The 115,343-nt window shown below is 40.3% G+C and carries 90 protein-coding genes, 4 tRNA genes and 9 pseudogenes (2 of these 103 running past the window's edge); 38 read left to right on the forward strand and 65 right to left on the reverse strand.

Annotation, left to right across the window (positions count from 1 at the left end):
- Both NDN11_RS13405 and NDN11_RS13410 read left to right on the forward strand, forming a co-directional pair.
- Nucleotides 1–424: the 3' end of an alpha/beta fold hydrolase gene (locus NDN11_RS13405; protein ID WP_251109928.1), read on the forward strand. It extends 593 nt beyond the left edge of the window; only the last 424 of its 1,017 coding nucleotides appear in the window; the start codon falls outside the window, past its left edge; it ends in the stop codon at nt 422–424.
- Between the two features lie 24 nt (nt 425–448).
- Nucleotides 449–1,456: a hypothetical protein gene (locus tag NDN11_RS13410; RefSeq protein ID WP_251109929.1), complete on the forward strand. Its 1,008-nt coding sequence runs from the start codon at nt 449–451 to the stop codon at nt 1,454–1,456.
- A gap of 32 nt (nt 1,457–1,488) precedes the next feature.
- On the opposite strand, the gene NDN11_RS13415 is transcribed toward NDN11_RS13410, so the two are convergent.
- Nucleotides 1,489–3,498 (reverse strand): ligand-gated channel protein, encoded by a 2,010-nt coding sequence (locus NDN11_RS13415; protein WP_251109930.1) that lies wholly within the window; start codon nt 3,496–3,498, stop codon nt 1,489–1,491.
- A 225-nt stretch (nt 3,499–3,723) separates the two neighbouring features.
- Nucleotides 3,724–4,362, reverse strand: coding sequence for a Fe-S biogenesis protein NfuA (nfuA, locus tag NDN11_RS13420; protein WP_004652044.1), 639 nt, complete (start codon nt 4,360–4,362; stop codon nt 3,724–3,726).
- 153 nt (nt 4,363–4,515) lie between these two features.
- Between nfuA and NDN11_RS13425 the strand changes: the two genes are divergently transcribed.
- The 5 genes from NDN11_RS13425 (at nt 4,516) to NDN11_RS13440 (ending at nt 9,517) form a co-directional block, all read left to right on the forward strand.
- Entirely contained in the window at nt 4,516–5,133 is a 618-nt protein-coding gene (locus NDN11_RS13425) for a rhomboid family intramembrane serine protease (RefSeq protein WP_005145015.1), read from the forward strand.
- A gap of 134 nt (nt 5,134–5,267) precedes the next feature.
- Nucleotides 5,268–6,950: an arylsulfatase gene (locus NDN11_RS13430; protein WP_251109931.1), complete on the forward strand. Its 1,683-nt coding sequence runs from the start codon at nt 5,268–5,270 to the stop codon at nt 6,948–6,950.
- Nucleotides 6,947–7,948: an SUMF1/EgtB/PvdO family nonheme iron enzyme gene (locus tag NDN11_RS13435; protein ID WP_251109932.1), complete on the forward strand. Its 1,002-nt coding sequence runs from the start codon at nt 6,947–6,949 to the stop codon at nt 7,946–7,948. Before NDN11_RS13430 ends, NDN11_RS13435 begins: the two co-directional genes overlap by 4 nt.
- A 95-nt stretch (nt 7,949–8,043) precedes the next feature.
- Nucleotides 8,044–8,205, forward strand: coding sequence for a hypothetical protein (locus NDN11_RS18285; RefSeq protein ID WP_502801322.1), 162 nt, complete (start codon nt 8,044–8,046; stop codon nt 8,203–8,205).
- 184 nt (nt 8,206–8,389) lie between these two features.
- Complete coding sequence (locus NDN11_RS13440) at nt 8,390–9,517, forward strand: helix-turn-helix transcriptional regulator (RefSeq protein WP_251109933.1); 1,128 nt, start codon at nt 8,390–8,392, stop codon at nt 9,515–9,517.
- A gap of 18 nt (nt 9,518–9,535) precedes the next feature.
- Here NDN11_RS13440 and epmA read toward each other — a convergent pair whose 3' ends face one another.
- Both epmA and NDN11_RS13450 read right to left on the reverse strand, forming a co-directional pair.
- Nucleotides 9,536–10,519, reverse strand: coding sequence for an EF-P lysine aminoacylase EpmA (epmA, locus tag NDN11_RS13445; protein WP_167250775.1), 984 nt, complete (start codon nt 10,517–10,519; stop codon nt 9,536–9,538).
- Nucleotides 10,516–11,583 carry a 4-phosphoerythronate dehydrogenase gene (locus NDN11_RS13450; RefSeq protein WP_251109934.1) on the reverse strand — a complete coding sequence of 356 codons (1,068 nt, stop codon included), beginning with the start codon at nt 11,581–11,583 and terminating at the stop codon, nt 10,516–10,518. Before NDN11_RS13450 ends, epmA begins: the two co-directional genes overlap by 4 nt.
- A gap of 190 nt (nt 11,584–11,773) precedes the next feature.
- Here NDN11_RS13450 and NDN11_RS13455 point away from each other — a divergent pair, with 190 nt between their 5' ends.
- Nucleotides 11,774–12,148 carry a diacylglycerol kinase gene (locus NDN11_RS13455; protein ID WP_251111548.1) on the forward strand — a complete coding sequence of 125 codons (375 nt, stop codon included), beginning with the start codon at nt 11,774–11,776 and terminating at the stop codon, nt 12,146–12,148.
- Between the two features lie 647 nt (nt 12,149–12,795).
- Here the strand turns inward: NDN11_RS13455 and NDN11_RS13460 are convergent.
- From NDN11_RS13460 to NDN11_RS13480, 5 genes are all read right to left on the reverse strand, one after another.
- A complete protein-coding gene (locus NDN11_RS13460) occupies nt 12,796–13,302 on the reverse strand; it encodes a hypothetical protein (RefSeq protein ID WP_251109935.1) in 507 nt (168 codons plus the stop codon).
- A gap of 314 nt (nt 13,303–13,616) precedes the next feature.
- Nucleotides 13,617–15,251: a chaperonin GroEL gene (groL, locus tag NDN11_RS13465; protein WP_251109936.1), complete on the reverse strand. Its 1,635-nt coding sequence runs from the start codon at nt 15,249–15,251 to the stop codon at nt 13,617–13,619.
- Between the two features lie 58 nt (nt 15,252–15,309).
- Nucleotides 15,310–15,600 carry a co-chaperone GroES gene (locus NDN11_RS13470; RefSeq protein WP_004652030.1) on the reverse strand — a complete coding sequence of 97 codons (291 nt, stop codon included), beginning with the start codon at nt 15,598–15,600 and terminating at the stop codon, nt 15,310–15,312.
- A gap of 175 nt (nt 15,601–15,775) precedes the next feature.
- A complete protein-coding gene (locus NDN11_RS13475) occupies nt 15,776–16,543 on the reverse strand; it encodes a metallophosphoesterase family protein (protein ID WP_251109937.1) in 768 nt (255 codons plus the stop codon).
- Entirely contained in the window at nt 16,524–17,462 is a 939-nt protein-coding gene (locus NDN11_RS13480; RefSeq protein WP_251109938.1) for a diacylglycerol/lipid kinase family protein, read from the reverse strand. The genes NDN11_RS13475 and NDN11_RS13480 overlap by 20 nt, the downstream gene beginning before the upstream one ends.
- A gap of 397 nt (nt 17,463–17,859) precedes the next feature.
- Between NDN11_RS13480 and NDN11_RS13485 the strand changes: the two genes are divergently transcribed.
- Both NDN11_RS13485 and NDN11_RS13490 read left to right on the forward strand, forming a co-directional pair.
- Complete coding sequence (locus tag NDN11_RS13485; protein WP_004801473.1) at nt 17,860–19,689, forward strand: phosphoenolpyruvate carboxykinase (GTP); 1,830 nt, start codon at nt 17,860–17,862, stop codon at nt 19,687–19,689.
- Nucleotides 19,690–19,892: 203 nt separating this feature from the next.
- A complete protein-coding gene (locus NDN11_RS13490; protein WP_251109939.1) occupies nt 19,893–22,085 on the forward strand; it encodes a TonB-dependent siderophore receptor in 2,193 nt (730 codons plus the stop codon).
- Nucleotides 22,086–22,138: 53 nt separating this feature from the next.
- On the opposite strand, the gene glpD is transcribed toward NDN11_RS13490, so the two are convergent.
- From glpD to glpK, 3 genes are all read right to left on the reverse strand, one after another.
- Complete coding sequence (gene glpD / locus NDN11_RS13495) at nt 22,139–23,659, reverse strand: glycerol-3-phosphate dehydrogenase (RefSeq protein WP_251109940.1); 1,521 nt, start codon at nt 23,657–23,659, stop codon at nt 22,139–22,141.
- A gap of 261 nt (nt 23,660–23,920) precedes the next feature.
- Nucleotides 23,921–24,679: a DeoR family transcriptional regulator gene (locus NDN11_RS13500; RefSeq protein WP_167250787.1), complete on the reverse strand. Its 759-nt coding sequence runs from the start codon at nt 24,677–24,679 to the stop codon at nt 23,921–23,923.
- Nucleotides 24,680–24,730: 51 nt separating this feature from the next.
- Nucleotides 24,731–26,245 (reverse strand): glycerol kinase GlpK, encoded by a 1,515-nt coding sequence (gene glpK / locus NDN11_RS13505; RefSeq protein ID WP_251109941.1) that lies wholly within the window; start codon nt 26,243–26,245, stop codon nt 24,731–24,733.
- 261 nt (nt 26,246–26,506) lie between these two features.
- Between glpK and NDN11_RS13510 the strand changes: the two genes are divergently transcribed.
- Nucleotides 26,507–26,929 carry a hypothetical protein gene (locus NDN11_RS13510; protein ID WP_251109942.1) on the forward strand — a complete coding sequence of 141 codons (423 nt, stop codon included), beginning with the start codon at nt 26,507–26,509 and terminating at the stop codon, nt 26,927–26,929.
- Between the two features lie 65 nt (nt 26,930–26,994).
- Here the strand turns inward: NDN11_RS13510 and NDN11_RS13515 are convergent, their stop codons facing one another.
- From NDN11_RS13515 to folD, 3 genes are all read right to left on the reverse strand, one after another.
- Nucleotides 26,995–27,279 carry a GNAT family N-acetyltransferase gene (locus NDN11_RS13515; protein WP_251109943.1) on the reverse strand — a complete coding sequence of 95 codons (285 nt, stop codon included), beginning with the start codon at nt 27,277–27,279 and terminating at the stop codon, nt 26,995–26,997.
- A 159-nt stretch (nt 27,280–27,438) separates the two neighbouring features.
- Entirely contained in the window at nt 27,439–28,107 is a 669-nt protein-coding gene (locus NDN11_RS13520) for a class I SAM-dependent methyltransferase (RefSeq protein WP_167250793.1), read from the reverse strand.
- Nucleotides 28,108–28,156: 49 nt separating this feature from the next.
- Entirely contained in the window at nt 28,157–29,005 is an 849-nt protein-coding gene (folD, locus tag NDN11_RS13525; RefSeq protein ID WP_167250795.1) for a bifunctional methylenetetrahydrofolate dehydrogenase/methenyltetrahydrofolate cyclohydrolase FolD, read from the reverse strand.
- Nucleotides 29,006–29,157: 152 nt separating this feature from the next.
- Here folD and NDN11_RS13530 point away from each other — a divergent pair.
- Both NDN11_RS13530 and NDN11_RS13535 read left to right on the forward strand, forming a co-directional pair.
- Nucleotides 29,158–29,231, forward strand: a tRNA-Cys gene (locus NDN11_RS13530).
- A gap of 8 nt (nt 29,232–29,239) precedes the next feature.
- Nucleotides 29,240–29,325: transfer RNA gene (locus NDN11_RS13535), tRNA-Leu, on the forward strand.
- 128 nt (nt 29,326–29,453) lie between these two features.
- Here the strand turns inward: NDN11_RS13535 and NDN11_RS13540 are convergent.
- The gene (locus tag NDN11_RS13540) at nt 29,454–31,214 is read right to left on the reverse strand and encodes an alkaline phosphatase D family protein (RefSeq protein ID WP_251109944.1); all 1,761 of its coding nucleotides are present in this window, start codon (nt 31,212–31,214) and stop codon (nt 29,454–29,456) included.
- A gap of 213 nt (nt 31,215–31,427) precedes the next feature.
- Between NDN11_RS13540 and NDN11_RS13545 the strand changes: the two genes are divergently transcribed.
- A tRNA-Leu gene (locus NDN11_RS13545) sits at nt 31,428–31,513 on the forward strand.
- Between the two features lie 144 nt (nt 31,514–31,657).
- Here NDN11_RS13545 and pgaD read toward each other — a convergent pair.
- The 7 genes from pgaD to NDN11_RS13580 form a co-directional block, all read right to left on the reverse strand.
- Nucleotides 31,658–32,074 (reverse strand): poly-beta-1,6-N-acetyl-D-glucosamine biosynthesis protein PgaD, encoded by a 417-nt coding sequence (gene pgaD / locus NDN11_RS13550; protein WP_167250799.1) that lies wholly within the window; start codon nt 32,072–32,074, stop codon nt 31,658–31,660.
- Nucleotides 32,075–32,107: 33 nt separating this feature from the next.
- Complete coding sequence (gene pgaC, locus NDN11_RS13555) at nt 32,108–33,364, reverse strand: poly-beta-1,6-N-acetyl-D-glucosamine synthase (protein ID WP_251109945.1); 1,257 nt, start codon at nt 33,362–33,364, stop codon at nt 32,108–32,110.
- Between the two features lie 13 nt (nt 33,365–33,377).
- Nucleotides 33,378–35,375: a poly-beta-1,6-N-acetyl-D-glucosamine N-deacetylase PgaB gene (pgaB, locus tag NDN11_RS13560; RefSeq protein WP_251109946.1), complete on the reverse strand. Its 1,998-nt coding sequence runs from the start codon at nt 35,373–35,375 to the stop codon at nt 33,378–33,380.
- 253 nt (nt 35,376–35,628) lie between these two features.
- Complete coding sequence (locus tag NDN11_RS13565; RefSeq protein WP_167250803.1) at nt 35,629–36,030, reverse strand: hypothetical protein; 402 nt, start codon at nt 36,028–36,030, stop codon at nt 35,629–35,631.
- 371 nt (nt 36,031–36,401) lie between these two features.
- On the reverse strand, nt 36,402–36,743 hold the full coding sequence (locus NDN11_RS13570) for an FKBP-type peptidyl-prolyl cis-trans isomerase (RefSeq protein WP_251109947.1): 342 nt from the start codon (nt 36,741–36,743) through the stop codon (nt 36,402–36,404).
- A 29-nt stretch (nt 36,744–36,772) separates the two neighbouring features.
- Nucleotides 36,773–37,303: a YaeQ family protein gene (locus tag NDN11_RS13575; RefSeq protein WP_251109948.1), complete on the reverse strand. Its 531-nt coding sequence runs from the start codon at nt 37,301–37,303 to the stop codon at nt 36,773–36,775.
- A gap of 54 nt (nt 37,304–37,357) precedes the next feature.
- The gene (locus tag NDN11_RS13580) at nt 37,358–38,389 is read right to left on the reverse strand and encodes a CobW family GTP-binding protein (RefSeq protein WP_251109949.1); all 1,032 of its coding nucleotides are present in this window, start codon (nt 38,387–38,389) and stop codon (nt 37,358–37,360) included.
- Nucleotides 38,390–38,866: 477 nt separating this feature from the next.
- On the opposite strand from NDN11_RS13580, the gene NDN11_RS13585 reads away from it, so the two are divergent.
- Nucleotides 38,867–39,064: a hypothetical protein gene (locus tag NDN11_RS13585; RefSeq protein WP_167250807.1), complete on the forward strand. Its 198-nt coding sequence runs from the start codon at nt 38,867–38,869 to the stop codon at nt 39,062–39,064.
- Nucleotides 39,065–39,207: 143 nt separating this feature from the next.
- On the opposite strand, the gene NDN11_RS13590 is transcribed toward NDN11_RS13585, so the two are convergent.
- From NDN11_RS13590 to NDN11_RS13600, 3 genes are all read right to left on the reverse strand, one after another.
- Entirely contained in the window at nt 39,208–39,723 is a 516-nt protein-coding gene (locus NDN11_RS13590; RefSeq protein WP_167250809.1) for an acyl-CoA thioesterase, read from the reverse strand.
- A gap of 225 nt (nt 39,724–39,948) precedes the next feature.
- Nucleotides 39,949–40,572: a MarC family protein gene (locus NDN11_RS13595; RefSeq protein WP_016541197.1), complete on the reverse strand. Its 624-nt coding sequence runs from the start codon at nt 40,570–40,572 to the stop codon at nt 39,949–39,951.
- Between the two features lie 73 nt (nt 40,573–40,645).
- Nucleotides 40,646–41,056 (reverse strand): J517_1871 family lipoprotein, encoded by a 411-nt coding sequence (locus NDN11_RS13600; protein ID WP_251111549.1) that lies wholly within the window; start codon nt 41,054–41,056, stop codon nt 40,646–40,648.
- Nucleotides 41,057–41,356: 300 nt separating this feature from the next.
- Here NDN11_RS13600 and NDN11_RS13605 point away from each other — a divergent pair, with 300 nt between their 5' ends.
- On the forward strand, nt 41,357–41,692 hold the full coding sequence (locus NDN11_RS13605) for a hypothetical protein (RefSeq protein ID WP_167250811.1): 336 nt from the start codon (nt 41,357–41,359) through the stop codon (nt 41,690–41,692).
- 169 nt (nt 41,693–41,861) lie between these two features.
- Here the strand turns inward: NDN11_RS13605 and NDN11_RS13610 are convergent, their stop codons facing one another.
- Nucleotides 41,862–42,749 (reverse strand): ArgP/LysG family DNA-binding transcriptional regulator, encoded by an 888-nt coding sequence (locus NDN11_RS13610; RefSeq protein ID WP_251109950.1) that lies wholly within the window; start codon nt 42,747–42,749, stop codon nt 41,862–41,864.
- Between the two features lie 114 nt (nt 42,750–42,863).
- A complete protein-coding gene (locus NDN11_RS13615; RefSeq protein ID WP_251109951.1) occupies nt 42,864–44,027 on the reverse strand; it encodes an MFS transporter in 1,164 nt (387 codons plus the stop codon).
- A 551-nt stretch (nt 44,028–44,578) separates the two neighbouring features.
- Here NDN11_RS13615 and NDN11_RS13620 point away from each other — a divergent pair.
- Nucleotides 44,579–45,175: a LysE/ArgO family amino acid transporter gene (locus NDN11_RS13620; RefSeq protein ID WP_159882427.1), complete on the forward strand. Its 597-nt coding sequence runs from the start codon at nt 44,579–44,581 to the stop codon at nt 45,173–45,175.
- A gap of 50 nt (nt 45,176–45,225) precedes the next feature.
- Here NDN11_RS13620 and NDN11_RS13625 read toward each other — a convergent pair.
- A tRNA-Ser gene (locus NDN11_RS13625) sits at nt 45,226–45,315 on the reverse strand.
- 96 nt (nt 45,316–45,411) lie between these two features.
- Nucleotides 45,412–45,759, reverse strand: a pseudogene (locus NDN11_RS13630) (GreA/GreB family elongation factor); the annotation flags it as partial.
- Between the two features lie 108 nt (nt 45,760–45,867).
- On the opposite strand from NDN11_RS13630, the gene gmtY reads away from it, so the two are divergent.
- The 4 genes from gmtY to greB are packed head-to-tail and all read left to right on the forward strand — an operon-like array spanning nt 45,868 to nt 51,023.
- Nucleotides 45,868–47,187 (forward strand): gamma-mobile-trio recombinase GmtY, encoded by a 1,320-nt coding sequence (gene gmtY, locus NDN11_RS13635; RefSeq protein WP_251109952.1) that lies wholly within the window; start codon nt 45,868–45,870, stop codon nt 47,185–47,187.
- Complete coding sequence (gene gmtZ, locus NDN11_RS13640) at nt 47,184–49,940, forward strand: gamma-mobile-trio integrase GmtZ (RefSeq protein WP_251109953.1); 2,757 nt, start codon at nt 47,184–47,186, stop codon at nt 49,938–49,940. Before gmtY ends, gmtZ begins: the two co-directional genes overlap by 4 nt.
- Before the next feature lie 4 nt (nt 49,941–49,944).
- On the forward strand, nt 49,945–50,556 hold the full coding sequence (gene gmtX, locus NDN11_RS13645) for a gamma-mobile-trio protein GmtX (protein WP_251109954.1): 612 nt from the start codon (nt 49,945–49,947) through the stop codon (nt 50,554–50,556).
- The gene (gene greB / locus NDN11_RS13650; RefSeq protein ID WP_251109955.1) at nt 50,553–51,023 is read left to right on the forward strand and encodes a transcription elongation factor GreB; all 471 of its coding nucleotides are present in this window, start codon (nt 50,553–50,555) and stop codon (nt 51,021–51,023) included. The genes gmtX and greB overlap by 4 nt, the downstream gene beginning before the upstream one ends.
- An 18-nt stretch (nt 51,024–51,041) precedes the next feature.
- On the opposite strand, the gene NDN11_RS13655 is transcribed toward greB, so the two are convergent.
- The 6 genes and pseudogenes from NDN11_RS13655 to NDN11_RS13680 form a co-directional block, all read right to left on the reverse strand.
- Entirely contained in the window at nt 51,042–51,698 is a 657-nt protein-coding gene (locus tag NDN11_RS13655; RefSeq protein WP_251109956.1) for a hypothetical protein, read from the reverse strand.
- Nucleotides 51,698–52,831, reverse strand: a complete 1,134-nt coding sequence (locus NDN11_RS13660; protein WP_251109957.1) for a hypothetical protein — start codon at nt 52,829–52,831, stop codon at nt 51,698–51,700. The genes NDN11_RS13655 and NDN11_RS13660 overlap by 1 nt, the downstream gene beginning before the upstream one ends.
- Before the next feature lie 3 nt (nt 52,832–52,834).
- On the reverse strand, nt 52,835–53,941 hold the full coding sequence (locus NDN11_RS13665; RefSeq protein WP_251109958.1) for a PD-(D/E)XK nuclease domain-containing protein: 1,107 nt from the start codon (nt 53,939–53,941) through the stop codon (nt 52,835–52,837).
- A gap of 182 nt (nt 53,942–54,123) precedes the next feature.
- Nucleotides 54,124–54,510, reverse strand: coding sequence for a hypothetical protein (locus NDN11_RS13670; RefSeq protein ID WP_251109959.1), 387 nt, complete (start codon nt 54,508–54,510; stop codon nt 54,124–54,126).
- A 62-nt stretch (nt 54,511–54,572) separates the two neighbouring features.
- The gene (locus NDN11_RS13675) at nt 54,573–55,823 is read right to left on the reverse strand and encodes a hypothetical protein (protein WP_251109960.1); all 1,251 of its coding nucleotides are present in this window, start codon (nt 55,821–55,823) and stop codon (nt 54,573–54,575) included.
- Nucleotides 55,824–55,980: 157 nt separating this feature from the next.
- A pseudogene (locus tag NDN11_RS13680) lies at nt 55,981–56,121 on the reverse strand (transcription elongation factor GreAB); the annotation flags it as partial.
- 374 nt (nt 56,122–56,495) lie between these two features.
- Here NDN11_RS13680 and NDN11_RS13685 point away from each other — a divergent pair.
- Nucleotides 56,496–57,605 (forward strand): MltF family protein, encoded by a 1,110-nt coding sequence (locus NDN11_RS13685; RefSeq protein ID WP_251109961.1) that lies wholly within the window; start codon nt 56,496–56,498, stop codon nt 57,603–57,605.
- A gap of 56 nt (nt 57,606–57,661) precedes the next feature.
- On the opposite strand, the gene NDN11_RS13690 is transcribed toward NDN11_RS13685, so the two are convergent.
- Both NDN11_RS13690 and ttcA read right to left on the reverse strand, forming a co-directional pair.
- Nucleotides 57,662–58,045 carry an SCP2 sterol-binding domain-containing protein gene (locus NDN11_RS13690; RefSeq protein WP_004801562.1) on the reverse strand — a complete coding sequence of 128 codons (384 nt, stop codon included), beginning with the start codon at nt 58,043–58,045 and terminating at the stop codon, nt 57,662–57,664.
- Nucleotides 58,046–58,241: 196 nt separating this feature from the next.
- On the reverse strand, nt 58,242–59,147 hold the full coding sequence (ttcA, locus tag NDN11_RS13695; protein ID WP_167250819.1) for a tRNA 2-thiocytidine(32) synthetase TtcA: 906 nt from the start codon (nt 59,145–59,147) through the stop codon (nt 58,242–58,244).
- A gap of 498 nt (nt 59,148–59,645) precedes the next feature.
- Between ttcA and NDN11_RS13700 the strand changes: the two genes are divergently transcribed.
- Nucleotides 59,646–60,524, forward strand: coding sequence for a lytic transglycosylase domain-containing protein (locus NDN11_RS13700; RefSeq protein WP_251109962.1), 879 nt, complete (start codon nt 59,646–59,648; stop codon nt 60,522–60,524).
- Between the two features lie 217 nt (nt 60,525–60,741).
- Complete coding sequence (gene htpX, locus NDN11_RS13705; protein WP_167250821.1) at nt 60,742–61,647, forward strand: protease HtpX; 906 nt, start codon at nt 60,742–60,744, stop codon at nt 61,645–61,647.
- 58 nt (nt 61,648–61,705) lie between these two features.
- On the opposite strand, the gene NDN11_RS13710 is transcribed toward htpX, so the two are convergent.
- From NDN11_RS13710 to NDN11_RS13720, 3 genes are all read right to left on the reverse strand, one after another.
- Nucleotides 61,706–62,299, reverse strand: a complete 594-nt coding sequence (locus tag NDN11_RS13710) for a DUF4112 domain-containing protein (protein WP_167250822.1) — start codon at nt 62,297–62,299, stop codon at nt 61,706–61,708.
- A gap of 78 nt (nt 62,300–62,377) precedes the next feature.
- A complete protein-coding gene (gene mgtE, locus NDN11_RS13715) occupies nt 62,378–63,715 on the reverse strand; it encodes a magnesium transporter (RefSeq protein WP_167250823.1) in 1,338 nt (445 codons plus the stop codon).
- Between the two features lie 291 nt (nt 63,716–64,006).
- Complete coding sequence (locus NDN11_RS13720) at nt 64,007–67,111, reverse strand: efflux RND transporter permease subunit (protein ID WP_251109963.1); 3,105 nt, start codon at nt 67,109–67,111, stop codon at nt 64,007–64,009.
- A 333-nt stretch (nt 67,112–67,444) separates the two neighbouring features.
- Here NDN11_RS13720 and NDN11_RS13725 point away from each other — a divergent pair, with 333 nt between their 5' ends.
- The gene (locus NDN11_RS13725; protein WP_251109964.1) at nt 67,445–69,058 is read left to right on the forward strand and encodes a phosphoethanolamine transferase; all 1,614 of its coding nucleotides are present in this window, start codon (nt 67,445–67,447) and stop codon (nt 69,056–69,058) included.
- Between the two features lie 168 nt (nt 69,059–69,226).
- Nucleotides 69,227–70,369, forward strand: a complete 1,143-nt coding sequence (locus tag NDN11_RS13730) for a glycerophosphodiester phosphodiesterase (protein ID WP_251109965.1) — start codon at nt 69,227–69,229, stop codon at nt 70,367–70,369.
- A gap of 42 nt (nt 70,370–70,411) precedes the next feature.
- Here NDN11_RS13730 and pnuC read toward each other — a convergent pair whose 3' ends face one another.
- Nucleotides 70,412–70,984, reverse strand: coding sequence for a nicotinamide riboside transporter PnuC (pnuC, locus tag NDN11_RS13735; protein WP_167250830.1), 573 nt, complete (start codon nt 70,982–70,984; stop codon nt 70,412–70,414).
- A 402-nt stretch (nt 70,985–71,386) separates the two neighbouring features.
- Here pnuC and NDN11_RS13740 point away from each other — a divergent pair, with 402 nt between their 5' ends.
- Complete coding sequence (locus NDN11_RS13740; protein ID WP_251109966.1) at nt 71,387–72,337, forward strand: DMT family transporter; 951 nt, start codon at nt 71,387–71,389, stop codon at nt 72,335–72,337.
- Nucleotides 72,338–72,460: 123 nt separating this feature from the next.
- Nucleotides 72,461–74,062 carry an alpha/beta hydrolase family protein gene (locus NDN11_RS13745; RefSeq protein WP_251109967.1) on the forward strand — a complete coding sequence of 534 codons (1,602 nt, stop codon included), beginning with the start codon at nt 72,461–72,463 and terminating at the stop codon, nt 74,060–74,062.
- Nucleotides 74,063–74,096: 34 nt separating this feature from the next.
- On the opposite strand, the gene NDN11_RS13750 is transcribed toward NDN11_RS13745, so the two are convergent.
- The 7 genes from NDN11_RS13750 to rlmE all read right to left on the reverse strand — a co-directional run bounded on the left by NDN11_RS13750 (nt 74,097) and on the right by rlmE (nt 81,880).
- On the reverse strand, nt 74,097–74,411 hold the full coding sequence (locus NDN11_RS13750; protein ID WP_167250836.1) for a DUF5713 family protein: 315 nt from the start codon (nt 74,409–74,411) through the stop codon (nt 74,097–74,099).
- A 170-nt stretch (nt 74,412–74,581) separates the two neighbouring features.
- Complete coding sequence (locus NDN11_RS13755) at nt 74,582–75,502, reverse strand: pyridoxal-phosphate dependent enzyme (protein WP_251109968.1); 921 nt, start codon at nt 75,500–75,502, stop codon at nt 74,582–74,584.
- 87 nt (nt 75,503–75,589) lie between these two features.
- Nucleotides 75,590–77,224 carry a vWA domain-containing protein gene (locus NDN11_RS13760; protein ID WP_251109969.1) on the reverse strand — a complete coding sequence of 545 codons (1,635 nt, stop codon included), beginning with the start codon at nt 77,222–77,224 and terminating at the stop codon, nt 75,590–75,592.
- A gap of 134 nt (nt 77,225–77,358) precedes the next feature.
- Nucleotides 77,359–78,117: an SIMPL domain-containing protein gene (locus tag NDN11_RS13765; protein ID WP_251109970.1), complete on the reverse strand. Its 759-nt coding sequence runs from the start codon at nt 78,115–78,117 to the stop codon at nt 77,359–77,361.
- 93 nt (nt 78,118–78,210) lie between these two features.
- On the reverse strand, nt 78,211–79,062 hold the full coding sequence (gene folP / locus NDN11_RS13770; RefSeq protein WP_251109971.1) for a dihydropteroate synthase: 852 nt from the start codon (nt 79,060–79,062) through the stop codon (nt 78,211–78,213).
- A 135-nt stretch (nt 79,063–79,197) separates the two neighbouring features.
- Nucleotides 79,198–81,093, reverse strand: coding sequence for an ATP-dependent zinc metalloprotease FtsH (gene ftsH / locus NDN11_RS13775; RefSeq protein WP_167250844.1), 1,896 nt, complete (start codon nt 81,091–81,093; stop codon nt 79,198–79,200).
- A 136-nt stretch (nt 81,094–81,229) separates the two neighbouring features.
- Nucleotides 81,230–81,880, reverse strand: a complete 651-nt coding sequence (gene rlmE, locus NDN11_RS13780) for a 23S rRNA (uridine(2552)-2'-O)-methyltransferase RlmE (RefSeq protein WP_167250846.1) — start codon at nt 81,878–81,880, stop codon at nt 81,230–81,232.
- A 229-nt stretch (nt 81,881–82,109) separates the two neighbouring features.
- Here rlmE and yhbY point away from each other — a divergent pair, with 229 nt between their 5' ends.
- Together yhbY and NDN11_RS13790 are read left to right on the forward strand one after the other, a co-directional pair.
- Nucleotides 82,110–82,436, forward strand: coding sequence for a ribosome assembly RNA-binding protein YhbY (gene yhbY / locus NDN11_RS13785; protein WP_004651934.1), 327 nt, complete (start codon nt 82,110–82,112; stop codon nt 82,434–82,436).
- A gap of 5 nt (nt 82,437–82,441) precedes the next feature.
- A complete protein-coding gene (locus NDN11_RS13790; protein ID WP_251109972.1) occupies nt 82,442–82,978 on the forward strand; it encodes a DOMON-like domain-containing protein in 537 nt (178 codons plus the stop codon).
- A gap of 47 nt (nt 82,979–83,025) precedes the next feature.
- Here NDN11_RS13790 and NDN11_RS13795 read toward each other — a convergent pair whose 3' ends face one another.
- Complete coding sequence (locus NDN11_RS13795; protein ID WP_167250850.1) at nt 83,026–83,607, reverse strand: hypothetical protein; 582 nt, start codon at nt 83,605–83,607, stop codon at nt 83,026–83,028.
- A gap of 359 nt (nt 83,608–83,966) precedes the next feature.
- Between NDN11_RS13795 and carA the strand changes: the two genes are divergently transcribed.
- The 7 genes from carA (at nt 83,967) to NDN11_RS13830 (ending at nt 93,065) form a co-directional block, all read left to right on the forward strand.
- The gene (carA, locus tag NDN11_RS13800; RefSeq protein ID WP_065343480.1) at nt 83,967–85,106 is read left to right on the forward strand and encodes a glutamine-hydrolyzing carbamoyl-phosphate synthase small subunit; all 1,140 of its coding nucleotides are present in this window, start codon (nt 83,967–83,969) and stop codon (nt 85,104–85,106) included.
- 14 nt (nt 85,107–85,120) lie between these two features.
- Complete coding sequence (carB, locus tag NDN11_RS13805; protein WP_167250852.1) at nt 85,121–88,354, forward strand: carbamoyl-phosphate synthase large subunit; 3,234 nt, start codon at nt 85,121–85,123, stop codon at nt 88,352–88,354.
- A gap of 92 nt (nt 88,355–88,446) precedes the next feature.
- A complete protein-coding gene (gene greA / locus NDN11_RS13810) occupies nt 88,447–88,923 on the forward strand; it encodes a transcription elongation factor GreA (protein ID WP_167250854.1) in 477 nt (158 codons plus the stop codon).
- Between the two features lie 94 nt (nt 88,924–89,017).
- Nucleotides 89,018–89,233: a hypothetical protein gene (locus NDN11_RS13815; protein WP_167250856.1), complete on the forward strand. Its 216-nt coding sequence runs from the start codon at nt 89,018–89,020 to the stop codon at nt 89,231–89,233.
- A gap of 135 nt (nt 89,234–89,368) precedes the next feature.
- Nucleotides 89,369–91,612, forward strand: coding sequence for a TonB-dependent siderophore receptor (locus NDN11_RS13820; protein WP_251109973.1), 2,244 nt, complete (start codon nt 89,369–89,371; stop codon nt 91,610–91,612).
- Between the two features lie 158 nt (nt 91,613–91,770).
- Nucleotides 91,771–92,391: a CatB-related O-acetyltransferase gene (locus NDN11_RS13825; protein ID WP_167250861.1), complete on the forward strand. Its 621-nt coding sequence runs from the start codon at nt 91,771–91,773 to the stop codon at nt 92,389–92,391.
- Between the two features lie 236 nt (nt 92,392–92,627).
- The gene (locus NDN11_RS13830) at nt 92,628–93,065 is read left to right on the forward strand and encodes a universal stress protein (protein ID WP_251109974.1); all 438 of its coding nucleotides are present in this window, start codon (nt 92,628–92,630) and stop codon (nt 93,063–93,065) included.
- 67 nt (nt 93,066–93,132) lie between these two features.
- Here the strand turns inward: NDN11_RS13830 and NDN11_RS13835 are convergent, their stop codons facing one another.
- Nucleotides 93,133–93,453, reverse strand: coding sequence for an MGMT family protein (locus tag NDN11_RS13835; protein WP_251109975.1), 321 nt, complete (start codon nt 93,451–93,453; stop codon nt 93,133–93,135).
- Between the two features lie 90 nt (nt 93,454–93,543).
- Here NDN11_RS13835 and NDN11_RS13840 point away from each other — a divergent pair, with 90 nt between their 5' ends.
- Complete coding sequence (locus tag NDN11_RS13840) at nt 93,544–94,269, forward strand: metalloprotease (RefSeq protein WP_251109976.1); 726 nt, start codon at nt 93,544–93,546, stop codon at nt 94,267–94,269.
- On the opposite strand, the gene NDN11_RS13845 is transcribed toward NDN11_RS13840, so the two are convergent.
- From NDN11_RS13845 to NDN11_RS13945, 14 genes and pseudogenes are all read right to left on the reverse strand, one after another.
- On the reverse strand, nt 94,266–96,002 hold the full coding sequence (locus tag NDN11_RS13845; protein WP_251109977.1) for a CapA family protein: 1,737 nt from the start codon (nt 96,000–96,002) through the stop codon (nt 94,266–94,268). The two genes, NDN11_RS13840 and NDN11_RS13845, sit on opposite strands and share 4 nt — an antisense overlap.
- Nucleotides 96,003–96,013: 11 nt before the next feature.
- Nucleotides 96,014–97,687: a poly alpha-glucosyltransferase gene (locus NDN11_RS13850; protein ID WP_251109978.1), complete on the reverse strand. Its 1,674-nt coding sequence runs from the start codon at nt 97,685–97,687 to the stop codon at nt 96,014–96,016.
- A 118-nt stretch (nt 97,688–97,805) separates the two neighbouring features.
- Nucleotides 97,806–103,961, reverse strand: a complete 6,156-nt coding sequence (locus tag NDN11_RS13855) for a BapA/Bap/LapF family large adhesin (RefSeq protein ID WP_251119281.1) — start codon at nt 103,959–103,961, stop codon at nt 97,806–97,808.
- Between the two features lie 243 nt (nt 103,962–104,204).
- Nucleotides 104,205–104,591: an Ig-like domain-containing protein gene (locus NDN11_RS13860; RefSeq protein WP_353050822.1), complete on the reverse strand. Its 387-nt coding sequence runs from the start codon at nt 104,589–104,591 to the stop codon at nt 104,205–104,207.
- A gap of 31 nt (nt 104,592–104,622) precedes the next feature.
- Nucleotides 104,623–105,158 (reverse strand): annotated as a pseudogene (locus NDN11_RS18290) (Ig-like domain-containing protein); the annotation flags it as partial.
- Between the two features lie 24 nt (nt 105,159–105,182).
- Nucleotides 105,183–105,308 carry a hypothetical protein gene (locus NDN11_RS18220; protein ID WP_285292138.1) on the reverse strand — a complete coding sequence of 42 codons (126 nt, stop codon included), beginning with the start codon at nt 105,306–105,308 and terminating at the stop codon, nt 105,183–105,185.
- A gap of 209 nt (nt 105,309–105,517) precedes the next feature.
- Nucleotides 105,518–106,781, reverse strand: a pseudogene (locus NDN11_RS13875) (Ig-like domain-containing protein); the annotation flags it as partial.
- A gap of 207 nt (nt 106,782–106,988) precedes the next feature.
- Nucleotides 106,989–107,932, reverse strand: a pseudogene (locus tag NDN11_RS18295) (Ig-like domain-containing protein); the annotation flags it as partial.
- A 118-nt stretch (nt 107,933–108,050) separates the two neighbouring features.
- Nucleotides 108,051–108,305: an Ig-like domain-containing protein gene (locus NDN11_RS18300; RefSeq protein ID WP_502801895.1), complete on the reverse strand. Its 255-nt coding sequence runs from the start codon at nt 108,303–108,305 to the stop codon at nt 108,051–108,053.
- Nucleotides 108,306–108,320: 15 nt separating this feature from the next.
- A pseudogene (locus tag NDN11_RS18305) lies at nt 108,321–109,479 on the reverse strand (Ig-like domain-containing protein); the annotation flags it as partial.
- A gap of 93 nt (nt 109,480–109,572) precedes the next feature.
- A pseudogene (locus NDN11_RS18310) lies at nt 109,573–109,848 on the reverse strand (Ig-like domain-containing protein); the annotation flags it as partial.
- 15 nt (nt 109,849–109,863) lie between these two features.
- Nucleotides 109,864–111,273: pseudogene (locus NDN11_RS18315) on the reverse strand (Ig-like domain-containing protein); the annotation flags it as partial.
- 13 nt (nt 111,274–111,286) lie between these two features.
- Nucleotides 111,287–113,705, reverse strand: a pseudogene (locus tag NDN11_RS13940) (Ig-like domain-containing protein); the annotation flags it as partial.
- A gap of 469 nt (nt 113,706–114,174) precedes the next feature.
- Nucleotides 114,175–115,343 carry the 3' portion of a cation:proton antiporter gene (locus tag NDN11_RS13945; protein ID WP_167249542.1) on the reverse strand. It continues 331 nt past the right edge of the window, so 1,169 of the gene's 1,500 nt are visible here — the last part of the coding sequence; its start codon lies beyond the right edge, outside the window; its stop codon occupies nt 114,175–114,177.

Below are 115,343 nucleotides of genomic sequence, written 5' to 3' on the forward strand. Positions count from 1 at the left end.
GATTGTGAGTAAGAAGGGTGACTTTAACTTCTTAATACAACAAGCCATGTATACACCACCATTTATTCCGAAGGAAATTGCACAAGCGCAAGAGAAAATGATGATTGGTCAGGTTGAGCAAACCCAAAAGATGGTTGATCAAATCATTGCACTCAATAAGTTATATACACCAGACTCATTTGCTTTACTGGCGCGCTCAATTGACGCACCAACGCTCATTTTATGGGGTAAACAAGATAAAATTATCAATGTTGAAGTTGCACCTGAGTTAAAATCGCTCTTGAAAAATGCGCAAACACCCGTGATCTTGGATAATGTTGGACATATGCCAATCTTGGAAGCAGATCAATTGGTGGTTCAGCAATATTTACCATTTCTAAGCAAGATTCAGGCACAAAAACCTGCAACTGTGCCATCACCATAAATTTGATTAATAATTTGAGATTTTATGTCTAAACAACCCATGATAGAACAACTGATTGATGCTCAACTTGATTTTCTTGACGCTGAGTTCGCACAAGCAGAAACCATTCAACTTGAGTTTAAACAGTTCTATCATTGGTTGCGTTTACAACAGCTACAGCATATTTGGTCATTTGAACAAATCTTTGAACTGATCGAAAAACAAATTTTAGCCACACCTGCCAGCGCATTTTTGATTGAACAAATTGCGGAACATATTCGCTTTGCCTTGATTCACCCTATCAATGATCAAACCACCATTGAAGATGTTGTCCCTGTACTGACCATCGACTCAATCGCACAGTATGTCGCAAGCAAAAGTGGACATCGCCAACGCTTGATCAAAACAGTGGTAAACAACCCAGCCTTTTCTGCATTAATTACCCAACTGATTCAGCATTCCATTCAAGATTATTTAGATAATTCTATGATGTCTAAACGTGTTCCCGGTGTTGGACATTTTATGAAAATGGGGAAATCGGTTTTAGAGTCAGTGACTGATTCCAATCTAAATGAAACAATTGGACATTATCTACAAAAGAATATTTTAAAAATCAGTCAAATGAGTGAAAAGGTCTTAAATCAGCATTTTAATGACGATAAACTCTACCATTTTCAAGCCAATCTCTGGCATAAAATTAAGGTCATGCCTTTATCGGTTTTACGTAATTATGTCGAAGTACAAGATTTGCCTACGACCGTGGGTATGGGGCATGAAATTTGGGAACATATTCGTCAAACGCCTTACCTAAAACAGCAAGTGCATGACGGTGTATATGCATGGTATGCCCGTAATCAGGAGCGCACTTTTGATCTTTTACTGCGTGACCTGAATATTGATGAAGCCTTGATTGAAAATGAACTAAGTCATCTACTCAGCCCTGTTTTACAGCAAGTGATTACAACTGGTTATTTGAGGCAGCGTGCCCGCGTGTATTTAGAGAAGTTTTATTATTCCGATCAAGTCCTTCAAATCATAAAATTAGAAGGATAAGGCTTTATAGCCCTATCCTTCTTCTCTGCAATTTAGAAACTATAAGTCACGCCAAGATTGTAACGGCGACCATCTAATACATAATTATAGGTTGCTGTATCAATCTCTTTATCAAATAAATTATAGATCCCCGCTGCAACAGCGATATTTTGTGTTGGCTTATAGTTTACGCCTACATCCACCATAGTGTATGCAGGTTTACCTTTCGCCATTGCAGTACGGCTCAAGTAATCTGAGGTTTTACTACGGTAATTAACACGCCCCCAACTTGAGAACTGATCATTAATTTCCCAGTCTGCCGTAGTGTTAAACATATGCTTTGGCATTTCATTTAAAGGTTTACCTTTATTCACACCACTCTTTTGTTCAGTATCTGTGAAGGTATAATTTGCACTTAAGTTCACATTCGGTAAAACTTTCCAACCAAAGGTTGCTTCCGCACCACGCATATTAGCCTTATCAACGTTCTCACGTAAGCTAACAAAGTCGAACTTCTCTCCCAACCAATCACAACTCAGTGATCCAGATGCCCCCTGACAGGTTCTAACCTCAGTGATTTTGTCTTTAAACTCACTATTAAACAGTGTCAATCCTGCTGTCAGGCTATCCAAGTCATCCCAGTTGAAAGAAACTTCATAGTTAACACTTTTCTCAGGTTTTAGATCAGGATTCCCTACAATCACGCCTTTACTCTGACCACCACCCGTTGCTTGTCCCCACTCTGCGACAGTTGCACGAAGTGCTGGTGTTTTATAACCTGTAGAAACACCGCCTTTAATCACCCAATTGTCATTTAAACCCCAAACACCATAAACTTTCGGACTCCAGTGATCGCCAAACTTTTCATCTTTATCTAAACGCAGTGAAGTTGTTAAAGTGAAATCATCCACAATGTTCCAAGCGTTTTCGGCAAATAGTGCCCAGCTATAACGATCAAGATGTGAAACTGGTTTTGCTCCGCCCACACTTAACTGGTTACCTTTATCATCTAATTCTTCTTTTAAGTACATACCACCAAAGCTAAGACTGTGGCGATCAAAATTAATTTTATTAAGGGTGTTAAATGTAGTATTGATTGCTTCCATATTGCGTGATGGATTTTCATTTTCTTCACGTTGAATATAGGAGTGTGTTTCTACAGCACCAATTTTGCCACGATGAGTCAAACTGTATTCGGTACGGTAATAGTCAGTTAATGAATTTGTTGGCGCATTTCGACCAGATTGTACAGGAGAGATACTTTTACCAACCGTTGCATCTCGATTTTGAATTGAACGTTGATATTCTAAATCAATAGTATGATCATCGTTCGGTGTCAGGCTAAATGCAGCCCCACCCGCACGAATTTTTTGCTTGCTATAACCACCATAGATTTCATCTTCATCACGTTGAGAATACAAACCATTAGCTTTAAAAGACAAAAGATTCGCAATCAAAGGACCTGCAATATACGCATTGGTTTGGTATTGATTACCTGAGTCAGAATTTTCCTGTAATGTGGTATCAAGCTTGATTGATCCAGTCCATTCATTGCTATTTTTTTTGGTAATGATATTAATCACACCACCCATTGCATCTGAACCGTATAGACCTGACATAGGACCACGGATCACTTCAATGCGTTCGATCGCACCGATATTTGGCAACCATCCCTGCTCAATACCAGAGTTATCACTATTTGGTCGTACAGAGCGAGTATTTACCTTTTTACCGTCAACCATAATCACGGTATAAGCACTGCCCATTCCCCGAATACTGATATCACTTGAGCTACCACCACCCGTGACCACTACCCCTGGGACATCTTTAAGTGCATCAGTCACATCACGATATGCTTTTTTATTGATTTCTTCTTGTGTAAGAACAGAAATAGACGCTGCGGCTTTTTTAATATCTTGTTCGAATCCGCTTGCTGTTACCACAATTTTTTCGAGTTGAACAGCATCTTTATTTGTTTGAGTTTCTGCTGCATGTGCAACTGTCATCATACCGCTCAACACAGAAATTGTGAGTAGTGATTGACGTACTATTGTATTGGACATATTCCCACCTGATTCAGAAAAAATCTTAAGATTTGCTTAAAAATTCATGAGAATTCTAACAAAAAACAAATAAAACTCAATAAAAATGATAATTATTATTATTTATATATTCACTTTGTTTTATATACATCTATTTATGAAATAAAAGAAAATGTTTTAATTTTTGATTAAATAATAAAAAAAGCCCTCGAAAGGGCTTTTAAAAATACAATAAATTTCCAGCAATTATTTAAAATAAGCGCCTTCTGCTTGCGTATGATCGGTTTGATCCACTACACGCTGTAATTCAGGCACATGCTGTCTTAACGTAGTTTCGACACCTTGCTTCAAGGTGACATCAATCGCAGAACAACCTTGGCAACCACCACCAAATTTCAATACAGCAGTCAGACCATGTTCTGGATCATTATTCACTTCGACCAAACTACAATTACCGCCATGTCCTTCTAGACCTGGATTAATTTCAGATTGCAGTACATAGGTAATACGCTCTTCAATTGAAGCATCTGGACCGACACGCGGTACTTTTGAGTTTGGTGCACGGAATGTTAACTGACCACCAAAACGATCTTTGTTGTAGTCAATTACGGCGTCAACCAAATACGGAATTGATGGTGCATCAACATAAGCAGGAAAATTAGGATAATCCTGTTTATAGTCTGTCGGCACCACTTCTTCAGGTGCGCTATATGCCATACAACATTCAGCACGTGGAGTACCTGGATGCTCTACAAAAACACGAACGCCAATTCCTGGGGTATTTTGCTTTGCTAATAAATCACCTAAATACTCTTGTGCAGATGGAGTAATTAAAAGGTTTGGAATTTCTTCTGCGACAGCAGTGTTGGTGTTCTCAGTCGACATAACAATAATCCTCAAGCTGATGTCGTTATATTAACCGAAGATGGAGGGTAATAAAAAAAAATCAACCATTTTTGTAGGAATTCTATGCAAGAACATTGTTTATTAAGTTTTTAATGGCATTATTGCTTAGACACTGATCAATTTAAAACCTATATGTTACATCTACCCTTTGGTCACACTGTGACTCTTATCATTATTACTGTTGCAATCTCCTTATTGGCCTTCTCCAATCAGGCTGTAATGAACCGTTTGATCTTTTGGCCTCCTGCAATGCAACGTGGACAATATGACCGTTTTATCACGCATGGCTTTATTCATGCCGATGGTACGCATCTATTGTTCAATATGATCACGCTGTTTTTCTTCGGCAATATTATCGAAAGCTTCTATCGTCAGTTTTTCTATGACATGGGCTTTGTTCTGTTCTATTTGGGCGGACTGATTGTTGCGATTTTACCGAGCTATCTGAAGCATCGTCATGATGCACGATGGGCAAGCTTAGGTGCTTCTGGTGCAGTCTCGGCAGTGCTATTTGCCTATATCCTGTTCCAACCGTGGAACTTGATTTTTGTGTTCTTTATTCCTGTTCCTGCAATTATTTTTGCCATTTTATATGTGGCCTATAGCATCTGGTCAGGTAAACGCGGCAATAGCAATATCAACCACAGTGCGCATCTCTGGGGTGCTGCCTATGGCGTAGTAGTGACTATCATCTTGGAACCGCGAGTTGTTCCACATTTCTTGAATCAACTCACCAAAATCCCATTTTAAATCATCTTAGGAATAAGCCCCTGCATTGGGGCTTTTCTTTTTTTAAGATTAATAATCAAATTTTAATTATTTTTATCATAAAAATCATATCTCTAAACTCGCCATAATTCTTTTATAAAATTAAGTCGATTCTCATGTCTCGTAATAGCCTTCTTAGCACGCTTTCAATTGCGTTATTTAGCCTTTCAATTTCAGCTTGCAGTAATAATGATTCTGATGATTCAAATACTGTGGTTGAAACCAAGAAACAACCCAATATTTTATTCATTATGGCAGATGACTTAGGCTATTCAGACTTAGGGGCTTTCGGTGGGGAAATTCATACCCCAAATATCGACGAACTGACCCGAGCAGGTCGCATCTTAACGGATTACCATACTGCCCCGACCTGCTCCCCGACCCGTTCACAATTGATTTCTGGAACTGACCACCATTTAGCAGGTATTGGTGCAATGGCTGAACTCACACCTGAGCATCTAAAAGGTCAGCCTGGTTATGAAGGTTATTTAAATGAACGTTCACTTTCGATTGCCGAAGTTCTCAAAGACAATGGCTATCGAACCTATATCAGTGGTAAATGGCATTTGGGTCTAACCGATGCAACCAATGCCCATGCCAAAGGATTTGATCATTCATTTACGCTATTGCAAGGCTTAGACCTACATTTTAAACAAGCTCCTACTGCCTATAAACGTAATGCCTCATATACAGAAGATGGTAAACCAGTTCCGATTTCATCCTTGCCCGATGATTTCTTCTCTACCAACTACTTCACTGACAAACTGATCAGTTATCTAGAATCAGGCAAAGGCTCGGGTAAACCCTTCTTTGCCTATGCTGCTTACACTGCACCACATTGGCCCTTACAAGCACCAGCTGAATATCGCGATCGTTATCGTGGTGTTTATGACGCAGGCTATGATGTGATTCGCGATGCGCGTATAGCTCGCCAAAAACAACTCGGATTAATTCCAGCCAACTTTAAAGCGGCAGAACCAATCGCCACGCAAAATGCACCGCAAAAATATGGCAAGTGGAATGAGCTTTCAACTGAACAAAAAGCGTTAGAAGCACGCAGAATGGAAATCTATGCAGGCATGGTCGAAAATCTGGATGCCAATATCGGTCGGGTGATTCAATATTTAAAACGTAATAACTTATATGACAACACTTTAATTTTCTTTGTTTCCGATAATGGTGCGGAAGGTTTTATTCGTGGTAATTATGGGATTGAGTCAGGTTTTGATAACAGCGTCAATAACGTAGGAACATCAAACTCTTATCACTATGTTGGGCCACGTTGGGCAGAGGTGAGTGCTGCGCCCTTTCACTTATGGAAGGATACCGCTGGTGAAGGTGCAACCACCGCACCTGCAATTGTGAAACTGCCATACCAAACCAAAGCTCAAGCCACGCATCATGGTTTTGCCTCAGTCTTGGATGTGTTCCCAACCGTGCTCGACTACGCCAATATTTCCGTCCCACAAGGTCAATACAAAGGCCGTCAAATCAATACACCAAGCGGCTATTCATGGAAACCCGTACTCGACAATAAAGCCCAAGCCATTCGCCCAGTCAACTTTAGCTTTTCCGATGAATTGCATGGCAGTAAATATGCACGTCAAGGGGACTGGAAAATTGCATTACAAGGTAAATCAGAACTCGGAACAGGTACATGGGAGTTATACAACTTGAAAAATGATCGAGGTGAAACACAAAACCTTGCTCAGGATAATCCTGCCAAGTTACAAGAACTGGTGGATGTCTATAACAAATATACCCAGCAAAATGGTGTTAAGGAATACAACCTTAAATGAAGTGGATTACCTTTTTAATTTCACTCAGCAGCCTGTCCCTCGTGACAGGCTGTAGCAAAGTTAAGCCTGCTAACACTCATTCTCATACACAAAATAGCACCGAGACTCGACTAGGCTCATTACAGCAATGCCAACAGTATTCTGGTTTACCCGAAGCATGGCAAAACAGTAAAACCGCTGGGATGGTATGGGTTCCTAAAGGTTCATTTCAATTGGGATCAAATCTTGCCTACCCTGATGAGCTGAATTTTGGCCAAGCACAACGTCAGGTGGCAGGTTTTTGGATCGATCAAACCGAAGTAACGGTTGCCCAGTTTTCCAGTTTTGTTAAAGCAACAGACTATGTCACTGATGCGGAAAAACAGAAACAAGCTGCCGTATTTTCTCCTGATGTCAATAACCCAAATCAATGGTGGCAACTGAAAGTAGATTACACATGGAAAACACCGAATGGCGTTCAAGGTCAGCCTCCATTGCCGTCTGAGCCAGTTCGCTATGTCACTAAAAATGATGCTGAACACTATGCCGTTTGGTTGGGGCGGGATTTACCCACAGAACAAGAATGGGAATATGCAGCCAAGGCTGGTTCGAAAACCGATACCCCTTTACACCAAGCACCACAGGATGCCCATCAACATCCACAAGCCAATTATTGGCAAGGTGAATTTCCTTTCAATAATACGGTTGCAGATCATTTTCAAAGTGTCGCACCCGTCGGCTGTTACTCTGCAAATGCCTTTAAGCTGTTCGATATGATTGGCAATGTCTGGGAGTGGACCTCATCTGTTTATCACGGCGCACATGATCAGCACATGGGCAATTACGCAGAACTGCGTCAACAAAACAGCACCGCAACGCAATATGTACTTAAAGGCGGTTCTTTTCTATGCGCCTCCAACTTTTGCGCCCGTTATCGAAATAGCAGCCGCTATCCACAAGAATTTGATTTGGCAGCTACGCATGTCGGATTTAGAACGGTTTTACGTACAGCTGAATGATACAAATCTATGTTAAAAACCTGCATCATTCTGCTCGCTGAAACCGACTGATCGATTTACAGTAGTAGGGAAAGCAATAACAATAGGATGCAAGGATGAAAATAATACTGCTCTGCTTCAGCACTTTACTTACATTCGGCTTATCGGCCTGTGCCGTACATACCCCGCATGACAGCGTAATTGTTGATCCAGACAACCATCATGATAGTCATGGTGATTTCTGCCCTCCAGGACAAGCCAAAAAGGGGCGCTGCTAAGCCCCAATTTGCCTAAACTGATTATTGCGTTTAGGCATATTTCGTTCAAAGCTGATTTAACCTTAAATACTCATTTCATCTGATAATTGCATAAGAAGTCACATTTTTTTAATTTAATAATTTCATTTAGTTAAAATCCATATAGACTATATGGAATACATTCTATTTTTCGATGGGATTTTAGATGACTCTAAGCCAACACAGCCCAGTCGTGGACATCTTGAATAAAGTTCAGCATGCTGATGATTGGATGACCTTCTTAGAGCAACTGAATCACTATTTTGATGTGCAAGCTTCGCAACTGTTGGCTGTTGACCTTGAAGTCCAAGCACTCTCTTTCAGCGTCCATCACGGGGTGAATTTTGACTCCAATCAACTGGAACAAGCCGCACTGACCCAAATCCGCTTGGCCATAGATGATGACCCGCGTTTAAAGAAAATGCTTTTGGGACCGATGACGGGATGGATGCATTGCAATCAACACTTTCAAGAGCACGAAATCACCCAAACACAAGTTTACCAACGTGTTTTACAGCCCTTAGATCTACGTTTCTGTTCAGCCATTCAAATCATTTATGATCATAAAGTCTGTGTATTACTGGCCTTTCTCACCAGCCCTAAGCGTGGTGCGTTAAGCTGTATTGAACTTCAGCCGATTTATGAAATTTTACCGATCGTACAGCAGAAAATTCAACAATATCGCCATCATTTTGAATATTCCACCATGACCTTACTTGGGTCACAGTTAATTCAAAAAATGAACCAACCGATTGCGATTATTAACCTCAATGGGGATATCTTAGAAATTAATCGTGAAGCTGAACAGTTACTGGAGCATAATCCGCATATTTGCATTCAGCAACGCCGCTTTATTTTCAGTGAAAACAAGCAAATCCAATTCGATCAACACCTGATTGAACTCGAACGTCAGTATAAAAACAATCCTAAACAAACAAGTCATGAATGTTCTAAAATCATGCTGCTCGATCAACACTTATTCTTAACGCTAGATTTACTCAGCCCAGAAAAAAGCCATAAGATTTTTGGCCTTCGTCCAGTCTTACTTGCAACCTTTTCTGGATTAAAACAGAAGCCAAAATATCAGAAAGACATTTGTACCCAGCTGTTTATGTTTACACCTGTTGAACATAAAATATGTGAGCAACTGCTTGAGGGCAAAACCACCAAAGAAATTGCCCTTTCACATGAAATTCAAGCGGATACGGTAAAGAAGCATCTGCAATCAATTTTCAAAAAAACCGGAACTCATCGCCAAAGTGAATTAATACAGCTATTGATGCAACTTCTATAAAGATTGAAAATAAATGCCTTAGGCAATCTCTGCTGGGAATGCAATAACCTGATCAATTTTGACTTGATTCATGGCAACCATAAGTAAGCGGTCGATACCCAAAGCAATACCAGAACATTCTGGCATATGGGGTAAAGCTGCCAATAAATATTGATCAGTTGGAATCACAGCCAAACCCTGCTTTGCACGTTCTGCATTATCTGCCTCAAAACGAGATGCTAGAACTTCAGCATCTAATAACTCATCATAGGCATTTGCCAGCTCTAGACCTTCGATATAAACCTCAAAACGAGCTGCAACGGACTCACCATCCTCATCCAGTTTTACTTTGGCCAATGACGCCATTTCAGGTGGGAAGTCAGTTAAAAATACAGGCGCATCAAAGCCCAGACTTGGCTCAACAAAGTGCGAAAATAACAGATCCATATAAGCCAGACGATCATCACCCAAATCAAGATTAAGCCCAACACGATTGGCAGTCTCTTTGAGTTGTTTCAAGCTGGCTTGCAAAGGATTAATATCCAAACGATCCTGAAAAGCATGCTTATAACTGAGAACTACTGGACGAATATCACCAAAACGATGTGCCAAACAGGTTTCTAACAGATCCGCAGTTTCATGCATCAAGCCTTTTAAGTCTAATCCCGGTCGATACCATTCCAACATGGTAAATTCACTGTTGTGCTTACGCCCGTGTTCATCATCGCGAAACACTTTGCAAATTTGATAGATTGCCCCACTGCCACTGGCCAATAAACGTTTCATTGGAAATTCAGGCGAGGTCTGTAAATACTGGGTATTTAATTTGCCATGAATATGACGCTGTACTTGAACAGAAGCCAAATGTACATCCGTCACCCCTGCCTGAGACAAAACTGGAGTTTCTACTTCTAAAACACTGCGTTGTGCAAAAAACTGACGAATCTTGCCGTACATCTCCGCACGTGCTTTTAAGGCATCAATTGAACAGGTTGGTTGATAGCTTTTCATTGCTTGACTCATGCTTTTGGTCCACCGTGTGCAGCCCACTCACGGCGTAAGGGATAATTTTTCCGAAGTAGGTCAAATGCTGTTTGCTCTACCTTACCTGCTTGTACACACGCACGTAGTTGCTGATCATCGGCAGCAATATCATAAATCTGAGTCAGATGTTGTTTAAGCGCAGCTTTTAAATCCTGCTGCTCAAAATATTGTTCCACCTGAGGCAATTGACTCTCAAAATGCTTTGAGACTTGATAAGAAAATTTATCGCAAAAAGCTTGATAGATCATTTGTGTGCCTCTGGCCTTACCTTCCAGACTATAGCCCGCAATATGTGGTGTCGCCAATGCCAGTAAATGCAACAATTGCTCAGAAATTTCAGGTTCAAACTCAAATACATCGAGAACGACTTGACGCTGCGTCGCGATAATATCTGCCATTAATGCAGCCTGTTCAATGACAGGACCACGCGCACTATTGATTAAAATAGCAGAAGGTTTCATTGCAGCCAAAGCAGTTGCATCAAATAAATGCTGTGTTGGGAAATCACCTGATAATGTTAAAGGCACATGGATCGAAATTGCATCGGCATGTTTTAACAGCTCGTCAAAAGAGACATTTTCAATACCGCCTAATTGCACATAAGGATCATAGCCAATGACATTCCAACCAAGCAATTGTGCCATCACGGCTAGACGACTGCCGACATTCCCCAAACCAATAATGGCTAAAGTGAAGGCTTTATTTTTTTCCAAAAGATTGATATCTAAGTGTAGTAACGCAGTAATCACATATTCAGCAACTGCTTGCGCATTACAACCCGCGGCATTACTCCACGCAATCTGTTGTTGCTCTAAGGCTTGAATATCTAGGTGATCGGTTCCGATAGTGGCGCTGCCCACGAATTTGATCGAGGTCTGGTCAATCAAGGCATGGTTTACTTTGGTCACAGAGCGAACTAAAAGTGCATCGGCATCCTGTACATCAGCATGGGTCAGAGTACGTCCTGCTCGGTGCTGTATTTCTGCAAATTCCGCAAAGAAATAATCGGTAAATGCCAAATTTTCATCTGCGATAATTTTCATGCAGCGCTTTCCTTCAATAATTCTGTGCTTATTATCCTTAGCACAACACAAATTGACAATTTATAAATGCAAGCTTTGTAGAGATTAATGGCAGAAAGCTGTGGCTTATGCTACACGCATGCGACATATTGCCAATTTACTGCAACATCTTTGCTCTTATAATACGCCTTTCTCTCATTCCTCTATCGTAATGACGCAATACTCTCCCTATAAAGGCAAAAGTGGCATTAAAAGGATTCTCAATGCCACAGGCTATTCAATCGCAGGATTTAAAGCTGCTTTTAGCCACGAAGCTGCCTTCCGACAAATCCTATTACTGAATGTGATCTTGATCCCACTCAGTTTTTTTGTACACGTATCAGCCGTTGAGCAAGCACTTATGGTTGCTGTCTGTTTATTGGCGATTATTGTAGAGCTGTTTAATTCCGCTATTGAAGCTGTAGTTGATCGTGTGTCCTTAGAAAAAAATCCATTGTCTAAGAATGCAAAAGATATGGGTAGTGCTGCGCAATTTGTTTCCTTGGCGATTATCTTTTTTACTTGGATGATTATTTTATTTCGATAAATTCCAAGAAATATCCATAAAAAAATCCCTGCATATGCAGTAATCCTGAACAGTTAAGGCTAAAACTTAAAAAATGTAGTAAAAATGAGTGTACATAAATACGCTCATTTTTATGAGTTTATTTCAAAGTTTAGATTTCACGCTTCAACAAACAAACACATCCCTCTCAAATTTCTCTGAATTTATCAATTTAAACTGGATCGAGCACTCTGTACAACAAACAGGTAAATACGTCGATTTGGAACTACGAATATTCATTTAATTGGCGTATAAGTTATCTCGCCTGCAAAAAACCACCAGAAATAAACACAAATCAAAAAAATTACTCTCGTGGTACAACTGCCAATATAACTACAAAACCACAAGCCACTCTATTAACTTGTGACTTTGCTGTAGATTTCTTATTTTTTAAATAAATTTTAAAAAAGCAATGCTTACTAGTAAGTTAATTTGCATTAAAACAATCGAATAAAATAAGTTGTTAATAATATGATGAGCCCAACCCATAAAGGTCGTCTTAATGATTTTGGACCAAAAAGTGCTCCTAGGATAATAATGATAGGCGCAACAAAAATACTTATAATCTGAATCGTATTCAATTGATCAAACATATATTACTCCTATCACTACTCTTGTCATCTTCAAAATTATAGTTGCTTCCCACCATGATCAAGCAAAAGCTTTACAAGCTCATCCATTTTACCATCAGCAACAGGAAGGAGATATACTTTTTTATTACCCTCAATTCCTACACAATTAAAATACTCTTTCTTAAAGCCATTCCAGTGTCCAATACTATACTTGTCTAAAACAAAATCAAACTCAACAAACTGAACACTTTTAAACTCAAATATATTAAGCACCAGAAATTCATCTTTAAAATAAAAATGAAATACGGAACGACTATAATATTTAAAAATTCTCTTAAATATATACAGCAAACAAATAAAACCAAGAACAACAGGATAAAGATAGTATAATGAAATATTAAAATTAAAAACAATTACAACCCATCTATCAGAATTAAAAACCGCAGGTATTAGCATCCAAAAACAGGCTAATAAAAAAACTAAAACAATAAGCTCACTCTTTACATACTTAATAAAAGCAGCATTTATAAAATGATCATATTTCGTTAACTCATAAGACCCCATTATTTTTTCTCCGCTTTTTTCTTTTCCAACTTTTCTCTATTCCTAGACCAATTATTAGCGATATCAGTTAATACTTTAAATGCAAATGATTCCCTACACTCTCTAATCAATAAGATCCTCCAACGACTCCAAACACATCTGATTTTGTAATTAATTAAGGTCAACTATATGATCGAATTAATAGTGATCCATGAATTAAAAAGGTCACAAATAAAATTTGCGACCTTTTTGTAACAAACTCAAATGTGAGTAAGTTAAAAATTTATAGCTTAAATCATATTAAATTATAATAATTTAAACTATATATGAGCAGTTTACATCATGCCGCCCATACCACCCATAGCGCCCATATCTGGACCAGCTGGTTTATCTTCTGGGATATCAGTAATCATACATTCAGTCGTCAACATCAAACCAGCAACAGAAGCTGCGTGTTCAAGTGCAGAACGGGTTACTTTAGCAGGGTCAAGAATACCCATTTCCAACATATCACCATATTCGCCAGTTGCAGCGTTATAACCGAAGTTACCTTCACCCGCTTTAACGGCATTGATCACAACTGAAGGCTCATCACCTGCATTTGAAACGATTTGACGAAGCGGCGCTTCAATCGCACGACGTAAAATGTTGATACCTGCAGTTTGATCTTCGTTCGCGCCTTTTAAGCCATCCAATACGTTTACAGCACGTACCAGTGCAACACCACCACCTGCAACAACACCTTCTTCTACTGCTGCACGAGTTGCGTGAAGCGCATCGTCAACACGATCTTTCTTCTCTTTCATTTCAACTTCAGTTGCCGCACCAATTTTGATGACTGCAACACCGCCAGCTAATTTAGCAACGCGTTCTTGAAGTTTTTCTTTGTCGTATTCAGAAGTAGATTCTTCGATTTGCGCACGGATCTGTTGAACACGTTCAGCGATTTGTGCAGCATTACCAGCACCATCAACAATTACTGTATTTTCTTTAGAAACAGTGATTTTGTGTGCAGTACCTAGATCTTGAAGAGAAGCTTGCTCTAAAGACATGCCTACTTCTTCAGAAATCACAGTCGCGCCAGTCAAGATCGCGATGTCTTGAAGCATTGCTTTACGACGGTCACCAAAACCAGGTGCTTTAACCGCACATACTTTGATAATACCGCGCATGTTGTTCACAACAAGTGTTGCAAGCGCTTCGCCTTCAACATCTTCAGCGATAATAAGAAGTGGTTTACCAGTTTTAGCAACCGCTTCTAATACAGCGATCAATTCACGGATATTGCCGATTTTTTTATCAACAAGAAGGATGAACGGATTTTCAAGTTCAGCAGTTAAGGTATCTTGCTTGTTCGCGAAGTATGGAGAGATATAACCACGGTCGAACTGCATACCTTCTACAACGTCTAATGCGTCTTCAAAGCCAGAACCTTCTTCTACAGTGATAACACCTTCTTTACCTACTTTTTCCATCGCTTGAGCGATAAGTTTACCAACAGTCGTATCAGAGTTCGCAGAGATTGAACCTACTTGTTCAATTGCTTTGAAATCATCAGCAGGTTTTGCATTGGTACGGATATTTTCAACTACAGTTTTCACTGCGATGTCGATACCACGTTTTAAATCCATTGGGTTCATACCTGCAGTTACAGATTTGATCCCTTCATTTAAGATTGCTTGAGCAAGTACAGTTGCAGTTGTTGTACCGTCACCCGCAATGTCATTTGTTTTAGAAGAAACTTCGCGAACAAGTTGAGCACCCATGTTTTCAAACTTGTCTTTCAAAGAAATTTCTTTCGCAACGGTTACACCATCTTTAGTGATGTGCGGTGCACCGAAAGAACGGTCGATCACAACGTTACGGCCTTTAGGACCTAAAGTTACTTTAACTGCATCTGCAAGTACGTTTACGCCTGCAATCATTTTTGAGCGAGCTGAATCACCAAATTTTACGTCTTTAGCTGACATGTTAAACTCCGAATCTTTTTAAATACTGTATCTGATTAATTTGTGAGTTATGGATCAATTAGCCTTCAAGTACAGCTAAGATATCTGACTCTTTCATGATCAAGAGTTCTTCACCGCTTACTTTTACTGTTGTACCTGCATAAGTACCGAACAATACTTTATCGCCAACTTTAACGTCTAAAGCGCGAACGCCATTGTCAGTGATTTGACCATTACCGACTGCAATTACTTCACCTTGAGATGGTTTTTCAGCAGCAGAACCTGGAAGTAAAATACCACCAGCCGTTTTAGTTTCTTCTTCTACGCGACGAATCACAACACGATCATGTAATGGGCGAATGTTGCTCATAGTTAACTCCATCAGACTTAGTCTTATTGATTAATGTGTATCGCCAATTCATGGCAATACATAAAATTTTGATATGCCACTTTTGTGGGGTTAAAAAAAATAGCTTCAAGGGGAAAATGAAAAAAAATTCTACTTATAGATGTTTTTTTAAACATCAAAATCTATAGCTGCCGAATTAAACAACAGTTTGTGATTTCACAAATATTTTAAGCGACTCATCAAACCAATAATGCTCAATCGTTCCATCATTCAAAATCACATTAAAACTATTCGAAAATCCAAAGCGTAATCGGTTTGAAGTTGCTGTACCCGCATGAATATCCAAGATGGGATGATCAAATCCTAACTCAAAAATTTGATTTAAATCGTGTATAGCCACTTTGTGTAAATGTCCATGCAATAAACCAAACAAGCCTGTTGCGCCCCATTTTTCCAACGCGATTTTTCCCAAAACTGGACAGTCTTTATCACCATGCTCATTCGGAAAGGTATAAAAGGGTTGATGAAAAACCACCAATTTTATTTTGTTGGCTGGCGCAATGTTTAACTTCTCGTAAGTCTCATGAATTTGCTCAAGTGAAATATGACCACGGGTATGGTAACGGCGGCGAATACTATTCATCCCAACTATATAAAAATGCTCCGTTTCCAGCGTTGTTTCCAAACGACCAAAGAATGCCTGATAACGAACAAAAGGCGAAAAGAAGCGATTCCATACATGGTAAAGCGGAATATCGTGATTACCTGGCACCACCAAATAAGGAAGATTGAGCGTATCTAGAAATTGTCGACATGCATAAAACTGCTTAAGGCGCGCACGTTGGGTAAGATCACCACTCACAATCACGGCTTCAGGACGATGTTGATGGCAAAACTGCTTGATTGCATCAATGCAGACTTCACGCTCCGTTCCAAAATGCAGATCAGACAGATGTAACAGCATTCGGAACCATCACTTTTAAGGCTGATTTTTTGACTGAGAATTTTAACGGGGTTTGCATTTCCATAAGTTCTCCATCCACTGCAACCGTTAACTTTGCCTTTTTACAATCGACCTGTATATGTTCGGCACAAAATGAATACACATCTGAAGCCTGATCAATTTTTCCCTGAATCAGTTTCCATAACATTTTTAATAAACTGAGACGATCACTTTTAGCCACCACCACACCTGCCAACTTTCCATTGGCAGCACACTCGGCAATTCTTAACTTCATATCACTCAGTTGCAGTTGATTATTACCAAAGAAAACCAATGGGGTCGCAACAGGATATCTCTGCCCATCCACAGTGACAGCCAGTTTTAAAGATTTATGCTCTCGAAGTAATACATCTAAACCAGAGGTATAGGCATGAAGTGGAAATCGCCCTAGACGCTGATTATATAATTCACGTTTTTTTATAAATAAAGGATATAAACCTAAACTCGCATTATTCAAATAAATCTGATCATTTATTCCCGCAACATGTACTGATTGTATCGAACCCGTTGCAATCACCTCTGCCGCTTGCGCAACGTCAATAGGAATATGCAAAGCACGTGCAACATAGTTAAATGTCCCTAATGGTATGATCCCCATCGGAATATCTGTATGCATCAATTGTTTTGCAACCGCATTTAAAGTTCCATCTCCTCCCGCTGCAACGACAACACCCTTCTGCTCAGAAGACTGATGTCGAGCCAAGACCGTTGCCATCATGTCATCAAAGTGAACTTGAGAATTTAACTCAAAAACCTGAATTTCGAACCCATATTGCGTCCAAAAGGTCATGAGACGCTCATATTCGTCATCTTGTTGAGCGGCATGAAAACCTGATTTTTGATTATAAATAATAGATAAAGGCTTTACATTTTGAGCCATAAATCTCAACCTTAAGACAGATCATTCACATATTTTTGTTTACAAAATCAACAAATAAAAGCTTGTTTATGTAAATTTTGAATGAGCTTCATTCATATAATCAATAACAATTCTCAAAAAAATAAAAATATCATAAAATATTGTTTTACAACGTGATTTATAACAAAAATAATATATATAAATAAACAAAATATTAAAATATAAAATAACAAAGTCAAATAAAAACAATACATTAAACCAAAATATACATTTCCACATTCATACCCCTCACTATTCTTTAGTCTTATATTTTTTATGATTTTATGCTTTAATACAGCCACTTTTTTTACTTCCTCTATCTTACTGCCATCCAGTTGATAGAACTTGTACGTTGTACACATTTTAAAAAGGCATCACCATGACCCAAGTGAACGCACCAGAATTCGTTCGTCACCCTAAGCTTATTGCATGGGTGGAAGAAATTGCAAAATTGACCAAACCAGCAAAAATCGAATGGTGTGACGGCAGCGAAGAAGAATATCAACGTCTTATGGACTTGATGATCGCTAACGGCACCATGCAAAAACTTAACCAAGAAAAACATCCTGGTTCTTATCTTGCAAATTCTGACCCTTCTGACGTTGCTCGTGTTGAAGACCGTACTTATATTTGCTCGCAAAATGAAGAAGATGCTGGCGCAACAAACAACTGGGTTGCTCCTGCAGAAATGCGCGAAAAATTAAATGGATTATTTGACGGTGCAATGGAAGGCCGTACCATGTATGTGGTTCCCTTCTCGATGGGTCCTTTAGGAAGCCACATTGCTCACATTGGTATCGAGTTAACAGATTCACCTTACGTTGCAGTCAGCATGACTAAAATGGCACGTATGGGTAAAGCAGTTTATGACGTATTAGGTACAGATGGTGAGTTTATCCCATGCGTACACACTGTTGCTGCACCATTAAAAGATGGTCAAAAAGATGTTGCTTGGCCATGTAACAACGAAAAATATATCGTTCACTATCCAGAAACTCGTGAAATCTGGTCTTACGGTTCTGGTTACGGTGGCAATGCATTATTGGGTAAAAAATGCTTAGCATTACGTATTGCTTCTGCGATGGGTCGTGAGCAAGGCTGGTTAGCTGAACACATGCTGATTTTAGGTGTGACTAACCCACAAGGTGAAAAACACTACATCGCAGCAGCATTCCCTTCTGCATGTGGTAAAACAAACTTTGCAATGTTAATTCCACCAGCAGGTTACGAAGGCTGGAAGATTGAAACAGTAGGTGACGATATTGCTTGGATCAAACCAGGTGAAGATGGTCGCTTATATGCAATCAACCCAGAAGCTGGTTTCTTCGGTGTTGCGCCTGGTACAAATACCAAAACTAACCCGAACTGTATTGCAACCATGCATAAAGATGTGATTTACACCAACGTTGCTGTGACTAAAGATGGCGAAGTATGGTGGGAAGGTCTAACTAAAGAAGTTCCAGCTGACTTGATCACTTGGAAAGGCCAACCATACGTTGAAGGCGAAAAAGCAGCACATCCAAACTCACGCTTTACTGTTTCTGCTGGTCAATGCCCTTCGATTGACGCTGACTGGGAAAATCCAGCAGGCGTACCAATCTCTGCATTCATCTTCGGTGGTCGTCGTGCAGATACCGTGCCTTTAGTTTCTGAAGCATTTGACTGGGTTGATGGCGTTTATAAAGCAGCAACGATGGGTTCAGAAACAACTGCGGCAGCGGTTGGTCAACAAGGTATCGTTCGTCGTGACCCATTCGCAATGCTTCCATTTGCGGGTTACAACATGGCTGACTACTTCGGTCATTGGTTACAACTTGGTCAAGAAGTTGGTGCAAAAGCTGAAGCTGCTGGTAATAAATTACCAAAAATCTTCAATGTAAACTGGTTCCGTCGTGATGCTGAAGGCAACTTCGTATGGCCTGGTTTCGGTCAAAACATGCGTGTTCTTGAGTGGATTATTGATCGTTGTGAAGGCCGTGCTGAAGCGACTGAAACACCAATCGGTTATGTTCCAACTTACGAACAGTTGAACTGGAATGGTATTGATTTCTCTAAAGAGCAATTCAATACAGTCACAGCACAAGACAAAGATCAATGGATCAAAGAACTTGAAAGCCACACTGAGTTATTCACTAAACTTGGTGCTCGCTTACCTCAAGCGCTTAAAGATCGTCAAAATGAATTATTAGCAGCTGTTAAATCTGCTTAATCCCATTTATTGCCCTCTTGATCAAAGAGGGATCTAGGGAAATTAAAAAAGGTCACTTCGGTGGCCTTTTTTATTAGCCAATTTTCGAAAATTCCTATTAACTCATCATCCCACACTAGCTATTCCCATTAAGCTTTAGACAAAATAAATTGCAAAATTAACGAATATTAACAATAATTGTAACAATAATATTTCTCATTTACATGGTTGTAGGTATGAGTTCATCGCCTCTGTTTAAACGCACCCCACTCTTTTTAGCTATCTCAACATTAGTCAGTATCAGCTCTTATAGTTATGCACTTGATGAGGGATCGCAACAACTGCCAACCATCAAAGTCCAAGCAACTCAGGACAGCGACACCAGCGAGAAAACCAAAGCATACAGTATTAAAAATAGCTCAAGCGCAACCAAACTGAATATTGAAGCCAAAGAAATTCCGCAAACCGTTAATGTAGTAACACGTCAGCAAATTGAAGATTTCGGTCTGACCAGTTCTAGAGATGTACTCAACAATACACCAGGTGTGACCGTTAACTCACTTGAAACTGAACGCTCAGTGTATATGGCACGTGGTTTTGAAATCTCAAACATTCTGGTTGACGGTGTAGGCTTCCCTTCTGGTGGCTGGAATTATAATGATACCAATCCAGATAGCTATTTCTACGATCGTATTGAAGTGATTAAGGGTGCAGATGCACTAACCAATGCATTTGGCGATCCAAGCGCAACCATTAACTACATCCGTAAACGCCCAACTAAAGAGTTCCAAGCCAATGCAGGTCTAAGTTATGGTTCATGGGATACGCAACGCTATGAAGCAGATGCCTCAGGCAGCCTCGTATCAGATGGCAGTGTTCGCGGTCGTGTTTCTGGTTTTCAGCAAACAGGTGATTCGCACTTAGATCACTACACTTCTGAGAAAAATGGGATTGCAGCTGCCTTAGAAGCAGACCTTACTAATAGTACATTGCTTACCATTGGTGCGAGTCAGGAGAAAAACAAACCGAATGCCAATAACTGGGGTGCTTTACCTCTTATGGATTCTTCAGGTAAACAAATCAGTTATGATCGCTCTTATAATCCAAACCCAGACTGGACCTATTGGGACAATACTTCTCGAAATGCATTTTTTGAGCTCAAACAGAAACTTTCTGAGAATTGGTCAGCCAACCTAAACTACAACTACAATGAAAAGAATCGCGACAGCCGACTGTTATACTATTATGGTTATCCAATGGCTAATGGCGCTGATATCGATTTTACCGCTAAAGGCTTTAGTGAAAAAAATAAACAACACAGTGTTGACCTCAACCTAAATGGAAAGTTTGAATTATTCGGTCAACAACATGAAGCGATTGTTGGTTACAGCTTCACGCAGAGCAAACAAAATGACGCTCAAACTGTGGGCGACATCCAAGACAGTAATGTTGGAATATGTGTTCGTGGCACAGGCGACAATGAATACAAAGCCCAATGTACTACTAATTGGGCAAGCTGGACCCCAAATAGTGTGATCTGGGGTCCATTCACAAAAACAGCAGATTATACTCAACGTAATCAATCTGTTTATGCAGCAACCCGCCTACACTTCAATGATGATTTAAAATTAACCCTAGGTGCAAACTACGTCCAAGCCAAGAGTGAAGGTACGAGTTACGGCGACCCAATGAATTATAACGAGAGCAAAGTATCGCCATATGCGGGTATTACCTATAACTTCACCCCTGAATATACGGGTTATATGAGTTATACCTCGATTTTCCGCCCACAAACCTCAGTTGACAAAGCAACGGGCAAAGTTGCAGATCCAATTGAAGGTAAAAGCTATGAAGTTGGGTTTAAGAGTTCTTGGCTAGACAACAAACTTACTGGAACACTGGCTGTGTTTAGAACTGAGGAAAATAGCTACCCGCTTCGCTCAACTGACAACCCTTCTCTCGATCGTAGAGTTGAAATTAGTGATCTTCGCTCACAAGGTGTAGAAGTTGGTCTGGCGGGACAACTCACCGATCAAGTCAATGTTTCTCTTGGCTACACCCAATTTAGCCTGCAAGACCTAAAGAATGGCGGTGCTGCAAGAACTTATAACCCAACGCAAAGCTTCAATCTTCTAACAACTTATTCCCCTGCTCAGCTACCAAAACTGAAAGTTGGAGCAGGTGTGAAATGGCAAAGTAAAATCACCCGCTTTGACCCAAGCTATAGCACTTATCTCAAACAAAGTGATTATGCGCTGCTTAACTTGATGGCAAGCTATGACATTAGTCCAAATCTCAGTATTCAGGCCAATGCCAATAACGTAACTGATAAAAAATACTTAAACAGCTTTACTGATGGACAAGCCTTCTACGGAGCACCTGCAAATTACACCGTTGCATTCCGCTTCAAGTACTAATTAAGACCAATAAAAAAGCCCCTTATTCAAAGGGGCTTTTTTATTAGGAATTTTTAAGCAGCAACCGTGCTATTTGGTTTATTTGCTAAATACACATCTAAGCTTTCGATTTCGCTTGGCGCAAAGTTGAGACCCAATTTTGAACGTCTCCACAAAATATCTTGGCTAGTCGTTACCCACTCAAAGCGACATAAATAATCCACTTCTTTCGCATACAAGCCTTGACCAAAATGCTGACCTAACTGCTCAACCGAAGTTGCTTCACCCAAGATATTCCAGATACGTGAACCATAAGCAGATGCCCAACGTTTTGCCAAAGCCTCAGATGCATCGGTGACTTGTGCACGAATCTCTTTCGCCAACTGTTCAGCTGATGCCATATTTTCACCACCAGGCAAAGCTTCTGTCGCTGTCCAACTGCCCTTCATTTCTGGGAAAAATGCTTTGAGCTGCTGCATTGCAGATTCTGCCAACTTACGATAAGTCGTTAACTTACCACCAAAGACTGAAAGTAACGGTGCCTGATCTTCCGCTTCTTGCGATAAAGCCAAAGTATAGTCACGGGTAATGGCAGATGGATTATCCGATTCATCGTCACATAATGGACGTACACCCGCAAAAGTAGAAATAATATCGGCTTGGGTTAACTGATTTTTGAAGTGCGCATTGCTTACCTCAATCAAGTAATCAATTTCTTCTTGGGTGATTTTTACTTGTGCAGGATCACCTTGATACTCACGATCCGTGGTTCCAATCATGGTGTATTGGTCTAAGTATGGAATCGCGAACACAATACGACGATCATCATTCTGCATGATAAATGCTTTGTCGCCTTCATAAAGCTTCGGCACAATGATATGGCTACCTTGAATCAAACGAATGCCATATGGTGATTTAAGCTGTAAATCTTGCTTAATGAATTGTGCAACCCAAGGGCCAGCAGCATTCACTAAAGCCTTAGCTTTGATCTGGAATTGACCTTGTGCATTTTCCAAATCAACGATCCAGTATTGCCCTTCACGTTGTGCAGATAGGCAACGGGTACGCGTCACAATGTCTGCACCCTTTTCACGTGCATGCATGGCATTCAACACGACCAAACGAGAGTCATCTACCGCGCAGTCTGAATATTCAAAACCGCGAGTAATCGCAGCGTTTAATGGGCTGTCTTCTTTAAAATAAACGTTGTTCGAACCCAATAACTTTTCACGTTTACCCAAGTGATCGTAAAAGAACAAACCTGTACGAATCAACCACGCTGGGCGTAAGTGTGGACGATGCGGCATGATAAAGCGCATAGGACGGATAATGTGTGGTGCTTTTGCCAACAATACTTCACGCTCAGCCAGCGCTTCACGGACTAAGCGAAACTCTTTGTGTTCAAGGTAACGTAAACCACCATGGATTAACTTACTACTTGCAGAAGAGGTATGGCTAGCCAAATCATCTTTTTCACAGAGGAATACAGATAAACCACGACCTGAAGCATCCGCTGCAATACCAACACCGTTGATACCGCCACCAATCACAGCAAGGTCATAAATTTTTTCATTTGACTGAGGAGAAGTTTGCATAAATCACCGCAAATATTCATTATTGTTCAATAACGAACATTTAAACACGTGAAATGAAAATAAACAACAAAAAACAGTCAAAAAAATGCCAATTTATAGACATTTTTAGATAAATGGTAAAAATTGAAAATGTATATATTTAAAAAAGGATCGACTGGCAATATCAAGACTGCTCAACGTTATAGCATTATTCTTATTGAAATATTCTTGAGCCAAAAGGGCTCAGCTCAAGAAAAGTAACAATTTTTCGGAAATGAAGATTTACTTGGCAACAATCAGCCCAACATCCAAATCGCGAATGGTTTTCATAAACTCATCATTCGGCTGTTGATCGGTAAAAATACAGTCGACTTGCTTCAGTGAACCTAAACGGATCATCGCATTACGACCAAACTTACTGCTATCCGCGGCAAGGAAAACTTGGCGAGCACTTGAAACAATCTCTTGAGATACGCACACTTCTTGGAAGTCGAAATCCAACAAAGTACCATCTTCTTCAATACCACTGATCCCCACCAATGCGTAATCTGCCTTAAACTGCTTGAAGAAATCCGCAGTCGCTTGACCAATCACTCCACCATCTGGACGCACACGCCCACTGGCAATCAGTACTTCAAAGTCTTCTTTGGTGCTGAGAATTTTGGCAACATTGAGATTATTGGTAATAATCCGCAAACCTGTATGGTTTAACAATGCATGTGCGATTGCTTCGGTTGTGGTTCCAATATTAATAAACAAAGAAGCATGATCAGGAACGGCTGCAGCAACTGCGGCTGCAATCATTCTCTTTTCTTCTAACATATAACCAACACGCATCGTATATTCAGTGTTTTCCACACTCGAATCATGCGCTGCACCACCGTGATAACGTCTCAACAAACCCTCATCCGCCAATTGATTAATATCCCGACGGATGGTTTGTGGAGTGACATCAAAATGCTGAGCAAGCTCTTCAATACTGATATAGCCACGCTCTCTCACTAGTTCGAGGGTTTTCTGTTGGCGTAGTATCAAGCTCATGCTCATCCATCCTGTGTTGTTTTAGATCATATTAAATGGGTCTATTTTAGCTTAGTCTTCCGCCCAATCACGAGTACGTCCGACAGCTTTTAACCAACCTTTATAGAGTTTTTCAGTCACATCCTGACTACACTCTGGTACAAAGGTATTTTCGATGGTCATTCTACTCTTCAATTCATTCAAATCCGACCAGAAACCGACAGCCAAACCAGCCAAGAATGCCGCACCCATGCCCGTTGTTTCTTTCATCGCAGGACGTTCTACTGACGTGCCCATGATATCGGCTTGGAATTGCATCAAGAAGTTATTGTCAGTCACACCACCATCAACACGCAAGGTACGCAATTTCTCACCTGAATCCTGCTGCATGGCATCCAATACATCACGCGTTTGATAAGCAATCGACTCCAATGTGGCACGAATAATATGTTCAATACTTACACCGCGGGTAATACCCAAGATCGCACCACGTGCTGTTGGATCCCAATATGGTGCACCTAGACCTGTAAATGCAGGCACCACATAGACACCATTACTGTCTTTTACTTTGGTTGCATAGTATTCAGAATCATGCGAATCATTAATCGCTTTCAGTTCATCACGCAACCATTGCACACATGAACCACCATTGAACACTGCACCTTCCAGTGCATAGTTCACTTCACCACGTGGACCACATGCAATCGTCGTCAATAAACCATGATCAGATTGCACAATGCGTTTGCCTGTATTCATGAGCAAGAAGCAACCTGTACCATAGGTATTTTTTGCTTGACCCGCTTCAACACACATTTGTCCAAACAATGCAGCCTGTTGATCCCCTGCAATACCTGCAATTGGAATCCCAATTTCCTGACCACTAATGGTATGTGTATAACCGTAAATTTCAGAAGAACCACGAACTTCAGGCAACATCGCTTTAGGAATATTTAATGCTTCAAGCAGTTTATCGTCCCATTCAAGCGTTTCGATGTTGAATAACATCGTGCGAGATGCATTGGTATAGTCAGTCACATGCACTTGACCATTGGTCAATTTCCAAAGCAACCATGTATCAATCGTACCAAATAAAAGCTCGCCACGTTCTGCACGTTCACGGCTGCCTTCAACACGATCCAGAATCCACTTAATTTTAGTTGCAGAGAAATATGGATCAAGAACCAGACCAGTTACTTTATGAACGTAATCTTGCCAGCCATCTTGGCGAAGCTGATTACAAATTTCATTGCTTTGTCGGCTTTGCCATACAATTGCATTGTAAATAGGTTTACCTGTCTTTTTATCCCAGATGACAGTGGTTTCACGTTGGTTGGTAATCCCAATCGCTGCGATTTGCTCACTTGAAATACTTGCTTGCGCTAAAGCTTCAACCCACACTGCACTTTGAGTCGCCCAGATTTCCATTGGATCGTGCTCAACCCAACCTGGTTGTGGGTAAATTTGCGTAAACTCACGCTGAGCAATACTGATGACATTCGCATCGTGATCCAATACGATCGCACGTGAACTGGTTGTACCTTGGTCAAATGCAACCACGTATTTTTTTTGACTATCTGTAGAGATCATGACATACCTATCCAGACTTGCTTATGTATAGTGCAATAAATTAAACGCCCGTTAAAAAACGGGCTCAAATACTACAAAAAAGCAATGACTTCTGTATTAAATAAAAAACTTGGCAGATTATATGCAAAATTGTTCGAAAACGAAAATTCTTTCTTTATATTTGAAGCTAAAAAACGATGAATAGCCTGTGTTTTAAAGATTCCTCACAATAAAAAACTTATTTTATGCGATACTAAAACCAGAAATAACAGGATCATTGATATGAAAAAAACCAATTTATTGCTAATTATGAGCGGTGCTCTTATTCTTTCAGCCTGTCAAAGTAGTCCACATCAATACAATGGCACAACAGGCTATCAAATCGAAAATAAAACAGCCACCTCTGCAACCGTTGCCTATACTTTAGCTGCGCGTAGCAATAGAGATCTAGATGAGAAGAAATTACAACACGCATGCAAGCAAATTTTAGGTGTAGACAAGACCTATAAACTCGCAGTGCTGAGCGTCAATGAGATCGCCAATCCAGCGCAACAAGAACAATATGGGGTAAAAATCGGTAATAGCCGTGCAACATTTGGTTTATCTAATTCCCCAGATTTAAATAATAGTGAAGGCTACGCAACCCGTCAGGCACTTGAAACTCGCCCAAGTACACTTAAAGTTGTTCGTTATACCTGTTCTTAAGTTCTTTACTTAATTAATGAAAGAAAATGGATGTATTCCATCATTTAGAATACATCCAACTCATCTTATTCTTTTAACACATCACGAATCGATGAGTCCTTATCAAAAACAGATTTTGAAAAAGGACATAATGGAATTACCTTCACTTGGCGTTCACGGACAAATACAATCAGTTCATCCAGCAGCTTGCGTCCTACGCCTTGACCACGAAATGCTTCATTGACATCGGTATGGTCAATAATCAGCATACTATCCCCCGCCCATGTATACGCCATTTCACCTGCAAGTACTTCACCTTCGAAAAGCTTAAATGCACCGTGTTTGCCATCATCAACTTGCTGAATACCCATACACCTTCCTTTTTAGTCAAACATTCTTTTAGGAAATAGAATAAATAGCGATTAAAGGAGATCGCTTTATTTCATTTCAATGTTTTAGCATGAGCAGCAACACTGTTGTGTTGAGATTTGATAACCTCTACACAACTAAGCGTTTGGGATCACGAATATTTATTTGGTGCGGTAAAAGCTGACGTTTCTAAACTCTTTGGCTTCATCCAAATCTGGCCAAGTACTTGCACTACGTTCATCAATTTTTAGATATTGAGGATGACTAAAGTTTTTGACTCGGCTATCAGCGACCCATACTTCAGGTGCAAACTTTAAGAACTCATCCAGAAAGAAACGATTAGATTGGTCATACAACACATCTGCTGCCAATAACACATCAACCTGATCGGACTGATACAAATCATCTAGATATTCAAGTTCAACATCATTCAATAATGCATTTTCACGACAGGATGCGAGGCTGACAGGATCGATATCACAGCAAATGACACGCTTTGCTCCTGCCATTTTTGCTGCAATTGCAACTACGCCTGATCCAGCACCAAAATCTAGTACCACTTTATCTTTGACATGATGCGGCTCTGCCAACAGCCATTGTGCCATCGCTAAACCAGAGGCCCAACAAAAAATCCAATACGGCGTTTCATTCCAAATCCGTCGAATCACGTCATCATCTAAACGGTCTGTTGGAAATACAGGTGGTATGAGCCATAACGAAATTGGCGTTTCGGGAAGTTGTTGTGCTAATAAATCAGTATTAGGAATAACTTGATGCAGAGCCTGCAACAAATGTTCAGGTGCTTTGGCAAATTGGAATGTACAACTCATATTTCTTTAATTCTTTAAAAAAGCCCCTCTATTCAGAGGGGCTAAAATATTAACCTAAAGCTTTTTCTGCGGCTTCTACCGTTTGGCGAATCAAAGTCGTAATCGTCATCGGCCCTACACCACCAGGAACTGGGGTATAAGCAGAAGCGATTTCTTCGATACCGACCAATTGGATATCACCAACACCACCACCATCACGTGGATGGAAACCCGCATCAACTACAACAGCACCTTGTTTGATCCAGTCTTTTTGAATCAATTCAGCTTTACCGACTGCACCAACAATAATATCGGCTTGTTTTACCAATTCTGGAAGATTTTGAGTACGAGAATGGCAAATCGTCACAGTTGCATTGGCTTGTAATAACATCATCGCCATTGGTTTACCCAAAATAGCAGAACGGCCCACGACAACCGCATGCTTACCAGCGATTTCAATTTTGTTTTCTTGCAAAATAGTCATGATGCCAGCAGGAGTTGCTGAACCATATGCCGCTTCGCCCATTGCCATACGACCAAAACCTAAGCAAGTCACGCCATCAACGTCTTTCGCCAATGAAATCGCATCGAAACACGCTCTTTCATCAATCTGTTCAGGCACTGGATGTTGCAACAAGATTCCGTGTACATCTGGATTAGCATTTAATTTTTCAATTTCAGCCAATAATTGTTCAGTTGTGGTTTCTTTTGGAAGTTCAACTTTTAATGAGTCCATGCCAACACGGCGGCAAGCATTGCCTTTCATACGCACATAAGTTGCAGATGCGCCATCATCACCAACCAAGATAGTTGCCAAGATTGGGGTACGCCCCGATTTTGCTTTTAATGCTTCTACACGTACCAACAAATCCGTTTCAATTTGTTTTGCTAATGCACGACCGTCTAAAACCAATGCCACAGCGCATCTCCAAAGTGGGTATGAATCAATTGCGTAAATAATACATGATAATTTGAGCAATATTCTTTTAGATGTTGTTTTTATGTGCATATTCGCTATAAACACTATTGTTTTTTTTTTAAAGATTGCTAATATGTGCATCACCAAGAGATGGCGGGGTGGCAGAGTGGTCATGCAGCGGACTGCAACTCCGTGTACGCCGGTTCGATTCCGACCTCCGCCTCCATTGGTAAAGCCCGAGTGGTGAAATCGGTAGACACAGGGGATTTAAAATCCCCCGCCCACAAAGCGTGCCAGTTCGAGTCTGGCCTCGGGCACCATCTTTCAGCTACTGAAATATGGTGCAAGTAAAAATCCAGCGTAAGCTGGTTTTTTTATGTCTAAAATTTAAGAGCAGATCATAAAAAAGCCAAGTTCATTGACTTGGCCTCCCTACCACTTTTGAAACTTAAGCCACTTGCTGTCCTGTTTTTACTGGCAATAGGTTTTTATCCAAACTTAATTGATAACCTCGGGTTTTATCAATCACATATTCAGGCTTTTTGATCGAATCCACATAAATCCACTGCGATTGAACTTGTGCTGCATCAAATTGAACAACCAAATACCCTCTTTGATTTAAGTTGCAATAATTCAACTCATCAATCAAAGTCGTAAATGCAAATTCAAACTGTTGAAGCTGCGCCAGTGGAATATTTAAATATTTTTCCAAACCCGGCGAAGACACCGAACTAGTTGCCAATTCTACCCCGACAAAAGCACCATCTTTACTGTATAAATTCGATGACCACGCATTATGAGTATCCCCTGCCAGTACCACTACTTTTTTCTTTAACTGTGCCAAAGTGCCATATACAATCTCACGCTCAGCAAAATAACCATCCCATGCATCTAGGTTATAAGGTGCAACTGTCAAAACACGCGCTTTTTCTTGTGCAGTTAAACTAGGATCACCTTGTAATAATCGAATTTTCAATTTTACTAATTCAGTGATTTGGGCATTCATCTTATTTAAAGTATCTGCACTCGGATTGCCTGCGGTAATCTCAGCTAAGGCAAGCAGCAGTTCTGCAGGAACCAACATCTTGGTCATTAAAATTTGCTGACCAAGCACATTCCAAGTTGCTGTTGACTGTTGCAGTTTTCCAATCAGCCAATCACGTTGGGTATAGCCCATTAAAGTACGCGCTGGATTAGTGAGATCTGCTTGGAATTTTGCAATATCCAAACCATTCGCTGTCATATAATTGGCATAATCCAACTGTTCATCACGCGCAATAATACGCGTATCCAACATCGTCAATTGAACCAGATTGCCAAAATCGAACTGGCGGTAAATCTTTGTGTGTTGATCATCGACAGGGCGAATTGGCATCCACTCAAAATAGGCCTGCAAAGCTGCCAATTTACGATCAAGGAAAGGTCCTTCATTCGGTTGATGATTTTCAGCCCCTTCTCGCCATGCATCATTGGCTAACTCATGATCATCCCAAATCACAATAAATGGATGACGATGATGCAAGGCCTGCAAGTCTTTATCTTTACGATACAGCGCATAACGTTTGCGATAATCATCTAATTTAATAATTTCTTTACTGTTATCTGTAGCTAGGCTTCGTCCCAATTTAGCTGCATCTTCTGCTGCATAGCCATCTGCACCATATTCATAGATGTAGTCACCAAGGTGAATCACTACATCGACATTCTGCTTGGCCATTTCACGGTACACATAGAAATAACCTGCTGGGTAGTTTGAACATGAACATACCGCAAAACTGACTTTTGTCGTGCTGCTTGGCAAAGTCTTGGTTTGCCCGATAGGCGAGCTCTTATCACCGAAAATAAAACGGTAGAAATAGCTTTGATCCGGTTTCAAACCTGTCGCATCAACCTTCACGGTAAAATCTTGTGAAACCGAAGTCGTTACCTTATCCGTTTTAATAATTTGCTTGAATTGCTGATCTAAAGCAATTTCCCAAGTTACTTGTAAACGTGCGCTACTGTCGCTTGGTGTCAAGCGCGTCCATAAGATCACACGATCTTGCAAGGGATCACCACTGGCAACCCCATGTTCAAAATTCACTTGTAATGTTGTTGTCTCTTGATCTGAACTGTCGTTACACCCCGTAAAACCCGCAGATAAAGACAACGCCCCGAAACCGAATAGACTTTTTTGAATAAGTTCCCGTCGTGAAATTTTTGCTGTCATTTGGATAGCTACCTTAACTTTTATCACTATAAATAAATGACTTAAATTAATTAGCTTTGATGAAGCTTTGATCTCAATTTGATGAAAGAATCATTAAAATTATATGACAATGCTTATTTTTCATCAGATAAGCACATGAATTGATTGAAAAGAAAGCAAATAATCTGTTTTGCTCTTGCCAAGTTTTAAAGTGTCCTCTATTATTGCGCACATGCCCGAGTGGTGAAATCGGTAGACACAGGGGATTTAAAATCCCCCGCCCACAAAGCGTGCCAGTTCGAGTCTGGCCTCGGGCACCATCTTCCAACTAATGAAAGATGGTGCAAATAAAAATCCAGCCTAAGCTGGTTTTTTTATGCCTAAAATTTAAGGACATATAATAAAAAATGCCTTAATTAAAAAAATTAAGGCATTCAATATTGTTGATCTAGAACAATAAGTAATTATTCGACGCGAATAATTTTACCATTTTCATCATGATGTACGATGCTAACCTTCTGCTGACGCCCTACCTGAATTTCTTGCTCAGGTAATTCAAAATAACGCGCATAATCAGGTAAGGTCTTTTCAACAGCATGCTTTTGATGCACACGTTTTGCTGGCAAAAAACCCCACAACAACAATGCAACTGCACACATAAATAATGCGGTTACACCATGCTCAATGCCGTCGCTAAATGCGGACATTAAACGTTGTGCGATATGCGTTTTTTGCAACTCAACCAGCACCCATACCAAAATAAACGGACGCCATAACAATAACCACCCCGCCCACATCATTGCGGTGGTAGTAGTCGAGAAGTAACGTTTATGCCATGGGAGTTGGCGACGTACATCAATAATTAAACTGTCAGCTTTCATTGCTTATTACTCAGCAAAATGAATCTTTCCGATTCAACGAATTCCACGATCTGGGCTAATCCAACGGGCACGTTTCTCATCATTACGCAACAGCACCTTTGGAAAGGCGACGATTGTAGCAGTAATCGTGATCAACCAAAACACAAACGGGTACCAAATCATCCAATAATAATTTTTCCCTAGGTTTGGCTCATAACGACTATCCATCCATTTGCTTAAAGCAAACTGAATTAAGCAGGTCGCACCTAATAAAATTCCACTACCGTATGGTAAAAATGGTGAACTCACCACAGCGAGAGCTGGGATTGCAAAGATAAAATGCAATAACCAGATCACCGCCATAATAAGCATCAAATATGACCAAATGAGTGTCAAACACAGCTCAAACATCAAAGGCCATAAAAAATTAAGTTTAGGCTTTAAAAACACATCAATATTTTTAACCAGAACCTGTGCCCCACCCATAGCCCAACGTAAACGCTGTTTCCATAAACCATTTAAAGTTTCAGGCATCAAAATCCACACCAAGGCATTGGGCTCAAAGCGCACATCCCAACCAGCACGTTGCAATTTCCAAGTGATATCGATATCTTCAGTCAACATATTCGGTGACCAATAATCAACTTGATGGACAGCACTTTTACGAAAGGCGGTGATCACACCAGATACGGTAAATAAACGACCAAAAGTACGTTGTGCGCGCTTAATCATACCGACAATTGAAGAAAACTCCCCCACCTGAATGCGTCCGAGCAAAGTCGAACGTGTACGAATACGCGGATTACCCGTGACTGCGGCAACGGTTGGATCTTCCAAGAAATGCCGCATCATCCACTTCGCTGCGTGTGGATCAAGCAAAGCATCCCCATCAATCCCGATCAGGAATTCTGCATCGGTCATCAAGCTACCTGCTTGTAACCCCATTGCTTTGCCTTGATTTTGCGCCAAATGTACCACACGTAATTTTTCATACTGCATGGCCAATCGATCTAACACCTCACCCGTATTGTCAGAACTGCCATCATTAATCGCAATCACTTCAAAGTTGGGATAATCCAATTTCAGTGCATGGCTAATGGTTTCTTCGGCATTGTCCCCTTCATTAAAGCACGGTACTAAGACCGCGACTTTGGGATACTCAGGCAAAGCTGCGGGTTGCTGATAGGGAGGATCTTGACGCTCCTTCCAGTAAAAAATAATTGCCCCAACCATCCACAAATACGACATAAATAGTGGATAGTAAAAAACAAACTTAATGGCATATGACCACAATAAAGCAATCCAACTCATCTACCTTACTCGACTATGGTACTAATTGAGATGATTTTAGACCAAAAGCCTTACGTATGGTTTCTACATCTGGATGCCCTTTGATCGGATCATCTGGATAATACGCCACGTGCATTGCGCCTTGCTCATATAAAGACTTAATCGTCGCTGCCATTTCTTCAGACGGCACTTTTTGATCATTGCGCCAATTCACCGCTTGCAACTCCATCACGGTCTTTTTAATCCCATTTGGATACTGCTTCACACGATTCATGATATCTGAATAGAACTTAGCTGGATTGTCCGATTGCTCCATATAAGGCATCGCCATAATCGCTGTAAAGTCATAACGATTCAGGGATTGTTCTAAGGATTGAGCGTACCAGTTTTCCGCATAGGCATTTAAAGCCACTTGTGCATAAAGATTACGTGCAGTCACGAGGAATGGCTGATATTGACGAACCTCCCCTGCGAGCTCCATGGCAAAATCATCTAGATAACGTGTTTTATACGCTGTCCATTTTTGCAAGTCCGTATCATTGTCACGTATCTTCGCTAAATCTGTTGGTAAACCTTGTTTGGCATACGCTGCCAACGCATCTGGACTGGCATCTTCATAATCTGACAAGGTCACATCATCATGGAACAACAGCCCATCAAATGGTGTTGATTTAGCAAGATCCTGATAAATCTCTTTAATGGTCTGACGTGCTTCTGGCGAGAATGGGCTGAGACGAATATAGCCCATATTCAAATGCTCACCCGCTTTTGCTTGTTGGGTTTCCACTAAGTCTTTCGATACTGGATCAGTCTTAGGCAGTTCCCAAGCCAAAAGTGGCATCCATGCATATAGACGCTGCACTGGAGTACGAGTTTGAATCTGCCAAGCCACTCGATTGAACAAATCTGCACGCATTGGAATATGACGATTTGGGAAATACACCATATCAGCAGAACCATTGGCATCAGGATCAGAAAAGGCCTGTAAATACACCGTATTTACGCCCATACCATTAATACGGTCAATCAGATGATCGAGATTACGTTCTTGCTGTTTGCTATCTGGATCATAAATATAGTCTAAATCGACATGCATAATTTTTTGCGGTCGATTGTTGTCATTCAGATTCAATTCACGATTCTTAATCTCTTGCGCCAAAGCACTGGTGGACATATTGCCCTGAATCAAAATACGGCTCATATTCTGTAGCGATTGCTTGGCATGATCTGCCCCATCATCCAAAGTGATGGTAATCGGCATACCCAGCTGCTTAGCCGTTTGTACCAATTGCATATTATAACGACCATAAGGCCAAACCATGACACGTGGCGAACGTAAACCATGTGCTTTTAAAAGATCATTATTGGTTTTTAAATCTTGATAAACACGGGCTTGATATACCGCATCACTTTCATAACTCTTAGTTTTAGGATCATAGATTCGCGTAATCGCAGCAGGCTCTAGATTACCCTGTGGATTACCATTAATCCCTTGATGTAAATGATAACTATGGCTGGCGATTTCAACCAAACCACTGTTTTGCATTTCCTTCAGCTCATCCCAACTTAAGATTTTATTGCGTTCAATCGGCTCACCACCAAAATCAACTTTCTGCCCTGCTTTAGGCTCCAACCATGAACCAACGACAGCCAAAACTACTGGAATCTTTTTGGCACGAATAATCGGATATGCATTTTGATAAAACGACTGATAACCATCATCCACGGTCAGTAAAATAGGTTTACTGGGCAACTTATATTTGCCTTGATGTGCCTTAATTAATTGATCAACATTAATAAAATGATAACCATTCTTTTTCAGCCAGTCGATGTGCTCACCAAACTGCTTCGCAGTTACTGCATAGCTTGGAATCAATGCATCTTTTCGATCTGTAATTTCGTGATACCCAATGACGGTCAATGTGGTTGCATCGATTTTTGGATTTGCCGCAAAAGTTGTGGTGCTAGCAACCACCCCAAACACTAGACCTAAAAAAGTTTTTAACGTCGGGGACACTAAACGTGTTGTCATAGAGATATCGTCTCAAGATTAGAAATTCGCTGTTCGCAGATCATGCCTGCATCATCTTACAATTTTATGGACAAATAAGATGTTTTTGATGGTCAGCTGGAAGTACGGATTGTATTTATAATTTTAAAAGCTGAAAATAAACTTAAATGTATTTTTTATGAAATCAATCACACTTTAATTGAATATTTTTTAATAAGCACAGTCCCTGATATATAAATCTATATCAGGAACTTTCAATCACGATAAAAAAGAATTAGTACTCAATTGATTGGAAATTCGGATGATCTGCAAGCTGCTGTAAATAGTGGCGTTCTTTTTGATAAAAATATTTATTCAGACGATTCACCCATTCGCCACGGCGAAAGGTCTGAATTTTTTTATGTACCCCATCATATTCCAGTAGCACCACATTGCTATCATTTTCACCCATTGCTAAACGGGTGATTTTATAATCATGTGGCGCATACTGGTGTGAAGGCTGCAATGATCTAAGGATTTCAATTTTATAATCCCCATCAATCCAATAATGTTTATCAATTAAGGCTTTCTCATTGACCCAAAAACCAGTCTGTGCCCCATCATGGGTATCTATCAGAAAAAAATGATCCAGCTCTTTTAATAATTCTGATGCAGTGATATCCAAATAATCATTCATATCAACCTCTACTCACTCAAATTCTTACCGTTACTTTTTTTGCCGAATTTTTATAATGGAGAAACTATCAGTGACTACCCCCGTCAACTTATAGTGACCGAAAGTGCAAAATTCCATAGCCTTAGATTAAATACAGCTTCATCAAAATCAAGGTCGTAGAAAAATTGCTCTTTTAACTCAAAGATATACAGGACTGTATATAGAGAATCAATATTTTTTTCTTAGACTGCAATAAAATTCAGATAAAAGAAATATTTTTAAAAATCAAAACCTTATTATATGATTAGCAATATTATTTTATACTTATGATTTTTAAGCGATTTCGTCTAAAAATAGACCAAATCGCTTTATTTTTTGAATAGTAAAACCGGTTATTCGTCGCGTGTTTTTACATCAAACAATTCGATTTCAAAAGTCAGATTGGCATTGGCTGGAATGATCTTACCCATTTTACGTGAGCCATAAGCCAAGTGTGCAGGGACAATCAATTTACGCTTTCCACCTACACGCATACCCATAATGCCTTGATCCCAACCTTTAATCACACGTCCAGTACCAATCACCGTTTCAAAGTAATTACCACGGTCTAATGATGAGTCAAACTTGGTTCCATCTTCCAACCAACCGGTATAATGAGTCGTAATCAAGGCGCCACGAACTGCTTCTTTACCTTCGCCAACTTTTAAATCAATAATTCCTAATTCTACACTCATTTCTATCTCTCCAAATCACTCAAGCTAAATTATTGCAATTGTTGCCACTGAATGTCGACCTGACCTTTGTCGCTTAACAATGTCCATTCGCCATCCATAATATTCAGCTGCAATTGCATGGTACGTTCGCATAAGCCCTCAAGTGCCTGCGTAGTTTGTGGGGTCAATTGCCACACTTGCACATTGCTTAAGGTTTTAATCTTGGTATTTTTCTGCCACCAATCATCTGACTGAGAACCATAAGTCACAACTGCAACATTCTTACAACGTGCACTCGCCTTTTTCACTTTATCTTCAGATGGGCAACCCACTTCGATCCATTGCTCTAATAGCCCAGTCAAATCTTTTTGCCATAACGCTGGCTCATCTGTTTCAAATAAGTCTTTGGTGAACTCTAAACGCTCATCAGCAAAACGTGCATAAGCCAGAATACGAACCATTAAACGTTCAATAGTTTCAGAAGGATGCTGAGCAAGTGTAAGCTGATAATCTGCATAGATATGCTCATCCATATTGGCAATATTGAGGTCTGCCTTATATATTGTTGCCTTTAACGCCATAAACTAAACTCTTAAATACAATGTTCTCAAATTTGGCGCTAAGCATACTCTATTTTACCGAGGAGCATGTGCGATTTGATCATCAATTGGATCTATACGGCAATGCGATAATTGTGTTTCAAAAGCTAACCAATCCTGTGTTGATTGGCAAATGATTTCAACTCGATTATCGATGCTCTCTTCAGCCGACTTATAGTTAAACTGTTGTGGATTAAAGTTAAAGCTTTTCCAACCTTGATCTGTATTAAAGATTCCTTTAATTCGCACCCAATCTTGTTGCGCACACAATAAATCTAATAGTTCATAAAAGTTGAATTGCCAACGCTTAGGTAACTTCCAACCCGCCACTGTATAACCCTGAGCTGTTTCTACATAGTGATATGGAAGCTGCTTAATTTCTGATAGCTGTTCAGTCGCTGCTTGCGCTTGTTGTAACTTTAATAAGGGTTGAATCTTACGTTGAACAGGTTGCTGCTGAATATCCAATTGTTGAATATCCACCTGCCCATTTTCAGCTTCAATCCAATACTGGACATAGGTTTCATATTCTTGTTTTAAAGTCACGTAGGCTTGATGATCTGCTGCTGTCATACAGTCGATATGCGACAACACCACAACCTGTGCTGCTTTTAGTTGATCGGTATATAAATTCTGTTTGACCCAATCCTGATCATGCAGACGACTCCCATCTACAACAATCACCAAAGCACGCATTGCCAAGCTTGTTTGCCAATGCGGTTCAGTCAGTTGTTCCAATAATTGCGCTGGATGCCCTAAACCCGTGGGTTCGATAAATAAACGATCAGGTTTGCTTTCACTGAGTAAGCGCGAAAGTGCTATCTGCATCGGCAATTGACTGCTACAGCACAAACAACCACCGAGCAACTCTTTCACCGCATAACCTTGCTGCTGGGTAATCAGTTGTTGGTCTACCCCAATCTGTCCAAACTCATTCATGAGAACTGCCCAAACCTCATGCTCAGGCTTTTGAGTGAGCAAATGCTGTAATAATGTGGTCTTCCCTGCCCCTAAAAAGCCAGAAATAATATGCGTGGGCACTGTTTTGGGAGCAATAACAACCTTCACGATCGACTCGCATTGAAAATTTATTTCATTCTAAAGCGAAAAATTGATGAAATAAAATAAAGAATGATTTTCCACACAATTAGACCAAAACATTATTTTATAAAAATAAGGAGATATATCTCACAAATTAAATCTAAAATTCTTATTTAAATGTGAAATATAAATGGTTTATTCAATTAATGATTTTTCACCGAAGCGCATATCGTGTTTAAAACACGTAAAAAAACTGCTCGTTTTTTAATCTAAAAAACATATTTACATACATTTTCATCCTTAATTTCTTCATGATGTTTTACATAGTAACTACATAAGGCGATTCAATATTTCATATTGTTAAGATAGGCGTAATAGATTGTTAAGAATATTGCCGCAACAACGTTTGGCACATAGCATGGACCTCATGCCGAAATTGAGAGATTTGGATTAACCGAATCATCGTATTGAGGTTGTTATTTTATTAAATTAAGGATGCCAAACATGAAACTTATCAAAACTCTTCTTGCAACTACACTTACTCTTGCAGCAGCGTCTACATTTGCAGCACCAGCAAATGAGCAACAAACTGAAGAAAGAGTGGTTGTTTCAACTCAAGAACAACCTGAAACTCAAGGTCAAGCTGCAGCTGATGCGACAACTACTGAAGCACCTGCATCTACACCAGCACCAACAAACTAATCAGATCTCAAGGTTCCTCCAGACCTTTAGACCCACATTTTTAATGATTTAAACTTTATTTCATTACAAATGTAAAAAAGATCGAACCATGCTGCGGTTCGATCTTTTATTTTTGCATCAGCTGTATATTAAAAAACTGAGTACTATGTCGTTTTCTTAAAAACACTGCATGAAGGTTGATGAACTTCTTGCAAACGTATTGCCTTACGCTGCTCAGCAGCTTCAAAACGACAACGCTTCCATTCTGTATCCAAATTTAACTGTGGTACTTCTTTTGGTTTACGCTGTTCATCCACGGCAACCATGGTGAAATAACAAGTATTGGTATGACGAATCGTTCGTTTCTGAATGTTTTGGGATTCAACACGAATACCGATTTCCATTGAAGTACGGCCGACATGATTGACACTGGCAAGAAAAGTTACCAATTCACCTACATAGATGGGTTCTTTAAAATTAACGCGATCAACCGACATGGTGACCACATAGCTACCTGAATATCGGCTGGCGCATGCATAGGCGACTTGATCGAGCAACTTGAGAATAGTTCCACCATGAACATTACCTGAAAAGTTTGCCATATCAGGTGTCATTAAAACCGTCATCGTCAACTCTGACTGGTCATCAGGTGCTTGGTTTGCTTGATCTAATTGATACATGAGAGCTCATTGAGAATGCAACATTGTTATTATCGTTCATTCATGCGCGTAAAAATATGCGCAAAACCATAAAAAATCATCAATTATTTTTATAATCGCACTATCATTCAATTCGAAATAATGACAATGAAACTGTTTTTATCCAGATACCCTATTCAAACTAGAGGATTAATGAAATAAAAAACAGCTTCAATATCAGCCATATAAAATCAAGCTAGGACATAATTAACTTAGATTGGCTGAACGAATCAGACCAACTATACCGTTTACAATCATATCAATTGCAATCGTACCAATCAGCAAAGCCGATAAACGCCCAACAATATCAAAATAGCGATCGATATATTTTGCATGTTTATAACGTAGATGATCATGACCAAATTTCATCAGGATCAAAATACTACAGGTTAAAATCAAGGTAATTGCAATAACGGCCATTGCACCCGTAAAAGGTACACTCACCCCTGTAACCACCGCTGCACTAATTGTGCCTGGACCGATCATAAATGGCATCGCAATGGTACCAGCCAGATGTTCAGGCGCACCACGCATTTCCCCAATCGTTTCTGCACCCTGAAATACATAACGATATCCGATTACCAAGAAAATTAGGCCACCAAAAATTTGAAAAGATTCGAAACGAACATTCAAATAGCGACTGAAAATATTCTCACCGCCCCAGGCAAATAGAATAAACACCCCAAAGGCAATTAAACTGCCCTGTATCAAGGCTTTACTAAATACCTTTGCATCGGTATTACGAATCATGCCTACCATATAGACACTCATCAGGAAGGGATTGAGTAATGAGAAAAACAATGCAAACGCATGAATATAAGGAGAAAACATAACACTCTCTTTCATCTGCGGAGATTTTAAATACCGTGTGTATAGGTATAAGTGATTAAAATTATATACAAACTTAATTCAGGGCTTGCTTGCAAGCCGATGTCACACGCTGTAATTGATCATCTTTATTTAGATCAAAAGTCACACCTAGACCTAACAAACTCATATGGATCTTGGCATTACTGTTATTTAATTCTTTCACCTTAAACTTAACCCCTTTGTCACTATACAACACTTGATCAATCAGTTTGACATTGTATGACATGACGTCTTTACCATCGTCTATACAAAATATGCCGTGCCCTTGACGACTTAACTGCAAGACAGCAGAGGAAGGCCCCACTTCACCCGCCCAACTTCCAGCAAAAGGAATTTGCGTTGCAGCGAGTTGGTTAAATTGAGCAGGAGTCATTGTTGTTATAGAAGTACAACCAACCAAACCAAATACCAAAATAGCGGGTAATAAAATATTCTTCACAACCATCACCTAAAACGATCAAAATCAAATAATTGTTACCATTTTCCCATATTAAGACACTTTTTGATTTGTACAGCATGTATATGACTAGTATTGGAAATGTAAAAAACATTAAACAAATCTGTGACATCATTGCTATATTCAACTTTTTCGCAAAGATAAACTAAATCTGCCAATAAACTATTTAATCCTTTAAAGCAAAATAATCTGAATCATTGCATAAATAACTCATCATAAAAAATAATAAATTTTCCTTGATTTTTAGTTCAATCATCTGTAGATTTTCTTTTTGAGCGAGTAATTCAAATGAATTTCCAATCTATATTTGAAACGTTTCAAACTCTTCCAAATGGAACGGATGCCTACCAACAATTAAAATGTCAATGCGAACAAGCCATTGCTGCTGCTGAGCACCCGCTTGAACACAATGCTTTATTTCTCATTTATGGTTTTGCAAAAAACTATGTCCTACTCTATGAAGATCAAGCGGTCACGCCAGTTTTCGCAGACAAAGTAAAAGCACAAATTGTAGCGTATATGCATGAGCTCAATGAAGCATTAAACACGAAAGATGCTAGCCGTATATTAACTGCTTTAAATAATGTCTCTAAACAATATATTGGAAGCTCTAGGATTTTCTAATTATTATCTTCCAATAAAATAATCAGGATTGATTTGTTTTAACATTGCTTCTAAATATTTCTTAGATTTCATTACACTAATTAAACGTTTTAGAAGCAGTGTAAACCCATGTGTTTAAAATACTGACACCATACACGATATAATAATTTTTTATTGTTATTCTCTCGTCTTAGGCCAAAATTAATCGAGTATGTTTTACAATATGCTCAGTCAAAAGCTGTAATGGCTTTGATTGTTGATCCCAATGATGCCAATACAGTGGAATATCAATTCGAATATCAGGCAATAACCCAACCAATACTTCTGCTTTATTTTCAATATTCAGTTGCAGCTCAGGCACCATGCCATACCCTAACCCCAATTTAATCGCGGTCACAAAAGACTCCGATGATGGAATTAAGTGACAGGGATAAGTGCCTTTCATCAATCCATAGTGTTTTTCAAGAAGATCAAAATGCATGCGATCTTTCTCATTAAATATAATGGCTGGTGCAGCACGTAAAGTTTCTCGATGTATGCCATCTGCAAACCATTTCCGTCTAAATTGCTCTGTCGCCATCATTTGATAACGCATCAAACCTAAATATTGCGCACGGCAACCGCGCATGGGTTGATCTTCAATCGAAATACAGGCACTCACCGTCCCCTTTTCTAATAATGAATAGGTATGTGACTGATCATCCGTTCTCAGCTCAATTGCAATCTTTTCTTTGAGTAACACATCCTTTAATGCAGGAAGCAACCATGTCGCTAAAGAGTCTTCATTTGAACCAATCACAGTCTTGAAAAAATGTGATTCTCCTCCACCAGTCAAACCATGGAGTAAGTTTTGTTCTAAACGTCGGATGTGCTGTATATGTTCGAAGATCTGCTGACCTGCTTGTGTTAGGACACAAGGACGACCACGAATCAGCAGTAATTGGCCTAACTCTTTTTCAAGTGCTTGGACTCTCAATGTCACCGCTGATGCAGTAATACAGAGCTTGGTGCCTGCTTGTTCGAAGCTTCCATTTTCAGCAACGGCAAAGAAGGCTTCACATTGTTTATTGTCCAGCATAAAAACCTTAAAAAAATTTAGAAAAATCAAAACAACCTTAATTTAACTAAATTTTAAAAATAAAAAAAGATGATCACAATCAGCACAAAATAGCTTTGTCCTGATTGATATAGATTAAACCAGTCTTTTTCTCAAATAAATGATACTGAGTAAGGCAAATGCCAAACCAATAAAGGACGGCGCATAACCAAAAGGTGTAGCCAACAGCCCAACGATGACCGCACCTGCTACTGCACCGCCATAATTAAAAATATTAACACGAGCAATAATTTCATCGCGTCGACTTTCGTCCAAGCGACCTACAGCAGAATATGTAAGTGGAACCAAAGCACCTACTGCAACACCAGCCAATGCAAAGCCCAAAATAACGGTCACTAATGAATGACTTATTCCAGACAATGCACATCCGAATGCTCCAATCAGGAGCGTGACCAAGGCAATCCATGTCGCTGTTTTAAATTGCAGTAAATAATCAAGACTTAAACGGGTGAGTAAAATTCCAATTTGATAAGCGGCATATCCCAAAGGAGCAATCGTTGCCGAACTTGCCAAGACATCTTTGAGATAAATTGAACTCCATGTACTGATTGCAGAATCGACAGTAAACACAATCAAAATAATCAGCCCAAAAATAAGAAGTTGTTGATATGGAATCGCAGGTTTCTCTTGAGGATTTATTTCTGAGCATTGTTTTTGCTCAAATAACCAGTGTCTAGAGAGCTGAGAGGTGATAAATGCGATCACCACTGCAATGCATAATGCTGTCGTTGCTCCGAGTGCAGTTGAAACTGTGGCTGACATAATTAATGCCCCTAAAAATGCAGCTGCGGTATAACAAGCAAAGAAACCACCAAATACACTTTTACCAAGCCGTTGCTCCATCATAACTGCTTGCATATTTAGTGCCGCATCTAAACAGCCTAGTCCAAGCCCATAAAGCAAAAAGCTGGCAATCATGAGGATCATATTTGGACTAAATGCAGCAATTGCTACTCCTATCGCCTCAAAAATAAAACCAGTCACAACGGCCAGTCGTGAGCCAAGCTTGACTGCGATGCGATCCGCTAAAATTGAACCAAGCGCTGCTGCAATACATACCCCCAGAATAATCAGCGATAACTGATCATCAGAAAGTCTGAATCGACTTTTTATTGTGGGGAGTGCAGTCATCACGGTCGCGTAGCCAAGACCCTGTGTCGCAAAACCGAGCGCAATCACTTTCTTTGTTTTGCCGAGCATCAGACTGTTTACACCTTGAATATTATGATTGAGGTCCATGCCTGACTCACTTCATTATTTTTAAAATTTTTGCTTGGATATTCCTCGAACACTTCCTGTGTCGATTGTTTATAATTTTGATCTAAAAAAATTCTGAAAGTAAGGGCAATAATTGAAAAACAAGGGGGGTAATTCGGACAACTATATTTAAGCAGCTTTGTTGCACAAACCAACATCTAAACACTTATTCAGTTATATCAATCTCAGCTAAATAATGCTGTAGCTAAAGTCCAACGTACAAACCATTGGCTTTTATTCTGAATGCCTCATAGCAGTCTATTCACAATATCCCTTTCCAGCGATAGCAAAAGATGCTTCACCTTATTTAGTGTTCAATATCAAACCTTAAAAAAATTTAGCCAAACCAAAACAATCTTAATTTTACTGACTTTTATAAATAAAAAAAGATAATAGCAAACAGTAAATTTTTTAATGGAAAAAAAGCATCTAACACTTGATTTAAGCGTTAGACGGACTGCCTTTGCCTAAGCATCTGTAAGTTCTTTCCCAGCCAAAGCCAACACACCCCTATAAGATCGAGGAACCAAAATATGACTGCATTTTTCTATGGGCTTGGTATTGGCTTTTCTTTAATTTTAGCCATTGGTGCGCAGAATGCTTTTGTTCTAAAACAAGGCTTAAAGCAACAACATGTTTTTTGGGTTTGTTTGATCTGTGCGCTTTCAGATTCTATCTTGATTTATTTAGGGGTCATGGGCTTTTCAAAAATCGTGATTGACTTCCCCTTGATCGTTACCATTGCCAAGTACTTTGGTGCTGCTTTTCTATTTTTGTATGGCCTTAGAAACTTTTATTCAGCCATCAATAATAGCTCAGCACTTAACCCCAGTGAAATTGAAAAAGACTCACTATTTAAAATTATTGGTATGTGTTTGGCCTTCACATGGCTAAACCCACATGTCTATCTAGATACCGTGATTCTGGTTGGTTCGATTTCAGTTCAGTTTGCAGATCATCTGTACTTGTTTGCAGCTGGAACTATACTTTCTTCATGGATCTTCTTTTTCGCTTTAGGCTATGGCGCCAGAGTTTTATTGCCTTGGTTTAAAAAGGCAAGTTCGTGGAGAATTCTAGATGTTGTTGTTGGACTTATGATGTGGGCGATTGCAACTAAACTGTTAATCTAAAACACAGCGAAATAAAAAAGCCCTTATTTTCATAAGGGCTTTTTCGTATTTGGCGGAAGCGGTGAGATTCGAACTCACGGAGGACTCACACCCTCGTCGGTTTTCAAGACCGGTGCATTAAACCGCTCTGCCACGCTTCCAATGGCGGCTATCATATAAATAAAAGTTCAACTTGGCAAATCTTTTATTCAAAATAATGCATCAACCGCTCAAAATAAAATCAACCTGCTGTAATTTTAAGAATTTTCAGGTTTTTCATAGCGAATTGAGTTGATATACCACAGTTTTTTTCCCAATGGCGTGTGTACCTCAACTTCATCATCGACTTGTTTCCCAAGTAAAGCACGAGCCATGGGTGACTCAATCGAAATATGTTGTGGATGATGATCGTAGATTTCATCAATACCCACGAGACGCAATTTTTTTTGCTCCCCTGCATCATTTTCAATGTCTACCCAAGCACCAAAGTAGACCTTTCCCTCCTGCTCAGGTACATAATCGACAATTTTTAATTCTTCTAAACGTTTTCCCAAGTATCGAACTCGACGATCTATCTTTCTAAGTATTTGTTTATTATATTGATATTATAACCCCATGACTAAACATACTATTTACAACCCAATCAAATTGACAATTGATCAAATATTGTTAGCCTAATAATTAAACACCCAATAATATGTACTAAAAATTATATGCCTTATGTTCGAAAGATTTATGTAAATTACACTGACTGTACTACAAGAAGAGTATTAACGTTACCATCGATCCTTACTGAAAAAGGTGTGGTGATTTCTCACTTAAGGTATTTAGCTTGGTTCAACTCAAAAAGTGAGGCTTGGAAAGAACGCTCAAGTTTCGCTTTGCAGCTTTTGCTGAAATATATCAATGCCGTTCCGAATATTGAAAGTGCTACGATACTACTCAAATCATTTACAGAATCTCTAGCTACAGGGACAATCAATTATAAAACCCTTACTGATCCTCTCGATCTTTATTGGCGACCTAGAACTATCACTGACACTAATAACTTATTATTTCACATCACACACTATACTGACTTCTTAGCTCTACAAGATGAATATAACTCTCCAAGAGTTAACCCTTTTCGTAAAGCAACCAGCTATGAGGAACGCCTTAATTGGTGTGCCTATTACCACAAACAAGCAAATGTATTCCTAAACCATTTAACAAATAAAGACAAAGCAAATCTTACCCAACAACAAGTGCGCTTAGTTGGCTCATTACAAGAAAATCAATATGATACGGAATATGCAATCCGTTTCCCTGAAAACCAAATCGAAAAGCTTCTCTATTTAGGTTTTGAGAAAAATGGGCTATTCGACTATAAATCACAAGCTATTACAATGCTTATGAATTATGGAGGGTTAAGAAAAAGCGAGGTTTTTCACCTTTTCATTTCTGATATTACTTTGCACCCGAATCATTCGAAGGAAGCTTTGGTTCGTGTTTATCATCCAATTATAGGAAGTTCACCTGATCCAAATTATAGAAATAGGCAAGAGTATCTTATTTCCAAAACATCATATAAGCCAAGAAACACCTACTCATTTTCTGAACGATTATACTCAGGCTGGAAGACACCGTTATTAACTTCTAAAGATGGCTACTTTGAAGTACTTTTTAACCCACCTGAAAAAGCACGAGAATTTCTAGCAGTTTGGATAAACTACTTAAAATATCAACGTGTTGAGCCGCCAAAAAATAATCCCCACCCTTTTGCATTTACTAATAGCTTAGGAGCACCAGAAACAATTAAAAACTTCCAAAGACTTCATAAAAATGCAGTAGAACGAATCGGCCTAGAATGTAAAAAAGAACTTGGTACAAGTGAACATGGCCATAGACATGCTTACGGCTTCAGGGCTAGAACAGCGGGTCTAGATCAAATAGCAATTCAAAAAGCAATGCATCATAAAAGTCCTATCTCCTGTTTAGTCTATATCAAACCAACGCTAGAAGAAGTCAAAGAAAAATTAAGAGGCATAAAATGATAAAACACTTCAATCTAAGAAATATTAGTAAGTCAGGAGTTGCAACCTCTTATTCACCCTTTCCAAATTTTGAAGACTTGAAAAAAACTTGTAAGCAATTAGGGATTACAAATTCTGTTATTTATAAGAAAAGCTATCGTCAGCATAATTTACCAGCACATCCTGAACGTATTTATGATGAATGGATAAGCTATAAGGACTTTTTTGATATTCCAGAAATTATTACTTATCTAGATTTAAAGAAAATTATTCATGCACAAAACCTAAAGAATGCAAAAGAATATAAAGACTTTGTTAACAAACAAAATGATTCATCAATACCACTTGATCCACAAGGTAGCTATGGAGATGAATGGGAGAATTGGTTTAAATTCTTAGGAAAAGAGGAACCCTTTAAGCCCGATTTTATTTCTTATGAGTATCATGACTGGGCTACTAAAATAATTGAATTTATGAAAGTAGCTCGAGGTGGAGGTACAAAAGAAAGTCATTTATGTCGATTTGTACGTCTATACATAGAAAGATTTGATAAAAGTAAATCTCCTCATATTTTTCTAGTTCAGAAAAAATTCGACGTTAAACCCTTTCGAAATATTCTTGAAAATTGCGAATCTGATCATATGAGAAGAAAACTTGTGATTGCGGTAAACGAGTTTCTTGATTATATCATTAATAATGACCTGACTATTGAAGATGAAGATACAGGAGAAATTGTACGCGTTGATAATGCACGTAATCCCTTTACTCTATTATTAGCTCAACAGAATATTTCATCTTCCTCTTTACGCTCTGAAACAACCAAACCTTGCTTACAGTATCATTTTGTTAAAAAAGTACAAAATTGGATTATTCCCGTAACAGCAAAGAATTTCAGAGATCTGGCCCACTTACAAAAATTTGATGTTGACTGGGTTAAGATTAATTCCAACTTGATTGACCCTAATGACAAGGATTGCATCTACAAAAAAATAGATGATCAATACTATTTGTGGTGTCCAATTGATTGGATACATACATATGCTTTAACAAAGGTGCCATTGAGGGGTAGGCAAATTGCTTATAACGACTCTGGTGAAGCCGATAAGTACATTGCTGATATTGATGAACATAATCAAATTATCTGGATAGAAAATCCGTCATTATTTGCTGGCTTGACCAAAGAGCAATCCTTTATAAAACGTATGCCAGATGGACAATTGGGTATGTTCACTACTACCAATAAAACCAATAATAATGGATTAGGTTATACCGTACCCTGGATTCCAGAAGATCTTGCATATTGGCTAATAAAATTAAGAAAATGGCAGCAAAAGTATAATGCTATTAAGGCCCCTAGCACTTGGTTAGATTGCCAAAGAACTAACTTAAATGAGTTACAAAGAAAATCTAAAGGTATAAATTGTTTTTTATTTAGAAGATTTGGGGATTTTGAACCGGCAGCGGTGTCTAATGCATTAACACCTCGATTAGCAACCGCTCTTTACTATATACAACCTACTAATCTTAACTTATCAAATCTTGAAGGTAATCCAGCAACAATAGGTGCATATAAATCAAAATATACCCCACATAGTATGCGTGTAAGCCTCATAACAGCATATGTCATAGAGATGGGCATGCCTATCGAGATAGTTATGAAAATTGTTGGGCATAGTTCAGTAATTATGTCCATTTATTACTGCAAAGTTTCTCAACAGGACATAAGGACGAAGCTAGAAGAAAGTGAAAAAGTTATATTAAAGAATGAAGCTGAAGCAATTCAACATACAATTGAACAGAACAAAATTGAAGATATCAAAAATCAACTAGTTGGCAGTAACGCTGAACTATTACAAGCATTAAATAATGATATACCAGCTGGAAATTATATTTTTAGAGACTATGGTATTTGCCCTTTTGCAGCATCAAGATGCCAAGATGGTGGAGAATTAATTCAAAGTAGCTCATTCTATACCCCGACCCCTCAAGGTTATTTGGGGATTCAAAATTGTATTAGATGCAGACATTTTATTACTGGACCAGCATTCTTAGGTGGACTTCTAGCGATTGCAAATGAAATTTTACTACAAGCAAATACTCAATCAGATGCATGTAGCCAATTACAAAAGAAAATTACTTCACTAAATCATGAAATTAATAAATTAGAGCAAGAAGAATATATAGCAAATCTCAAACAACAAGAATTCTTAGGTAAAACACAACGCCCTAAGCTCGAAACTGAATTACGCAATTTTGAATCAGAATATGAGTTAACAGCGAAGAAATTAGATATGTTGCTATGTGATATCCAAGCAACATATGGGCATATAACTCGTTGTCATAACTTAATAAATAGTAATCCCTCTGATACAAGTACAAACGAGCTATCTCTCATTACGATGCGAGATGCAGAACTCATTATTGAAATGGAGGAGGTCAATCATTATCAGCAACTTCAGGAAGTCTGTGAGAATGCAGTAATCTATAAATCATGTAATGCTGATCAGGCAATTTATCCTAGAACACAATTGATTGATAGAATGGCTATGTTTAATGAAATTATGCCTAGCCTTTTCACTCTCACTAAAGAACAGCAACTCATGGCAGGAAACCAAATTTTTAAATTATTAATGAACAGATTAAAAACTTGGGATAAAGTCCAACAGGTAATAGACTGCCGTATCAAATTCACAGAATTAGCAGACACTGAACAAATTTCGAAGTCAGATATTGAACTTATCATGACGAATTCAAAGAATCTTATTGAGGGCTAAAAACATGAGTCCTGAAAAACTACTTGAACATTTAAAAAGCGATTCTTCAAGCAAAATACAGCAAACATTGACAGCTATTTATGATATTTGCATGGAACAACAAGAACGAGGAATATATGACTTTTCTATTTCTACAATTGCAAAATTAGGATGCAAACGTGGAGTTCCCCAAGCACAAAGTATTCGCAATAAAACAGGTGAAAAATACCGAGCTTTGATCCAAGCATTTGCTGATTCTTCATCCAACAAGAAGAAGCTTAAAAAACTTTCTAAACAAGAAACTGATTGGATTTCCGAAATTGACAATCCTAAGCATCAATTATTGATTAGGATCATGGCCTCAGAGCTAAAAGAAGCACAACAGATGCTCCGAGAAATTATTCCCCCAAAACAAAGAATTGATATTTATGACCATAAGCATATGATATCAGACCAATCATTTAAATTAACAGATCAAGAAGTACGAGCTTTGCAATATTTACTATCATCTGACTTCCAAAAAAAGTGGAACTTGAAAACTACTGAATACGGAGCTTTAGTAGATGAAAAGAACCTACCTGTATTTAAGGTAGCAACTCTAGATGCATTGCGTAAAGCTTTGGAATATTTATCATGAACCGCAAATTATTAACTGCTGAAGGATATCAACGTTTACAAGATGAACTTAATGACTTGGTTCGTAAGGAACGCCCTGAGATTACAAAAATTGTATCCTGGGCAGCAAGTTTAGGCGATCGGTCGGAGAACGCAGATTACCACTACAACAAAAGAAAATTAAGAGAAATAGACCGAAGAATCAGATACCTAACCAAACTATTTGAAGTCGCGCATAAGGTTGAATATAGCTCTGAACAAGATGGGAAAGCATATTTTGGAGCATGGGTTGAGTTAGAAAATGACGAAGGCGAAACTATTAAATTTCGTATTGTGGGAGATGAAGAAATTTATGGTCGTAAAGACTATATTTCTCTCCAATCACCTATGGCGAAAGCTTGCTTGGGTAAGTCCGTAGATGATGAAGTTCGAGTACAGACACCTAATGGTTTAAGGAATTGGTATATCATCTGTATTAAATATAACTAGATATGAGCTAAATAATACTTAGAAAAATAGTAAACTAATTAGCTTTGATATTGTTTTAAGACGAAGATCTGCATGTCTAGAAGCAATGATAAGTCCATTCTTAGATAATTCAATTATATAAGTATGCTCATCAAAGTAAGAAATTTTTACTTTTGATAGATCGTAATAGACATCACCAAAAATTTTTTCAAAATCTAAAATTGCATTTTGAGTTGATGTAACCTCTAATGAACCCTTAGAGTTCTTTGAAAGAGACAACTCATTAAACCTTGCCTTTAATATCTGAAATTGATTTAAATTTTTTGCTTTACTTACAAAATCTTTAAGGTTTATTTGTTTATTTTTAAATAAAATTTTCATTCTAAGAATATTATTAAAATATTCAAGTAAATATTTAGTATACTTACTTGGTTCACTTATAACAAGAAAAAACCTACCATTAATATGGTGAAATGAGAAATCTTGATAAAGATAGTAGTCAAAAGAGATTAAAAGCTCTTTACCATTCTTATCAATAGTCTTTTCTGCACGTTTAACTTCTTTATAAAAAGTAGCCACCAAAGTACTTTGATCAAATTTAACATTTAGAAAATCATTAAAATTTTGATTAGCTATAACAGAAAACAGCTCATCGAATGTAATTTTTAAGTTACACTCAATAATATGAAATTTCATTATCCATCACTCCCATTTGATTCAAGATTGGAGTTTTCACCCTCATTAATTGGGGCCAACAATCTTAAAGGTTGCGTTGTTAAACTTTCTATCAAGCTGATCCCTTTAGTAAAAACTATTTTATTAAACTCTAAATCCAAACTATTAGGAATAGGGTTAAGTGTTTTTGAAAATCTACCATCTTTATTTTTATAAAACCCTTTAGAAATAAATGAGAAATTGCTTTTCCCATTTTCATCATATGTAACTTTAATTGATAACCGATATTTATCTGAGTTAGTTATATTAGAGTCCACACAATCCCAATTAAATCTATATAATCTATAGCCTTCTTCTAGCTTCTCCATAAAATCTGCTGACATATGGAGTTGATTACCTCTATAAGATGCACTTATAAGCTTATAAGTTCCTTCATCATCGTCATCACTATTACTACTATTAGGATCTTTAAATAATATTTCAACAACATTTGTGCGAGTATATCTATCCAAACTTGATGTTAACTCATCAAAAAACTGCCAATATAAGCTTGGTTTCGTTAATCCTATTAAATCAATTTTATCGACGCCTAACGTAGAATCTTGCTCCTTTAATATATTTATAACAGACTCACTCCACAATATCATTTCAGGTGTAGCGGGATGCTCTAAATAGAATTGCTCTTGGCCATCTATTTTTTTAAAAGTTAAAACAGACTTTTTATTTTCTATTTGGGCAAAAAGTTGCTTTTCTGGATGAAACTTTTCATAGTCAAACTCAAGAGATAGAACGTTATTACTCATCTTTTGTGAAACATTTTTAAGCTGTATATTACCAATATTTAGATCCAAAGAAGATTTTATATTTGAAATAATGGGTACAACATCAGTAATTTCTAACTGTGTATTCAAATTTGTAGAAGATGTATATTCAGATCGTTCTACTTTACTATGTTGTGCTGAGATTACCTCAAAATCCTCAAAACCATGCATAAATGAAGAAAAATAATCTGCTTTATTCTCTCTAGTTGTTTTACCACCTAAAATTATCCCTCTTTTTAAAAAAAGAGTATTAATAACAGAATCTGAAACTTTACCAGTACTTAATGCACTATATATATTGTAATCATTAGGTATATTATAAGATTTACTCATAGCTTATTCCTGAACTGGAGATCTATCAATTTTTTGATTACAAAAGATTTTTTGGATTATAGTAACTTCAGCAAACTCAATCCTATTAAATATATTTTTCATACTGTCGCTGTAATCCCACATAACACAATATTTTTCTATAGCCGCATGAAAGTTCTGCATAGCCGTACTTGCTTTATCTCGCGCACAATGACGTATGCGAGTCTCACAATTTTCAGAAATTAACTCGTACATCATCAATGTTTCAATTAGATAAATAAATTCATCAACCGTACTACCACTTTCTTTGTAATATATAATATTACCTCTACTCTTTTGTATAATGGTAGGGTTTGCTGGTTCTAATGGGTTAGGCTCAAAATCTGTATAATTATCATAATTCATGATAAAAAAAGGTCCGCTTATCAATTCTATTGTTGCTGGACACTCTTGTGGCGTGATTCGACTTTTAAACCGCTGTCTATTTGGATAAAAAAATGAAATAGGAGCATAAGCATCCGACCGTGGAACTTTTTGCTCTGTCCTTAAAACATTTAAATCATGCTTAATTGATAAGATACTATCTATTAACAAAGGTTCAATGATATGAAGTTTAATATTTGCAGGTACATTCAAATCCTTTAAATGAAATCTTGCAGGCGCTCTTCCAGGCCCGACATGTGGGGGATTTGGATAATCATGAATAAATGAATAAAATGGTTTATCAAAACGCCCATCATGGTTATAGACAAACAAAAGTCCTCTTATATCATAACTCCCCTCTATACCATATCGTTGTTTCCATTCCGCACTTGCTAAGCTACATACAGTCCCCTTAGTAATACTAATCAACCATTCTTTAACAACTTTATAACCAATTGAATCAGAGGCATAACTTTTTAAATCAGTATTTAGGAATACTCTTTTATTTTCATAAGGATCATCATAAAAAATAACTAAATCTGTAGGATGGGTCTTATCAGCCGTTTCAGCAGCACCTACGAAATGTTGAGGTTTCATTAAGCAAGGAAAATCTAAATCATTTTCAGGATGGATCGTCCATTTAAGAAAGTCACCGATCTCTTGAGTGATTAAATTAGCTAATTCAGCAATTCTTATCGTTTCTGACACGCGTCCCTCTACAATTTATTAAGTTGAAAATTAACTCTTCTAAATTATAAAGCGAAGAGTAAAATTAATAATATCTCTATATGCTCTTTAAGTGTATGGTTTTATAAAATAAAAATCTATAGTTTTAATATAAAGGCGTCAGTCTGTGACGCTTAATATTAATTTAATGGTTTTTCATATTTCTAACCCAGCCTAATTAGCGCTTTTCTCATTTCATCCAGTCTAAGACGTTGCCCCTCTACACAACTTTTATGACGCTCAAACATTAGTTGCTCTTTATCTTTCCAGTTGTTAAGAATTTCTTGACCCTGTTGAAGTTCTTGTTCTAATTTACCAATCCTTATTTTAAGTGCTACTTTTGCATTCCATTGCTGCAATAACTCAGCTTCCACCTCTGCGTGTGTAACCTCTCCCCTAACCATTCTCTCAAAGTCTTCCTCAGTTCGCTTTTCTGCAGCCTCTATGACATTTTGAGGGTAAGAGTGGCCCAAGATACTTTTTGCTAACATATGGGCTGTACGGAGCTCTACAAATTCTTCATCTGTATATACATGTCGCTCTACATTCATTTAGATTCTCCAAACCTCTTCGTAATATCCTACCTCTATTAAAAAAAACATGGAACACTTGATCACTCTGATTTTATTGATAGTTTACTTAACCATTTAGAAACGATTTCTTTTGTGTTCATTCCAGCCCAATTATGTTGATTATCAAAGAAATTTAAGCTTATAAATTGCTCAATTTTGGAGAATTGCCAATTATCAGGTAGTTTTTTAGGATAGTTTGGCTTCTTTTTCGAATCGACTAAATATTTAATATAATAAGCAATTTTATTCGAGTATTTGTTCTTATGCTTTTCATGATCAATTTCATCTTTAATTTTTTCTATAAACAAATCTCCTGCTAGCAGTTTTGCCTGATAAAACAAAAGGCTATATGAATGTTCTAGATCAAAGTATTCTGACAGTTGGATTAAATTAGTTTCTAAATTTAAATTTTTCTCATAGGGAACTGGAAATTTCGAGAAGACCTCTGGAATTAAATTATATATTTCTTGTAATCTAATATTTTTAACAAAATTTTCTATTTGCTGGATATCAACCATGTCTAATTTAAACATGTCAATAAAACCGCCAAAAAATATTTTCAACTCGTAATTACTAACATCCTCATCTATAGCCAAATAAATGCCATTTTGCACTTTAATTTGAAGAACTCTTACTAATGAATCATATTGTTCGTCACTAAGAGTAGAGCTATTTTCTTGCAAAAATAAACTTATTTGCTCTTTTAAATTATTTAAATCTTTGTACTTATCAATTATGGCTCTTTTATCAAACAAGGATTGAAGCACAATATTTGCCCCACCTCTTTCTTCTTCATAAAAACTATCCCACACTTTCTTATTGATAAATCTTTCTTCTCCCATTGTGTCAAGAGATAGGAATAGAAAAATGTATATCATTTCAAGATAGCTAAAATCGAATTCAGAAAAGGTTTTTTTCTGCAATATATTTTTATATTCATCAATAAAATCCTTAGCTTTTTTATTATTCTTTTTTAACTCACAATTTACACATAAATAACCTTTCTTAAAAAACTCTTTATAAACACTCCTATTCTTAAAACCTACTCTTGAGTGACATTTTCTACATTCAAAATTGGTATCTATAAGTTCTAGGCAGCTATGTAATTCAATAAAATTTGATAATTCTTTTGTATTTGTAAATTTATATTGTTCTGTAATTGTTTTAGCACTAATTGCAAATTTCAGATCACCAGTCGTTGTGTAAGTTTGTATCCAATAATCTTTAACTATTTGAAGATCTTCGCCATCTAAGTTGCTCAATAATTTTATTTCAAAAGACTCAGGTCTCATAAGGATCACCCTAATGTTTGGATTGAGTAGTTCTAGTTGTTCGTTTTAATCGTTAAATCTTTTTATAGTATATTTTTTAGTATATGTACTATCTCTAAGGTTATGTTTTTGTTATTTTAAAAATAAAATAGTACAAATCATAGGGTTATAAAAATCAGTCTGCATTTTCAGAACGATCGCCAAGGCTTGCCGCCCAATTTACTTTTTTAGTGATTTCAGGACGTTCGTCATGCCATAGCTTTTTTAGCTCTGCGACCAAAAGATCATGTCCAGTACGTGTAATTAAATTCGATTTCATAAGCCCAAATACGTTAATACAACAGTCCATTTACAAGTTTTTGCATTGTATTCCTTATTTCGCCACCGCTAAAGTGTATAAATTTTATTCTTTTCCAAATCATAGGTTTGTGATGTAATTCTCAATTTTTTATTGTGCAAAATTTGACATTCTTGGTTTTGACGCTTAATATGCGCCCCTAAGTTTATTTTTGTTTATTTTTTATACACTTTGTAAATGTTGTGAAACATTTGCACCATCTTTCCCTTTAACTCAATGTCATTACTGAATGACGTTCATGACTTGCCCACCCTTATTGAATTTATCAACTTTTAAAAGTTAAGGCAGTGTTTTGCTGAACTTTTTGGGCATAAATTACCTGTAGCGGAGACAACATGCACAGTAATTCAAGTTCTGGGTCGAGGCCTAGCCTTAACTCTTTATCTTCCAAACGACCTTTTCAAGTTTTAGCGTTAGGAGCTGCAATCCTTCCTTTCAATAGCTTGAATGCTGAAAAATCACATCAATACAATACAGTTGTGAATACCAACGTTTTAACTGTAGTTGCAGTTGAAAGTCCAACCACGGTCTTTAAAGACGGTCAATTCCAACATGGTTTTGGTTATGACTTAGTGCGTAATTACGCACAAAGCTTAAATGTAAAGCTTGATTTCAAAACCGTTCCTGACAATGCCACGGCATTGAAATGGGTTGCTCAAGGTAAAGCGAACATTGCCATGACAACAGCCAATCTGGCTGCGATTGAAAATAAACAACTGGTTTCATTTTCAGCAAGTTGTGGTGATCAAGCAAGCTTAAGCAAAAATGGTTTAAATCCTCAGTTAAATTGGGTGTTTAAACAAGCTGATGATCCGCTCACACTCACAGCGAGTGGTTTTATCTGTCAAAGCAAGCAATCAGGTACAACTCAACAATTGGCCTCATTCTATAACCGCAATGTGGTTAAACCAGAGTCTTGGTCTACGATTCAAAGAGATTTGAATCAACGCTTGCCGATTTATAAGGCAAGTTTTAAACAAAGCGCATCTAAATACAATTTAGATTGGCACTTACTCGCAGCAATTGGCTATCAAGAGTCTTATCTTAAACCAAGCTCAGTTTCTCCCACTGGTGTACGTGGTTTAATGATGTTGACCAACAGCACTGCCAAAGCGATGGGCGTAAGCAATCGCTCAGATCCACTGCAAAGTATTCAAGGTGGCGCGAAATATTTTGATCTGATGTTAGATCAATTTGGCAATGTGCCTTATCCAGACCGTAACTGGTATGCCTTGGTTGCATACAATATGGGTCCTGGTGCAATCAGCCAGATTCAGAAACGAATTCGTGCACAAGGCAAAGATCCAAATCAGTGGGTCAATTTATATGACTATTTACAACGCAACCAAGCACGAAATGGTCGATATAAACAAGCCGTACAATATGTGACGCGTATTCGTACTTATTTAGAGCATCTCAAAACCAATAGCCGTATTGATGTCTAACTGAATAGATATAAAAAAAGCTTACCTCTGGGTAAGCTTTTTTTATTCGGAAAGAATTAAGCAGTAAGCTCAAGTACTTTCTTGAATAAATCTTTTTGCTCTTGGCTTGGCTTGGCTGTTTGTAAAGCCATAAGCTGAGACATATCGCCTTGTACTTTGATTTTACCAGTCATGAATGCCTGCATCGCAGCAGCCATATCAAACTCCAAGAATACTTTACGTAAAGTTTCAGCATCCATGTTCAAAGTTGTTTTAGCATTTGAAGATAAACCCTTTTGGATTTTACCAGCATCTAAAGCCAACTCTGTATTACCAGCTGCATCTGTTACAACCAAGTTAATCGCTAAATTCGCAAGTGCTGGCGGCAAGTTTAAATCACCTGCTTCAGCAGTAAGTTTTTCAACAGTTGCAAACCAATCATCAGTTAAAAATGCAGCCATGATTATTCCTCAAATGTATTTGTTCAATTTCTTGTGCCATCTATCCAGACGACATCTCATGAAGCAATTTGCTCGTGCCCTGTTATAGCATGTAATTTTTATTTTAGGCTATGATTTTTTGTACGCGTGATTCAATTTTTAAAATTTTTATAAAAAAAAGGTACTTAACAAGTACCTTTTCAAAAAGTTTTACACTTTACTCAGCAGCAAAACTCAGATTGACCACATCCAGGCGATTTTTCAGCTCTTCTGGGTCTTTCAAATCAAACTCACGTTGGGCATCCAATGCTTCAAAATCGAATAGCTCACGGTCCGCCAATTGTGACGGAGACACATTCTGTAAGGCACCAAAAATACTGTGTAAACGTTTTGGATGCTGCTTATCCCATTCACGCAACATGTCATTAATAATGGCACGTTGTAAGTTTTCTTGTGAGCCACACAAGTTACACGGAATGATTGGGAACTGGCGTAAATCCGCATATTTGATAATGTCTTTCTCTTCGACATAAGCCAAAGGACGAATCAGAATATTCTTTTTATCCGATGAAAGTAATTTTGGCGGCATCGCCTTCAAACTACCACCATGGAACAAGTTCAAGAAGAACGTTGCCATAATGTCATCACGGTGATGACCTAATGCAACCTTGGTTGCACCAATTTCTTGAGCGAAGCCATACAGCGAACCACGGCGTAAACGAGAACATACTGCGCAGTAAGTTTTGCCTTCAGGTGTTAAACGCTTGGTAATGGTATAAGTATCTTTTTCAAGGATGTAATATGGAATATTGTTCTCTTCCATATAACGCGGCAAGATATCTTCAGGGAAGCCAGGTTGCTTTTGATCCAGATTGACAGCCACAACATCAAAATTGATAGGTGCAATCCGTTTAAACTGCAACAAGATATCCAGTAAGGTATAGCTGTCTTTACCACCAGACACACAAACCATGACCTTATCACCATCTTCGATCATGTTGTAATCACGAATTGCATGCCCAACCTGACGACGAAGCTTTTTCAACAAGCGATAATACGCTGAACTTGTAGGAAGTTCTGGCTTGAAATTAAATCCTTGGTTGGATTCCACTGGCGCGTACATAGACGTGATTTACTCATAAACAAAAATACCCGCAAGATTTTATCTCATTCAGAAAAAATGCGCATCTAAAGAATTTTTCAATTTCTTCCAATCGTCATATTTGAGTTTCATACTGGTAAAATTCTGATCAAAAAAATTTAGATTCCGCTGGATTGCTTATATTTCAAACTTTTCCACAGTTGTCCACAAAAGCTGTGGATAAATTTGTGGATTTCTTCGCTATTGACAAACTCTTTTTATCTTAGAATAAGGCTTCTGATTAAATTGATCATTTTTTAACCAATGATTTTATAAAAATAAAATCAACGACTTACATAAGTCAAGACTTAGTTTTTAAAAAAAATATTTTAATTTTTTTTGCTGAACATTCGAACAAAAAGACTTGATTTTTGTCTGACAGCCGAAAATAAAAAAATTGTAGCGAAAGTTCTTTTTTTACTTTTTTTTGTTACACTGCTGTGAAGAACTTATGCTCATCCTTTCGTGAATATTATAACGATGAACAAAACAACTTATTTTTTTGCCCTTTGCTTGGGGACAATCGGTTTTTTAAATGGCGTAACGTCAAGTTATGCTGGGCAGACTATTTACCAATTTAAAGACAATAATGGGACGACTCTCCTTACCAATAAGAAAAAAGCAGAGTACAGCCATTTAAAAGTCGTCAAAGCAACGTATTACCCTGACAGTAATATCCATAGCTATAGTAACTGGGGGGCAACTGAAGCTTCTGTGCTACCAAGCTACAATCGTAATAAAAATGCATTCGACCACCTAATTCGCCAAGCAGCACAACAGCACGGTGTTTCAGAAGGTCTGATTAAAGCAGTGATGCATACTGAATCAGGCTTTAATATTAATGCACGTTCTCCTGTCGGTGCTCAGGGTCTAATGCAACTCATGCCTGCAACTGCACGTCGTTTCAACGTCAGTAATGCCTACGATCCTCAACAGAACATTTTTGCAGGTGCACGTTATTTAAGTTGGTTAATCAAACGTTTTAATGGCAATACCCAATTAGCAATCGCTGCCTATAATGCAGGTGAAGGCAACGTTGACAAGTATGGTGGCATCCCTCCATTTCGTGAAACTCAAGATTATGTACGTCGTGTCACCAGTCGTTATCAAAATCTTTATGCTTCAAGCTTAGGAACATCACCAAATACCTCAGTAAATACCCCTTCTAACGGGCAAATCGTGGCTCAATCGGAAAATTACACTGCACCAGTAAATGACACTGTTGCGGCACCTACTGTATCAAAACAATATAACCGTCAAATTATTACCCTTGCCGATGGTACCTTTACCGATGCACCTTCTGGGACCTATACCACCACGAATGCCACTGCTTCTGCTCGAATCCGTCTGAGTGACTAAGCGTTAAGACCATCAATTCTCACAGAATGATTTTTGTGTAATATTTTTATACAAAATTGCTTTTAAGTCCCTGTTTCACAGCCAATTCATCGTTTTATAGGCTAAATGTATCTACGCCTATTTTTTGCTTGAATTTTTAGGGTTCGCCCTGCATATTAGCGTTATGATTTATAATTTATAAATCAGATCACTTTATCTTTATAAGAGGATTTTCTCAATGATGCGGATTGGTTTGTTCTTGCTAACCAACCTCGCGGTACTGGTTGTAGCTGGCATTATCTTGTCACTCTTCGGTGTCGGTAGTTACCATGGCGCAGGGGGCTTGAATCTAGGCAACCTTTTAGTCGTCTGTTTTGTCTTTGGTATGGTGGGTTCTATTATTTCCCTGTTCATGTCGAAGTGGATGGCTAAAAAAACCACTGGGACTGAATTAATTGACCCAAATGCACCCCGTAGTCAAGCAGAAGCTTGGTTATTACAAGAAGTGGCGCAATTATCTCAACGTGCAGGTATTAACATGCCTGAAGTGGGTATTTTCCCTTCTTACCAATCCAATGCATTTGCGACAGGTTGGAATAAAAATGACGCATTAGTAGCTGTTTCTACAGGGCTATTAGAGCGTATGAACAAAGATGAACTTCGTGCAGTACTCGCGCACGAAATCGGTCACGTTGCCAATGGTGACATGGTTACCCTTGCACTGATCCAAGGTGTGGTCAACGCGTTCGTGATGTTCTTTGCACGTATTGCGGGTGACTTCATTGACCGTAATGTATTTGGTCGTGAAGATGGTGAAGCACCAGGACTTGCTTATTTTGCCATTACCATCGTACTCGACATCGTATTCGGTATTATGGCCTCTGCCATCGTGATGTGGTTCTCTCGTCAACGTGAATATCGCGCAGACGAAGCTGGTGCACGTTTAGCAGGTAAACAAGCGATGATCTCTGCTCTACTTCGTTTACAAGCAGAATCAGAAATGCCAGATCAAATGCCGAAAGAAATGAAAGCATTTGCGATTGCGGAAGGTAAGGAACAAGGCTTTAGCTTAGCTGCTTTATTCCAAACTCACCCAACAATTGAACAACGTGTTGCTGCATTACAGCAATTAAATGTTCAATAATCAGTATCAGATAAATGATAAAGCCTCCGTGATGGAGGCTTTATTTTTTCTTAAAAATCTAGGGTGCTTGGAAAGATTGATAAAACTGCCACAGATAACTAAAGCCTGCCCAAACCGCGATGCCCAATAAAATTAGAACCGCGATTCCCAATAAATCTGGGATACGCAACCAAATCCAGCTCACGATTGGATTACGCCAAAATGCTGAGGTTTTTTGCTTCTGCTCAAGCGACTCATGTAAGAATGGATGGACCACATGAATATCGCTGTGTACTTGATATTCCTCACGGATATGGTCATGTACAATTTCAAGCGTCTTACGACTCGGACGGATAAATACATCAAATAATGTGCCGACAATCGGTACAAAACCCACCAACATATCCATAATCGCCAGTCTGACCACACCCTTCAATTTATGCTGTGGTACACCAATCTCCCTCGCCTTTTTAAACGCATACAGCGTTAAAATAAAGCCAGCAATATCACCTGCAAAAGGAATGGTACTCAGTGCAGCATCGGCTCCGACCCCCTGTTTGGTGAAAGGAATACGCACCAAACTGTCCATGGTATTGGCAAATTTTGCTAAATCACGTTCGACAGCAATCGCTTGCTGCTGAGTTAATTTTTTTTGTTCTGTTGGAGCAGTCATTCACTCAACCTAAAAACCATGTTTATGCTTGAGAATAAAGCAGATTTTCCGTTTTGTCGGTACAATTATTATTACCAATCAGAATAAAATCATCGATGCGATAAATAAATACACCAGCACACCTGTCGCATCACAAATTGAGGTCACCAAGGGTGCCGATGCGCTGGCAGGATCAAGTCCCGCTTTATTTAAAATGAAAGGTAAACTCATTCCAATCAAACAGCCCATGAGTACAATACCCATCATGCTCAGCGCCAATACCAAAGCCACCATTTCATCACCACGGAAATAACCCAATAGTGATACAGCGATAGCCATGGTTCCACCTAGGCATAAAGCCACCAGACTTTCTCGTCCTAACAGATGAAACCAGTCTTTAAATTGTACATCTCCCGTTGCTAAAGCACGTACCATAAGCGTTGATGATTGTGAACCTGCATTCCCTCCACTTCCCACCAATAACGGTAAGAAGAATACCAACACCAGATTTTTTGCAATCACATCTTCATAGTGGGCAATACCTATCCCTGACAACAAGCTGCCGAACACCAAGAAAACTAGCCAAAAAACACGCTTCTGATAAAGTTGCAAAATGGGTGCAGACTTAATACTCAGTTTAGATGAGGCATTCACCGCACCGACTTTTAAGAAGTCTTCGGTTGCTTCTTCGCTGGCCACATCCATCGCGTCATCGTAGGTGACAATGCCGACCATCATCTGGTGATGATCAATAATCGGCAAGGCAAGCAAGTCATAACGTGCAATGGTTTTTGCTACTTCATCTTGGTCTGTATCCACATAAGCGGTTAAAACATTGGTTTCCATCAGCTCATTAATATTCTGCTCTTCAGGTGCAAGAATTAGCTGCTTTAAAGATAAGACCCCAAGAATTTTACGTGCTTCGTCGAGCACATAAGCAAAATAGATCATTTCGGTATCTGGTGCTTCAAGACGTAGCATTTTGATCGCGTCATTGACCATCATATTTGGTTTTAAAGTCGCATATTCTGAACTCATGATCGCACCAGCCGTCCCTTCTAAATAAGACGACAGTTGGCGGATATCTTCGCGTTCCGCCTGTGCCAAGGCTGGTAACAATGCATTTTGTTGTTCTTCATCGAGACACTTAAAAACGTCAGCACGTTTGTCCGATGACATTTCCCCTATCATTTCGGCCAAAATATTTCTAGGCATGGCTTGAGCCAGTTTGACTTGTTCACTTGGTGGAAGATATGAAAATACATAGGCCCGATCGGGTAAATGCGTGAGCAGCAATTGACTTTGTTCAGCCGAGAGCTGTGTCAATAGATCTGCGATATCGACTGCTTGAAATGTTTCAACTGATGCAAGCGCCAGTTCAATATGATTATTTTTAAGTGCGTCGCTTAATAAATATAAAAAGTTGTTGTAGCTCATATTCGCCTCTTCACTACAAAATATCTGCAATGAAGAACTAAACACGGCGTATTATTTTACGGTCGAATAGAGAACTTCATTCAGATTTTGATCAATATAAAAATGTGTAATTTGGAATAAACTACAACTCTGCGTGTCCATTTAGGGAATCAAACCTCATTAGGCCGCTTATACGGCACGGCAATACTACAAATATTTTTTTATATTCTCAACTTAGACAACAAAAATGAACAATTCGAACCTTTATTAGAGGAACCAATGATTCATTTCTGCTGCTGATTTTAACCAACTCTAATTAGCTTCAACTGTTGTCTTCGGTTTAAATGTGGTTCTTACCAGTACATACATGAATGGAATAAAAATAAGTACCAAAATGGTGCCGAAAACAACTCCACCAAACACACTATAGCCAATCGCTTGTCGGCTTAATGCGCCAGCGCCACTAGAGAACATCAATGGAATCACGCCTGCACCAAATGCAATTGAAGTCATTAAAATTGGTCTGAGTCGAAGCCCAGCTGCCTCTAAAGCAGCTTGCAATGCGCTACGACCTTGTTGTTGCAGACTCGCAGCAAACTCGACCATTAAAATCGCATTTTTACAAGACAGACCAATGGTTGTGAGTAGCGCAATCTGGAAGTAGATATCATTGGCAAAACCAAACCAATAACTAAACAGAATCGTACCTCCTATCCCGAGCGGAATGGCCGACATGACCACAGAGGGAATTGACCAACTTTCATACAGTGCGGCAAGGCATAGGAAAATAAAGGCAACCGAAATTAGATATAACCAAATCGCCTGATTACTTGACTCCTGTTCCTGATAAGACAAACCACTCCATGCCAGACCAACATCAGGCATTTTATCCACCAGACCACGAATTGCCTGCATGCCCTGACCACTACTGAAACCAGTAGCTGCATCTGCTTCCAGACTAATAGCAGGATAGCCCATAAAACGCTCCAACATCGGAGGAGCACCTTGCCAATTAATCTGACTAAACTGCGAGAATGGTACCATTTGCCCATTGGCATTTTTGACATACCAATAATTCAGATCTTCTGGCTTAGAACGATAAGGTGCATCACCTTGTAAATAGACACGTTTAATTCGTCCACGATCAATAAAATCATTGATATAGCTACCACTCCATGCGGTCGATAAAGTGCGGTTAATTTCACTCACATTCAGCCCATGAATCATGGCAGCTTTATGATCAATCTTGATATTCAGCACAGCCTGATCATCATTGCCTTTTTTATCGAGATTCTCAACCGAATCTAAAGCATTGCCCTGTTGCTGTAGGCTCCTGAAAGAGTTCAACAAACTTTCTCGCCCTACACCTTTGGTATCCTGTAGCCAAAACTCCATTTTATCTGAATTCCCAAGGCCACGAATTACCGAAGGCATCAACACCATAATCCGAGCTTGATTATTCTTTGAAAAATACTTCATTGCTCGCGCACGAATTTCTTGCGCACTATTTTCCTTACCTTTGCGATCATTCCAATGTTTCAATGAAACAAAGGCCTGACCCAAATTTTGTCCTGTTCCTGAGAAGTTACGCCCATGAATGACCATCACACCATTCAAATTGGCCTGTTCATGTTCAAGGAAATAATCTGAAATTTGCTTTCCAACCTCTTCAGTCTTGCTCATCGGCGTGCCTTCTGGCAAACGGAATTGCACGCCTAATATCCCTTGATCTTCTTGTGGTAAAAAACTGGTTGGTAGATCACGATAAATCCAGATAAAGCTGCCGATCAGCAACACAATACCCAACAGTGAAATGGTCTTTAAATTAATCACTTTTTGTGAAACATTGAGATAGCGGGTTTTAATATAGTCCAATCCCTGATTGAACCTGACCGCCCAACGTGCCTGTTTCTGTTGAGGCTTTAACAAAATCGCACATAAGGCTGGTGTTAAAATCAATGCGACCAATAAAGACAACCCCATTGCGACTACAAGGGTAATGGAGAACTGACGGTAAATAATACCCGTTGCACCACTAAAGAATGACATTGGAATAAAAACAGCCGTAAGCACCAAGGTAATCCCGACCAAGGCGCCACTGATTTCATGCATCGATTGAATCGCGGCTTGCTTGGCACTGAATTGCTGCTCATGCATCAACCGTTCAACGTTCTCGACTACCACAATCGCATCATCGACCAACAAACCAATCGCCAGCACCATTGCAAACAAAGTTAGGGTGTTTATGCTCATCCCTAGCACAGCGAGAACAGCAAAAGTCCCTAAGATCACCACAGGAACGGTAACTGCTGGAATTAATGTGGCCCGCCAATTTTGTAGAAAGATAAACATTACCAAGACGACCAGACCAATCGCTTCAATCAAGGTGGAAACCACTTGCGACATCGACTCTTTCACGAAAGGCGTATCATCTCGTGGGTAGACCACAAAATAGCCCTCTGGTAAGTCTTTCTCTAAACGCGCCACTTCCTTATATACTGCATCGGCCACCTGCATCACATTGGCCCCTACAGTCAAGGATAGTGAAAGCCCTGATGCTGGATAGCCATTTAAACGGTTGAAAACTTGATAATTTTCTGCACCGACCTCAACCCGTGCCACATCTTTTAAGTAGACAAAGCTGCCATCAGTATTGGCTTTGACAATGATATTTTCAAACTGTTCAGGTGTTCGTAATAAAGAGCCCGAAGTAACCTTAGCGTTGAGATACTGTTGATCAGTTGTCGGTAGATCACCAATCGCACCTGCCGCAACTTGAGTATTTTGATTTTCAATTGCTGAACGAACATCACTGACTTGTAATTGATAACGCTCTAGACGCTGTGGATCAAGCCAAATACGCATGGCATATTGTGATCCAAATACACTAACCTCACCAATCCCTTCGATTCGACTTAGATTCAATTCAAAATTGTTGGTCAAATAGTCTGAAATATCTAAATTGGTTGAACGCCCAGACTTATCTCCAAGACCGATCACCATAAACGAATCACTTAAAGATTTCCGTACATTTACACCCTGTCGCTGTACATCTTCAGGTAAGCGATTGATCGCACCATTAATCGCATTTTGTACCTGTACCTGTGCTTGATCAGGATCTGTACCCTGATCAAAGAACAGGCTGATTCGGCTATTACCACTGGCATCACTGCTTGAGTTGAAATACAGCAGATGATCAATACCCTTAATTTGTTGTTCTAAAACTTGGGTAACACTATCTTCAACTGCCTGTGCATCTGCCCCACTATAATTTGCAGCGACAGTAATTCGCGGTGGTGCGATATCTGGATAACGCTCTACCGGTAAATTTAAAATTGAAAACAGACCAACAGCCATGACAATGATTGCCAGTACACCAGCAAAGATCGGGCGATGAATAAAAAACTTAGATAACATGGCTGTTCATTCCATTCGTGAAACAGTCAATTTTTCAAAAAGATAGGTGAGATGCGGCTACGATCACCCTATGATCATTACCGAGCTTTCAGGCAAACACCATCCCTATTAACATATCATTTCAAAAAGCGGTAATTGAGGAGAAATAATGGATTTCGGCCGTACTTGAACATAAATTAATGCAATATCTTGGCAACGACCAAACTATTTAGCGCTACTAATCAATTTTATTCACTGTGCAATCAAATACTTCTTAATTTGGAATTGACACATCCCCTACTAAAAACGATATTAGCACGCTCGGTTACTCTCCCCCCATTGTATTAGGCATATATGAAGGCCAGCTTAAAAAACTTTAATATCTTGCTGCTTATTCTGCTTCCAGCGTTCATTACTGGAGGTTTGCTGATTAGCGCTGGTAATTTGTCTGATGGTTTAAGGCTCGGCTTTTTATCTTTACCTGGTGTTGTTTTTATCTATCTCGCAATCACGCGACAAAAAATATATTGGTATGTTCTCACAATTACTTGGTGGTTCATCGCATGGCTCGATGCCCTACTCCGTTCGAGTACATGGTTTTTATTCAATAGTGATAATGAAGCCTATTTTATTATCGAAGCAATTGCCAATACCAATCAACAAGAAACCTGGGGATTTATCCAGCTTCATCTAGTCACGATTGCTGCTGTGGTATTTGGTTTACTCAGTACACTAAGCCTCTATAGTTTTGCTGTGTTTAAACTGGTTAAACCGATTCATTTCAGTCAACTTTGGCAAAGCCGTGTTTATCGTAGTTGCATTATTTTACTGATCTTGTTAACCGCCACCAGCTATTTAATGAAACCATCTCGAAAGGTACATCCTGTTATATTTTGGTCTGAGTTCCAAACTAAAATTCAAGATTTTAAAGATAGAATCAAGCAGCATAAAGATGTGCATCATCAGTGGGATTTAAGTGCAAAAAATAATTTAGTGCTGACTGACCAAGCCAAAGGAAAACAGACTCATATCTTGGTTCTCTCAGAAAGCCTCACCAGTCTAAACTTAGGTGTATGCAATTATCCGAGAGATACCACACCAGAAATGAAAAAGCGGCTCGGTGAAATTAAAGTCTTCTGTAATGCTTTTTCTCCAGCACCATCTACTATCAATGCGCTGCGTGTTTTATTGACTGAAAGTCCAGCAGCAGAACATGATAAGTATTCATCCGAAAGTGTGTTGGCCTATGCACGTGCTGCTGGTTATAAGATTTATTGGCTCAGCAATCAAGATGATACCTATTTATCGTCTCTATTTGGTTCCTATGCCGATAAAGCCGTGTATAAAAATACCCGTTCTGGGCGCAGTAGTACGTCTTTGGATGAAAGCTTAATCCCTGATTATCAACAGGCACTGGCAGACCCAGAACCAAAAAAATTAATTATTCTTCATCTAATTGGTGCACATCCAAATTATAAAGAGCGTTACCCAGATACATTCAATAAATTTACCAGCACCAGTAATGACCAGGTCGAACTTGAACTTAAAAAACGAGATATTGACCCATGGATTCGCTCATTGCGTAATGATTATGATAATGCGGTTTTATACGAGGACTCTTTACTGGCCAAGTTTCTAGATGATTTAAGAGCGGATGCCGTGCCAGACTTCAGATCATTCACAGTTGTTTCAGATCACGGTAATGAAGTTGGACATGAAATTGACTATGCAGGACATAGTCCAAATACCAAAGCTGGTTATCAAGTTCCGGTAATCATGTGGTCTGATAAAATGCGGACGACAGGGGTGAACAAAGACAAGACCTTAAATACAGCCGAACTCGATAACAATCTCATGCATATTATGGGGCTTAAAGATAAATCATCGCCAAAACAATCTTATTGGGAAGATGAAAATTATCAATTCACACCAGAGATCAATTGGCCGTATTGGAAACATAAGTCTTAACGATAAAAGAACTTCAGTTGAGCACCTTCATCTAAACTGGAGTTCTTACTTATCACAGCACAACTTTAGAATTCTTCATATTTTCATAAAAGCATCATACAACTGTCATCGGTTTGATAACTTTAGCTTCCAAACTAGCCGCTTAGATAAAAACTGATGAGTTTGTTCATGTTTAAAAAAGCTGCGCTTTGTCTCTGCCTGATCAGTCTTGCAGGCTGTAATGATGACAATAATAATCAAACTAATACCACGCAACCTGAATATCAACTGCCAAAAATTTTAGTGATCGGACATCGTGGCGCCAGTGCTTTGCGCCCAGAACATACGCTTGCGTCTTATCAAAAAGCCATTGATGATGGTGCTGACTTCATCGAACCAGATTTAGTTTCAACTAAAGATGGTATTTTGGTCGCTCGACATGAAAATGAAATTGGGGGTACCACCAATGTTTCGACCCTACCCCAATTTGCGGATCGTAAAAAAACTAAAGTGATTGATGGTATAACTTTGGAAGGATGGTTTACTGAAGACTTTACTTTAAACGAATTACAACAACTGAAAGCACGTGAACGTATTCCGCAATTCCGACCAGACAATCAAAAATACAATGATCTCTATCCTGTTCCGACGTTAGAGCAGATCATTGAACTTGCTGATGCGCATTATAAAAAAACCGGCAAAATTATTGGCTTGTATATTGAAACTAAACATCCGACCTATTTCCAAAAACAAAATTTGGCGATGGAAGACACGCTACTTAAAACGCTGTCTAAATATCAATACACTCGCGATATTGCACCAATTTATCTACAATCTTTCGAAGTTGGCAATTTAAAATATTTGAAAAACCAACTGGATTTACACAAGAGTGTTAAACATGCACAATTAATTCAGCTCTATGATGCTCCAAGTGCAAGACCAGCGGACTATGTCGATCAAAACAATCCTAAAACCTATGCTGATCTAGCGACTGCACAGGGCCTGAAGGATATATCTGCTTATGCCAATGGCGTCGGTCCATGGAAAGTCTATGTCTTTAAAGATGCCGCAATGACACAGACCACCTCTTTCGTTGCAGATGCGCATAAAGTCAATTTAAAAGTACATCCTTATACCTTCCGTCCAGAAAACAACTTCCTACCCGATACACTGAAATGTAGTACTGATGTCGCGAAAGTTGCTGAGCGTTGCAGCACAGGGTCCATCAAAGAAATGCAGCTCTATCTCAAAGCTGGAATTGATGGTCTGTTTACCGATGATCCCGCTTTAGGCCGTCAAGCCGTACAAAATTATCAGGCCACAACTCAATAATCATTGAGCCGTAACAAACAAGGGCAGCTTAGCTGCCCTTGTTTATGAATGTGCCATTTGTTTCTGCTTGACCTGTTCCCATTGCCACCAGCCATATGCAGCCAGCCCCACAAAAGCAGCATATAAGCCAGCTGTGAGGAAAACCTCTTTATAACTGAACATCCCCACGTAGATGATATTGACAAAAATCCAGAGGATCCATGTCGCAATATGCTTACGACTGGTCCAGTAAGTTGCAAGTAGACTAAATGCCACTAACTGTGAGTCCAACATGGGTACAGCAGCATCGGTAAAATGCTTAAGAATCAGACCAAAGATCAGACCAAATACCACGGCCAAACACATTTGTGCGAGTACAACAGTCTTGGCAATTGGTTCAATTCGGATCTCATGGTCTTGGCGTTTACCTTTGAGCCAATAATAAAATCCATAAACATTCATCACGATAAAGAAAAATTGCAAAATCGTTTCACCATACAATTTTATGGTAAAGAAAAAATAAGCGTATAAAGCACAAGCAATAAAGTTGAATCCCCAACACCACATATTGCGTCGGATGGTTAAGGTCACACCAATCAGGCTAATAATCACTGCAACAATTTCTAAAGCAGACAAGAGCAAACTTCTTTCAGAATTTGATGGCACCATTATGGAAAAATCTGCAATTTAAGCAATGCTAAATTACTTATTCCACTTACTAATATTTTTATCTTAATTTGAGAAAACGACTACTTTTCACTCAAACCTTATGCTATAAAAAACCAATCCTATTTAGATTTTTTGATATGTTGATCCCCAAAGCTCCTTTTACACGTCTAATTACCATTTCGCATTGCATTTCCGTCAATGCTGCATGGCGACGTGTCTGCATCTTCATGCGAGGAGACTTTAAACATATTCATCCGATGACAAATTAAAAACATCATATGAAAAAAAGGTCGCCTCAACAGCGACCTTTTTTATTGCCCAAATTTATAGATTCGAAAACCCTACCGTTGTTATAACAGGAGCTACCCCATGACACAGTTACCAGAAAAGAATTTCATCCCCAGCACACAGATTCAACCGACTGTAGCCCCTCATCACCCTCGCCTTGCTACAGTCGGTCAATTCATCGCAGTCGTGCTGATTTGGTCATTCACTCCTTTAGCAGCTGTTTTGACTGTGCATGAGATTCATTGGGCATGGGGATTATTTTTTCGATTCAGTATTGCTATTCCTTTAGCATTTATTTGTCTATTTTATTTTAGGCAAAAGCTCATTTTGACTCGTCAAGCCTTTATCAGTTATGCCTCAGGCGCAGTGGGCTTATTTGGCTCCATGACCTTCTGTTATATGGGGGCAACACGTGTCTCATCAGGTATGATTTCCATTATTTATGGAACAGCGCCTTTATGGTCTGGTCTCATCGCGGTTTTTATTTTAAAACGTGAACACTTTTTAAAACGCCAATGGTATGGACTAATAGTCGCAATTTTTGGCTTGTCACTGACCATGGGGCTTGCTACTAATCATATTCAGGTAGATTTACTGGGAATAATATATGAAGTGATTGCTGTGCTACTTTATGTACTGTCAATGTTTAGTGTTGCAAAAGTAGGCGCAGACATTCATCCCATTATCCAAACTACGGGCTCAACCATCGTTTCATGGTTAGGTTATCTATGCTTATTACCCTTCTTTTTATCTGATCTACCAACACAATTACCAAGCCTGCAAACCAGTTTGGCACTGCTCTATAGTGCATTATTTTCATCTGTGCTGGCCATGATTTTTTATTTTCACCTGATTCAGAAACTGAACCCGACAACGGTCATGCTGATTACCATTTTAACCCCAGTCTTTGCCACCTGCTGGGGCTTTTTGTTCAACCATGAGCCTCTCAGCTCACATCTGCTCATTGGTTTAATGTTACTGTGTTTAGGCCTATTTCTTTATGCCTACCGAAAAAAACCGCGTCTGTTATAACGATGAAAACTGATAGGTCAAACAACATGACCTATCAGTGATGGTATCTAGGAATCAGCTCAAGTAAACTGAAGCAACGCTCCGCGTGACTTCTCAAAGATTTGTTCAAGGATGAAATAATCGATGCGTTCTTACGTCTTATGGCTCTGCTTCAGTCTAATGTTTATATTACAGGGCTGTGTACATGCAACCATCCAGCCGAGTTCAACTATTTCAAAGACAGTCGAACTCAAACAACGTTACTATCAAGCCAAAACTACAGCTCCAGATGGAACTGTTCTCGCCTTTACGGTTTATCAACCGCATCTAACAGCCAATCAAACTGCGCCATTAATTTTACATACGCATGGCTTTGGTCTGTCTCGAATGAAACGACCCGAACTCAGTTTATATGGATTCTTATTACCCACAGGGCAAGTGGTGAAAACAGCTTGGCAGAATGGCTATTGGGTGATTAGTTATGACCAACGTGGGCATGGCAATAGCCAAGGTAAAATTAGGCTAACCGATCCAGAGAAGGAAGCCCAAGATGTCATTACCATCATGAATTGGGCTGAAAAAAACTTGCCGCAACTGGCAAAAAATCAACATGGTGTTCGTACTGGAATGATTGGTGAATCTTATGCAGGAGGCGTGCAATATCTTGCTTCTGCTTTAGATCCACGTTTACAAGCGATTGTACCAATTACCACATGGTATGACATTGTGCATAGTCTCGCACCGAATGGCATCCCTAAAAGTAACTGGATTGGTTTCCTCAATCTGATTGGTGACTGGTGGAATTGGAATAAGTTTGATCCTGAGTTGAAACAGGCTTATTTAGATACACAACAAGGTCAGCTAAAACAATCGACTTATGATTTCCTCAAAACCCATCAAGCTAGCTGGTTTTGTAGCCATAACCAAGCTCCACAGGCAGATGCCTTAATTATTCAGGGCTTCAGAGATGTATTATTCCCTTTTAATGAAGGGGTTAGTGCAGCACAATGTATCCAACAAGCACAACATGAAGTACATTTAATCGGGGTGCAAGGTGGTCATTTACAACCTTTTACCCAGCATTCACCCTTAGGAAGTACACCATTTTGGTATATTGGTAAATCAGTTCGCTGTGGTAATCAACAACAGTACAATCTACAAAAAACCATTTTGACCTGGTTTGAGCAGAAGTTAAAAGATCGGCCCTCTACTACATCATTACCTGAGTTATGTGTTGATCAAAGCCCAGTCAATCAGTTTTCTGATCTTAAACCAGTCACTAGCTACGATTTGAAGAAAACATGGATTGCACCTACGGCAAGCCAAGCGGTGTTTGTACCGATTTATACAGCGCAGCAATCAACATCAATTACAGGCTCGCCACTTGTTTCGTTAAACATGCAAACGACCTCTGAATTTGAAAATGCAACTTTGTTTATTTCAGTCGCAGTCAAATCAAAGCTGACAGGAAAATATACAGTGTTAAATGATCAGACTACACCGTTTAATCCTGCGAAGAAAACAAATTATGATCAGATTAGATCGGGATTAGCCAATCAGTATGGAGAAGATCAAATGATCGAACTAGCCAGTGTGCACGGGCAGTTAAACAAAGGTGATACTTTAGGTTTATTGATCAATAGTGAAAGTCCCTACTATCAAAGTACGAAACAACCTAAAGTTGAAACTTGGATTTCAGGAAAAATTGTTTTACCGAAGCTTTGGGATAAGACTGACTCAAAATAATCTTACCTATTTTCAGACCGACCGAGAGTGTATTTTACCACTCTCGATTCGCAATCAATTCTTCCATTTCGATCTCTAGATAACCAACATCTTGCACCACCATCATCATCGCTTCAGCAATATAATCTGCGGCAGTATCATCTAAACTTGATTCTAAATCTTCAAACTGCGGCTTCATTTCGTTAATTTCAATCATGGTTTGATGTGCATAACGATAAATTTCTGTCTCAGATAAGTCGGTACGACTGACCTTTTTTGAAAACCGCTGGATATGTTGTTTCACTTCAGCAACGAGAATATCGGGATAATATTCATCGTCAAACATTGGGAGGAGTAAATCTTCAAACATAAAAAATAATATGCCAATAAAACGCCATGCTTATAACATAATCCAGCCCAAATCACGATATTTAGCCATAAAAAAAGCGGTTTTTCCGACCGCATTTTAGAAATTAGTTAGTCCATCTACGCTCTGTTAAATACGAGTTATGAGAAAGGTTCTGATACATAACCAATGATCTAACTCCTGACGGGTTCAGCAAATTGCTGGGCATATTCTGAAAGCTGTTCAAAGCTAATCGAGGCACCACCACAGACAATAACCAATACATCATCTTCTGGTTCAAACTTGATTTTTTTATCATACAAAATAGATAAAGTTGCCCCACATGCGGGTTCCACCAAGCTGCGATGGTCATCTAAAAACTTTAAACACGCGCTCACTGTATCCTGATCAGAAACCGTTATTCCATGAACATTTTGCTGTTGAGCGATCTTAAATGCTTGCTCACATACCCGTTTTGCTGCAAGTGTGGTTGCAATACCTGTGACACGGTCTAAGCTAATATGCTGCCCAAGTTGCATTGAGGTATTTAAAGAAGCGGTACCTTCTGTTTCGATTGCATAAATGGGAATGTCCAGCTGATGCGTTTGCAAACCTTGAGCAATACCTGAAAGTAGGCTGCCACCGCCAACAGATAAAACCACTGCCGAAGGACGAATTCCCTCTGTAATCACTTCATCAATAATACAAGCGACACCATCCCACAGATATTGGTCATCAAAAGGGTGAATATATATGGCTTCCTCACTCACAAAAGAGAGTGCGAGTTCATTGGCTTCGATCCATGAATCACCATGCACAATCACTTCAGCCCTTTCATGCCGCATTAAATTAATCGCTTGTTGCGAAGTTGTTTTAGGCACGACCACTATTACTGGAATTCCTAACAGCTTGCCCATATATGCAACAGAAATCCCAGCATTACCACCAGAAGAGCTCACAAATTTCTTTGCGCCTTTTTCAGCATATTTTAAACAGGCATTACCAATACTACGTTGTTTAAAAGAACCTGTAGGCTGAGTAGACTCCATTTTCAACCAAACATTGCAATTATTCAGCTCACTTAACTGACTTGACCGAATTAGTGGTGTTTTCATCTGAACTATCATTTCTTCTGTTATTGAAACCATTCTTGTCTAATGGTCGGCAACATTATGCTTTCCGACCATTTCTTAAAACAATATTTAATCTTTTTTTGCGCTCAAGCTTTTGGCAATTTTCGCCAACTCAACAAATTCCTCTCGCATTTGGTAGGGATCAGGCTTGGCAGATTGTTGCGCCAACTGAATAATTTGATCCCAACCCATTGCACCATTATATTGTCCACCTTTTAATTGCTGAGCATAGGAAGCAACTGCTATCGCAAAACGGGTATCGTTATTTGCTTGTGCAAGGGTTTTACTTTCAGCTTTCACCGCTTGATTGAGCAAAATACTTTTTTCTTGATTTGGTAATTTATAGCGCAAGTTGACAAAGGCATATTCTGATTTTTTCGCTGCATCTATCTTTGTTGAAGCTTGATATCGTGAATCATTGAGCCAACCCTGTTGACCAACTGGAATGATTTCATAAATTGCAGTGACGTTATGTCCTGCTCCAATATCTCCTGCATCTACCTTGTCATTATTGAAATCTTCTTGTTTCAACATTCGATTTTCATAACCCACTAAGCGATATTCTTTCACCGTAGCAGGGTTAAACTCGACTTGAATTTTGACATCTTGAGCAACGGTTGCCAATGTCGAGGAAAGCTGACGTTGTACCACTTTTTTTGCTTCATTTTTATTGTCGATATAGCTGTAATTGCCATCGCCTGCATCTGCCAGTTGTTCCATCAACTGCTCATTGTAGTTGCCTGTGCCAAAACCTAAAGTCGTTAACGAGATCCCACTTTTTCGTTTCTCAGCAACCATGCCTTTTAAGGTATTAAAATCGGTGATGCCTACATTAAAGTCACCGTCCGTCGCCAGTAAAATTCGGTTAATGCCATTTTTCACCAAGGCTTTTTCGGCTTGCTTATAAGCCAGTTGAATTGCTTGTTCCCCTGCTGTCGCACCACTTGCTTGCAAAGCATTAATCACCGCCAAAATCTTATCTTTTTCATTTCCAGATGTTGGCTCTAAAACCAGTTTTTCACCACTGGCATAAGTAATGATTGTGACTTTGTCTTGAGGACGTAGTTGCTCGGTAAGCAAACGCAGGGTTTGTTTGACTAAAGGTAACTTATCAGGCGCATCCATACTCCCTGAGACATCCACCAAAAATACCAGATTGGCTGGAGGTAATTGTTTGGTGGAGAGATCTTTAGCCTGAATGCCAATCTTAACCAGCTTGGCATTTTCCCTCCAAGGCGAATCTACTGTTTCTGTGCTAACTGAAAAGGGATGAATACTATTCGGCTGCGGATATTGATAATCAAAATAATTAATCATCTCTTCGGCACGAACAGCATCGACAGGCGGCAAACGACCATCATTCAAAAAACGGCGGGTATTGGTATAACTACCCGTATCCACATCTATACTAAAGGTTGAAACAGCTTGATCCGCAACACGATGAACTGGATTCACCTCATTTTTTTGATACTTTTCCGTATTCTGCTCTAATCGAGGTCTTTCCATGGTCGGCATCACCGCAATATATGATTTGGGTGCAATCATCTTACGCGTCTGTGCCAAGCCTTGATTTGACGTAATCGGTGCAGGCATTACCATTGTGGTTTCAACCGCAACACGATCTTGCTCTTTGACTGGATTGCTACAGGCCATGATCATACAACTGAGCAAACTCAGTGTTAATATTTTTGTTGATTGATGCATTATTAAATTCCCAAATTCTATTTTGTCTTTTCAAATGAAAGCGATATCTAAAGATTGTATGAAAAAAAAGAAAGATACATCGTATTTGTATGTATCTTTCTCACATTGCTTATTCATGATTTAAAGCAACAGTTCTACTCAATCGCATAATTGATGGTGACCACCACACGGGCAATTTTATTAATAGTAGCCTTATCATAAGCACCACCATAATCACTGTCATCATCCGAGCCGCTTTCTGGCAAGATATAAAATGCACCTTGGCTAGCTGAGCGCATCATCCCGACCTTTACCCCACCGACTTTAGCAAACTCATTGGCTCGGCTATATGCATTCTTAGTGGCATTGGCAATCAAGGACATTTTGATTTCTTCTAAATTCGACACTAGGTATTCAGGTTTCTGTTCAATCGCGATACCTTTTTCATCCAGTAAATAAGCATCTTTTGCCGCCTGTTCAATTCTCTTGATATCTCGGCTGCTGATAACCAAAGACTGCAAGGCGATATAGCCTTTAAACTCCCGCTTGGTACGACCTTCACCTGTATCGACTTCCTCATAATAAGATTCAGAACGCTTATTCCCGAGTTGCATATCCGCTGCCTTAAAACCATGTTCAACAAAGAAGGTCTGTAATGCTTTCATTTGCTGATCAAGTAATTGATAGGCTTCTGGAATCGTTTCAGAAATGTGGTTAGTTTGTAAGTTGATTTCCCAACGTGCAGAATCTGCTTGAATCGGCTTTTCAGCTAACCCTTTGACTGTAATTGAGTTTTTAGTACTATTAAACTGTTTAAGCGCATAACCCATCACACCTGCAGAAACAATAAAACCGAGACTCAGAATAAGGGCAAACACCCACAAACTTTTATATGTGATTGTTTTATTTTCCATTTTTAATATCACTCATCTTCATTATGCATTTGTTATATTTAATCTTATTTAGCAAGTCAATAGAGCCTTAAAGCTCTACCGACCCATACAACGTTAGCCCTTTAGCATCATTTTCCAGACTTTAATTGCGTCACTAGTCGCTTTAACATCATGTGCTCGCACAATACTGGCGCCCTGCTGAATACTCAACAGATGCCCCATTACGCTCCCCACAGCACGTTCCTGCGCAGCTACGCCATTTAAGGCTTCACCAATAAAACGTTTACGTGACAAACCTGATAAAATTGGATAGCCCATTCGATTAAGCTTCCAGAACTCATTCAATAACTGAAAGTTTTGTTGAGCATTTTTGGCAAATCCAAAACCAGGATCGATGATAATATTTTCGGATTTAACACCTACTGCAATCGCTTGGTCCAGACGTTGTTGTAACTCATGAATCACGTCTTCAGTCACATCATTATATTGATCAAGCTGATTCATGTTGGTCGGTTCACCACGCATATGCATGAGTATCACAGGAATATTCAACTCAGCAGCGGTTTCTAAGGCCTTTGGGCGAGTTAATGCACGGACATCATTCCAGATATGTGCCCCTGCTTGTACCGCTGCACGCATCAGCTCTGGCTGACTCGTATCAATCGACATAATCACATCATATGTTGATAATGCTTCGACCACAGGGATCACTCGACGAATTTCTTCTGCTAATTCAACAGGTGAAGCATTTGGACGGGTAGATTCACCGCCAATATCAATAATGGTTGCGCCATCTTCAACCATCTGTAAAGCATGTTTGATTGCTTGGTCTTTTTGGTGGTGCTGTCCGCCATCACTAAAAGAATCAGGTGTGACATTCAAAATGCCCATCACATGAGGCTGAGAGAGATCTAACTTAAAACGACCACACTGTAACTGATTTTGTGGTAATGGCATTAACTGCATGATCAAAACTCTTCCTACTTTAACAGGCTTATTTTAACAAGACTGCTTCTAGAACGTTGATGATTTATTTTCAGTTTGGACTAAAATCAAGACAAAAAAAGAGCGACCGAAGTCGCTCTTTTGTTTTATCTTTGCTTAGCCCATTGCTGGTAATGGTGGTGGTGTCGATGGACCATCTTTCGGTGGTTCAAATGCAGCCACTGGATTATCAGCAACATAAACTTTAGGTGGTTGCGGTTCACGACCTTCCATGATGTCACGGATCTGATCGCGATCGATTGTTTCCCAATCCATCAACGCTTTCACCATTGCATGAGCGATATCTTTGTTATTTTCTAAGATATCACGTGCAACTTTATATTGTTCATCCAAGATACGACGTACTTCTTCATCAACTTTTTGTTGAGTTGCTTCAGAAATCGTACGGCTACCCACATTACCGAAGAAACCATTTTGGTTTTCATCTTCATAAACCATTACGCCAAGCGCATCAGACATACCATATTTGGTCACCATTGCACGTGCCATTTTAGTTGCACGTTCAAAGTCGTTAGATGCACCTGTCGACATTTGGTTAATAAACACTTCTTCTGCAATACGACCACCAAATAAGATTGAAAGTTCATTCAACATCTTATCTTTGTAGTGGCTAGTCTGATCTTGTTCTGGCAACTGCCAAGTCACACCCAACGCCCAACCACGCGGCATGATTGTTACTTTATGCACAGGGTCTGTACCCGGCAAAATTTCAGCAACGATGGCATGACCAGCTTCATGGTAAGCCGTTGCACGACGTTCTTCTTCACGAATCACCATCGATTTACGTTCTGGACCCATGTAGATCTTGTCTTTTGCATCTTCAAAGTCATGCATATCAACCGTATTTTTATTACGGCGAGCAGCAAACAATGCAGCTTCGTTAACCAAGTTTGCAAGTTGCGCACCTGAGAATCCTGGTGTACCGCGTGCAAGAACCTTAAGATCCACACCAGTTACCGAAGGAAGTTTTTTCAAGTGAACATTCAAAATTTGCTCACGACCACGAATGTCTGGTAAACCCACCATCACTTGACGGTCAAAACGACCTGGACGAAGTAAAGCTTTATCCAGTACGTCTACACGGTTGGTTGCAGCAATAACGATCACGCCTTCATTGCCTTCAAAACCATCCATTTCAACAAGCATCTGGTTCAGGGTTTGTTCACGCTCATCATGACCACCACCTGTACCCGAACCACGATGACGACCGACTGCATCAATCTCATCAATAAAGATGATACATGGCGCATGGCGTTTTGCTTGTTCAAACATGTCGCGGACACGAGACGCACCAACACCGACAAACATTTCAACGAAATCAGAACCAGAGATACTAAAGAATGGAACCTTAGCTTCTCCAGCAATAGCTTTCGCCAATAATGTTTTACCAGTACCTGGAGGACCAACCATGAGCACACCACGCGGAATGGTTGCACCAAGGCGTTTGAATTTAGCAGGGTCTTTTAAGAAATCAACGATTTCAACCACTTCTTGTTTTGCTTCGTCACAGCCTGCAACATCACTAAATGTTAACTTGATTTGATCTTCAGATAACATTTTTGCTTTTGACTTACCAAAACTCATAGGACCGTTTTTGCCACCAGCACCACCACCCATATTACGCATGAAGAACATGAATAATAAGATAATGAGCAATACTGGGAAACTCGCAATGAGAAGTTGCATCAAAATGCCTTGACGTTGTGGCGCTGTGCCTTCAACCACTACATTTTGTTTATTCAAGCTTGGTAGCAACTCAGTGTCTTCCACTTGAGGACGAACCGTCTCAAAGGCAGAACCATTGGTTTTTTCACCATTAATATTTAAACCGTCAATTGTGACTTGTTTAATTTGCCCAGCATTCACCGCTGCAACGAAATCAGAATATTTCATCGCTGCAGGCTTATTGCGGTCACTGACGTTGCTAAAAATCAAAATCAGAACACCGAGTATGATGAGCCACAATACGGCATTCTTGAAGTAATCGCTCAAGGCTTTATTCCCATATCAATCTAATTTGATCATACCTAATCTTGGCTGACCTTCACAAAAACAGCAATGAATTTGCGTTGCAAAAAACTTAAAAGGTACAAAATGCACAATTTTTAACAACTTGGCAAGTACACTTTTATTGCAATGCCTTTTTACGACCTTGGCCAATCAAAAAAACTTCTTTCGATCGAGCACGTGATGCCGCAGGTTTGGCTGTTTTTAATACATCAAAACTATCGACCACCTGTTTTCTGAATTCATCAAATCCTGAACCTTGGAACACTTTAACAATAAACTGTCCGTTTGGTCCGAGTACTTTCTGAGCAAAATCCAAAGCCAATTCACATAAGTAAATTTGACGCGGTTGATCAACAGCCCTATTACCTGATGTATTGGGGGCCATATCTGAAATTACAACGTCTACTTGACGTCCATTTAAAATATTTAACAATTTTTCGAAAACTTCTTCCTCGCGGAAGTCACCTTGCAGGAACGTCACATCTGGAAGAGCATCCATTGCCAGAATATCTGAAGCAATCACCAAGCCCTTTGATCCAACCAGTTTACCTGCAATTTGCGACCAACTACCTGGTGCCGCACCTAAATCAACCACGGTCATCCCAGGTTTGATCATTTTATATTTTTCTTGGATTTCAAGTAGCTTATATGCGGCACGTGCGCGATAGCCTTCCTTTTGTGCTTTCTTCACAAAATGGTCATCTAAGTGCTCTCGCATCCACACACGACTGCTTTTAGACAATTTTTGATTGGTAATGCGTGTCGCCATAACTCACTAAATTTCAAAAAACTTCTGATGTATCATTGTACGTGAAAATTACTCTCATTACAGTACGGATGTACTTCATTCACACGAACTTTTACAGATTTTTTTCGATCGTCATCATTGGATATTTCAGCAATTTTTCACATATTTGTTTCAAGTGCTTGTCTTCTGAATCTATCTTAGAATCGGGATGCAAGTTATACTAGGTCGTTTTTCCAATCAGGTATTTTTAATGGCGGCTTTATCTATCCATGAACGTAAACGTTTACGTCAAATTGGTCATGCACTTAACCCAGTGGTAATGGTTGGTGGCCAAGGTCTTACAGAAAACGTCATTGAAGAAACAAATCGTGCACTGAATGATCATGAACTCATCAAAGTGAAAATTGCAGGTGAAGATCGTGATGCACGTGCAGCAGTGATTGACGCGATTGTTGAAGCAACTGGTGCAGAATCTGTACAGAAAATTGGTAAAATTGTTTTGCTTTATAAAAAAGCAGCAAAACAAAACCAGCACCTCTCTAACTTAGTTCGTTTTGCTCATTTAAATAATAAGTAATTACGATGGCAAGTTATGAACTGTCTGCTTTTGATCGCTTTAGTGCCATTACGGTCGTTGGAGCGATTGAGCAACAAACGCCAGCCACCTTGAATGTTGGTTTTTGGGTTCGTGACCCAAATCAATTTCTGATTTACCCAAATCAAGTCTCAGCACATCCACGTCAGGACTTTTTATGGGAACACACTTGCTTTGAAATTTTTGTAGGCGTGAAAGATCAAGATTTCTATCGTGAAATTAATCTTTCCCCTTCTCAGGCTTGGCAAGTTTACCAATTTGAAGAATACCGCTTTCCTGAAAATATGCCGCCAATCGCTGCTTATGACATTGAATTGAATCATTTACAGCGCACCCATTATGGCTTAAATGTCAGTTTAGATTTATCACAGTTTATGCGTGAACATGAATTGAAATGGGCTGACGTATATCTTGGCTTAACTGCTGTCCTAGAAACGACACAAGGTATGCAGTATTTTGCGATGCAACACAGTAGTCCTCAAGCTGACTTTCATAACAAACGTGATTGGTTACATCAATTTTAAATAAAAAAAGCGAGAAAAATTCTCGCTTTTTTTATAGCTAGGATGAATTAGCTAGCACGTACTTTATTCCAAGCTTCAACAGCCTGTTCTTTAGTACGTTTAAAACTACCCACCAACGTATCTTTGTGCTTCACTGAAATTTGGCTAATGTCATCTTTCAGTTCTTTGCTCACTTTGGTCAAGTCTTCAATTAATGCATTTAATTCAGTTTTCAATGCATTTTTAAGTTCAAGCAAATTACCTTGAGATGAATTAAGTTGAGTCTTAATCACTTCAATACGTTCTAGTAAATCTTGCTTGATTTGAGTCAACTGGTTTTGAATATTTTGATTCAATTCTTTCGCTTCCGCCTCAATTTTTTCTTGAGTTTCAGCCAAAGCTTCTTTTACCTGACCTTGAGTTTCAGCGATTACTTCTTTCGCCTGCTCTTGAGTTTCAGCAATCACTTCTTTTGCCTTTGCTGTTTTTTCTGCAACAACTTCTTTTGCTTTTGCAGTTTTCTCAGCAACCACTTCTTTGACTTCAGCAGTTTTTTCAGCAACAGCTTCTTTCGCTTTCGTGGTTTTTTCTACCACAACATCTTTCACTTCTTCAGCAGTTGCAGCAGGTGTAGTTTGATTCTCAGCCATTTTGATTCCCCTCATTATTGATTGTTAATTTTGGCTGTAGATAGGATAAAACGGTCACTTCTTAAACACCAAAAAAATTGTTAGACAATTTGCATAATATCTCATGATAACGATATAAAGATGACTGATTTTGCAATAGACACTGCTGTACTTATACTTATAAAAGAAATTGGGGAATTCTGACTTTAATAAATAAAACACATAGACTTTTCACGCACTCATGCGTATAATGCGCTGTTAAGTTACAAGCGAGCAGACTGGAAGGAGGGGCATGTTTTTTTAAAGACGGCCTGCCTTTTTTTATGTCTACTCGCTTTTTTACAGCCCTATTTTTGTGGTCTTAGTTCAGGAGCTTTGGTTTGAGCACCCCCGCCATTTTAGCCCTCGCAGATGGAACGATCTTTAAAGGAACGTCTATCGGTGCATCGGGTAGTACGACTGGTGAAGTCGTTTTTAATACTGCCATGACTGGTTATCAAGAAATTTTGACCGACCCAAGCTACGCACAACAAATTGTGACGTTGACTTATCCTCATATTGGAAATACTGGCTGTAATAGTGAAGACGTTGAATCAGGTCGCATCCATAAAGTATGGGCGAATGGTTTAATTATTCGTGATCTTCCTTTATTACACAGTAATTTCCGTGCTGAACAATCTCTCAGTGAATACTTGGAACAACATAATGTTGTTGCGATTGCTGATATTGATACGCGTAAATTGACTCGTATTCTACGTGACAAAGGTGCCCAAAATGGTTGCATCCTTGCTGGCGAGAATATTACAGAAGAAGAAGCAATTGCGAAAGCACGTGCATTTGGCGGCTTAAATGGTTTAGATCTTGCAAAAGAGTGCTGTGATCCTGAAGGTTTTGAATGGACTGAAGGCTCTTGGACTCTAGGTCAGGGTTTCACTCAACCAGAATTTAAATTTCATGTTGTTGCATATGATTATGGTGTCAAAACCAACATCTTACGTATGCTCGCAGACCGTGGTTGTAAATTAACAGTTGTTCCTGCGCAAACCCCTGCCGAAAAAGTACTCGCATTGAATCCAGATGGCGTGTTCTTGTCAAATGGCCCTGGTGACCCAGCTGCATGTGATTATGCGATTGAAGCAGTGAAAACAATTGTTGAAACCACAACATTACCTGTATTTGGTATTTGTTTAGGTCATCAAATTTTAGCGCTTGCTTCGGGTGCGAAAACCATGAAAATGAATCATGGTCACCACGGCGCCAACCATCCTGTACAAAATCTTGAGAATGGTACAGTGATGATTACTTCTCAAAACCACGGCTTTGCTGTCGATGAAAGTACTTTACCTGCAAACTTGAAAGTGACACATCGTTCACTGTTTGATGGTACAAACCAAGGTATTCATCGCACTGACAAACCAGCATTCAGCTTCCAGGGTCACCCTGAAGCCAGCCCTGGTCCACATGACTGTGCTCCATTGTTCGATCATTTCATCGAACTTATTGAAGCCGCTAAGAAGTAATTAAGGAGCGAATAATGCCTAAACGTACGGATATTAAAAGCATCTTAATTATTGGTGCTGGTCCTATTGTCATCGGTCAAGCCTGTGAGTTTGACTATTCAGGTGCACAAGCTTGTAAAGCGCTTCGTGAAGAAGGTTACCGCGTTATTTTGGTAAACTCTAACCCAGCGACTATTATGACCGACCCTGCAATGGCGGATGCGACTTATATCGAGCCAATCACTTGGCAGACTGTTGCACAAATCATTGAAAAAGAACGTCCAGATGCAGTCCTTCCAACCATGGGTGGTCAAACTGCATTGAACTGTGCTCTCGCTTTAGACGAGCACGGTGTTCTTGAAAAATATAATGTAGAACTGATTGGCGCATCAAAAGAAGCGATTGAAAAAGCAGAAGATCGTAAACTGTTTGATATTGCAATGCGTAAAATTGGTTTGGAATGTCCAAAAGCTGCCATTGCTGAAACAATGGAAGAAGCTTTGGCAATTCAAGCGGGCTTCGGTTTCCCAGTTATCATCCGTCCATCATTCACAATGGGTGGTTCAGGTGGTGGTATCGCGTATAACCGCGAAGAATTCCTTGAAATCTGTGAACGTGGTTTCGACCTCTCTCCTACTCACCAGTTATTGATTGATGAATCACTCATTGGCTGGAAAGAATACGAGATGGAAGTTGTTCGTGACAAAAACGACAACTGTATCATCGTCTGTGCGATCGAAAACTTTGACCCAATGGGCGTACACACAGGTGACTCAATCACCGTTGCACCTGCGCAAACATTGACAGACAAAGAATATCAATTGATGCGTAATGCTTCTGTTGCTGTTCTACGTGAGATTGGTGTAGAGACAGGCGGTTCGAACGTTCAATTCGGTATTAACCCGAAAGACGGTCGTATGGTTGTGATCGAGATGAACCCACGTGTATCACGTTCATCTGCGCTTGCGTCTAAAGCAACAGGTTTCCCGATTGCGAAAATCGCAGCGAAACTTGCGGTCGGTTATACCCTTGATGAATTGAAAAATGACATCACTGGCGGCGTAACGCCAGCATCTTTCGAACCTTCGATTGACTATGTTGTAACTAAGATTCCTCGCTTTAACTTCGAAAAATTCCCACAAGCTGAGCCTGTATTAACAACTCAGATGAAATCTGTGGGCGAAGTCATGGCGATTGGCCGTAACTTCCAAGAATCTGTACAAAAAGCTCTTCGTGGTCTTGAAGTGGGTGTATGTGGCTTTGATGAAAAAGTTGAAGCAGGCACTGCCAATGCTAAAGACATCATCTTAAAAGAGCTTAAAGTTCCTGGCCCTGAGCGTATCTGGTATGTTGCCGATGCATTCCGCCACGGTTTCTCTTTAGATGACGTATTTGAAGCAACAAAAATCGACCGTTGGTTCTTGATCCAAATCGAAGACATCATCAAAACTGAAGCGCAAGTGAAAACTTTAGGCTTCGGTGATTTGAATGCTGACAATATCCGTTCGTTCAAACGCAAAGGTTTATCTGACCTGCGTATTGCCAACTTAATGGGTATTTCACAAAAGCAATTCCGTAAACATCGTTGGAACTTGGGTGTATATCCAGTTTACAAACGTGTTGATACTTGTGCAGCCGAGTTTGAATCGGGTACTGCCTACATGTATTCAACTTACGATGAAGAATGTGAAGCAAATCCATCAAACCGTGACAAAATCATGGTCATTGGTGGTGGTCCAAACCGTATTGGTCAAGGGATCGAGTTTGACTACTGTTGTGTACACGCTGCACTTGCAATGCGTGATGACGGTTATGAAACCATCATGGTGAACTGTAACCCTGAAACGGTTTCAACTGACTATGACACTTCTGATCGCCTCTACTTCGAACCAGTAACGCTTGAAGATGTACTTGAAATCGTACGTACCGAGAAGCCTAAAGGCGTAATCGTACAGTACGGTGGTCAAACACCTTTGAAATTGGCACGTGCTTTGGAAGAAGCAGGTACACCAATCATTGGTACATCTCCTGATGCAATTGACCGTGCAGAAGACCGTGAACGTTTCCAGCAAATGATTCAACGTCTACAGCTTCGTCAACCGAACAACAGCATCGTAAAATCGGCTGAAGAAGGTATTTCAGAAGCGGCTAAAGTTGGCTATCCATTGGTTGTTCGTCCATCTTATGTATTGGGTGGTCGTGCAATGGAAATCGTGTACAACGAAGATGAACTTAAACGTTACCTTCGTGAAGCAGTACAGGCTTCAAATGAAGCACCTGTCCTACTTGACCGTTTCTTGGATGATGCAACAGAAGTTGACGTGGACTGCGTATCTGACGGTAAAGACGTTGTGATCGGTGGTATCATGCAGCACATTGAACAAGCAGGTATTCACTCAGGTGACTCAGCATGTTCAATCCCTCCTTACTCGCTTTCGCAAGAAGTACAGGATGAAATGCGTCGTCAAACTGTTGCAATGGCAAAAGAACTTGGCGTTATCGGTTTGATGAACGTTCAGTTTGCTGTTAAAGGCAACGACATTTATGTACTTGAAGTGAACCCACGTGCATCACGTACTGTTCCTTTCGTGTCTAAATGTATTGGTGACTCTTTAGCAAAAGTTGCTGCTCGCTGTATGGCTGGTCAATCTTTGGAATCACAAGGTTTCACCAAAGAAATCATTCCAACGCATTTTGCAGTTAAAGAAGCGGTGTTCCCATTTGCCAAATTCCCTGGCGTAGACCCAATGCTTGGACCTGAGATGAAATCTACAGGTGAAGTGATGGGCGTTGGTAAAACATTTGGTGAAGCATTCTATAAAGCAGTTCTTGGTTCTAACGAACGTTTACCAGGTTTACCAACTGAAGGCGAAGTGAAACATGCATTCTTATCTGTTCGTGAATCAGATAAGAAATACATTGCCAACATCGCTAAACAGTTGATCGACTATGGCTTCAAACTTGTTGCAACCAACGGTACACATCGTGTACTGAAAGAAGCTGGTATTGAATGTGAAGCAGTCAATAAAGTGACCGAAGGTCGCCCACATATTGTTGACCGCTTGAAAAATGGTGAAATTCATCTTATTGTCAACACAACTGAAGGCAAACAAGCTCAGTATGACTCTGCCATGATTCGTCGTGCTGCCCTGCAAGGCAAGGTGTACTACACCACGACAATTAACGGTGCAGAAGCAGTTTGCCAAGCATTTGCTGTGAAATTGCCAATGGATGTATACCGCTTGCAAGATTTACAAACTGTAGGTTAATTCTCTACCGATAAAGTCCCGTCACCTTATCGGTGGCGGGCTTTTTCTTTTTTTAATCCTGTATTTTCCCAACCAATTTAGAGGGGACCAGAATGCAACGTTATCCTATGACTCCCGAAGGCAAGGTTGCCTTAGAGAAAGAATTACAACAGCTCAAAACAGTAGAACGCCCACGTATTATTCAGGCGATTGCTGAAGCACGTGAGCACGGTGATTTAAAGGAAAATGCTGAATATCACGCTGCGCGTGAACAGCAAGGTTTCTGCGAAGGCCGTATTCAGGATATCGAAGGTAAACTCGGTGCCGTTCAAGAAATTGATGTCAAAACACTTGAGAAAAATGGTCGTGTTGTATTTGGTGTAACTGTCACCATTGAAAACTTGGATACTGAAGAACGTAAGACTTATAAAATTGTAGGCGACGACGAAGCAGATTTTAAAATCAATAAAATCTCAGTGAACTCACCGATTGCACGTGGTCTTTTAGGTAAAAACGAAGGCGATGAAGCGAAAATTCAAACACCACAAGGTGAAGTTGAATACGAAATCGTGAGTGTGGAATATATCTAATTCATCCACTCGATTAAGCCATTAAAGAGCTCTTCATCAATTGAAGAGTTCTTTTGTTTCAGGCATCCTGTATCTAAAAAAAAGAGATAAAGAGATGCAAGATCGACTCATGAGTGCATTGATCTATGCGATTGCAGGAATTGTTCTTGGTATTGCAGTTGCCATTACATGGGCATTTCATGTGAATTCTTCGACCAGCTCTATAGCCATTATTTTTAATACCACCCTGCTCTGTGCCGTTCTAGGCTTTGTATTTCCCAAGCAAATTCAGCGTTTGTTTACTTGGCTTTGGAAATTTTTCTCGAATTGATATTTGTGTTTTTAAAGCATCGATAACCACTGATCATAAAAATTAAAATTCAGCTAAGAATTATTTGATAACGCTATTGATTATAATTATCATTAACAAAAATAAACATTATGCATATTTAATAGGTATTCCCTTATGCAGCAGACTGTAAGATTGACCAAACATCCTCTCTCCCGTGCCCTACAGTTGATCGCAGGACGCACTAAAGTCGCTTTACCTATGCTGGTGCTATGTGTGCAAGTCACACAGGTGATGGCTGAACCGATCACCTCGAATGCTGAAAACATGATCAATGGACAAGTCACAGCAAATACCTTACCGACCATCAAAGTCGCTGCAGAAAAAGACCAGTCAACTTCGTACACAACTAAAAAAATTGCAATCGGCAAAACCGCACAATCGCTAAAAGAAACACCACAGTCCGTCTCTGTGGTTACTCGTCAGCGGCTGGATGATCAAAATATCTCGACCATTGAAAATGCCATGAAATATGTCACAGGCCTGACGGTGGTACGCTACGATGCAGCTGGAAACTACAATGATTTTAATGCGCGTGGTTATGGCAGCGATACTTATCAAATGGATGGTACGACCTTAAGAACCGACAGCAATGGAACTTATCTGGATCTGTCTGTGTTTGACCGTATTGAAGTATTACGTGGTGCTTCTGGCATGTTCAGTGGCGCAGGTGAACCGGGTGTTTCGATTAATTTAGTACGTAAACGCGCATTAGCTGATTTTGCTTTAACAGGGAAAGTAAGTGCTGGTTCATGGGATAACTATCGTGGTGAGGCTGATATTACAGGTAAGCTCACACAAGACGGCGCATTACGTGGCAGGCTTGTCACCGCTGTACAAGATTACGACACCTTTATGAATGGGATTGATGGTAATAAAAAACTGGTATATGGCACATTGGAATATGATCTTCAGGACAATACTACACTATCACTCGGTGCGACCTATCAAGATATTAATACCGTTTTATCACGTGGTTTACCCTATGGTCACGATGGAAAGCTGCTCAATATTTCGCGTAAAACAAGCTTTGTACAGGACTGGAACAAGCAGGATTTAACCAATAAAGAATTTTTTGCTGAACTGGAGCATCATTTAAATAATGATGGGTTGATTAAAGCCAAGGTTCGCCAAAGTATCCGTGACAATCACGCCAAATATAGTGACCCCTCTTTACCCGATGCACAGGGTGACATGTCTGAATTTAGTGCGCTCGCCTTTAAACGAGAAGATAAAGACTTCAGTGCGGATTTATTTTTCAATACCCCGTTCTTGTTTTCTGGGCAGACACATAATTTCTTGATTGGTGCTGATTACCTAAAAGGCAACTCCAAAACCAACTATTCATCTTGGGGGACACCACTGATAGGTACAATCAATATACATCATGATAATCAGCACCAATTTGCTGAACCAGATTTTGACTACGACACTAATGTCAGCAAAGAAAAAATTGAAAACTACGGTGTCTATAGCCAACTAAGAATCAAACCACTAGAACGTTTAACCTTGGTTGGTGGTGGCCGTGTCAGTTGGTGGAAGTCTATATCAACCCCCTTGCGTGATAGTGGTATAGACAGCAGCGATCCAGCAGCTACACATGATGCAAAAGCAGAATTTACCCCTTATGCAGCAGTACTATTCGACCTTAATCCAAATGTGTCTGTGTACTCTAGCTATTCAGAAATTTTTAAACCACAGAATAACTTTACTTATGATCCTGTAACGGGCGGCAAAGGTAAACAGCTTGATCCACGTACAGGCACTCAAATTGAAGCGGGACTTAAAGCCTCTTTCTTCGATGAACGTTTAAATCTTTCTTCTGCGATCTATCAGTTGGAGGACAAAAATCGTGCGATTGCAGACCTTTCTGCACCTGAAGGTCTTGGTTATTCTGTGGCGGCAGGTAAAGCACGTAGCCGTGGTTTTGAAATCGAAGCAAGTGGACAACTTACTGAAAATTGGCAAGTCACAACAGGCTATGCCTACACCAAAAGCAAATACCTAACAGACCCAGATCTACAGGGACAACCTGTTAACACCTTTACCCCTAAACACAATTTTAATTTATGGACGACTTATAAATTACCAGCAACAGTCATTGAAGGGGTTAATGTTGGATTTGGTTTAAGAGCCGTATCTAGCTATTACGATGGAACAGGTAATGAGCGTGTACAACAAAATGGCTATACATTGGCTTCGGCAAGCTTAGGTTATCAAATTAATCCACGTTATAAATTTGCGATTAATGTAGATAACCTATTTGATAAAAAATACTATGAAAAAGTAAACTACTGGATACGCCAAAATATGTATGGTTCACCACGTAGCGTGACCGCAAGCTTAAGCTTTAAGTATTGATCTGTTAGCAATAGATTAGATCTAGCAAACAAGATCAAAAGACGATAAGTACTTTGATCTCAATTAAACCTCATCTTGCTTAAGTATGGTGAGGTTTATATTTATTCCTTTGAACACTCGGTATAATAGACCAGCTTTTTTAATTTTTTGTCTCAGTTATGGATCCATTGATCAACTCTCCTGTTAAACATTGGTGTGAGTTTGAGTTTATTGCTAAAACGGTGAAAAATCCCAATATCCATATCAAAGGCAACTACTCTTATTATTCTGCTTACTGGGATCAGGGCTTTGAACGCTGTGTGGTGCGTTACCTACACGACAAAGCAGCTACACCTGAAAAACCGATTGATCAACTGCATATTGGCAATTTTGTCTGCTTTGGTGCGGAATGCGTAATCATGATGGGTGGTAATCAACTACATCGCCCTGACTGGATTTCAACCTTCCCTTTTGATACACGTAGCTTTCAACCTGCGGGTGATACTATCATTGCCGATGGTTGCTGGATTGGCAGTCGAGCCATGATCATGCAAGGTGTTAAACTAGGTGAAGGTGCTGTGGTGGCGACAGGTGCTGTGGTCACTCAAGACGTGCCCCCGTATGCCATTGTCGGTGGCGTGCCTGCCAAAGTCATCAAATACCGTTTTCCTGAACAAGACATTGAAAAACTGCTTGCTCTTAAACTTTATGATCTAGATGAAAAGCTAATTTTAAAAATGCGTGAACAGTTGCAAACAGATGATGTGGAAGCCCTTATCAAATACTGCGAGAAAAGTTAATCTAACTTTTTATAGATAAATCAGAGTTATACCCATATTCTGTTTTTATAGAAATTTCATGTAATTTAAATAAAATTCCTCCTTAACCATAATCCTATAAATCATAACTATCCCTATAAAAATGCTAGGTTTTATTTATTCTCCAAGAGGTTTACTATAATCATATAGCTTGTAATTTAAACAACTTTTTAAATACTAAATTCAATGCAAAATCATAAGTATAAGGAGTAACCAACATGGCTTATCAAAAAATCTTAGTGGCGATTGATGACTCTGAAATAGCAGTGAATGTCATTAGAGAAGCCGCTCAACTCGCAAAAGCCCTGAATAGTGAACTGACGGTTGTCGAAGTAATGACGCTCGATCCTTATCTTGCAGATGCCTATATTCGCATGGGCCAAAGCAATGATTTGATTGAACGTGTTAGAGGTTATGTTCAAGAGAATTTAACTAAAGCTGAGCAAAAGTTTGAAGAACATGGTCTGACGGTTGCAACGCAAATTCTGGAAGGCTTTTCAGTGCATCAGGAAATTATTGGCGCTGCTCAAAACCTAGGCGCAGACCTGATCATTATGGGTTCACATGGACGCACAGGCTTTAAACAATTTGTACTGGGTAGCGTGGCGCAAAAAGTTTTAGCGGAAAGCCATATTCCAGTATTAATTGTGCGTTAAGCGATTAAAAGTCTAAGAACGTATAATTTTTCAGTAACAGATTATGCGTTCTAAACTCAACTCCTGATTAAGGCTGCCAAGCAAAGATTTTTAAACTGACCTTACCATTTAATAAATACACCCCTTCTTGTTCCAACAATGTCTGTTGAACATTTTCACCTTTCTCATTGATTCGAGTCACACTGATCTTACCTTGCGAATTAATCACACGATGCCAAGGAATCTCACTGTCTTTATCTAAATGCTTGAGTACATAACCGACTAGACGGGGATGTTTGGGTAAACCTGCCAACTTGGCAATTTGCCCATAACTTGCCACTTTTCCATAAGGAATCAAGGCAATTACTTCTAAAATTTGTCGATGTAGTTCATTGGTATCTTGAACCATATAAGCTCCAAAAATCTGCTAAGATGATCAAAATCATGCAAAAAGCTAGCTTTACAATAATTAAAACGCGACCACTTGAGAGAACAAAAAATGCGGTTAAAAATCACTGCCCTGACACTATTATGTCTGATCTTCAGTGCATCGTGTACGACCCAAAAAGCACCGGTGAAAATGCCTCCTTATAAATATCCATTGGATGCCAATGATTTACCTGTGGTCAATGTCAGCTTTATTGTGACCAGCAATCGACCAGAAGTAAAAGCTTTAGATCGCAAAGCACAAATGTATAAAGAACTAGCAATTTTGAACCAGTATTTTGTTGATGAGAACAATCAAAAAATCTTTAAGTTTAAAATTCATCGTTATTATTCATATCAAGATTTTAGCAAGCGCAAATGTGATCTCGCCAAGCAGTTAAGTCAACCGAAAGCCATTATTCCAGACAACCTACCAAGTGCAGTCAGAACTTGCTTCCCTCGTCGAAAAAGCAAGGAAGTGCTGTTTATTATTTATGATTCTTATGGTGAAAAATTAAAAGATGCAGACATTACCAGTTGGGGATTCCGCAATCAGGGACAACCTTTTATTTTGATTGATTGGGAACGACTGAATTATCAAACTCAGGCCGCCAGTATTCATGAAATGGGACATGCCTTTGGTCTTAGTCATGTCTGCTCACCCAAAGCCACCAAAACCACGCCAACCAATATTATGAGCAGCTATGATTGTCGTTTAGGTAGTGGCGGCCTACGCAATCTAGGATTTAACAAAGAACAGCTGAATATCATGCTCAACAATTACAACCAATATCCTTAAACGTTGAGCTGGAGATAATGGCCTAAATCATCCTGCCCAATAATATAATTTGCTGAATCGAGTTGACTGGTCAAGGCACATAGCGCTTGCTTAAATTGCAGTTCATCGACAGGACGAGGTTGCCAAAAGGTTTCCTGATTATGGGTATAGATTGGATACAACCTTAATCGACACTCATTTAAATTGATTCGCGCAATAGCCCCATAAGGTAAGGCCTGATATTTTTCAAAAAGACCATTGCTATTAAATACCCCATTACCAATACCAAAAATGACAGGCTTTTGATGAATAGATTGAATCGATTGAATGGTATGTGCGCCATGACCAATCACGAGATCAGCCCCAATCTGAGTCAGTACCTTCGCCAGTTTTTGTTGCTCAGGATGAATCGATTTAAAGTCTACACCCCAATGACATATCACGATGATTTTATGCTTTGGATGTTGCAAACGATATTGCATCACCTGTTCAAATAAAATGGCATTAATACACGCAACACCAGCACTATTACCTAAGGCATAAAAATTATACTCTTGATAGGCTGACTTTCGATGCCAATAGCCATTAAAAATGGCCAAGCATTGTCCTTCATCATTTTTAATTTCTAAACATTGATGTGCTTGCTGCTGATCAGTCCCAGCCCCTATAAAATCAATCTCTGCTTGCTCAAGCAACGCCAAAGTATGTTTGAGGCTTCGCTCACCATAGTCTTTTAAATGATTATTGGCCAAGCACACTGTATTGATATGGATCCGTTTAAATTCAGCCAAGGTTGGCTCAGACTTCGCGCCAAGAATATAGGCTTTTTTTCCGTCTAAAATTGAGTTTTCTTCGAGATTAAAAACCGCTTCTAGATTGGCAATATTAATGTCATTAGGGCCAAAAAAATGTTTGATTGCTTCTAAGGAATGGCTGTAACCGTAACGTTGCAAAGCATCATCGATACCTTTATTTTTTCGTTTCTCTGTATAAAATTCACCAAAATAAGTATCGCCGATGATATTGACCCACTCACTTTTGGCTTGAATCTGTTTTACAGGCAATAACCCCTGTTGAAAAGAATGATAATACGGGGCTAAATGATCAACACGATGCAACTGATCAAAAAGCTGAAAAATACCGAGTGTTTGATTACTATGAGCATAAGAAAAATAGTAAGGTTGATTTTGATCCTTTAGATAAATAACTGCATCAAGTTGGGTACAGCTTGATAAGGAATGAGCGGGCGCAACCTCCTGTCCATTAATCTTCAATGCTTTGACAAAAATCAGTTTCAACAGTTCGATTGGTGTGTGAAAAATGGCTTTGGCCAAACCATATAGTTTTTGCAGGGTATTTTGAGTTGAACCCTGCTGATGCTGAATATTCAATCCAAACAGCCCTGCTGTGCTGCTGATTTCAATTTGTGCTTGTTGCCAATTTCCAAACAATTGACTACCAAGAAGCTGCTGGACAACGACGTTTTGGCTAAAACTGAGACATTGCAATAACTGTAAAACCGAATTATTTGAGTTCCAAACCAGATCGGATTGATCAATCTGCTTTGCTTGCAGAATTGCATCAGCAGCAACGCCATCTTCAAGTTTTAACTGACCTTCAACAAGTGCTTTTAAAGCGATATAGAATAATATCCAAGCTGAGCAATCCCCTGCTATTTCCATTTGCCAAATGGGGTGTTGAAAGTCTTCATTGCCAATTTGACTCATGATTTTGATTTCTTGAGGTGTACTCATTGCTTCCCCCCTCAAGCTTCATTTTCAAAGTGTTGCACATAAGCAACGTAGCCGGAAAGATTATGTTCTTGGTCATCAATCCGCACACGAAAACGATCATGCCGTACATAAAAGGCATTTAAAACTTTATCTGGTCGAGCCATATACATCGCTACTTCCGGATAGAAAAAGCCTGTCCGTTGAAATTCAGCCCGAAACTCAATGAGCTTTTTTAGATCATCAAAGTACGCCTTTTCGAACAATTGATCAAAACCGAGCGCTCGAATCCGAACAACCATTTGATATGCAGCCATCATCATTTCTAACAAAGTGGCATAGGCTGTTTTTCGGTTACGGATAAAAACCATATGTTTTAAATAATTATTTAATCCAAACTGGAAGTACTTTTCTTCTGGACAAATTTTTGTCAGTTCATTGGTACAGTAACTGAGCCAATGATCATGATAGCGATCATATTTTTGCGTGATAAATCGTTCAAACATCTGTTTGACTGTTTGCAGTAATTTTTCGTCTGTGTGAAGTTGATAAAAACGTAATAAGGCTAAAGCGGCTTCACCATCATAATAAATAATTCTGAATTTCTCTTTTATCTCATAGCTTGGGTAATGCAGCACATGTGTAGTTTCACCTGTCTCATTGACCATCGACAAAATACCGTTGGCTAAACGATGAGCATAAGCAAGATAGCGATTATCTCCTGTCATTTCTTGATATTTGCTAAGCATTAAAATCGCTGCGGCATTAGCACCTAGCTTAATTTCATCTAGACCCGTAGCCTCATTACCATCCAGCATATACGCCAATTCCGTCTGTTTCTCGATATAAAAATGCTGTAAGGCATAATCAATGGCAGACTGAATTTTTTCGATACAAGCTTGATGTGATTGGATCGCTAAAGTTTCGAGCAAAGCATAGACCGACGTACAATGCCGAACCGTGTTATAGCTGCGGATTTCACGATCATAGGCGGGAAAAAAACCATACGCGAATCGACCATCACTTTGAATGTGCTGATAGAGAAATTTAGCATTTGCCTCGATCATTTTTTTGAAATGTTGTTTTTTCGGCTCAAGTTGATAACGCACGCCATTTTCAGTGAACTGACTGTGCAAAGGAATCAACTGTTGATCCTCATAGATTACGGCTAGGGTATCAAAGGTCCATAGCTGTTGAAGGTCTGCAATTTTGATGCTGCGTTGCTGATTCGGATATTTTCTTAAGAGACCGCTATTTAAATTTTTCTCATCAACAAAGTTAGGCGTGTTATAGCTCTGCGCACGAATAATTGCCTTGCCGTAAAGCTCTTGTTCCAAGAAACAAATGTTGAAATCCGCATCAAAGCTCATCCCTTTACGGTAATGATTATTATGGAATTGGTTCTTTAAAGTCTGTTCAATATCTTGCCAATTTTCCTGTTGGATATTAAAAGCAATATCAAATTTCAGAAATGTTGGCAGTTTTTCAGTTATAGCGAATTGATGTTCCAGAAAGTCAACTAATTGCTGTTGAATATCATCAAAATATGAACATGATGAATTCCAGACTTGGCAACGTTGTGTCTGCTCTCCATAAGAACAGAAAATAACCGATTTAGAGACATCAATATGCGGCTGAAGCTGTTTGAAAAATTGCTCACTGAGCTGGTTTGCCAATTGCTCATATGCTGAAATCGTTGTAATGCTCATATATGTTCAGTTTTTAGAATTTTTAAGTGTTTTAAACACCATACCATATATTCTTATGATCTTCTCAAAATGAAAAAGAGAACCCGAAGGTTCTCTTTTTTAAAGTGAAAGATTTGAATTAGTATAGAATTTGATGGTTATTTAATAAGGTCGTTAAGTTTGTTGTAACCCCATCTAAGGTAATAAGATCAATATAATTACTTCCTATAATTGGAGTTGCGCCATTACGGTCAATTCCAATCACCGTATTACCGCCAACGTTGGTCACACGCAGATACTCACCAATATTACCATCTGTTTGATCTCCATCTAAAAGATGACGAATATCAATTTTATCTGCTTGATCATTATAGTTAACAGCATGTGTATCCGTGTTTCCGACAACGAAACCAGTCCAATGATCAACACCATTACCACCTGTATTTGCACCATTACCCGCAGTTGCCAAAGTACCATTCAGTATTTGATAAATTAAGGTATCTGAGCCACTACCAACAATCGCACTGGTAAATGTATCGTTGCCACTGGTACTTGTATAAAGCAAGTTGTAATCAGGATGTGTCAAGTTAATATTCAGAGTTGAAGTTGATTCAACCCCAGTTGCCGAAATGATTTTGTAATCAATACTGTCTGTAGATGTTAAATGTGAAGTTACATTGACATCATTTGGACGATACTCATACTCACCATTGGACTGCATGATTAACACACCATTACCCGTATTAATCGACTGACCTACAGCATCTACATATGAACCTGATACACTGTTCCATACTTGAAGTTTATAACCTTCATGAGATAACAATCCTGTATCCGCAACACCACCAATCGTATCTCCAAGCAGTACATTACCGTTGATCCAATCTGAACTATATTGATTCAAATGAACCGCTGTGGTTGTAACACTGGTATCTAACGTTGTGGTTCCAACAGAGACACCTTGTAAACCATAATGGACTCGGTATAAACCTGCTGCAAGATTTTCTACCGTATCTTGGAAAGCAACACTTCCGAGCTGAATCGTAGCCAAACTTCCTAAAGCTGTTTGAGATCCTTTATAAACTGTGTCAACCCATTGATTTGTTGTTGTATTCCATATTTGGATCACATAACTAATCGTTGGTAGAACACCGAGAAGAGGTTGAACCTTATAAACTGCTGCTAGATCGATATTACCCACTGTTCCAGCTGCGATAGTGAAGCTATTAGAATCGACTGATGTAAAGCCAAGACCATTAATCGTAATATCTGGACTAGTTACATCAACAGCAGCATCTTTAGTATTTGAGAAGTCCGTCGCTGCAGCTACATTATCAGCATTAGCAACAATCTCGATGGTGCCATCATTTGCTGGGTTGGCTGTATCCCAAACCACTTTCACATCTGGTGAACCCACTTGGATATGTAGTTTCGCTGTATCGGTTGCACCAGTCAGAACATCACGCACCGTATAGGTAAATGTATCCACTTTACCAATTGCACTTAAATCACTCGTGTTTGGCGTGTAGCTATATTGACCATTTGCAGAAATAACCAGCGTACCGTAAGCACCTACAATCGTTGTACTTGTACCAACTGTTTGGACTGGAGCTCCCACAATTTCCGAAGTCACTGTGGATACGTGCGTTGTCAATGTGATTGAGTCATCGGTCAACACATTACCCGTTGCAACAACCGCTGTATTGGTTGGAGCAACTGTGTAATCAAAGTCATCTTTAACCACACTCATGGTACCCAAGATACCGACACCAACACCGGTATAGACCATGAAGGCACGGTATTCACCTTGACCTAAGTCAGGCACTGTTACACCAATACCACCACTACCTAACAATCCAATGTTCAATATTCCAGTACTTGAACCACCGCTGAGATTATGCCAAGTACCATCTGCCGCTTTCTCTTGTAGAACCACTTTGTAGTCATTAAATAGTGACAGTGAAACAGTTGGGGCGTAAGAGAATGTCACATCCGCACCATGTCCAGCTGCAATATTAAATTTCACACTTGGTGTACCTAGTAATGAAAGGTTTAGATTTTCGGTTAATCCGACCAGTAACAAGTAACTTGCAGAACCCACCGCTACACCAAGTTGACCTTGTGGAACAATATCAATGCCCGCAGAAACCACATCATCCAGTGCATCTACAGGTGTCACTGTAATGTCAGCAGGTTGTGAAGGATCCGTTGGGTTCCAGGTCATATCGACAGCATCACTATCAATATGGAAGTACAGGGTCGCTTGCGAACTATTCAAACCATCAGTCAATGTATAAGTGAATTGATCAACTTGTCCTAAGCCACTTGCATTGGCTGTTGGTTGATAACTGTAGTTACCATTTGCGTAAATCGATAATGTACCGTGATCACCCACAATCGTTGTAACGCCGGTAGCATTTACAGTATGGCTAACACCATTGAAGATCACACTTGTAATGCTACTGAAGCCAGATGCAGTATCAGCATGTCCATTCAAGCCAATGTCATGGATCACATTACCTTCTGCAGCTTGGACACTGTATCCAGTAATATTGGTCGCATCGAACACATCTTTTTGAACAGAAAGCGTACCAAGTAAGCTGACACCGATACCACCACCAGCATAGGTCATAAAGGCTCTGTATTGTCCTGCACCCAAGCCATCTAATGTAACGGTATTACCACCAAAGGCTGCGAGGCTGAGTAAATCTGCATCGCCTGTGCCATGTACAGCTACCCATTGATTCGTCGCAGTATCAAATTTTTGAACCACGAGCACATAGTCAGCAAGTAGGCTGGCACTAATCAATGCACTGTAGTTAAACGTTACATCGTTCAGTGTGCTGTCAGTCAGTGTGAAATTCACACCTGCTGAACCTAGTTGGAAATCAAAATTGTTGGTTAATGATACCAATGCGAGATAACCATGACTGCCTACTGCAATATCATTGCCGATTTGTAGATATTCAGGATTGATTTCCGCAACCGCAAGATCATCTACCGCAATCACTGGCGCACTATTGCCAATTGTGAAGTCAAGGTTGGCACTTGCAAGGTTGCCGCCAAGTGGATCCGATAAGGTATAAGTGAAGTGATCAACCAAACCGATATTTGCATTGGTGTTATTCGGTGTATAGATGTAATCACCATTTGCAAATATTTTCAGTGTTCCGTATTGACCCACAATGGTTGCGCCATTAGTGAGATCGATCGGAGTGGTTACACCATTGAATGTTACCGAACCAACCACGGTATAACCTGTGACCGAATCAGCATGTGTACCAACACCTAAACCAGTAATCACGTTTCCTTCTGTTGCAACACCTGTGTAGTCCACTAGCGTTGGGTCATAGACATCCATCGTACCTGACAATGTGCCTAAGATACTCTTACCGTATAGACCGTTATAGGTCATAAATGCACGGTATTGACCTTCTTCCAGACCTTCAATCACAACCCCAGGTGTAGCATTCAAGCCTATACCTAAGATACTAAGATTGAGTAAGGATGCCTCACTACTACCCGTAACTGACTCCCAACGACCTGTGACCGTATTGAATTTTTGGAGCACAAGTTGGTAATCACCCAGTGCACCTTCATTGATTAAACTGCTGTATTTGAAGGTTGCTGTTCCTTGTTCACCCGCAGCCACATTGAAACTCACTGTGCTGTTCACGAATGGTAAAGGTGCTTGTAAGTTAATACCTGCCAATGAAAGCAATGCAAGATAAGTTGCACTACCCAATGCTCGATCATCATCAATGAGATGAGGTTGAGCGGTGATTCCAGCATTGACCGCATCGTCTGCAGCAATGATGCTGACAGTTGCAGGTTGTGATGGATCAGCAGGCCAATTCATATCGACAACTTTACTATCAAGATGAACATAGAATGTTGCTTGTGAAGTTGTACCAGATGCTGGATCTCTTAAGGTATAAGTGAACTCATCCACTTGCCCTAAACCAGCACTTGCAGGGTTCGGTGTATAAGTATAGTCACCATTTGGATAGATCACTAAGGTACCGTAAACACCTGTCACCGTGGTTGGAGAACCCGTGATGGCAACTCCATTGATTTCACTGATGACACTGTTCGGCGTAGCGATATCAATTGCGCCATTGGTATTTGGATCAGAGATCAAATTACCATGTGCTGCAACAACATCGTATCCAGTCACAACAGCAGGGTTATAAAGTTTGACTTCGCCATTTAAGGTTACGCCAATTGCACCACCTACTGCACCATTGAAGGATAAGAACGCTCTATATTCACCTTCTGTCAATCCAGCAATTTGAGCTGTTGGAGTTGAACCCAATAAGGTAAGGTTGAGTAATGAACGATCACCTGTACCATTCACCGCTTCCCACTGTCCTGTTACTTCATTGTATTTTTGCAGTACAACATTGTAGTTGCCGAGTGCCGATGCACCAATCAAGCTGTTGAAGCTAAATGTTGCAACCCCCTCTTGGCCAGCAGAGACATTAAAGTCGACTGTGTTCACCGTGAGAAGTTGTAAATCAACCAGATTTCCAACATTCAGCAACACACCATAGAACGCTGAATCAGTTTCAGTGCCCACCAATTGATATTGAGGGTTAATTTCCACTTCAACCAAGTTATCCGCAGCTCGGATGGAATCAAACACAATGGTCAAATTCGCCTGTGTTGTCGCGCCAGTGGCTGAATCAGTTAGGGTATAAGTGAACACATCGTTATGACCGACACCTGAACCATTCGAGAATGGTACATAGGTATAACTACCATCTTGATGGAAAGTAATTGTTCCATAAGTTCCCGTGAAGGTTTCTCCATCAGCATCAATCGGATGACCATTCACTGAAGAAACATAAGTGTTTGGTGTGATTTGATCAACTTGACCTGTTGGATCTGGATCAAGAATGACGTTACCTTCGGCATTCCCTACTTCGTATCCACCTGGGATGGTCAGATCATAATCATCCATGGTTGCAGATAGCGTACCGAGAACACCAAGTCCTAATAAACCATCGTAAGTCAGGAATCCACGGTATTGACCAGCATCTAAGCCTTCAAGTACCACACCTGGCACATTTCCGATACCAAGGCCAAGTAAATGTAAGCTGAGAAGTGATGCATCGCTATCACCATGGATAGATTCCCATTGATTCGTTGTTGTATTAAATTTCTGTACTACCAATTTGTAGTCAGACAATAAACCAACATCGATTAAACCACTATATTGGAATGTCACGGTACCTTCATGATTAGTCGCGACATTGAAGCCAATTGAATTCCCACCAAGCTGTAGATCAATTCCAGCTAATGAAGTCAATAACAGATATGATGCACTGCCTAAACTCACATCATCTTGAACCAAGGCTGGTTGTGGGCTAAGAACAGCATGTCCAATGTTGTCATACGCGATGATGGTATTTAAATTTACACTGTATAGTTGCGTATCAGTCACATTGCTACTGTTACCCGCTGCATCGGTGAAGATCGCTGTGGCATCTATGGTTTTATCAGCATCCGCCAACAGGTCACTGCCTGCAACCACCGCACTCCACGTACCTGCTGCTGCATTCACAATCGCGGTATAGCTCACACCATTGATTAGCAAGGTCACAACTGTGGTCGCTGCATCTACTGGAATACCCGTTAAGGTACCTGTGACGGTTACATTGCCTGCACCCTCAGTTGCATTGATCACGTTGTCCGCAGTCACCGAGTCGATGTTCAACACGGCTGTTGCCGGGTTCGGTGGTGTGAGATCTACTGTATACACTTGGGTATCAATAATGTTGCTACTGTTACCCGCTGTATCTGTAAAGGTTGCTGTTGCTTCAATGGTTTTATCACCATCCGCCAACAGGTCACTGCCTGCAACCACCGCACTCCACGTGCCTGCTGCTGCATTCACAATTGCGGTATAAATCACACCATTGATTAGCAAGGTCACAACTGTGGTCGCTGCATCTACTGGAATACCCGTTAAGGTACCTGTGACGGTTACATTGCCTGCACCCTCAGTTGCATTGATCACGTTGTCTGCAGTCACCGAGTCGATGTTCAACACGGCTGTTGCTGGGTTCGGTGGTGTGAGATCTACGGTATACAGGGTATCAGTCACATTGCTGCTGTTACCCGCTGCATCAGTAAAGGTCGCTGTGGCATCTATGGTTTTATCACCATCCGCCAACAGATCACTGCCCGCAACGCTTGCAGTCCAGTTGCCTGTTAATGGATCAACTGTCGCTGTGTACGTCACACCATTGATCAGCAAGGTCACAACAGTAGTTGCTGCATCCGCCCGCACCCGTTAACACCTGTTATGGCCTGCACCTGCTGCATTGATGACAACACGGCTGTTGCATGTTCGGTGGTGTGAGATCTACCGTATACACTTGGGTATCAGTCACATTGCTGCTGTTGCCCGCTGCATCGGTGAAGGTCGCTGTGGCATCTATGGTTTTATCACCATCCGCCAACAGGTCACTGCCTGCAACGCTTGCAGTCCAGTTGCCTGTTAATGTCAACTGCACGTCACCATTGATCAAGGTCACAACAGTAGTTGATCACATTGCCTGCACCCTCTGCTGCATTGATCACGTTGTCCGCAGTCACTGCAGTTGATTGTTGCTGGGTTCGGTGGTGTGAGATCTACCGTATACACTTGGGTATCAGTCACATTGCTGCTGTTGCCCGCTGCATCGGTGAAGGTCGCTGTGGCATCTATGGTTTTATCACCATCCGCCAACAGGTCACTGCCTGCAACGCTTGCAGTCCAGTTGCCTGTTAATGGATCAACTGTCGCTGTGTACGTCACACCATTGATCAGCAAGGTCACAACAGTAGTTGCTGCATCCGCAAGAACACCCGTTAAGGTACCTGTGACGGTTACATTGCCTGCACCCTCTGCTGCATTGATCACGTTGTCCGCAGTCACCGAGTTGATGTTTCAACACGGCTGTTACTGGGTTCGGTGGTGTGAGATCTACTGTATACACTTGGGTATCAGTCACATTGCTGCTGTTACCCGCTGCATCAGTGAAGGTCGCTGTGGCATCTATGGTTTTATCACCATCCGCCAACAGATCACTGCCCGCAACGCTTGCAGTCCAGTTGCCTGTTAATGGATCAACTGTCGCTGTGTACGTCACACCATTGATCAGCAAGGTCACAACAGTGGTTGCTGCATCCGCTGGAACACCCGTTAAGGTACCTGTGACGGTTACATTGCCTGCACCCTCTGCTGCATTGATCACGTTGTCCGCAGTCACCGAGTTGATGTTCAACACGGCTGTTGCTTCGGTGGTGTGAGATCTACCGTATACACTTGGGTATCAGTCACATTGCTGCTGTTGCCCGCTGCATCAGTGAAGGTCGCTGTGGCATCTATGGTTTTATCACCATCCGCCAACAGGTCACTGCCTGCAACGCTTGCAGTCCAGTTGCCTGTTAATGGATCAACTGTCGTTGTGTACGTCACACCATTGATCAGCAAGGTCACAACTCATCCGTCACATTAAGCCTGCTGTTACCCTCTGCTGTTGTCCGCAGTCACCGAGTTGATATTCAACACGGTGTTACTGCTGGTGTGAGATCTATCTATGGTATCAGTCACATTGCTGCTGTTACCCGCTGCATCAGTGCGCTGTGGCATCTATGGTTTTATCACCATCCGCCAACAGATCACTGCCCGCAACGCTTGCAGTCCAGTTGCCTGTTAATGGATCAACTGTCGCTGTGTACGTCACACCATTGATCCAGCAAGGTCACAACAGTAGTTGCTGCATCCGCTGGAACACCCGTTAAGGTACCTGTGACGGTTACATTGCCTGCACCCTCTGCTGCATTGATCACGTTGTCCGCAGTCACCGAGTTGATGTTCAACACGGCTGTTGCTGGGTTCGGTGGTGTGAGATCTACCGTATACACTTGGGTATCAGTCACATTGCTGCTGTTACCCGCTGCATCAGTGAAGGTCGCTTTCGCATCTATGGTTTTATCACCATCCGCCAACAGATCACTGCCTGCAACGCTTGCAGTCCAGTTGCCTGTTAATGGATCAACTGTCGCTGTGTACGTCACACCATTGATCAGCAAGGTCACAACAGTGGTCGCTGCATCCGCTGGAACACCCGTTAAGGTACCTGTGACGGTTACATTGCCTGCACCCTCTGCTGCATTGATCACGTTGTCCGCAGTCACCGAGTTGATATTCAACACGGCTGTTACTGGGTTCGGTGGTGTGAGATCTACCGTATACACTTGGGTATCAGTCACATTGCTGCTGTTACCCGCTGCATCAGTAAAGGTCGCTGTGGCATCTATGGTTTTATCACCATCCGCCAACAGATCACTGCCTGCAACGCTTGCAGTCCAGTTGCCTGTTAATGGATCAACTGTCGCTGTGTACGTCACACCATTGATCAGCAAGGTCACAACTGTGGTCGCTGCATCCGCTGGAACACCCGTTAAGGTACCTGTGACGGTTACATTGCCTGCACCCTCTGCTGCATTGATCACGTTGTCCGCAGTCACCGAGTTGATATTCAACACGGCTGTTATGGGTTCGGTGGTCAGATCTACCGTATACACTTGGGTATTGATCACATTGCTGCTGTTACCCGCTGCATCAGTAAAGGTCGCTGTGGCATCTATGGTTTTATCACCATCCGCCAACAGATCACTGCCTGCAACGCTTGCAGTCCAGTTGCCTGTTAATGGATCAACTGTCGCTGTGTACGTCACACCATTGATCAGCAAGGTCACAACAGTAGTCGCTGCATCCGCTGGGGACAACCCCGTTAAGGTACCTGTGACGGTTACATTGCCTGCACCCCTCTGCTGCATTGATCACGTTGTCCGCAGTCACCGAGTTGATGTTCAACACGGCTGTTGCTGGGTTCGGTGGTGTGAGATCTACGGTATACACTTGGGTATCAGTCACATTGCTGCTGTTGCCCGCTGCATCGGTGAAGGTCGCTGCCTGGCATCTATGGTTTTATCACCATCCGCCAACAGATCACTGCCTGCAACGCTTGCAGTCCAGTTGCCTGTTAATGGATCAACTGTCGCTGTAGTACGTCACTGTATTGATCAGCGGTAATTCCCCCACGTTACCTGTAGTCGCTGCATCCTGACGTTAATCACTTTGTCTGCATTAAGACTACCTGCAACCGTTACAGCAAGCTGCATTGATCACGTTGTTCCGCATCCACTGACGTATATTCAACACCGCTGATGCTGTTACACCTTTGTGTTCGAGTGCCCGTGTGATTGATCTACCGTATACATGTTGTTACGGTGTGGTGTCCACACCATAGACATTCCGTCACATTGCTGCTGTTGCCGCTGCATCAGTGAAGGTCGCTGTCACTATGGTTTTATCACCATCCGCCAACAGATCACTGCCTGCAACGCTTGCAGTCCACTGCCTGTTAATGGATCAACTGTCGCTGTGTACGTCACACCATTGATCAGCAAGGTCACAACAGTAGTTGCTGCATCCGCTGGAACACCCGTTAAGGTACCTCGCTGCATCCGCACCCTGCTGCATTGATCACGTGGAACACCCGTTATATTCAGGTGTGACGGTTACATTGCCTGCACCCTCTGCTGCATTGATCACGTTGTCCGCAGTCGCATTCATTCAGTTAATGGATACCCGTCGTATCTTTGAAACTATGGTTATCCGCTGGAACAAACGATGGGTTGCCTGCTGGGTCAGTCGCGTTGTTGCCTGCTGGGTCAGTGCCGTTTACTGCCGTTTGCAAGTTACCTGGATTTGGTGTGGTCCATACGCCTGTGGTTGGATTAGTTGGAACTTGAACTGTACTACCATTCGGGAAGGTCACCGTCACTGTTGAGCCAGGCTCTGCTGTACCGGTAATCGGATCTGTTGCATTGATTGGGTTAATGTCTGGTGCATTCGGTGCTGTCACATCCACTGTATATACTTGCGTATCAGTGATATTGCTGCTGTTGCCTGCCACATCAGTGAAGGTCGCTTTCGCATCTATGGTTTTATCACCATCCGCCAACAGGTCACTGCCTGCAACGCTTGCCGTCCAGTTACCTGTCAATGGATCAACTGTCGCTGTGTACGTCACATTGTTGATCACCAAGGTCACAACTGTGGTCGCTGCATCTGCTTGGGATACCCGTTAAAGTACCCGTCAATGTCACATTGCCACCTGACTCTGCCGCATTCAACACGTTGTCTGCAGTCACAGCATTGACGTTTAATACCGCACCCGCTGGGTTCGGTGCTGTCACGTCAATCACATAGCTGTGGTTCGTGCTAATCGGTCCTACACCCGTCACATTCACGGTCACATTGATGGTGCTGTCTGCATCTGCACTCAAGCCACTGCCTGGTACAGTCACGCTCCAACTACCACTAAGTTTGTACCGTGGTGTTGTAAGTCACACCGTTAACGTTGACCGTAACCGCATCACCCACCGTGAAGCTACCCACCACTGAACCGCTAACAGTCTGTGGTGCACCTGCTTCTGCTGCATTGATGATGTTGTCACCGTTAATCGGGTTCACCACCACCACTGGTGTAGTGATGTTCACCGTATAGCTCGCATCCGCGGTCGCATTCCCCACGTTACCTGCGGCATCAGTCGCTGCAATGCTGACGTTAATCACTTTGTCTGCATCAAGTACCAATTGACTACCAGCAACCGTTACTGTCCAACTGCCACCCGCTTGTACTGTGGTGTTGTAAGTCACACCATTGACGTTCACGGTCACCACATCACCAACGCTGTATTCACCGCTAACAGTTCCGCTGATGCTTTGGTTCGCACCTGCTTCTGTCGAGTCAACCACACCATCGCCCGTAATCGGATTGATCGTAACCGTCGTTGTGCTGTTGCTTGGTGGTGTGGTGTCCACACCATAGACTTGCGTATCCGTCACATTGCTGCTGTTGCCCGCTGCATCGGTGAAGGTCGCTTTCGCATCTATGGTTTTATCACCATCCGCCAACAAGTCACTGCCTGCAACCACCGCACTCCACGTGCCTGCTGCTGCATTCACGATCGCGGTATAAGTCATACCGTTAATCACCAAGGTTACAACCGTCGTCGCTGCATCCGCTGGAACACCCGTTAAGGTACCTGTGACGGTCACATTGCCTGCACCCTCTGCTGCATTGATCACGTTGTCCGCAGTCACTGCATTGACGTTCAGTACCGTACCCGTCGTATCTGGTGGCAAGCTATCTACCACTTCACTGCCCGGTAAACGATGGGTTGCCTGCTGGGTCAGTCGCGACCGCAGTCACTGTACTGCCGTTTGGTAAGTTACCTGGATTTGGTGTGGTCCATACGCCTGTGGTTGGATTAGTTGGAACTTGAACTGTACTACCATTCGGGAAGGTCACCGTCACTGTTGAGCCAGGCTCTGCTGTCAAAATTTGGAATCGGATCTGTTGCATTGATTGGGTTAATGTCTGGTGCATTCGGTGCTGTCACATCCACTGTATATACTTGCGTATCAGTGATATTGCTGCTGTTGCCTGCCACATCAGTGAAGGTTGCTTTCGCATCTATGGTTTTATCACCATCCGCCAACAGGTCACTGCCTGCAACGCTTGCCGTCCAGTTACCTGTCAATGGATCAACTGTCGCTGTGTACGTCACATTGTTGATCACCAAGGTCACAACTGTGGTCGCTGCATCTGCTTAGGGATACCTATTTAAGTACCCGTCAATGTCACATTGCCACCTGACTCTGCCGCATTCAACACGTTGTCTGCAGTCACAGCATTGACGTTTAATACCGCACCCGCTGGGTTCGGTGCTGTCACGTCAATCACATAGCTGTGGTTCGTGCTAATCGGTCCTACACCCGTCACATTCACGGTCACATTGATGGTGCTGTCTGCATCTGCACTCAAGCCACTGCCTGGTACAGTCACGCTCCAACTACCACCTTTTTGTACCGTGGTGTTGTAAGTCACACCGTTAACGTTGACCGTAACCGCATCACCCACCGTGAAGCTACCCACCACTGAACCGCTAACAGTCTGTGGTGCACCTGCTTCTGCTGCATTGATGATGTTGTCACCATTAATCGGGTTCACCACCACCACTGGTGTAGTGATGTTCACCGTATAGCTCGCATCCGCGGTCGCATTCCCCACGTTACCTGCGGCATCAGTCGCTGCAATGCTGACGTTAATCACTTTGTCTGCATCAAGTACCAATTGACTACCAGCAACCGTTACTGTCCAACTGCCACCCGCTTGTACTGTGGTGTTGTAAGTCACACCATTGACGTTCACGGTCACCACATCACCAACGCTGTATTCACCGCTAACAGTTCCGCTGATGCTTTGGTTCGCACCTGCTTCTGTCGAGTCAACCACACCATCGCCCGTAATCGGATTGATCGTAACCGTCGTTGTGCTGTTGCTTGGTGTGTGGTGTCCACACCATAGACTTGCGTATCCGTCACATTGCTGCTGTTGCCCGCTGCATCGGTGAAGGTCGCTTTCGCATCTATGGTTTTATCACCATCCGCCAACAGGTCACTGCCTGCAACGCTTGCAGTCCAGTTGCCTGTTAATGGATCAACTGTCGCTGTGTACGTCACACCATTGATCAGCAAGGTCACAACAGTAGTTGCTGCATCCGCTGGAACACCCGTTAAGGTACCTGTGACGGTCACATTGCCTGCACCCTCTGCTGCATTGATCACGTTGTCCGCAGTCACTGCATTGACGTTCAGTACCGTACCCGTCGTATCTGGTGGCAAGCTATCTACCACTTCACTGCCCGGTAACGATGGGTTGCCTGCTGGGTCAGTCGCGACCGCAGTCACTGTACTGCCGTTTGGTAAGTTACCTGGATTTGGTGTGGTCCATACGCCTGTGGTTGGATTAGTTGGAACTTGAACTGTACTACCATTCGGGAAGGTCACCGTCACTGTTGAGCCAGGCTCTGCTGTACCCATAAATCGGATCTGTTGCATTGATTGGGTTAATGTCTGGTGCATTCGGTGCTGTCACATCCACTGTATATACTTGCGTATCAGTGATATTGCTGCTGTTGCCTGCCACATCAGTGAAGGTTGCTTTCGCATCAATCGTTTTATTACTATCAGCCAACAGGTCACTGCCTGCAACGCTTGCCGTCCAGTTACCTGTCAATGGATCAACTGTCGCTGTGTACGTCACATTGTTGATCACCAAGGTCACAACTGTGGTCGCTGCATCTGCTTAGGGATACTCTATTAAAGTACCCGTCAATGTCACATTGCCACCTGACTCTGCCGCATTCAACACATTGTCTGCAGTCACAGCATTGACGTTTAATACCGCACCCGCTGGGTTCGGTGCTGTCACGTCAATCACATAGCTGTGGTTCGTGCTAATCGGTCCTACACCCGTCACATTCACGGTCACATTGATGGTGCTGTCTGCATCTGCACTCAAGCCACTGCCTGGTACAGTCACGCTCCAACTACCACCGGTTTGTACCGTGGTGTTGTAAGTCACACCGTTAACGTTGACCGTAACCGCATCACCCACCGTGAAGCTACCCACCACTGAACCGCTAACAGTCTGTGGTGCACCTGCTTCTGCTGCATTGATGATGTTGTCATGGGTTCACCACCACCACTGGTGTAGTGATGTTCACCGTATAGCTCGCATCCGCGGTCGCATTCCCCACGTTACCTGCGGCATCAGTCGCTGCAATGCTGACGTTAATCACTTTGTCTGCATCAAGTACCAATTGACTACCAGCAACCGTTACTGTCCAACTGCCACCCGCTTGTACTGTGGTGTTGTAAGTCACACCATTGACGTTCACGGTCACCACATCACCAACGCTGTATTCACCGCTAACAGTTCCGCTGATGCTTTGGTTCGCACCTGCTTCTGTCGAGTCAACCACACCATCGCCCGTAATCGGATTGATCGTAACCGTCGTTGTGCTGTTGCTTGGTGGTGTGGTGTCCACACCATAGACTTGCGTATCCGTCACATTGCTGCTGTTGCCCGCTGCATCGGTGAAGGTCGCTTTCGCATCTATGGTTTTATCACCATCCGCCAACAAGTCACTGCCTGCAACCACTGCGCACTCCACGTGCCTGCTGCTGCATTCACGATCGCGGTATAAGTCATACCGTTAATCACCAAGGTTACAACCGTCGTCGCTGCATCCGCTGGAACACCCGTTAAGGTACCTGTGACGGTCACATTGCCTGCACCCTCTGCTGCATTGATCACGTTGTCCGCAGTCACTGCATTGACGTTCAGTACCGTACCCGTCGTATCTGGTGGCAAGCTATCTACCACTTCACTGCCCGGAACGATGGGTTGCCTGCTGGGTCAGTCGCGACCGCAGTCACTGTACTGCCGTTTGGTAAGTTACCTGGATTTGGTGTGGTCCATACGCCTGTGGTTGGATTAGTTGGAACTTGAACTGTACTACCATTCGGGAAGGTCACCGTCACTGTTGAGCCAGGCTCTGCTGTACCGGTAATCGGATCTGTTGCATTGATTGGGTTAATGTCTGGTGCATTCGGTGCTGTCACATCCACTGTATATACTTGCGTATCAGTGATATTGCTGCTGTTGCCTGCCACATCAGTGAAGGTTGCTTTCGCATCTATGGTTTTATCACCATCAGCCAATAAACCACTACCTGGCACACTCACACTCCAAGTGCCATTAGCCGAATTGACTGTTGCTGTATACGTCACACCATTGACTACAACTGTTACCACTGTGGTCGCTGCATCTGCTGGAATACCAGTTAAGACTCCCGTCACCGTTACATTACTTGTAGATTCTGCTGTATTGAGGACATTATCGGCAGTTACGGGATCAATGTTTAGTATTGTTCCTGAAACATTTGGACCAACTGTATCAACTGTTTCTGTGCCTGGCGCAGATGGGTTACCTGCTGGGTCTGTTGCTACTGCAGTTACTGTACCACCATTTGGTAAATTACCTGGGTTTGGTGTGGTCCATACGCCTGTGGTTGGATTAGTTGGAACTTGAACTGTACTACCATTCGGGAAGGTCACCGTCACCGTTGAGCCAGGTTCTGCAGTACCTGTAATCGGATCTGTTGCATTGATTGGATTAATATCTGGTGCATTCGGTGCAGTTGTATCAACAGTATAAGTTTGGGTATCTGTTACATTGCTGCTATTTCCTGCTGCATCTGTGAAGGTAACTTTTGCATCGATGGTTTTATCGCCATCAGCTAATAAACCACTGCCTGGTACGCTTACAGTCCAAGTGCCATTTGCTGAATTCACCGTTGCTGTGTAAGTCACACCATTAACGACAACAGTAACTACAGTTGTTGCTGCATCTGCTGGTACGCCTGCTAAAGTTCCTGTCAATGTTACATTGCCTGCAGATTCTGCTGCATTCAATATGTTATCTGCAGTTACTGGATTTACATTAAAGTTTACAGCATCCGTATTCGGAGGCGTTGTATCAGCATTATTGTTATTATTTCCGCCACCCCCACCCCCACCGCCACTCGCTGCGGCAGCAATACCTCCAATCGCAAGTACGGGTAAAGCCCATAACCATGGACTGAATCCACTAGATGCTTCGCCTGCATAAAGCAATGGTTCAACTGCTTCAATAGGTTGTAATGCAGCTGCTTCAACTGGCGCTGCTGCAGCTTCTGGTACAACTGCTGGTGTTTCCTCTAAATAAACAGCCCCTTCATGATCATCGTCATCCGAGTCTGCATCAGCGTCTGCATCAGCGTCTGCATCGGCATCACTTTCTGCATCCTTGAAGTGAGCCCAGACCAATTGATTATCTTCGCCTTGAAGTACCAGACTATTATCTGCAACTTCACTATTATTAAAGAAATTATGAATAACGATCGTTTCGCCATTTTTTAAAACTACAACTGCATTTACACCATCTCTCTTAACAACTGAAATATCATTTGCAGAGACCTTAATTAATACAACTGAAGGTTCAGAGGGTAATGTTGCTGTTTTTCCCGTCGTATTTACAAGGGTTTGATGACTTTCCTTGGAAATAATCTGTATTTGAGACATGGTTATATTCCTCATTATAAATTATTAATTCTTAATCAACTCTTAATTACATTATTAACTTAAGTTTAAATTATTGTTTCTAAGTGATAGACTTCACAGCACCACTTTAAATCAAACATAATAAATGTTAAATAGCTCACAAAATAAAAAAACAAACTTACATTGTAATATTTTTTAATAATAAAATAAGATAATGATTTAAAAGAACAAAAAGCGAATAACACTTTTTAAATAATAATTAAATTTACACTTTTAAACAAACAATATAAAAATAACCAATAAATTCCAAAAAGGTATTTAAATTAAATTTAACAAACATTTTAAATATCTTATTTAATCAAAATAAAACCCTTCTTTCCAATAAATATTATTTAACTTTATTTAATAAATATTTTAATAATATTCACCTAATAAAATAAAAGCCTTTTATGACAAAAGGCTTTTTTTAACATAAAACAAAAATATATAATTAAAAATTATCAGGATTCTCTAGTCGTTTAACTTCTTCTCTCTTATTTGGATGATGCATTGTCGCCACACCATCTTCCGTTTTCTGGTCCAATAAAATTTCAGGATTATAAATGGTAATCGTTTCTCTACCTAGGCTATCTTCACCAACAATATACTTAAAACCACGGCGATTCATCTTATTGCACATACGTTGGTAGAAGCCCTTCAAGCCCTGTGTCTCTTCACTCGGATTGTAATAGAAAGCATTCATCACACCCGGTAAGCCTAGACCACAGACCACCCCAGATAGCAATACACTAATAAATGTATAACCAATCAGAATACTACTGTATTGGCTCAATTCTGGAATATTCGCCACTGCAAGGATCAAAGCCAGTGAGATCCCTCCGCGAACACCACCCCATGAAAGAATCGCTAAACTACCGTTGTAGCTTTTATTACGGAATGATGGAAATAATGCAAAAGCGGCAAAATTCGCTGCAAAACGAGATAAATGCAAAATAATAAAGGCAATGATTCCACCAATAATTAAGTTGGCACTCAAATCAAGAATAAATAACTCTAAACCGATCAAAGTAAAAAGGAATGAATTAATAATTCCTTCAACCGTATGCCAGAAATGATTCACCTCGCGGATTTCTCTCTGTTCACGGATTTCTTGCCATTTATTGCCGACAATCAAACCACCAATCACACAGGCAATCGGAGCAGATGCATGAGCAAATAACGCAACTAAATATGAACCACTAGCAAGTAATGCCGTAGTTAGAATGAGAGATTCCATCTCATGTTTACCACGCAGTAAACGTAAGATCGCAAAACCAAAAGCAAAACCAATAATCACAGCAACAAATATTTCATATAACAAAGTTTCAATTGTTGCTAATAATGAAAAATGCTCACCCTGCAAAACTTTTAATAATGTCATAAATAAGGCAATACACATCGCATCATTAAATAACGACTCACCTTCCAGCTTTACAATCAGATGGTGCGGTGCCCGAATAGAACTCAACACCCCCTTAACCCCAATAGGATCTGTTGCTCCAAGTGCTGCACCTAATAATAATAGAACACCAATTGGAACGGGATAACCAACCAACCATTGAAATAAATACAATAATCCTGCATAAAATCCTGCACATAATACCAATGCTATTGTTGCCA

This window comes from Acinetobacter sp. C26M, assembly GCF_023702675.1.
GTDB lineage: Bacteria > Pseudomonadota > Gammaproteobacteria > Pseudomonadales > Moraxellaceae > Acinetobacter.

Coding starts and splice junctions, on each gene's coding strand:
- NDN11_RS13725 (WP_251109964.1), top strand. CDS start 67,445: ATGAAGGCCAGCTTAAAAAACTTTAATATCTTGCTGCTTATTCTGCTT.
- NDN11_RS13440 (WP_251109933.1), top strand. CDS start 8,390: ATGACTCTAAGCCAACACAGCCCAGTCGTGGACATCTTGAATAAAGTT.
- NDN11_RS13820 (WP_251109973.1), top strand. CDS start 89,369: ATGCAGCAGACTGTAAGATTGACCAAACATCCTCTCTCCCGTGCCCTA.
- glpD (WP_251109940.1), bottom strand. CDS start 23,659: ATGCAAACTTCTCCTCAGTCAAATGAAAAAATTTATGACCTTGCTGTG.
- NDN11_RS13510 (WP_251109942.1), top strand. CDS start 26,507: ATGAAAAAAACCAATTTATTGCTAATTATGAGCGGTGCTCTTATTCTT.
- epmA (WP_167250775.1), bottom strand. CDS start 10,519: ATGAGTCAAGCAATGAAAAGCTATCAACCAACCTGTTCAATTGATGCC.
- gmtX (WP_251109954.1), top strand. CDS start 49,945: ATGAGTCCTGAAAAACTACTTGAACATTTAAAAAGCGATTCTTCAAGC.
- NDN11_RS13485 (WP_004801473.1), top strand. CDS start 17,860: ATGACCCAAGTGAACGCACCAGAATTCGTTCGTCACCCTAAGCTTATT.
- glpK (WP_251109941.1), bottom strand. CDS start 26,245: ATGATCTCTACAGATAGTCAAAAAAAATACGTGGTTGCATTTGACCAA.
- NDN11_RS13760 (WP_251109969.1), bottom strand. CDS start 77,224: ATGCATCAATCAACAAAAATATTAACACTGAGTTTGCTCAGTTGTATG.
- NDN11_RS13655 (WP_251109956.1), bottom strand. CDS start 51,698: ATGAAATTTCATATTATTGAGTGTAACTTAAAAATTACATTCGATGAG.
- yhbY (WP_004651934.1), top strand. CDS start 82,110: ATGGCGGCTTTATCTATCCATGAACGTAAACGTTTACGTCAAATTGGT.
- NDN11_RS13470 (WP_004652030.1), bottom strand. CDS start 15,600: ATGAGCAACATTCGCCCATTACATGATCGTGTTGTGATTCGTCGCGTA.
- NDN11_RS13670 (WP_251109959.1), bottom strand. CDS start 54,510: ATGAATGTAGAGCGACATGTATATACAGATGAAGAATTTGTAGAGCTC.
- greA (WP_167250854.1), top strand. CDS start 88,447: ATGCAACGTTATCCTATGACTCCCGAAGGCAAGGTTGCCTTAGAGAAA.
- NDN11_RS13720 (WP_251109963.1), bottom strand. CDS start 67,111: ATGTTATCTAAGTTTTTTATTCATCGCCCGATCTTTGCTGGTGTACTG.
- NDN11_RS13795 (WP_167250850.1), bottom strand. CDS start 83,607: ATGGCTGAGAATCAAACTACACCTGCTGCAACTGCTGAAGAAGTGAAA.
- NDN11_RS13765 (WP_251109970.1), bottom strand. CDS start 78,117: ATGGAAAATAAAACAATCACATATAAAAGTTTGTGGGTGTTTGCCCTT.
- NDN11_RS13830 (WP_251109974.1), top strand. CDS start 92,628: ATGGCTTATCAAAAAATCTTAGTGGCGATTGATGACTCTGAAATAGCA.
- pgaD (WP_167250799.1), bottom strand. CDS start 32,074: ATGAAAGCTGACAGTTTAATTATTGATGTACGTCGCCAACTCCCATGG.
- NDN11_RS13570 (WP_251109947.1), bottom strand. CDS start 36,743: ATGAGTGTAGAATTAGGAATTATTGATTTAAAAGTTGGCGAAGGTAAA.
- NDN11_RS13620 (WP_159882427.1), top strand. CDS start 44,579: ATGACTGCATTTTTCTATGGGCTTGGTATTGGCTTTTCTTTAATTTTA.
- NDN11_RS13515 (WP_251109943.1), bottom strand. CDS start 27,279: ATGGGTATTCAGCAAGTTGATGATGGCAAACACGGTGCATTTAAGCTT.
- NDN11_RS13815 (WP_167250856.1), top strand. CDS start 89,018: ATGCAAGATCGACTCATGAGTGCATTGATCTATGCGATTGCAGGAATT.
- NDN11_RS13755 (WP_251109968.1), bottom strand. CDS start 75,502: ATGAAAACACCACTAATTCGGTCAAGTCAGTTAAGTGAGCTGAATAAT.
- NDN11_RS18220 (WP_285292138.1), bottom strand. CDS start 105,308: ATGCCACAGCGCACTGATGCAGCGGGTAACAGCAGCAATGTGACTGAT.
- gmtY (WP_251109952.1), top strand. CDS start 45,868: ATGCCTTATGTTCGAAAGATTTATGTAAATTACACTGACTGTACTACA.
- NDN11_RS13575 (WP_251109948.1), bottom strand. CDS start 37,303: ATGGCGTTAAAGGCAACAATATATAAGGCAGACCTCAATATTGCCAAT.
- groL (WP_251109936.1), bottom strand. CDS start 15,251: ATGTCAGCTAAAGACGTAAAATTTGGTGATTCAGCTCGCTCAAAAATG.
- nfuA (WP_004652044.1), bottom strand. CDS start 4,362: ATGTCGACTGAGAACACCAACACTGCTGTCGCAGAAGAAATTCCAAAC.
- NDN11_RS13730 (WP_251109965.1), top strand. CDS start 69,227: ATGTTTAAAAAAGCTGCGCTTTGTCTCTGCCTGATCAGTCTTGCAGGC.
- NDN11_RS13690 (WP_004801562.1), bottom strand. CDS start 58,045: ATGGCTGCATTTTTAACTGATGATTGGTTTGCAACTGTTGAAAAACTT.
- NDN11_RS13675 (WP_251109960.1), bottom strand. CDS start 55,823: ATGAGACCTGAGTCTTTTGAAATAAAATTATTGAGCAACTTAGATGGC.
- NDN11_RS13520 (WP_167250793.1), bottom strand. CDS start 28,107: ATGAGTTGTACATTCCAATTTGCCAAAGCACCTGAACATTTGTTGCAG.
- NDN11_RS13540 (WP_251109944.1), bottom strand. CDS start 31,214: ATGACAGCAAAAATTTCACGACGGGAACTTATTCAAAAAAGTCTATTC.
- rlmE (WP_167250846.1), bottom strand. CDS start 81,880: ATGGCGACACGCATTACCAATCAAAAATTGTCTAAAAGCAGTCGTGTG.
- NDN11_RS13840 (WP_251109976.1), top strand. CDS start 93,544: ATGCGGTTAAAAATCACTGCCCTGACACTATTATGTCTGATCTTCAGT.
- ttcA (WP_167250819.1), bottom strand. CDS start 59,147: ATGTACGCGCCAGTGGAATCCAACCAAGGATTTAATTTCAAGCCAGAA.
- NDN11_RS13700 (WP_251109962.1), top strand. CDS start 59,646: ATGAACAAAACAACTTATTTTTTTGCCCTTTGCTTGGGGACAATCGGT.
- NDN11_RS13460 (WP_251109935.1), bottom strand. CDS start 13,302: ATGGGGTCTTATGAGTTAACGAAATATGATCATTTTATAAATGCTGCT.
- NDN11_RS13590 (WP_167250809.1), bottom strand. CDS start 39,723: ATGTATCAATTAGATCAAGCAAACCAAGCACCTGATGACCAGTCAGAG.
- folP (WP_251109971.1), bottom strand. CDS start 79,062: ATGCAGTTAATGCCATTACCACAAAATCAGTTACAGTGTGGTCGTTTT.
- NDN11_RS13425 (WP_005145015.1), top strand. CDS start 4,516: ATGTTACATCTACCCTTTGGTCACACTGTGACTCTTATCATTATTACT.
- NDN11_RS13850 (WP_251109978.1), bottom strand. CDS start 97,687: ATGAGCATTACAACGATTTCAGCATATGAGCAATTGGCAAACCAGCTC.
- NDN11_RS13750 (WP_167250836.1), bottom strand. CDS start 74,411: ATGTTTGAAGATTTACTCCTCCCAATGTTTGACGATGAATATTATCCC.
- NDN11_RS13475 (WP_251109937.1), bottom strand. CDS start 16,543: ATGCTGTTACATCTGTCTGATCTGCATTTTGGAACGGAGCGTGAAGTC.
- NDN11_RS13615 (WP_251109951.1), bottom strand. CDS start 44,027: ATGGACCTCAATCATAATATTCAAGGTGTAAACAGTCTGATGCTCGGC.
- NDN11_RS13600 (WP_251111549.1), bottom strand. CDS start 41,056: ATGGTTGTGAAGAATATTTTATTACCCGCTATTTTGGTATTTGGTTTG.
- NDN11_RS13610 (WP_251109950.1), bottom strand. CDS start 42,749: ATGCTGGACAATAAACAATGTGAAGCCTTCTTTGCCGTTGCTGAAAAT.
- NDN11_RS13410 (WP_251109929.1), top strand. CDS start 449: ATGTCTAAACAACCCATGATAGAACAACTGATTGATGCTCAACTTGAT.
- NDN11_RS13825 (WP_167250861.1), top strand. CDS start 91,771: ATGGATCCATTGATCAACTCTCCTGTTAAACATTGGTGTGAGTTTGAG.
- NDN11_RS13435 (WP_251109932.1), top strand. CDS start 6,947: ATGAAGTGGATTACCTTTTTAATTTCACTCAGCAGCCTGTCCCTCGTG.
- NDN11_RS13565 (WP_167250803.1), bottom strand. CDS start 36,030: ATGAATGATTATTTGGATATCACTGCATCAGAATTATTAAAAGAGCTG.
- NDN11_RS13710 (WP_167250822.1), bottom strand. CDS start 62,299: ATGACTGCTCCAACAGAACAAAAAAAATTAACTCAGCAGCAAGCGATT.
- NDN11_RS18285 (WP_502801322.1), top strand. CDS start 8,044: ATGAAAATAATACTGCTCTGCTTCAGCACTTTACTTACATTCGGCTTA.
- NDN11_RS13500 (WP_167250787.1), bottom strand. CDS start 24,679: ATGAGCTTGATACTACGCCAACAGAAAACCCTCGAACTAGTGAGAGAG.
- NDN11_RS13595 (WP_016541197.1), bottom strand. CDS start 40,572: ATGTTTTCTCCTTATATTCATGCGTTTGCATTGTTTTTCTCATTACTC.
- NDN11_RS13605 (WP_167250811.1), top strand. CDS start 41,357: ATGAATTTCCAATCTATATTTGAAACGTTTCAAACTCTTCCAAATGGA.
- NDN11_RS13455 (WP_251111548.1), top strand. CDS start 11,774: ATGACGCAATACTCTCCCTATAAAGGCAAAAGTGGCATTAAAAGGATT.
- NDN11_RS13745 (WP_251109967.1), top strand. CDS start 72,461: ATGCGTTCTTACGTCTTATGGCTCTGCTTCAGTCTAATGTTTATATTA.
- NDN11_RS13790 (WP_251109972.1), top strand. CDS start 82,442: ATGGCAAGTTATGAACTGTCTGCTTTTGATCGCTTTAGTGCCATTACG.
- NDN11_RS13490 (WP_251109939.1), top strand. CDS start 19,893: ATGGTTGTAGGTATGAGTTCATCGCCTCTGTTTAAACGCACCCCACTC.
- pgaB (WP_251109946.1), bottom strand. CDS start 35,375: ATGACAACACGTTTAGTGTCCCCGACGTTAAAAACTTTTTTAGGTCTA.
- NDN11_RS13450 (WP_251109934.1), bottom strand. CDS start 11,583: ATGAAAATTATCGCAGATGAAAATTTGGCATTTACCGATTATTTCTTT.
- NDN11_RS13430 (WP_251109931.1), top strand. CDS start 5,268: ATGTCTCGTAATAGCCTTCTTAGCACGCTTTCAATTGCGTTATTTAGC.
- NDN11_RS13480 (WP_251109938.1), bottom strand. CDS start 17,462: ATGGCTCAAAATGTAAAGCCTTTATCTATTATTTATAATCAAAAATCA.
- pgaC (WP_251109945.1), bottom strand. CDS start 33,364: ATGAGTTGGATTGCTTTATTGTGGTCATATGCCATTAAGTTTGTTTTT.
- NDN11_RS13585 (WP_167250807.1), top strand. CDS start 38,867: ATGAAACTTATCAAAACTCTTCTTGCAACTACACTTACTCTTGCAGCA.
- NDN11_RS13685 (WP_251109961.1), top strand. CDS start 56,496: ATGCACAGTAATTCAAGTTCTGGGTCGAGGCCTAGCCTTAACTCTTTA.
- htpX (WP_167250821.1), top strand. CDS start 60,742: ATGATGCGGATTGGTTTGTTCTTGCTAACCAACCTCGCGGTACTGGTT.
- NDN11_RS13415 (WP_251109930.1), bottom strand. CDS start 3,498: ATGTCCAATACAATAGTACGTCAATCACTACTCACAATTTCTGTGTTG.
- greB (WP_251109955.1), top strand. CDS start 50,553: ATGAACCGCAAATTATTAACTGCTGAAGGATATCAACGTTTACAAGAT.
- NDN11_RS13845 (WP_251109977.1), bottom strand. CDS start 96,002: ATGAGTACACCTCAAGAAATCAAAATCATGAGTCAAATTGGCAATGAA.
- NDN11_RS13660 (WP_251109957.1), bottom strand. CDS start 52,831: ATGAGTAAATCTTATAATATACCTAATGATTACAATATATATAGTGCA.
- carB (WP_167250852.1), top strand. CDS start 85,121: ATGCCTAAACGTACGGATATTAAAAGCATCTTAATTATTGGTGCTGGT.
- NDN11_RS13835 (WP_251109975.1), bottom strand. CDS start 93,453: ATGGTTCAAGATACCAATGAACTACATCGACAAATTTTAGAAGTAATT.
- mgtE (WP_167250823.1), bottom strand. CDS start 63,715: ATGAGCTACAACAACTTTTTATATTTATTAAGCGACGCACTTAAAAAT.
- gmtZ (WP_251109953.1), top strand. CDS start 47,184: ATGATAAAACACTTCAATCTAAGAAATATTAGTAAGTCAGGAGTTGCA.
- NDN11_RS13740 (WP_251109966.1), top strand. CDS start 71,387: ATGACACAGTTACCAGAAAAGAATTTCATCCCCAGCACACAGATTCAA.